At 49.7% G+C, this 115,343-nt stretch carries 61 protein-coding genes and 2 pseudogenes (2 of these 63 cut by a window edge); 26 read left to right on the forward strand and 37 right to left on the reverse strand.

Annotation, left to right across the window (positions count from 1 at the left end; genetic code table 11):
• Both KMZ15_RS04415 and KMZ15_RS04420 read left to right on the forward strand, forming a co-directional pair.
• On the forward strand, window positions 1-46 hold the 3' end of the coding sequence (locus KMZ15_RS04415; protein ID WP_223694574.1) for an ATP-binding protein. Its footprint begins 1,400 nt before the window's first position; only the last 46 of its 1,446 coding nucleotides appear in the window; the start codon falls outside the window, past its left edge; the stop codon is at window positions 44-46.
• 701 nt (window positions 47-747) lie between these two features.
• Window positions 748-1,401, forward strand: a complete 654-nt coding sequence (locus KMZ15_RS04420) for a BON domain-containing protein (protein ID WP_223694576.1) — start codon at window positions 748-750, stop codon at window positions 1,399-1,401.
• A 56-nt stretch (window positions 1,402-1,457) separates the two neighbouring features.
• Here KMZ15_RS04420 and KMZ15_RS04425 read toward each other — a convergent pair whose 3' ends face one another.
• From KMZ15_RS04425 to KMZ15_RS04435, 3 genes are all read right to left on the reverse strand, one after another.
• Window positions 1,458-3,137, reverse strand: a complete 1,680-nt coding sequence (locus tag KMZ15_RS04425; RefSeq protein WP_223691866.1) for an IS1634 family transposase — start codon at window positions 3,135-3,137, stop codon at window positions 1,458-1,460.
• 391 nt (window positions 3,138-3,528) lie between these two features.
• Window positions 3,529-8,838, reverse strand: a complete 5,310-nt coding sequence (locus tag KMZ15_RS04430; protein WP_223694578.1) for an NACHT domain-containing protein — start codon at window positions 8,836-8,838, stop codon at window positions 3,529-3,531.
• Between the two features lie 628 nt (window positions 8,839-9,466).
• The gene (locus tag KMZ15_RS04435) at window positions 9,467-10,231 is read right to left on the reverse strand and encodes a SprT-like domain-containing protein (protein WP_223694580.1); all 765 of its coding nucleotides are present in this window, start codon (window positions 10,229-10,231) and stop codon (window positions 9,467-9,469) included.
• Between the two features lie 440 nt (window positions 10,232-10,671).
• Between KMZ15_RS04435 and KMZ15_RS04440 the strand changes: the two genes are divergently transcribed.
• The 3 genes from KMZ15_RS04440 to KMZ15_RS04450 all read left to right on the forward strand — a co-directional run bounded on the left by KMZ15_RS04440 (window position 10,672) and on the right by KMZ15_RS04450 (window position 24,772).
• A complete protein-coding gene (locus KMZ15_RS04440; RefSeq protein WP_223694582.1) occupies window positions 10,672-12,969 on the forward strand; it encodes a hypothetical protein in 2,298 nt (765 codons plus the stop codon).
• Window positions 12,970-13,137: 168 nt separating this feature from the next.
• Window positions 13,138-15,408: a hypothetical protein gene (locus KMZ15_RS04445; RefSeq protein WP_223694584.1), complete on the forward strand. Its 2,271-nt coding sequence runs from the start codon at window positions 13,138-13,140 to the stop codon at window positions 15,406-15,408.
• 481 nt (window positions 15,409-15,889) lie between these two features.
• On the forward strand, window positions 15,890-24,772 hold the full coding sequence (locus KMZ15_RS04450) for a non-ribosomal peptide synthetase (protein WP_223694586.1): 8,883 nt from the start codon (window positions 15,890-15,892) through the stop codon (window positions 24,770-24,772).
• A gap of 370 nt (window positions 24,773-25,142) precedes the next feature.
• On the opposite strand, the gene KMZ15_RS04455 is transcribed toward KMZ15_RS04450, so the two are convergent.
• The 10 genes from KMZ15_RS04455 to KMZ15_RS04500 all read right to left on the reverse strand — a co-directional run bounded on the left by KMZ15_RS04455 (window position 25,143) and on the right by KMZ15_RS04500 (window position 49,424).
• Entirely contained in the window at window positions 25,143-25,850 is a 708-nt protein-coding gene (locus KMZ15_RS04455; RefSeq protein ID WP_258134769.1) for a GNAT family N-acetyltransferase, read from the reverse strand.
• Window positions 25,851-26,035: 185 nt separating this feature from the next.
• Entirely contained in the window at window positions 26,036-27,268 is a 1,233-nt protein-coding gene (locus KMZ15_RS04460; protein WP_223694590.1) for an MFS transporter, read from the reverse strand.
• A 2-nt stretch (window positions 27,269-27,270) separates the two neighbouring features.
• Window positions 27,271-28,644: a hypothetical protein gene (locus KMZ15_RS04465; protein WP_223694592.1), complete on the reverse strand. Its 1,374-nt coding sequence runs from the start codon at window positions 28,642-28,644 to the stop codon at window positions 27,271-27,273.
• A 113-nt stretch (window positions 28,645-28,757) separates the two neighbouring features.
• Window positions 28,758-30,062 carry an NAD-dependent dihydropyrimidine dehydrogenase subunit PreA gene (preA, locus tag KMZ15_RS04470; protein ID WP_223694594.1) on the reverse strand — a complete coding sequence of 435 codons (1,305 nt, stop codon included), beginning with the start codon at window positions 30,060-30,062 and terminating at the stop codon, window positions 28,758-28,760.
• 65 nt (window positions 30,063-30,127) lie between these two features.
• Complete coding sequence (locus KMZ15_RS04475; RefSeq protein ID WP_223694596.1) at window positions 30,128-31,525, reverse strand: NAD(P)-dependent oxidoreductase; 1,398 nt, start codon at window positions 31,523-31,525, stop codon at window positions 30,128-30,130.
• Window positions 31,526-31,840: 315 nt separating this feature from the next.
• Window positions 31,841-32,761 (reverse strand): branched-chain amino acid transaminase, encoded by a 921-nt coding sequence (locus tag KMZ15_RS04480; protein ID WP_223694598.1) that lies wholly within the window; start codon window positions 32,759-32,761, stop codon window positions 31,841-31,843.
• A 37-nt stretch (window positions 32,762-32,798) separates the two neighbouring features.
• On the reverse strand, window positions 32,799-35,249 hold the full coding sequence (locus KMZ15_RS04485) for a type I polyketide synthase (RefSeq protein ID WP_223694600.1): 2,451 nt from the start codon (window positions 35,247-35,249) through the stop codon (window positions 32,799-32,801).
• A gap of 31 nt (window positions 35,250-35,280) precedes the next feature.
• Window positions 35,281-39,327 (reverse strand): SDR family NAD(P)-dependent oxidoreductase, encoded by a 4,047-nt coding sequence (locus tag KMZ15_RS04490; protein WP_223694602.1) that lies wholly within the window; start codon window positions 39,325-39,327, stop codon window positions 35,281-35,283.
• Between the two features lie 347 nt (window positions 39,328-39,674).
• Window positions 39,675-45,587 (reverse strand): NACHT domain-containing protein, encoded by a 5,913-nt coding sequence (locus tag KMZ15_RS04495; protein ID WP_223694604.1) that lies wholly within the window; start codon window positions 45,585-45,587, stop codon window positions 39,675-39,677.
• A gap of 153 nt (window positions 45,588-45,740) precedes the next feature.
• The gene (locus KMZ15_RS04500) at window positions 45,741-49,424 is read right to left on the reverse strand and encodes an NB-ARC domain-containing protein (RefSeq protein WP_223691049.1); all 3,684 of its coding nucleotides are present in this window, start codon (window positions 49,422-49,424) and stop codon (window positions 45,741-45,743) included.
• Window positions 49,425-50,109: 685 nt separating this feature from the next.
• Here KMZ15_RS04500 and KMZ15_RS04505 point away from each other — a divergent pair.
• From KMZ15_RS04505 to fabD, 3 genes are all read left to right on the forward strand, one after another.
• Window positions 50,110-50,331: a DUF2970 domain-containing protein gene (locus KMZ15_RS04505; protein WP_223691051.1), complete on the forward strand. Its 222-nt coding sequence runs from the start codon at window positions 50,110-50,112 to the stop codon at window positions 50,329-50,331.
• 13 nt (window positions 50,332-50,344) lie between these two features.
• Window positions 50,345-53,806, forward strand: coding sequence for an ATP-binding protein (locus KMZ15_RS04510; RefSeq protein ID WP_223691053.1), 3,462 nt, complete (start codon window positions 50,345-50,347; stop codon window positions 53,804-53,806).
• A gap of 171 nt (window positions 53,807-53,977) precedes the next feature.
• Window positions 53,978-55,141, forward strand: a complete 1,164-nt coding sequence (gene fabD, locus KMZ15_RS04515) for an ACP S-malonyltransferase (protein ID WP_223691055.1) — start codon at window positions 53,978-53,980, stop codon at window positions 55,139-55,141.
• Between the two features lie 57 nt (window positions 55,142-55,198).
• Here the strand turns inward: fabD and KMZ15_RS04520 are convergent, their stop codons facing one another.
• Window positions 55,199-56,224, reverse strand: coding sequence for an acyltransferase domain-containing protein (locus KMZ15_RS04520; RefSeq protein ID WP_223691057.1), 1,026 nt, complete (start codon window positions 56,222-56,224; stop codon window positions 55,199-55,201).
• A gap of 411 nt (window positions 56,225-56,635) precedes the next feature.
• Window positions 56,636-71,509, reverse strand: a pseudogene (locus tag KMZ15_RS04525) (amino acid adenylation domain-containing protein); the annotation flags it as partial.
• Between the two features lie 71 nt (window positions 71,510-71,580).
• Between KMZ15_RS04525 and KMZ15_RS04530 the strand changes: the two are divergent.
• The gene (locus tag KMZ15_RS04530; RefSeq protein WP_223691058.1) at window positions 71,581-72,906 is read left to right on the forward strand and encodes an IS4 family transposase; all 1,326 of its coding nucleotides are present in this window, start codon (window positions 71,581-71,583) and stop codon (window positions 72,904-72,906) included.
• On the opposite strand, the gene KMZ15_RS04535 is transcribed toward KMZ15_RS04530, so the two are convergent.
• From KMZ15_RS04535 to tnpB, 3 genes are all read right to left on the reverse strand, one after another.
• Entirely contained in the window at window positions 72,867-73,865 is a 999-nt protein-coding gene (locus KMZ15_RS04535; protein ID WP_223691059.1) for an AMP-binding protein, read from the reverse strand. The genes KMZ15_RS04530 and KMZ15_RS04535 overlap by 40 nt on opposite strands.
• 263 nt (window positions 73,866-74,128) lie before the next feature.
• The gene (locus tag KMZ15_RS04540) at window positions 74,129-75,820 is read right to left on the reverse strand and encodes an IS66 family transposase (RefSeq protein WP_223691060.1); all 1,692 of its coding nucleotides are present in this window, start codon (window positions 75,818-75,820) and stop codon (window positions 74,129-74,131) included.
• A 21-nt stretch (window positions 75,821-75,841) separates the two neighbouring features.
• Window positions 75,842-76,198: an IS66 family insertion sequence element accessory protein TnpB gene (gene tnpB, locus KMZ15_RS04545; protein ID WP_223691061.1), complete on the reverse strand. Its 357-nt coding sequence runs from the start codon at window positions 76,196-76,198 to the stop codon at window positions 75,842-75,844.
• Window positions 76,199-76,630: 432 nt separating this feature from the next.
• Here tnpB and KMZ15_RS04550 point away from each other — a divergent pair, with 432 nt between their 5' ends.
• Entirely contained in the window at window positions 76,631-77,617 is a 987-nt protein-coding gene (locus KMZ15_RS04550) for an IS110 family transposase (RefSeq protein ID WP_223691062.1), read from the forward strand.
• Window positions 77,618-77,811: 194 nt separating this feature from the next.
• Here KMZ15_RS04550 and KMZ15_RS04555 read toward each other — a convergent pair whose 3' ends face one another.
• The gene (locus tag KMZ15_RS04555; protein ID WP_223691063.1) at window positions 77,812-78,171 is read right to left on the reverse strand and encodes a hypothetical protein; all 360 of its coding nucleotides are present in this window, start codon (window positions 78,169-78,171) and stop codon (window positions 77,812-77,814) included.
• 1,103 nt (window positions 78,172-79,274) lie between these two features.
• On the opposite strand from KMZ15_RS04555, the gene KMZ15_RS04560 reads away from it, so the two are divergent.
• Window positions 79,275-81,449 (forward strand): hypothetical protein, encoded by a 2,175-nt coding sequence (locus tag KMZ15_RS04560; RefSeq protein ID WP_223691064.1) that lies wholly within the window; start codon window positions 79,275-79,277, stop codon window positions 81,447-81,449.
• 110 nt (window positions 81,450-81,559) lie between these two features.
• Here the strand turns inward: KMZ15_RS04560 and KMZ15_RS04565 are convergent.
• The 7 genes and pseudogenes from KMZ15_RS04565 to mltG all read right to left on the reverse strand — a co-directional run.
• Window positions 81,560-81,820 (reverse strand): annotated as a pseudogene (locus KMZ15_RS04565) (TatD family hydrolase); the annotation flags it as partial.
• A 6-nt stretch (window positions 81,821-81,826) separates the two neighbouring features.
• Entirely contained in the window at window positions 81,827-82,702 is an 876-nt protein-coding gene (locus tag KMZ15_RS04570) for an Rpn family recombination-promoting nuclease/putative transposase (protein ID WP_223691066.1), read from the reverse strand.
• Between the two features lie 176 nt (window positions 82,703-82,878).
• Window positions 82,879-83,679 carry a TatD family hydrolase gene (locus KMZ15_RS04575; RefSeq protein ID WP_223691068.1) on the reverse strand — a complete coding sequence of 267 codons (801 nt, stop codon included), beginning with the start codon at window positions 83,677-83,679 and terminating at the stop codon, window positions 82,879-82,881.
• Between the two features lie 23 nt (window positions 83,680-83,702).
• Window positions 83,703-84,206: a GNAT family N-acetyltransferase gene (locus KMZ15_RS04580; protein ID WP_223694701.1), complete on the reverse strand. Its 504-nt coding sequence runs from the start codon at window positions 84,204-84,206 to the stop codon at window positions 83,703-83,705.
• A gap of 26 nt (window positions 84,207-84,232) precedes the next feature.
• Entirely contained in the window at window positions 84,233-85,291 is a 1,059-nt protein-coding gene (locus tag KMZ15_RS04585; RefSeq protein ID WP_223691070.1) for a DNA polymerase III subunit delta', read from the reverse strand.
• Between the two features lie 196 nt (window positions 85,292-85,487).
• Window positions 85,488-86,111, reverse strand: coding sequence for a dTMP kinase (gene tmk, locus KMZ15_RS04590; RefSeq protein ID WP_223691072.1), 624 nt, complete (start codon window positions 86,109-86,111; stop codon window positions 85,488-85,490).
• On the reverse strand, window positions 86,108-87,073 hold the full coding sequence (gene mltG, locus KMZ15_RS04595) for an endolytic transglycosylase MltG (protein ID WP_223694703.1): 966 nt from the start codon (window positions 87,071-87,073) through the stop codon (window positions 86,108-86,110). Before mltG ends, tmk begins: the two co-directional genes overlap by 4 nt.
• Before the next feature lie 149 nt (window positions 87,074-87,222).
• Here mltG and KMZ15_RS04600 point away from each other — a divergent pair, with 149 nt between their 5' ends.
• Window positions 87,223-88,305, forward strand: coding sequence for a folate-binding protein YgfZ (locus KMZ15_RS04600; protein WP_223691074.1), 1,083 nt, complete (start codon window positions 87,223-87,225; stop codon window positions 88,303-88,305).
• Between the two features lie 47 nt (window positions 88,306-88,352).
• On the opposite strand, the gene KMZ15_RS04605 is transcribed toward KMZ15_RS04600, so the two are convergent.
• The 5 genes from KMZ15_RS04605 to rpsU form a co-directional block, all read right to left on the reverse strand.
• Complete coding sequence (locus tag KMZ15_RS04605) at window positions 88,353-88,757, reverse strand: PaaI family thioesterase (protein WP_223691076.1); 405 nt, start codon at window positions 88,755-88,757, stop codon at window positions 88,353-88,355.
• 7 nt (window positions 88,758-88,764) lie between these two features.
• Complete coding sequence (gene rpoD, locus KMZ15_RS04610) at window positions 88,765-90,807, reverse strand: RNA polymerase sigma factor RpoD (RefSeq protein ID WP_308710625.1); 2,043 nt, start codon at window positions 90,805-90,807, stop codon at window positions 88,765-88,767.
• Window positions 90,808-91,013: 206 nt separating this feature from the next.
• Window positions 91,014-92,873 carry a DNA primase gene (dnaG, locus tag KMZ15_RS04615; protein WP_223691080.1) on the reverse strand — a complete coding sequence of 620 codons (1,860 nt, stop codon included), beginning with the start codon at window positions 92,871-92,873 and terminating at the stop codon, window positions 91,014-91,016.
• Window positions 92,874-93,011: 138 nt separating this feature from the next.
• Complete coding sequence (locus KMZ15_RS04620; protein ID WP_223691081.1) at window positions 93,012-93,464, reverse strand: GatB/YqeY domain-containing protein; 453 nt, start codon at window positions 93,462-93,464, stop codon at window positions 93,012-93,014.
• Window positions 93,465-93,542: 78 nt separating this feature from the next.
• The gene (rpsU, locus tag KMZ15_RS04625) at window positions 93,543-93,755 is read right to left on the reverse strand and encodes a 30S ribosomal protein S21 (RefSeq protein ID WP_223691084.1); all 213 of its coding nucleotides are present in this window, start codon (window positions 93,753-93,755) and stop codon (window positions 93,543-93,545) included.
• Window positions 93,756-94,376: 621 nt separating this feature from the next.
• On the opposite strand from rpsU, the gene KMZ15_RS04630 reads away from it, so the two are divergent.
• Window positions 94,377-94,985, forward strand: coding sequence for a LysE family translocator (locus KMZ15_RS04630; RefSeq protein ID WP_223691086.1), 609 nt, complete (start codon window positions 94,377-94,379; stop codon window positions 94,983-94,985).
• A gap of 63 nt (window positions 94,986-95,048) precedes the next feature.
• Here KMZ15_RS04630 and KMZ15_RS04635 read toward each other — a convergent pair whose 3' ends face one another.
• Window positions 95,049-96,662, reverse strand: a complete 1,614-nt coding sequence (locus KMZ15_RS04635; RefSeq protein WP_223691088.1) for a radical SAM protein — start codon at window positions 96,660-96,662, stop codon at window positions 95,049-95,051.
• A 670-nt stretch (window positions 96,663-97,332) separates the two neighbouring features.
• A complete protein-coding gene (locus tag KMZ15_RS08985; RefSeq protein WP_368859503.1) occupies window positions 97,333-97,401 on the reverse strand; it encodes a hypothetical protein in 69 nt (22 codons plus the stop codon).
• A gap of 369 nt (window positions 97,402-97,770) precedes the next feature.
• Here KMZ15_RS08985 and tsaD point away from each other — a divergent pair, with 369 nt between their 5' ends.
• Window positions 97,771-98,790 (forward strand): tRNA (adenosine(37)-N6)-threonylcarbamoyltransferase complex transferase subunit TsaD, encoded by a 1,020-nt coding sequence (gene tsaD / locus KMZ15_RS04640; protein WP_223691090.1) that lies wholly within the window; start codon window positions 97,771-97,773, stop codon window positions 98,788-98,790.
• Window positions 98,791-98,874: 84 nt separating this feature from the next.
• Here the strand turns inward: tsaD and folE2 are convergent, their stop codons facing one another.
• The 4 genes from folE2 to KMZ15_RS04660 form a co-directional block, all read right to left on the reverse strand.
• Complete coding sequence (gene folE2 / locus KMZ15_RS04645; RefSeq protein WP_223691092.1) at window positions 98,875-99,708, reverse strand: GTP cyclohydrolase FolE2; 834 nt, start codon at window positions 99,706-99,708, stop codon at window positions 98,875-98,877.
• Window positions 99,709-99,738: 30 nt separating this feature from the next.
• Window positions 99,739-101,637: a 1-deoxy-D-xylulose-5-phosphate synthase gene (gene dxs / locus KMZ15_RS04650; protein ID WP_223691094.1), complete on the reverse strand. Its 1,899-nt coding sequence runs from the start codon at window positions 101,635-101,637 to the stop codon at window positions 99,739-99,741.
• Window positions 101,638-101,812: 175 nt separating this feature from the next.
• Complete coding sequence (locus KMZ15_RS04655; RefSeq protein WP_223691096.1) at window positions 101,813-102,691, reverse strand: polyprenyl synthetase family protein; 879 nt, start codon at window positions 102,689-102,691, stop codon at window positions 101,813-101,815.
• Window positions 102,692-102,697: 6 nt separating this feature from the next.
• A complete protein-coding gene (locus KMZ15_RS04660) occupies window positions 102,698-102,988 on the reverse strand; it encodes an exodeoxyribonuclease VII small subunit (protein ID WP_223691099.1) in 291 nt (96 codons plus the stop codon).
• A 144-nt stretch (window positions 102,989-103,132) separates the two neighbouring features.
• Here KMZ15_RS04660 and KMZ15_RS04665 point away from each other — a divergent pair, with 144 nt between their 5' ends.
• The 12 genes from KMZ15_RS04665 to KMZ15_RS04720 form a co-directional block, all read left to right on the forward strand.
• Window positions 103,133-104,266: an FAD-dependent oxidoreductase gene (locus tag KMZ15_RS04665; protein ID WP_223694707.1), complete on the forward strand. Its 1,134-nt coding sequence runs from the start codon at window positions 103,133-103,135 to the stop codon at window positions 104,264-104,266.
• A gap of 3 nt (window positions 104,267-104,269) precedes the next feature.
• Window positions 104,270-104,467, forward strand: a complete 198-nt coding sequence (thiS, locus tag KMZ15_RS04670; protein WP_223691101.1) for a sulfur carrier protein ThiS — start codon at window positions 104,270-104,272, stop codon at window positions 104,465-104,467.
• Window positions 104,468-104,523: 56 nt separating this feature from the next.
• The gene (locus KMZ15_RS04675) at window positions 104,524-105,339 is read left to right on the forward strand and encodes a thiazole synthase (RefSeq protein ID WP_223691103.1); all 816 of its coding nucleotides are present in this window, start codon (window positions 104,524-104,526) and stop codon (window positions 105,337-105,339) included.
• A 14-nt stretch (window positions 105,340-105,353) separates the two neighbouring features.
• Complete coding sequence (thiE, locus tag KMZ15_RS04680) at window positions 105,354-106,490, forward strand: thiamine phosphate synthase (protein ID WP_223691104.1); 1,137 nt, start codon at window positions 105,354-105,356, stop codon at window positions 106,488-106,490.
• A 114-nt stretch (window positions 106,491-106,604) separates the two neighbouring features.
• Window positions 106,605-107,999, forward strand: a complete 1,395-nt coding sequence (locus KMZ15_RS04685; RefSeq protein ID WP_223691105.1) for a GNAT family N-acetyltransferase — start codon at window positions 106,605-106,607, stop codon at window positions 107,997-107,999.
• A 429-nt stretch (window positions 108,000-108,428) separates the two neighbouring features.
• The gene (locus tag KMZ15_RS04690) at window positions 108,429-109,490 is read left to right on the forward strand and encodes an ABC transporter ATP-binding protein (RefSeq protein ID WP_223691106.1); all 1,062 of its coding nucleotides are present in this window, start codon (window positions 108,429-108,431) and stop codon (window positions 109,488-109,490) included.
• Entirely contained in the window at window positions 109,487-110,404 is a 918-nt protein-coding gene (locus KMZ15_RS04695; RefSeq protein WP_223691107.1) for an ABC transporter permease, read from the forward strand. Before KMZ15_RS04690 ends, KMZ15_RS04695 begins: the two co-directional genes overlap by 4 nt.
• Window positions 110,391-111,179 (forward strand): ABC transporter permease, encoded by a 789-nt coding sequence (locus tag KMZ15_RS04700; protein WP_223691108.1) that lies wholly within the window; start codon window positions 110,391-110,393, stop codon window positions 111,177-111,179. Before KMZ15_RS04695 ends, KMZ15_RS04700 begins: the two co-directional genes overlap by 14 nt.
• 26 nt (window positions 111,180-111,205) lie before the next feature.
• On the forward strand, window positions 111,206-112,273 hold the full coding sequence (locus tag KMZ15_RS04705) for an extracellular solute-binding protein (protein ID WP_223691109.1): 1,068 nt from the start codon (window positions 111,206-111,208) through the stop codon (window positions 112,271-112,273).
• Window positions 112,274-112,440: 167 nt separating this feature from the next.
• Window positions 112,441-113,499, forward strand: a complete 1,059-nt coding sequence (locus KMZ15_RS04710; protein WP_223691111.1) for an extracellular solute-binding protein — start codon at window positions 112,441-112,443, stop codon at window positions 113,497-113,499.
• A 258-nt stretch (window positions 113,500-113,757) separates the two neighbouring features.
• Window positions 113,758-115,020, forward strand: coding sequence for a 2-hydroxycarboxylate transporter family protein (locus KMZ15_RS04715; RefSeq protein ID WP_223691114.1), 1,263 nt, complete (start codon window positions 113,758-113,760; stop codon window positions 115,018-115,020).
• 85 nt (window positions 115,021-115,105) lie between these two features.
• Window positions 115,106-115,343 carry the 5' portion of an aromatic ring-hydroxylating dioxygenase subunit alpha gene (locus tag KMZ15_RS04720; RefSeq protein ID WP_223691116.1) on the forward strand. The gene runs 881 nt beyond the window's last position, so only the first 238 of its 1,119 coding nucleotides appear in the window; it begins with the start codon at window positions 115,106-115,108; its stop codon lies off the right edge, out of view.

Below are 115,343 nucleotides of genomic sequence, written 5' to 3' on the forward strand. Positions count from 1 at the left end.
AAGCGCAGTATGGGTGCTGCAGGATCGTAATGAGAATACCTTATAAGTATTGGGACATATTGGGACATATTGGGACATATTGGGACATATTGGGACATCATCTCCGTTTCGATCAATGCTCCATCCAAGGCGTTGTCGCTCTGCGCTCAACATCTTGCTGATCGCTCTCCCCCGCCATACAGATTCATAATGTACACATGAAATATTGGCACATATAATGAACTTTATTGTTCACTTATTGTATATTTAAATGCGGCTAGGGGAATTGATGGTTGCCCTAGAATACTGGGATGCTGGGATGCTGCGGGCGTCTAGACCTTTTCGTCCAACACCTTGAAGTTACTCTTCCCAGATGGCGACCGAGCCCGATTGAAAGCGCTCTCGGCGCACCAGAGCGCCGGGCTAATCACCAACTTGGATGAGACCAACTGACTGGGCGGAATTTTCGGCGTTTCCCGCTTACCCCCTTTCAACGAGCCTTGCGGCCGATAGGCCGATTACCACGCTATTCAGAAAAAACTTAACGCTATTTTTAAACTTGTTCGGTAACCTATGTTATGAGGCAACGTTAGCCCCCTTCGGTGACCTTTTTTAATGAGGCAACGCGATTGCGCCTAAGAAAATCTCCCCTGCTGCGATAATGGAATCGCCCACAGCTTTAACTATGCATCGATTTGTATATTTTAGAAATAGCCTATACTTTTAATAGAGGTATTTAATTTAACTCTATGGTGTAGGAGAGGTGTGATGAAAACTAACGCACAGCTTTATGAAGACATTATGGATAAGCTTGAGTTTGAACCCAGTGTGCATGGCTCTAATATCACCGTCGCAGTAAATGGTGAAGTGGTTGTTTTAGACGGTAAAGTGGGCAGTTTGTTTGAAAAACATGCTGCAGAACGGGCAATCAAAAGCATTGCAGGGGTGAAAGCGGTGGCTAATGAGCTACGAGTGGAATTAGCAAGCCAATATCGAGTATCGGATGTTGATATTGCGAATGCCGCTGTTAATGCATTGAAATGGAACAGTACTCTGCCTCAGGAGCGGCCTCAAGTCGCCGTCGAAGATGGTCATGTGACACTGACTGGCAAGGTAAATTGGTGGTATCAACGTGAAGCAGCTGAAAAAGCTATCAGATGGCTTTCAGGGGTAAAAAGCCTTAATAATCAAATTACGATACAAAGTGGCCTCTCACCAAAAGATATTAAAGCGCTGATTACCAAGGAATTTCATCGCCATGCGCAAGTGGATGCAGAACGGATCCATGTCGAAATTGAAGGCAGCAAGGTGATACTAAAAGGTAGGGTAGGTACCTGGTTAGAACTACAAGAAGCTAAACGGGGAGCCTGGTCGGCACCGGGCGTGTTGAGCGTCGTGACTGATGAGTTAGTAATCGGCTAGATTAGAAATCTCTTCGGGAAGATTTTTTGGCTAATAACTGCTCAACCGACATTCCGCTACTCCCTTTCCTCAATCTGATAGATTTTACAAGCGGTATCGCCAAACAACCGGATAATCTTGATTCTGACGTCATTAAGGTTGGAAACGGCTTCATGGATTAACGCGCGTTGATGATCGAAGATACGCACCAACGCAACGCCTTCCATTAACTGGAATATCCATCGCAAGGTAGGTGTACTGGTGGGTTTGCCCAGTTGATTGGGTAAGGTGTCAGCATAGGCCTCGAGCTTTGCACGCACTTGAAATTGTGCGAGGTTGTAGACCATGAGGCATAAGGTCATCACCATCATCAATGCAGCGATACGCTGTGGCGATTTTAAAAAGAGCGTATCCGCTAGGAAGTCAGGATTTTTCAAAAACCGAAAGCCATTCTCAACCGTTTGCTGAGCTTTGTAGTCGGCGAGAATGCGCTTGTCGGGGTAACCCTGCTTGTCACCCTCGTTGGTGGCCAGGATGAAACGCCCTTTAGTTTGCAGTAGCTTCTGGATCGCTTCGTCATTGCGCTGGATCTGAACCTGGATTTGATACCCCATACATTGTTTTGTTTCTCCCTTCTTGGGACGACCTGCTTTCTCATACTTTTCTACTGGCGCAACAGTCGGGGCCAAGATGAATAGCGGGTGCGACTTCTGTTCTCGCCTGAATGTTTTATGCGCGTCGGCTTCACACGCAAACAGCTCGGTGCTGAATTGTTTCATTTGTTTTTGCAGCGCTTGTTCTTGTTTGGTCAGGCGCTTTTGGAGAGACTGTGCTTCGCGTTGGTATGCCTGTTCTGAGAAGACGAGTAACCAGCGTTGTTGGATGCCGGCATAATCCATATCGAATGATGCATGTCGATAGCCGTCTTCCTGTTCACTCCAAGCTATTTCTTGCGTTGATTTGCTCACTAACTCCCGAGCTTCCAGGATTGTTTCTGGTACACGTGATACCCAAATGGTGTGCTCCATCTTTTTGAGGTTTTCAGCTGTGTAAAGCGCCGAATCGGCCACCCAACGCAGCGTACGGGTGCAATCAATTTCTTGGCGAAATGCATTGATGCGTTCTATTGTTTCTGGCAACACCGTCTTGTCTGAGGCGTTGCCATCGCAAGGCATCATCCATAACGGAATGCCTGAACCGCCTGCCACCGCCAATGACAGCACGACTTGTTTCAAATCAGGGCGATGGTCTTTGGAGTACCCATGAGTCACAGTAATTTCAACCGCCTCGCCTGCGTCCTCTCTTTGTTCGCTAACTCCCTCATCGCTTGCATATTTGCCATGCACAGAAAAACTCGTCGTATCCACATGCACCAACTCATCAAGAAGGTCATGTTCCAGTGCAATCTCAAAGGCCACTTCCCCGAATAGCTTGCTCGGCCCATACTGCGCTATCGCGTCCAATGCGTCTCCCAACGCATCATCATTCAAATGCCTGGCCTCAATCCCAGACCCTAATAAAGCTTCTAATGGTTTGCTTTCAAAAAACTGTGGCGTCAGATACAGTCGACGGTTCGTAAATCCCAGTCCATTCAGAATCATCGCAACGCAGGCTGTGCCATAGCTGACAATTCGCCCAGGGTGGCTAGTCAAATGCTTATCTATCCGCTGAGCAAGTTGCAAGTCCTGGCATTTCGATGCAACCAAGCCATGATGATCTAGTACATGTGTGATGATTGCTGGTGCACTTTGACCCATATTCCGCCCTCTGAAAAATCAAATGGCTATCTCAACATGATGTAAAGTGAAATTCAAGTTTTTTTGAAGGGGAGGTGGCGGAATGTCGGGCTCAAGCAGAAGCGGAGATGGATGATTTCGACCAGTCCGTCACCCCATGCGAACACCTCCATGACCGCCGGCGTCTGGTCGGCTTCGGCGGCATACGGCGCTGAGCAGTCCGCAGAAATGCCCCCTCTGGAGGATGTCAGGAATTTTGTGTGAAAGAAGCTTGATTGAAGCTATGGCAGGCTGACCCAGTCACTCGGAGCGCTCCGTGAGCTCACTATGAAAGTGAACTGGCCGGGCAGCGCCCGAGTGACGTTGCACCCCATGCCAGTACTATTTAGAAGGCATAGCGATGCATCGGTTGTTAGCCAAAAATCTTCTTCTTCGCAAAGCCCTTTAAGAAAGTATTCTTACTTACAGGATGTTTCGTCGGAGCGGAATCTTCCTCGCAAGATACTATGCTATCTTCAGTTTTCTCAGGCGACGCCGCTCCTCGCTGCTCTAAGAGCCGTTTATCCAAGCCACTTAAACCCTGCACGCCATCGATAAAGGAGACTACCGTGCTATCTTCAGTTTTCTTCAGCAATCCCGCTTCGCGCTGCTCTAAGAGCCTTTGGTTCATCCGGCTTAAGCCTTGCACATCCTGGATAGAGGCATCCGTCACAGCAAGCATAGTATGTGTTGAACTCCAGCACAGACGCACCTGAACTTGACCATTCTCTTCTATCATATACCACTGGCGTACTGACTTGTCGTAACTGCCCGTTACCAGATAGTTGCCATTGGGCGTGACTTTCCAGGCAAGACTATGGATCCGTTCACTAAAACCTTGAATCACCGCCCTACACTGCCCCGAGTGCGTGTCCCACAGACGCACCGTATTGTCATCACTGCCAGAGGCAATCTGATCTCCGCTCGGCGAATACGCCACGCTGCTAACCCAGTTGGTATGGCCGCTTAAGGTGTGGCGCAGTTGCCCCGAGTAAGCATCCCACAGACGTACCGTATGGTCCCAACTGCCAGAGGCGACCTGCTCTCCACTCGGCGAATACGCTACTCTCCAAATATGGCTGGTATGGCCGATTAAGGTGTGGTGCAGTTGCCCCGAGTAAGCATCCCACAGAAGCACCATATTTTCCCCACTACTAGAGGCGATCTGCTCTCCGTTCGGCGAATACGTCACGCTAGTAATCTCACCAGTATGGCCGCTTAAGGTGTGGCGCAGTTGTCCCGAGTAAGCATCCCACAGCCGCACCGTATTGTCACGACTGCCGGAGACGATCTGTTGGCCATTGGGCGAATACACCACGCTATAAACCTCGCGGGTATGCCCGTCTAAGGTGTGGCGATGCTCACCCGTTTTCGTGTCCCACAGACGCACTGTCCGGTCAGTACTGGCGGAGGCGATTTGCTCGCCGCTCGGCGAATACGCGACGCTTAAAACATGGCCGGTATGGCCGCTTAAGGTGCGGCGCAACTGCCCCGAGCGCGTATCCCACAGTCGCACCGTACAGTCCCTACTGCCCGAGGCGATCTGCTCTCCGTTCGGCGAATACATCGCATGATTAACATAGTCGTTATGGCCGCTTAAGGTATGGAGCACCTGACCTGAGTGCGCGTCCCGTAGCTGCACCACATAGCGCACAACGGAGGCAATCTGCTGACCGCTGAACGAATACGCCACGCTATCAACGGCCTCGTGGCCACTTAAATTGGGGCGCAGCTGCCTCGATTGCGCGTCCCACAGTCGTACTGTCTTGTCCCAACCGCCCGAGGCGATCTGCTCGCCGCTCGGCGAATATGTCACGCTAGCAATACGGTCGGTATGGCCGATTAAGGTGTCGCGCAGCTGACCAGATTTCGTGTCCCACAGCCGCACCGTCTTGTCATCACTGCCCGAGGCGACCTGCTCGCCGCTCGGCGAATATGTCACGCTAGTAACAGGGTCGGTATGGCCGCTTAAAGTGTAGCGGGCAGCACCCGTTTCCACGTCCCATAGCCGCACAGTATAGTCCCCACTGCCAGAGGCAATCTGCTCTCCGCTCGGCGCATACGTCACGCTCCAAACAGTGGAGGTATGTCCTTCTAAGGTGTGGCGCAACTGCCCCGAGTGCGCGTCCCACAGTCGCACAGTATTGTCCCAACTGCCAGAGGCGATCTGCTCTCCACTCGGCGAATATGCCACGCTAGTAACCCGGTGCGTATGGCCGCTTAAGGTGTGGCGCAACTGTCCCGAGTAAGCATCCCACAGTCGCACCGTACAGTCCCCACTGCCAGAGGCGATCTGATCGCCCGTCGGCGAATACACGACGCTTAAAACATCGTCGGTATGGCCGCTTAAGGTGTGGCGACAAGCACCGGTTTCCACGTCCCACAGCCGCACAGTATAGTCCCCATCGCCAGAGGCGATCTGCTCTCCGTTCGGCGAATACGTCACGCTATAAAAACTGCAAGGACTGTAAAAACTGTAAGCACTGTAGGGACGTGTTAATAAGGTGTGAATTTTTTCCCAATTTGAAGTCGCATACACGTTGATGTTGCCACCCGTAAGACCTACGGCAAAGGTTTTCTCATCCGGTGAATACGCGCAGGAATACACATGGTTCTCCTCTTGGAGATACGGCCATTCGCCAAACTGTACCGCGGCCATTTGCGCACCGCTTAAATTGGCGTTGCGCAGCCATATAGCGCGAAGATTGGTTTTTCTCAAATCTGCTCTTTGCAACTGAGCAGAATCGAATACGCCCTCACTCAGATCCGCTCCTGGAATCTGGATTCCTTTTAAATTCGCACCATTAAACTGCACGCCCGCTTTGACCAAGATCGTGATCGCATTCGCTGCTACTTGGCGTACCCTAGCATCGGTTTTGGAGCGCTCGATGATCGCTAACAGCTGTTTCTTAAATGGAGTCTCTTGCTCAACACGCTCAGCCAACAAGCGCACAACACCCAGATCGTTTACCCAATGCTTTGGGGCTAACGATAATTCTCGCAGCGTTCGGCCGGGCAAAACAGCTTGGTTTTCAAAACTATAGACTGAGGCGTTGCTACCACGGCGGCGGGTGCCCAGCGCCATGCACTCATCGAACGAATCGAAGAGCGCCTGCGCCACAAAATATTCCAGCAGTGATTTATGGATAAACCGGTACTGATTGCCGCTTCGGCTCAGCGGCCAGGCTTCTTGCAGCGGTTGCTTTTCTTCTTCCCGACCGAAAAAAGCGTCCTTCCAATTCCCCTTGTCTTTGTATAAAGAATACTCGACAACCGGGTTACCCGCATTCTCTGTATAGAAATGCACCGCTAAGTCTTTCACAAATCCGATACCGTGCTGGACAAAGTCATCATCGCACAACGCTCTGAAGATTTCCCTTTGGGTCCCGGTTAAATTTTGTGTGCTTAAGCGCTGCTGGTTGCGTTCGAACCATTGTCTAACGAACTGGTTGTACAGGTCCAGGCGTAACTGGATGGCAGTTGGCGCTTTCCTCTTTTTCCCCACGTACGGCAAGGCTTCTAGCACCACGCGCAACAAAAATGGGTTGCTGGCTAAGGCTTTTAAATGAGGTTCTTCGAGGGCTTTTTGATATTGTTGCGCCGCCCACTCCGTTGGGTTGTGTTTAACATATTCTTCTAAATACTGATTGCGCTCTTCTTTTGAAAACGGCTCGACCACGATTTCTTGAAACAACGTGTCCTGGTCCTGCAAATTCGGATTCGGTTGAAAACGGCTGCGATAGTCCTGGCTCAGATATTCGCTGCGACAACTGATCACCATTTGACCCTGCCAGCCGTCGGGCTGGTTGATGGCATTGCTTAGATACAGATTCTGCGTCTGCCGAATCTCATCATAGCCGTCCAAAATAAAGACGAACCTTTGTTTTTCTTTTTTTAATTTCTGAATCTGAAAGTCTGACAGGCCACTTTTCTTTAACGCTTTGGCAATCAGATCGTCCTCAGGCTTGTCAATACTCGCCAGAGAAATAAACAGCGGAATTGCATCGTCGTCTGCTTTTTTATTGTCCCATAAATGCTTTTCTAGACGGCGGTTGAAGGTGGTTTTGCCCGCCCCGGAGTCCCCCGTCAACAAGATCACTTGTTTATCGTTTAGCAACGCTTGCACTTGGGGTAACAGGTTAAAAATCTCGATTTCCCCATCCAGGCTCGCTTTGCCGCGCGGCTCAACATACAGCTGTAGAGTTTGCCCAAATGCCTTATCTTGCTTGAGAGCCGCGAAATAATGTTCCTTCAGCGCGCTCCTGGGGTCTGTATTGAGCACCCGCAGTTGTTGATGTTGTTGCTGCACGGTGGACGCAAGCTGGCTCTGCAGCGCGGTCCGTATACCATCGAAAATGCCGTCTAATAGCTTGGCGAATTCCAGCTTGCCAAACTTTGACTCACTCTTTAAACGGAAAATAAAATCGCTGTGTCCATACCAAAATTTGCTTAGAAACGTTTTCGCCTCATCGCTGTCCACTAACAGCCGTTCGATCACCTTAAACAGCACCCCGTGCCGACTTTGATTCGCATACACTTCTCGTCCCGCTTGGGCTTGCTCCTCAAATCTCGGAATATCCTCCATCCGAACCGTGGTCGCTGGAATAAAATATGCCAAACATTGGTCATAGCTATTTGAAGTTAACGAAACCGGGATAATGCCGTGCTGATCGTTCAGATGCTCTGCCCGGATTTCCAAAAAAGCCATTTCCGTCAACACATGATGGAACCCGGCCTTATATTTTTCCTCTTGTGAAAATTTCCTGACTACCTCACGGATTGCCGCAGGACCTTTCTGTCCACCGTCTTTAAGATAGGCCTCTCGATCTTCGCCGTAGGCCTCTCGCAGTTCCTCATAAAACTTTTTATAATCCGACCAGTCTTTCAGGTAATTTCCTAATACCTGAGAACAACACACCACAACCTTATCGACCGGTTCCACCTCTTTAATTAACCGAGCCGGCAACAAACAGAGCTGATTGGTTAAGATATCCTCTAGCTTGCCTTCCCCTTTCAGATTTTCCGCGGAGCTTGAATACGCTTGTCCCATCGGCGTTTGATCCGAATACAAGTTGACGCCTCGGAGGTTAGATAACTTATCGATTAAATATTTAGACGTAGAGGCCTCGGCCTTGCCGTGAGCGGGATTGTCGTGGGCATAGACCAGAAAAAGGGTGGGCTTATTGGGCACCTCTAAGGAGCTCAGCGTCAACAGCGCCTTTTCAAACAGATAATCCACCAGATCGCTTTTTTCCTCGACAGACATTGAGGTAGGTGCGGCAGTCCGAACCGAAGCCGATTTATTTGATGATGGAGGGGGCTGCGAAGCTTCCACGTGATGTTGCTTGGCTTCATCGTGCCCCCATATTTCAGCCTTAAGATAACTGGACCGTGCCTTGGCAAATAAATTTAAGCCTTTTAACACTTCCCCACGTTCGAAATAAGCATCGGCCATCATGGCCCGTAAGGTCTCATCTGCTAATGTGTGGGGATCTTGCGCTTTCCTCAAGGCCTCTTTTACGCTCCCAAGCGACTTCAGTGTTTCTTTCAACTGATCGTATAGGGTCAGCGCTGCATCCAAGTGCCCTTTTCCCCTCTCAGTGCGAGCTTGGCTTAAATAATATTCAGCGACGTTCCGCGTGAGGATTTCTGGTAACGCCGAGTGAGATATTTTCCCTAACATATTTATTCTCCATTTTCTTTAATGCTGATTCATTAGATCAAATCGACGTTACTTGAGTGCACATCGCTCGCGCGATTTTGCCGTCGCTCATGGTCGATACCGGCTGTGCAAAAAATAAATTGAAGCTGATCCCAGCCGAGCATATCGACTGAATATAAAAAAAACTGGAGGGATACTAATCGCACTGCTCTTGAAAAACAAGGAGAATGTTTTTCATTTTATGGTTCTTGACCCTTGGTATACCTCCACGACCGCTCCGCTTGCTACTGGCTGGAGCGAGAATCGCCGGGCAGAATTCGCACCCGCTGAGAAACCGTGCCTTTGCACGGCGCACAAAAAAATCGTACGATAAGACTTTCCAAGGATGCGTAACGACCGGCGCATTGGGCGAAGTAATGCCCGAGGAAATTGATATGCTGCCAGTTAATGCATGACTACCTTACTATGTACCAATAAATTTTAAGCCGCTGTATACAAAAAAGACCGGATAAATAAGGTCACAGTTCTCAACAGAACCACAAACCCATAAGCCACATACATCAGTTTGTCTTGCAAAAACGGAGGGGACCATAGATTTCAATTGTCGGTCGATACAACTATCAGTTTGGTAAGTTCCCCTGCCCGGCCTTCATATAGATATAAAAAGTTCGCTACACGCCTCACATCGGATATGAAGATTGGGCTTTCCCCACACGTTGACATCACAAATTGGGCAGGAATATTTTGTCTTTGATTTGGCCTTTTGCTGTTCGGCATGGTGTTCAAAATGGGGAATCAATGTCGCCATAGGTATGCTAAGGAGGCTTTCTGGGGAAGGTATCAAAGGCTGCAAGAGCATAGACCCATCTTGATCTGGAGAGAGTGGAATAACTGAGTGTTGTGATAGGTTCAAAATATCAGACCTTGGGATTCTGCGATCTGCCCATCTAAATTGGTGGCCTGATTCGATCAACTCAATACACGCTTGCTTAAACTGGCCGGTCTTGATCAAATAATCAGACATTCTTTGTCCAGTTTTATCTCCACCTGGACGACCAGTTGAGCTTGGCATTAAGCCTATAGATTCCATTTTGTCGGCCCATTCACGATTATGATAACCAGAGCGACTTGGCCTACCAAATTCATGCTGCCATAAATGGCATTGTTCATGCACTAAAGTTTGAAAGACTTCAACGATTTTGCTGTTAGCAAAATAAGCAGGATTTAGAGCTATTTCATGAACGTTTTTTTCACCCTCATTGCTCCATCGAAGAGGGGAAAAGAAACCTAGCGTATTTTTCTCGCGCTGCACCGTAATAAGGCAAGATGGCAGTGCATTCTCAAAGAGCGTCTTATTAAACCAGTCATAAGCCTGTTGTAGCTGGCTATAAAATTCATACGTTGGTTTGATCATTCGAGTTTTCATCCTTGAATTGTATCGTACGATACAATTCAAGCCCCAAAAAATTTAATAAAAACAGTTTCCCTCTCGATTCTGAGCCACCACCTTATGCTAAGCGATTTATATCGCTGATCTGAGGTATGTGTGATAACTAAACTTGGATGTATTATGATGAGCATGCGCGAGCTTGACCGAGTTAAGGTCAGAGGCAGTTATCGAACGTCATTTGAAGCATTACCAGGCAGCAGAACGCCTAGGATTGAGCATTTGATTGGTTCTAATGCATTATTTTAATACTGTAGTTAAATATTGATGAGTACAGCTGAAATACGCAGCTGAAATTTCAAATAACATTAACTTTTGTGAAAGTGAAAGCTGAAAAATAGACAGGACATATGGATTTGATTCTGGAATTTTTCTTATCTAAACTCCATTCGGATTAGGAAACAAAAATGCTTTTATCGAAACTCTCCCCAGTCGCTTTTGCGCTCAGTACACTCCCTTTATCTCTAACCAATGCACGCACAAGCGAGAGGCGTGATGACCTGAATAGTCACGTTCATTTTTCAAATGATTCGCAATACAAAGTCTCTGCGCAGCCAGTACAAATAGTACAGAAAGCGGCAGACAACAAAGTTGCAGATCATTTAAGAAATGCGCTGACTTTCCCTCTTTCCACTATAGCTACCTTGCCTCCCGAGACAAACAAAGTACCTTGCACTGTAGCTGCTTCTTCTCTTCATGGGATTGTTTACGGCATGCCAGATACGAGCGTGCCAGCGGGAGCTGGTGTACCCATTACCATGATGGGGCAGCTGAGAGCACTTTTTGATCTCATTAGGGCAGCACCAGATTTCACGCAAGTAGAGATAGACCTTGGCGACGGTAACCCGATACGTGTGTTGGATACGAAGACGGGAGATAAATTCTTGCCTGGTAAGCTGGCACTTGGCCTGTCGAATATATTGATTGATATGAAAGCGAAAGGTGATCCGAATTATGCAGATTACCTTGCAGCATATCAAAAAATAACTACCGCGATGATGGCGCAGATAAGTAACGTTGATTACCTCTATACAAATAACTCTTGGGGCGAGCTATATTACCTTATTGCACTCAATAATTTTAAAGAACAGCATATGCTCAATGAAGTTTTCAATGACGCAATGCTGGCTATACTGGAAAATCGTCTGACCTTCTACGATATGTTTGGCGCACCTCAAAATGACAAGTTGGAGACCTACCCTGAAGTAAGCAGGCCGATTGATATCGCATCGCTTAATTCTGCTAAAAATTATTACGGAGTCGCTTACGGAATTGCCGGGTTGAGACAAAAGCTAGGGTGGAGCAATCCAACTTTCTTCTCTTCTACCAACCCCACCGTGGCATGGATGAGTGCGCGTGATGCACTTTTGTATGCAATTATTAATCATATTAGGAATGATTCTTCTGGTGGATTCTCCGACGAAGCCTCGAATGTTAATAAGACCTACTATGACCAGGCGCGCTTTGATCGATACAGCACTCTGCTCATTGCTGAAGTCGTCGAACGCACTCTTGAAATGGGAAATGAGGCTAATTTAACGCAGGAATTGAAAGGCTATCTGCGAAAATCAGTTGATCTGATTTTTCCTCAGCTCAATACTGATGGTCAAGGTTTCAACTATGGCCGATCTATTGGTCCATATGGGGATTCTGGTTTTGCAGAAATCCTAACGGCAGCAGCAAATGCAGGTGTGTTGTCGGCACAAGAAATGCAGATAGCTTATTCATTTATTTGTAAATCAGCTTATCGCTTTAGCACTTTTTGGTACGACTCGACCTTGCCTACTCCGTCCGTGAATATGTGGGTTAAAGGTCGTGGAACGGATGCCTATCGCGGCAAGCAGCGTGCCCTGGGTGAAAATTTCAGCCTCTTATTTCAATATATGTATGTGAATGCTTGGTGGAACAAGCTGGGTTTTGAGGGTAAGGCACCTACGCCTGATGATGATTTCCAAGCCTGGCTAGATAAGGAGCCGCGTTATACCCTCACCTGGTACAACTTGCCTACCGATAAAGGTCACCCATATAGTGCAGCATTAATCACGGTGCGCGACGGCAAGCGTGTAATTAATTTGAATCTAAGCCAAGCACCGGACTTTAACGCGAATACTCCGTACTATCCAGAAATTTTTTCCAATAAGTTGATCTATGGAACAGCAGATCGGGGTTACGCATTGTTGATTCCTCAAGTTTCTTATCAGGAAAAAAATTACATTCCGATCACCTATTACAAAAATCTGCGTATGCAGGAACTCGATGCTCAGGTTATTGTATCCTTCGATACGACCAACTTTAGATTAGCTGGAAGAAACGTAGAATATGCAACAGATATTGACCTACAAGCCCATACAGTTATAACGTTTGAACGAGGTACTATAATGCGAACAGATACGCTAAGTTCTAAAATGCTAACTGGAAATATCACCGTTGAGACCGACTTCACCTCTTTTGCTGATTTTCAGAATACTGCAGTTAATGAAGATGGTTTTTCAGTACGCTATGTAAATAGTGATGTCACAAACTATAGCACCACAGGATTTGATAGCTGTACATTGTCTAATTTTGAAATGGTAGATGGGAAAACCAATCCATTTTCAACAACCCCGATCGGGCAGTTAAACTCGAATTTTGCATGTACGACGCGCCCCTTCGCACTGAAAGCAGGCAGTGATCGCGTTTTTACTTGGGTTTTGAAGTATGCTTGACCTGCACCTGTTTAAAAATCTGCCCACAAGACAGTTTCGATTAACCGATCTACCAGATCGTCGGTCAGACTGCGAGCACGTAGATAGACAAAGGCCGCCAACCAAGTGATGCGTGCCGCGTCGGGGGCTGATTACTACGCTCACGTTACAATCAGCTTAGGAGATAAAATGCATTTGTCGAAACTCACCCCAATTGCCTTTACGCTCGGTATGCTTCCCTTATCTCTAACCAATGCCCGCAAAAGTGAGATATCTGGCAGGCAGAATGGCCAAGTTGATTCGCAATGTAAAGTCTCTCTACAGTCAGGACAAATAGTACGGCAAGCGGAAGAAGGCAAGGTTGCCGATTATTGGAAAAACGCGCTAGCTTATCCCACTATAACTACTTCGCCACCCAAAGCGAACAAGATGCTTCGCAATGTGGCGGCTTCTTCTCTTCATGGGATTGTTTACGGCATGCCTGATACGAACGTGCCAGCGGGAGCAGGTGTGCCTATTACCATGATGGGGCAGTTGAGAGCACTTTTTGATCTCATTAGGGCAGCACCAGATTTCACGCAAGTAGAGATGGATCTTGGCGACGGCAACCCGATACGTGTATTGGATACGAAAACGGGGGATAAATTTTTGCCTGGTAAGCTGGCACTCGGCCTATCGTATATATTGATTGATATGAAAACGAAAGGTGATCCGAATTATGCAAATTACCTTACGGCTTATCAAAAAATAACTACTGCGATGATGGCGCAAACTAGCAATAAAGATTACCTCTATGCAAATAACTCTTGGGGCGAATTATATTACCTTGTTGCACTCAATAATTTTAAAGAACACGGTATGCTCAATGAGGTTTTCAATGACGCAATGCTGGCTATACTGGAAAGTCGTTTGACTTTCTGTGATATGTTTGGGGTACATAAAAGCGGCGACTGCCCAGCAATAAGCCGCTCCATTGATATTGAGTCGCTTAATACGGCTAAAAATTATTATGCAGTCGCATATGGAATTGCTGGCTTGAGACAAAAGCTAGAATGGAGCAATCCGACATTCTTCTCATCCACCGACCCCGATGTGGCATCGATGAGTGCACGTGATGCACTTTTGCATAAAATTATTGGCCATATTAGAAATGACTCTTCTGGTGGATTCTCCGACGAAGCTTCGAATGTTAATAAGACCTATTATGACCAGGCACGCTTTGATCGATATAGCGCTGTGCTTATCCCTGAAGTTCTAGAACGCGCTCTTGAGATGGGAGATGAGACTAATTTAACGCAGGAATTAAAAGGCTATCTGCGAAAATCGGTTGATTTAATTCTTCCCCAACTCAATATGGATGGTCAGGGTTTCAACTATGGCCGGTCTATCGGCCCATATGGAGATACAGGTTTTACGGAAATCCTAACTGCAGCAGCAAATGCAGGCGTGTTATCCGCACAGGAAATGCAGATAGTTTATGCATTCACCTGTAAATCGGCTTATCGCTATAGCACTTTCTGGTACGACGCTACCTTGCCTACTCCATCCGTAAATATGTGGGTTAAAGGTCGCGGGACAGACGCTTACCGCGGCACGAATCGTGCCATGGGTGAAAATTTTAGCCTCTTATACCATTATATGTATGTGAATGCTTGGTGGAATAAGCTAGGTTTTGGCGGTAAGGCACCTATGCCTGATGCTGATTTTCAAGCCCGGCTAAATATGATGCCGAATTATACCCTTACTTGGTACAACTTGCCTACTGATAAGGACCACCCATATAGTGCAGCACTGGTCACGGTACGCGATGGAAAGCGCGTAATTAATCTGAACCTAAACCAAGCCCCCGACCTTAACTCGCATACTCCATACTATCCAATACCTTTTTCCGACAAGTTAATTTATGGAACAACAGATGTGGGTTACGCATTATTGATTCCTCAGGTTTCTTATAATGAGAAAAATTACATTCCAGTCACCTATTATAAAAATCTAAATGTGCAGGAACGCAATAGCCAGGTTATTGTATCCTTCGATACGACAAACTTTAGGTTAGCTAGAAAAAACGCAGAATATACAACGGATATTGACCTACAAGCCCATACAGTTATAACGTTTGAGCAAGGTACTATAATGCGAACAGATACGCTAAGTTCTAAAATGCTAACTGGAAATATCACCGTTGAGACCGACTTCACCTCTTTTGCTGATTTTCAGAATACTGCAGTTAATAAAGATGGTTTTTCAGTACGCTATGTAAATAGTGATGTCACAAACTATAGCACCACAGGATTTGATAGCTGTACATTGTCTAATTTTGAAATGGTAGATGGGAAAACCAATCCATTTTCAACAACCCCGATCGGGCAGTTGCATTCGAATTTTTCATGTACAACGCACCCCTTCACACTGAAAGCAGACAGTGATCGCGTTTTTACTTGGGTTTTAAAGTACGCTTGACCGTACTTCTCAATAACCTGGGGCGAGCGGCGGCAAACTGCTCAAGCATGCGTATTTCAGCGATGGTGACCGGCGATTTCAGAATTATCGAGACCGGTTATTCTACAACCCATTTGATATCCGGTATCACCCGGTATGCAGAACTGGGCAAGATTCGACTTGCATAATCTGCCAGCGGAAAATCAAATGTCTACATGGACGCTCCCGGTTTGCCAAGCTTTCAATTTATGGGGTTTGAGGCGTAGTGGAACGGAAAACCGGGTTAAGCACCAGCTATAATATTTTACTGCTGTCCTCACTCTGCGTTCGCTGGGTCATGTAGCGATCGCAGCTCACCCTTTGTCACAGCCTTGGGCACCAAGAACGAATAGCGCCCCAGCATATTAATGTGGTCGTGCATAAAGGCCTCCGATGAAGATAGTTTGATGGCGGTCATCATTGCCCAGGCGCTCAATCATGGCAACTTGAGCATGGCCGAAAAATGATGAAAAGACAATTCTATTCCTGCGTCATCGTAGGCAGTACTACCTTAGCTATCGAATGCGCTAAACATCTACGTGCTGCAGGTCACGTACTCGAGGCTGTACTGCCCACAGATGAGACAGTCAATACTTGGACTATCCGTGAGGAGCTACCTCTTGTATCCTCTATAGAGCAGTTCGATAAACTACTCGCTAACAAACCCATCGATGTACTTTTTTCTATCGTTAACCCCTTCCTGCTGACGCCCTCTTTATTGCGTCATGTGCGTTACGCATTCAACTACCATGATGCGCCTTTGCCGCGCTACGCAGGAACCCATGCGACCTCTTGGGCTTTGCTGGCACACGAAAAACGCTATGCCGTTACATGGCACCAAATAGTGAGCAAGGCCGATGCAGGAAATATTGTCGTGCAGTGTCCGGTGGAGATAAGTCCTACTGATACAGCGCTGTCATTAAATTTGAAATGCTACCAAGCTGCTAGTCATGGCTTTAGCAAGCTCGTAGAGCGTCTGGCTACAGACACGCTCACGTATCAAGTGCAGGATTTAACACTTAGAAATTTTTTCGCCAAATATCGCCGCCCCAATGCTGCTGGCTGTTTATGCTGGCTGCATACGGCGCAGGATTTGTCAGCTTTGGTACGCGCATTAGACTTTGGAGGCTATCATTCTAACTCGCTAACCTTACCCAAACTCCTGTTAGCCAACTGCATTGTGCAGGTTGCCCAATTAGATATCCTAGCGCATCGTTCTGGATCTGCGCCTGGCACCTTGCTTAAGGTCGAGCCAGATCGTTGGCACATAACGACTGGTAGCGAAGATGTCGCTATTAGCAAATTTACAAACTTCATTGGCGAATCGTTCAATGCTCAACAATTAGCCCTAGAGCTAGGACTGTGCGTAGGTGATCGTCTACCCATCCTGCCAAACAAGCAGATTCAAATTTTGACCGAGGAACATGAAACGGCTGCAAAATATGAATCTTTCTGGCTTGAACGTCTGAAACATTTTAAATTGCTGCAATGGCCCTTTAAGCAATCTCATGCCTCCTCCGTCACACCGAACTGGCAAGTAAGTGAATGGTATGTCCCGAATATGCTAGAGAGTTTTGTCCAAGCTCAACGCATCGAATACCTTTTAAGCGCTTTCTTGGTTTATCTAGCCCGTATTAGCGGCGAGACTACTCTCCAGTTAGGCTGGATGCCTGCGTTACCTGCACCGCTGTTGCAGAATTTCTTCTCTCCTGTTGTACCGATGGAGATTGAAATTGATTTAAAGCGAAGTTTCTCCGAAATTCAGGCTGACGTTTCGGCCGAACATACCCGCCTCACTCAACACGCAACTTACCCGTACGATCTCATCGCACGTTACCCACAACTTCGAGCTATCGAAGCACTACGTTCACCCCGACCTTGGCAGATTGTTATCGCTATCGTGCCCAATCATGTTTCTGAAGAATTTAAAGATTCTGCGGCACAAGCCACTCGACAATTTTTTGCGGCAACAGCATGCGCAGAGCGCTTGACACTTCAATTATCGGAACAAGATGGCAGTTTCCGGTGGCTGTACGATGCGCAATATTTAACGCATGAGCAAATCGAGCAGATCACACAGCATCTATTAGAGCTCATACAAGCAGCGCTTAAGTCACAGCCCTCTCATCGGCCTGCAGGGCAATTGAATTTATTACCACCCGCTGAGCGTAAATTACTGCTGCATACCTGGGGCCAAGGCAAAACTTTGTTGCCCAATGAGCAATGCGTGCATGAACTATTTGAAGAGCAAGTGCAACGCAATCCTGAAGCAATTGCACTGTTCTTTAACGATCAACAATTAAGCTACGCTGAACTCAATATTCAAGCCAACCGTCTGGCTCATCGCTTACTCAAGCACGGGGTTAAACCTGATACGCCAGTGGCGCTTTTGCTGCAGCGTTCGCCGCAATTAATTATTGCAACCTTGGCTGTTCTTAAAGCAGGAGGCGCTTATCTGCCTTTGCCTGAACACGAGCCTGATAATCGCTTGCAAAGTGTACTTAATGAAACCCGCGCCCCACTTATATTAACGGACAACACGCTACAAAAACGCTGCGAAAACTTGGGTATCCAAGTCATTGCTGTCGATTCCGATATTTCACTAGCTAACGAATCTAGCCAGAACCATAATGTGTTCTGTGTGCCTAAGCAACTAGCCTATTTGATGTACACATCAGGCTCTACTGGCCGACCCAAAGGCATTGGTATTACCCACTACAATGTACTCAACCTGGCTTTGAATAGCTGTCTGACCGAGGCGAGAGGCCGCGTGCTACTGCATTCGCCGTATGCGTTTGATGCCTCCACGTATGAATTATGGACACCGCTCCTCACAGGTGGACAGATCGTCATCGCTCCTCCTGGCAAACTTGATACACAAGCACTGCAGGATGTGATTACACGCTACCAGGTTAGTGCGCTTTGGCTTACCGCTGGATTGTTTCAACTCATGGTAGAAGGGGATCTACACTACCTTCGCGGCGTCCGTCATTTGATGTCAGGCGGCGATGCCATCTCACCCACTACCGTCGAGCGCGTGCTCAAATATTGCCCTGAGCTGCGCTTTACGAATGGCTATGGACCTACAGAAACCACGACCTTCGCCCTCTCTTATCCGGTGCAACGGCCGTATGCAGCGCAAGCCTCAGTACCCATTGGTGCACTACTAGATAATTTACAAGCCTATGTATTAGATGCAGGGCTATGTTGCGTGCCTATCGGTATCATCGGCGAACTCTACCTGGGTGGTGCAAGCGTGGCCCGCGGCTATATCAATCGGCCAGGCTTGAGTGCGGAGCGTTTTATTGCAAATCCATTCGGCCCTGCTGGTACGCGACTGTATCGCACCGGCGATTTGGTACGCTGGCGCACTGATGGCATATTGGACTTTATCGGTCGCGCCGATCAGCAAGTTAAGGTACGCGGTTTTCGCATTGAGTTAGGCGAAGTTGAGACAGTTTTGTGTCAACATCCAGCCGTTAAACAAGCTGTAGTTATCGCTCACGGGGATCGTCCCGGCCATAAACAGTTGATTGGCTATGTCGTAGTTGAACAGAGTAGCGTTTCCAAAGGTACCCAATTTACCCCCTCAGAGCTACGGCAACATGCAGTTGAACGTTTGCCTGATCACATGGTACCGACGTGCATTATCCTGCTAGAGGCGTTACCTCTGACAAATAACGGCAAGCTCGATTTTCGAGCGCTACCCGCGCCCAGCTTTGTTTCAGAACATTACTGCGCGCCAAGCTCACCACAAGAACAGATGCTAGCCCTGCTATTTGCAGAAGTACTGGGTTTGCCACGTGTTGGCAGCGATGATAATTTTTTCGAGTTAGGTGGCGATAGCATTACCGCCATCCAGTTAGTGAGCCGCGCACGCCGGGCAGGACTGCTGATTACTTCACGCGATGTTTTTGAGCATCCGAAAGTCGCCTCACTGGCTATGATGGCTAAGCCGTTGGACAGCTCGTCAGCACAAACTGCAAATATCGCCACTGGCAAAGTGTTATCAACGCCGATTATCCGCTGGTTCTTTGAGCGAGGCGGCCCACTCAACAGTTTTTATCAATCGATGCTGCTCCAAGTCCCAGCAGCACTTGAGCCCGCGCATCTTATCACTGCCTTGCAAGCGCTACTGGATCATCATGATGCACTACGCTTACAAGCCATAGCCGCGTATGGGACTGATTGGACATTACAGATTTTGCCAGTAGGTACTATCACCGCCAAAGATTGCCTACAGCGTATTGATATCGCAGGGCTGAATGCAATAGCACGTCGAACTCGTATTCAGCAAGAAACACAGGCTGCCTCAAAACGACTAGATCCAGCGATGGGTAGCATGCTGCAAGCAATCTGGTTCGATGCAGGTGAAGATCCAGGTCGCCTGCTTTTGGTGATTCATCACTTATCAGTGGATGGCGTATCGTGGCGTATTCTCGTACCCGATCTACGCAATGCTTGGCAGGCGGCACAATCCGGAGCAAAGGAAGGAGAAAAGTCGGCCCTAGAGTTTGAGCCTAAAAGCACTTCTTTTCGGCGCTGGGCCCAGCGTCTTTCAGAAGAGGCCATGAGCACAGCTAGGTATGCTGAATTGGCCAGCTGGGAGCAGATGCTCGATGGCGCTGAGTCGCAGCTCGCCAAACGACCTCTTGATTCCGCTCAGGACACCATTGCTACAGCCAAGCAGTTGAGTCTCACGCTACCTACCGAGCTTACAGCTCCCCTACTCAGTCAAGTTCCAACGCGCTTTCATGCACAGATCAATGATGTTTTGCTGTGCGCTTTCACGCTAGCCTTGGCTGACTGGCGGCAACGCCAAGACGGGAAAGATCATCTCAATGTTTTAGTGGATATAGAAGGGCATGGGCGAGAAGCCATCGATACAGAGATTGACCTATCTCGTACAGTAGGTTGGTTTACTAGCCTCTTTCCAGTTCAGTTTTCTTTAAGTGGATTAGATATCAAGGCTGCGCTAAACGGCACGCTAGCATTGAGTCAATTATTGAAGCGCGTTAAAGAGCAATTACGCGCATTACCAGATCATGGTTTAGGTTATGGCCTGCTGCGTTATCTGAATGCGGCAACAGCGTTAATGCTTAAATACTCCGCCCAACCCCAAATCAGCTTTAATTATTTAAGTCGCTTTAGCGCCGCTGAGAATCAAAATTGGGAGCCGGTCTGCGAGGATGCGTTTAGTTTTGGTTATGATCCAAATACGCCGCTATCGCATGCTATTTCGTTGGATGCATTGACTCTGGAGCGCGCTGATGGGCCTGAATTGATCGCCCATTGGTCTTGGGCTGGGGCATTATTTTCTGACGAACAGATTCAAGATTTAGCGCAAACTTGGTTTCAGGCTTTAAAAGCTTTAGTCAACTACGCTGAACAGCACTATGCGGGTGGATTAACACCTTCTGACTTACCCTTATTAAAACTTAGTCAAAGCCAAATTGAACAATTAGAAGCTGCACAACCCAATCTAGTTGAAGACATTTTGCCGCTTTCTCCATTACAAAAAGGCCTACTGTTTCATACCCTCTACGATCCAACGGCAGCAGATGCCTATGTTGCCCAGTGGATCATGGATGTTGAAGGAGTAATGAACTACCAGGCTTTGCAAGCTGCGCTGCAAACCTTGTTACAACGCCACGCTAGCCTACGGGCAAGTTTCGCCTCTCAAGGGCTAGACGAACCGGTACAAATCATTTCCCGTGAAGTCACGCTACCTTGGCAAGAACTCGATTTGAGCCAGTTGGATGAATCCACGCGCCAAGCTGAACAAGCTCGCTTTTTACAACAAGGTCGTTTGCACCGTTTTGATCCTGTGCATGCCCCGCTGTTACGTTTCAGCTTGATTCGTCTCACAGCGAACCATTATCAATGGGTACTGACTTTCCACCACATCTTATTTGATGGCTGGTCGACATCGATTCTTATGCAAGAGCTTTTGGCCTTGTATTCTAATGGCAGTAATACGCACGCTTTAGCTCATATCCCTCCTTACCGTGATTATCTTGCTTGGCTAAAAAGGCAGGATTACCAGGCTGCTGAACACGCCTGGAAAGAGGCGTTAGAGGATTTAGAAGAGCCTTCACTGTTAATCCCGACAAAATCAATCAGTAGTGCTAGACAAGAAACATTTAGCTATAGCCTATCCGAAGCATCGACACAGGCTCTAATACAGCAAGCCCGCCAACGCAATCTCACCATCAATACTCTAATTCAGGGTGCATGGGGACTTTTGCTCAGACATTTAACCGGTCACGACGATATTGTTTTTGGCGTGACTGTCTCAGGGCGACCGCCTGAATTGCCCGGCATCGAACGTATGGTGGGGTTATTGATTAACACACTGCCATTGCGTTTGAAATTTAACCCAGCGGAATCAATTGCAGTTGCGCTAACACGTCTGCAAGACCAGCAAGCGCGTTTAATTGAGCACCAACATCTGAATTTGGCTGAGATTCAGCGCTTTACTGGATTAAGTGAGTTATTCGATACCTTAATGGTCTTCGAGAATTTCCCACTTGACCAACAAGCTTTGCAAACCGCTACGGGGGACCTGCGTATCACTGGCTTGGGTGGTGGCGATGCGACGCATTATCCGCTGAGTTTAGTGGTTTTTCCTGGAACGCAATTATCGTTTCGCCTAGGCTATCTCCCCGATGTATTTGAGCGAGAAGCGATTGAACAGCTTATGCAGAATTTTATTCGGGGTTTAGAGGCAATTGCCCAAAATCCTGACCAGCCAGTGGGCCGCATCCATTTACTCAGCACCGCAGAACAGCAGCAACTCCTGGTAGCGTGGAACGCCACGGCACAACCTGTTCCAGAAGTCACACTGTCAATGTTATTCGAGGCTCAAGTTGCTAAAACGCCTGATGCCATAGCATTGATTGCTGGTGAGCAATCCATCAGCTACGCTGAACTCAATACGCAAGTTAACCGCCTGGCACATCGCCTGATCCAACAAGGCATCAGCCCAGAGACACCGGTTGCCGTCTTGATGAAGCGCACCCCGGAACGGGTCGTCGCTACGCTGGCTATCATCAAAGCTGGTGGTGTTTGCGTTCCACTCAACGACCATGATCCTGACAGTCGTTTACAAACGCTCCTGCATCAAACCAACGCTCCCATTCTGCTGACAGATCAGATATTACAAGCGCGTTGTTCGGGCCATGAGGCTCAAATTATTATCATTGATGCTGATATTTGGTTAACCCAAGAACCGAGTCACCATCTGCATGTGGTATGTGCTCCTGAGCAATTAGCCTATCTAATGTTTACCTCAGGTTCCACAGGGCAACCTAAGGGAGTGGGTATACGTCATCACACGGTACTATATTTAGCCCACGACCGGCGTTTCAGAAGCAATGCCCAAGACCGGATATTGATGCATTCGTCACCCGCTTTCGATGTGTCTATTTATGAGCTATGGGTACCTCTGCTAGCCGGTGGAAAAATAGTGATTGCCCAAGGAGAACTTGATGTGCATACCCTGCAAAGCACCATCGAGCGGCATCAAGTCAGCGCACTTTGGCTAACCGCCGGTCTGTTTCAACTGATGGCGGAAGGAAAGTTAAACTACCTTCGCAGCGTACGTCATTTGATGGCAGGAGGGGATGCTGTCTCACCAACGGCCGTTGAGCGAGTGCTCAGACATTGCCCGCATTTACGCTTTACGAATGGCTATGGGCCCACAGAAACGAGTTTCTCAACCCTTTACTCAATACCAGCACCGTATTCAGCACAAGCTTCCATACCAATCGGTACACCTTTCGATAATGCACAAGTCTATGTTTTAGATTCAGGATTACGCCCTGCTCCAGTAGGCGTTCCTGGCGAGCTATATATTGCTGGGCATGGCGTTGCCAGAGGTTACTTTAAACGTCCAGCGCTCACTGCCGAGCGCTTTGTCGCCAATCCATTCAGCACTACTGGAGAGCGCTTTTATCGCACGGGTGATCTAGTGCGTTGGCGCGCAGACGGTACGCTTGATTTTATGGGGCGAGCCGATCACCAAGTCAAAATTCGGGGCTTTCGCATCGAATTAGGCGAAATTGAGGGCGTGTTGCAAAGTCATCCAGCGGTGGCACAAGCCGTCGTCATTGTGCGCGAGGATCAGCCTGGTCATAAGCAATTAGTGGCTTATGTTGTGCCTCATCACCCGATGAAAGAAATTGAGTCGCTTAATTTGCGTCAATATGTCGGCGAACGCCTACCCAATTATATGGTGCCTGCCGCTATTGCGCTACTGGATATATTGCCTTTATCGTCCAATGGCAAAGTGATTCGCCAGGCACTGCCCAAAGTCGAATTGAGCTCAACCCATAGTCATGCTCCGCGTTCACCGCAAGAGCTTATATTGGCCGAATTATTCGCTGACATTTTGAATTTACCAGAGGCCAATATTGACGATAATTTTTTTGATCTAGGTGGTGATTCACTTTTAGCGATGCGTTTAATCAACCGCATCCGAACCCGTTTAGGTGTTGAGATTGCGATTCGCACGCTATTTGAAGCGCCGACTGTTGCCGAGCTAGCTCAAAGCTTGAGTAGACTAGATAGTGTGCAAGAAAATTCATTTGCTGTTTTGCTTCCTATCCAACCTAAGGGAACACGCCCTCCTCTTTTTTGCATCCATCCTGTGAGTGGATTAAGTTGGAGTTATATTGGCCTGACTAAGCATTTAGATCCTGACCAACCCATCTATGGTTTACAAGCGCGTGGACTGGATGGATCTACGCCGCTTCCGCCAACACTTGAGGCTGTTGCAGCAGACTACATCGAGCAAATCCAGCGCATTCAGCCTACCGGCCCCTATTATTTATTGGGCTGGTCTTTTGGCGGTGACGTTGCTCACAGTATGGCCACTCAGCTTGAAGAGAGTGGAGAAAAAGTCGCTCTGCTCGCTTTACTCGATAGCTCTCCAAATAACTATAACTTGCCTCGTGCGCTAGAGCTTGACCCAGAGGCCTTTTACGTAAAGCTGCTGGCCCGCTTTAGCGATGAATCAATTCCAGAAGTGACGCAATCGTTATGGCAAAGAACGCGCGAAATCATACACAACAATGTGTTTATCCTAAAACGCTTCTCACCCAAAACCTTCCAAGGAGACTTGCTTTTTTTCCATGCCACGCAAGGGGAAAACGGCATCGCCTTTGTCACCTCTGCCGATTTATGGAAGCCTTATGTGCGCGGCAAGATTGAAACTCATGATATTCACTGCAAACACGAAGATATCGGCCTGCCTGAACCGACAGCACAATTTGCCCCAATTCTAGCTCGCAAGCTAAATCAGCTATTGCAGCAGACCCAACACGAAGCGAAAGAGGAATTTTAAAATGAGCAATCCATCAGCACGGATCGCAGATCTTTCTTTGAGCCACCTTGGCGCGCTTAGGTCGAGTCGGCGCATTCGACCTACCTGCCTGCTATTGCCCAAGGCATGGTTTTTCTATTTTTTAAGACGATTCAGTATTAGGCTACATGAGGCGACCCTGTCCACTGTCGAGTAAGTGCGATGCAGGATAGGTTTTTTATTGAGGTCCATCCGATGAATACTGCACAATTTGAAACGCACTCACTTGGCGTCAAGCCTGATAACGCCTATTAGCAGATTTGACCACCGGTAAAAAAGGAGTGCTTCTGTCCGATTGAGGCCACAAAAGGCGCACCCCTCCCTGCGCGGGGCCTCTTTGAGACCGCTTTCCTTACTGCGACAGAACCGGCAAATTTCTTTTATCAAGCTTTTCGATAGTTTCAGAAAAAACGAGCCGCTCTCTTCCAAATCTTTCGATCGTGGCAACTTGTGGCAATCCCAGAGATTTCCAAGTCTTGACGGAAGCATGATTATCTTCACGCGCTGTAAGGGTAATGTTTTTTGGAGTTTCCCCGGAGAGAGAGGGCAGTTTATAGCCTCGATCTAGCGCTTCAGGAATGTAATAATTCACCAGCGCAATAGCGACATGCTTGCCCAATCCTTTACCCCAATATTTGTGATGGAGTACCCGGCCTATCGCAATAGCAATGCATGAATCCCAAGAATCTGCTGCTTCCCAAGCTTTAATTAATACACTGCCAATAAACTGATCATCTTCATTTCTGTTGGTGATAGCAAAAGCGCTAAAGGCATTTCCATTTTGCCAGAGGTTTACCCACGTATTAACATGTTCTTTAGTTTGATCTGCACTCCAAACACTGCCTTCACGGTATTTTTCCATATTGGTGGGATCGCTGAATAGCCTTATGTAATCCGGTAAATTTTTTTGAGTGACTGATTTCATTTCGAGACCTTTCGTCTGTATAACCACAGTCAAGTCCCCCTTATCACCGGTTTCAAAGCGAATATCTGGCTTTGAATCAATATACGGCTGCGTGCCAATATTCATAGAACCCGTAGTATTAGAGATAGTCGACAAGATGAATTCTCCTTTAAAATAGATAGCTGTAAAACAGTGTGCAAAACTGACCAGATTGAAGCATGAAACATGCGTGGAAAAGTTTCCACTTCTGACGACTGTGCAGATCATTCAACTCGGCAAACGCTTCCATCATCCAAAGAAAGCCAACAGTAAACCCTTTTATTAGGGGCCACGTCTCGACTCTACTCCGCTTCGTGGCGTGGCCCAATTGAACGCTTTGCCCAGTACCAGGCAGCAAAACACAGCGCTGCGCCTGCATACATGGTCCAGCGGACACCGTAACAGGAGGCGGCGGTTCCCATCCATAACGCGCCAATTGCAGAGCCGCCCCGGTAGACGACACCATACAGTGCGAACACCCGTCCGCGCATGTGCTCGGCCACTTTCATTTGAACCATGGTTTGTGCACTGATCCCAGTCACCGCCAAAGAAAATCCGATCACAAAGAAAAGAGACAACGCAATAAAGAATTCATGGTTAATTGCTAGGTATAACACGCTTAACGACAAACATAGCACATGACGAATGATCAACGAAGCCAGATCTTTGGAAAGGTCTCGCCCAGTTATCCAGAGTCCTGCAACCAAAGCACCTAAACCAATCATCGTGATCAGCACTGCGAATCCGCCTGCTCCTCGCTGAAATGCCATTTCAGCGAGGGCCGGAGTCAGTTCTGGAATGCCGCGAATTCCGAGGGCGGTCAAAATGAGCATTAGAAATACTGGGCCAATTTGCGGATGCCGCGCCGTGTACCGATAACCGGCGCGCATTTCATGCCAAATGTTGGACCGCTTGTGTCCGTGCGGCTTGCTTTTTAAGCGAATGCAAAGCAGCGTAGCAATAAAAACAGCATAACTGAGTGCATTCAGAACAAAGGTGATAACAACCCCCGAACCAGCAATTACGATGCCCGCGATGGCAGGCCCGATAAATCTTGCAATGTTGAAAACAATGGAATTAACTGCTACTGCGGAAGGAAGGTCAGCTGCTTTGACCAGGCTGGGAAGCCAGGAAAGACGCGCCGGTTGGTTGATCGCGTCTGCCACGCCGAGCCCCAGTGTCAGCACAAACAGACCCTCGATATTAATTAGCCCTGTACTGGTTAAGACGGCGAGTAGCAGCGCCTGTATTAAGGCAGCGTGCTGTGTAAATAGCATGATACGCCGACGGTCATATCGATCGGCCAGTATGCCTGAGAGAGGACTTAAGAAAATGGTCGGGAACAGATCGGCAAACGCAATCAAACCCAGCCAAAAACTTGAATGAGTTAGCGTCCAAGCCAGCCAGCCGACTCCCACCCGCTGCATCCAGCGTCCAATCAGTGAAATGCAATTGCCTATCGTAAACAGACGAAAATTTTGACTGTGCAGCGATCGGAGACCTGTAGCGTAACGCGATAACCACCGGCCGAACATGGCTATATTATGCCGGTCTGCGCTGGAAAATTAAGTGTGCTCAGAACTGACAAGAGTTTTCCATTCTGCGCGATATTCACTTTATATCCAGAGCTGACGCGCGATCCGTACCCGACGATACGGCCGCTTGCAATGATTGCTACTAGGTCTCTGCAATAGGGCGCCGCGTCACTGGCAATCAGATTATGAGAATCAATATATTCCTGCACCAGAAAGCCAGTCAATTGCTGATCGGCAAACAGCGTCTTCCACTGCGCCTCAGTATGATCGCGCCCGACAAACACGCCGGCGCCACGCGTATCATACGGATTTTTTATCACCCAATTATCCTTGTTCGCCAGTATATTTTCAGCGTTAATACCCTCCCCCAACTTTCTGCTATACGGAATCATCTGCCTGATTGCTTCCTGTTCACCCAAATTGAACAAATATGAGAATCTCGGATCAGACATGACGGCAAGGCACAATTTATTATCGCCAATCCAGCGGCCTGATAAAGATGAAGGAATGACGATCTCATTATTTACAACACCAGTGCAGAAACGCTCCCACTGTGAAATATCTTTCAACGTGCGCTGCACGCCATATTTTAGGTACGCGACTTGCAATCGTGGTTTTCCGTTTTCGTAGACATCAGGTGGTGACATCATTGGACATTGATAGCCTTGATGCTGAAGAAGCTTTTGCAGATGCGGCAACTCAAGAATATTGCCATTGGGTGGATGGAGCAGCCCGATTGCATCGATCGATGTTAGTCCGCGGCGATGCGCAAGATTCGTGATCCAATCACTAAACCAACTCGGCTGCTCAAGAATGGAAGGAGCACTGCCCCAATTGCTGATAAGTTCTGCGGTTTCAGGGGCTTCACGCCAATAAGTATTAATGAAACCGAGATACGCGATGCCGCCTGGCGCGTTAGCGTTAAATTCAATAATGCGTAACGTATCGAGGCTATGCCCCATCATATCGAATCTGCAAAGGTCAACCGATCGATGCGATGGTTCACAATCTTGCATAACCCAATCATTCAATGCTTTCGGAATAGCCAAAAACGCTTGCAATTGTGCGTCATCATGATAAGCCGCGACAATCTTTTGCAGTGCAGCAAAGACCGTTTTGATCCGTTGCTGCAAAAGCGCTTCTGCCTGCTTGTGTAAACAGCAGACGCCAGGCATGATCGGCCAAGGCTTGGTCCGGTTGCCTTCGTAACTTATCACAAGCCCATCTTCTGCTGTGCGCTGCTGTACGTAAGCGTACGCTTGGCAAAATGTTTCCGATGTCTGCCCGTTACCGATTAAATCTTTATCTGGATCGATAATAGGCAGATCTTTTGTTTCTTGTCTGGTGGTGCTAAGAACAGTGTTTTCTATAGTCATATCGCCTCACCTTGATTTAGGGCATCAACAGGGTTTTGTTTTGACAGTAGCAGTTATGCATAAAACTGTTTATTGCGATAGTGCAAAGTCGCTACACAACTTATAGGGCAACGTTAGTCTCCTTCGGTAACCCTTTTTAATGAAGCAACGTGCGGCTCGTCCTGGCATGCCGGGTTGTTCGGATGCGTGGTCCAGTTCGCGTAGCCGCCGGCGTCAACGCGCTCCATCGTGATGCATTGATCGACTGGGCACACATGCATGCATAAATTGCACCCGACGCAGTTTTCCTCGACCACCTCGAAATAACGCTGACCATCGCGACTCGCTGTAATCGCTTGGTGGGCAGTGTCTTCACATGCAATATGGCAGAGTCCGCATTGAATGCATCGCGACTGATCGATATGCGCTTTGACGTCGTATTGCAGGTTCAAGTATTTCCAGTCGGTGACATTAGGCACCGCGCGGCCACACAAATCGTCGAGTGTTGCGAAACCTTTGTCGTCCATCCAGTTAGACAAGCCGTCGATCATGTCGTTGACGATCCGGAAGCCGTGGTGCATCGCCGCCGTGCACACCTGCACGCTGCTAGCGCCGAGTACGATGAACTCAGCCGCATCACGCCAGTTCGAGATGCCGCCGATGCCGGAGATCGGCAACCCAGATGTCTTTGCATCCCGCGCAATTTCAGCCACCATATGCAATGCGATTGGCTTAACCGCCGGCCCGCAGTAGCCGCCGTGCGTGCCTTTGCCGTCAACGGTTGGTTCTGGCGCCATCTGGTCCAGGTCAACGGCAATAATCGAGTTGATTGTATTAATCAGCGACACGCCGTCGGCGCCCCCGGCGTATGCAGCACGCGCGCCGAGCCGGATGTCGGTAATGTTTGGCGTCAGCTTGACGAGGCACGGCAACCTGCTCGCTTGCTTAACCCAGCGCGTGACCATCTCGACGTATTCGGGCACTTGGCCAACCGCTGCACCCATGTTGCGTTCGCTCATCCCGTGCGGGCAGCCGAAATTGAGCTCGACCGCATCGGCGCCGGTATCCTCAACCTGGGACAAGATCGATTTCCATGCGTACTCCTCGCATGGCACCATCAGCGAGACGATCAATGCACGATCCGGCCAGTCGCGCTTGATCTGGGCAATTTCACGTAAGTTCACGTCGAGTGGTCGGTCGGTGATCAACTCGATATTGTTAAGTCCCGCGATGCGCTGGCCGTTGTGCGTCGTCGCGCCATATCGCGAGCTTACGTTGACCACATGTGGGTCGAGGCCGAGTGTTTTCCAGACCACGCCGCCCCAGCCAGCCTCGAATGCGCGATTGACATTGTAGGCCTTATCGGTGGGTGGCGCGGACGCGAGCCAAAACGGGTTCGGTGACGTGATACCAGCTATTGTGCAGCGAAGGTCAGGCATGATCGGCTCTCTAGTTTTCTGATGTCAATGTAGAATCGCAATTGGCTATGCGACGTTATGCTCTGTTACACAGCTTTGGCCACGATGCGGGCGAACTGCCGGATGATCGCGTGCGCGGCGAGCTTGCCGTCCTGCACGGCCTGCACGGTTAAGTCCAGCGCCTGATGGTTAGTGCAGTCGCCGCCTGCCCAAACGCCAGGCAGTGAGGTGGCGCCATCGGCGTCCACCGCGATCCGTGCGCCGTCGAGCGTCAGCAGTTGTGCGTCAATGCCATCGGATACAAGCGTCTGGCCTATTGCCTTTAGCACAACGTCCGCCTTGATGCGAAATGTCTCGCCGGTCCCTTCGAGTCGGCCTTCAGCATCCACCCGCGTCGTCTCGAATTGCACTGCGCTCGCATGCACGTCGCCACTGCCGGCATGCGGCATGCCAACGACACGCAGCGGCCTGGCCCATTCGCGCAGCACCACGCCTTGTTTGCGTGCGAAGTCACGTTCCGCCCATGTCGCGCTCATCTGCGCTGCGCCGCGCCGGTAGACCATCGTGACCTGCCGCGCGCCAAGTTTGACGCTTTGTACGGCGGCATCGATCGCGGTGTTGCCACCGCCGATTACAACCACGTGCTGTCCGACCGGCAACGTACTGAGGTCGTCGCTTTGGCGTAGCTGAGCGATGAAGTCGACTGCGTTCAGCACACCGGCAAACGTTTCGCCGTCGGCTTGCAGCGCATTAATGCCACCCAGCCCGATGCCGAGGAACACGGCGTCAAACTGTTCACGCAACTGCGTCAGCGCTATATCGCGACCGAGCTGGTGCCGGGCGTGCAACTCGATGCCGCCGATCGACAGCAGCCATTGCACTTCACGCTGCGCAAAATCGTCGACCGTTTTATACGCGGCGATGCCGTACTCATTGAGTCCGCCCGGCTTGTCGTGCGCATCGAAGATCGTTACCCGATGTCCACTCAGGGCGAGCGTATGCGCGCATGCGAGGCCGGCTGGCCCGGCACCGACCACGGCGACGTGCCGCCCAGTATCGGCCGCCCGTGTGAAAAGCGGTTTACCCGATGCCGCTTCATGCGCCATCTGGTGATCGGTTGCATGCCGTTGCAACGCACCAATCGCAACAGGCATGCTGTCTTGGTGGTTGAATACACAAGCACCTTCGCACAGAATCTCGGTCGGACACGCGCGCGCACACATGCCGCCAAGAGGGTTGGCTGAGAGGATGTCGCGCGCGGCGCCCACCAGGTTGCCGTTGCCAATCTTGCGGATAAAGCCTGGAATGTCGATACTCGTTGGGCATGCGTTTACACACGGCGCATCGTAGCAGTAGTAGCAGCGGTGCGCCTCGACAACCGCTGCGTGAGCGCTGAGCGGGGGCGCCACATCGGCGAAGTTTGCCGCGAGTTGTTCTGCAGGCAGGCAGCCTGCAGCAATATCGTCGTTCTTATGTAATGTCATCGAAGCGCTCCTTTGAACAAGAAACATGGCCCTGCCGAACGTAAGCCACTCGCAGGTGCGATGTGCAGCAAATAACGCAATGCAAAATGGCGAGGCGCTGGACAGCCTACGCCTCGTAGTTTACTAGCGGCCACAATGTTTGACCAGCCCACCAGCCCAGCGTTCTGAGGCATTTTTATCTGTTACGCTTGTAATCTTCAATAATTTCAGTAATCACACGGCTAGATTGTGCTCTTTCAACTGCATTTGTTTCAGTCATAGTTCGCTTTTTATCACAGCCTCAAGCACTGGTATTTGCATATGGTGATATTCTCTTCAAATTAATGTGAGCCAGTGTGCATATTGGGGGTCTTTGCCTGTCACAATATCAAAAAATGCGCGTTGCAATTTTGCCGTTATTGGACCACGCCGTCCCTCGCCGATAAGCCGGTTATCGAGTTCACGAATTGGGATAATTTCAGCGGCGGTGCCAGTAAAAAAAGCTTCATCAGCACAATACATTTCATCACGTGTGATGCGTTTTTCAATGACTTCAATATCATATGCTCGCGCCAGTATCATCACGGTGTCACGTGTGATTCCATCTAGGCAAGATGAAAGGTCAGGCGTGTAGAGCCGGCCCTTGCTAACCATAAATACGTTTTCACCGGAACCTTCCGAGACATAACCGTCGGTATCTAGCAAGAGTGCTTCGTCATAGCCATTGGCCGCGACTTCTTGGTGTGCCAGAATGGAATTCACATACCAGCCGCTGGCTTTCGCGCGCACCATTGAAACATTCACATGATGACGCTGAAGCGATGAAATTTTAACCCGGATGCCCGCAGTAAGTGCCTGCTCCCCGAGATAGGTTGCCCAGGGCCAGGCGGCGATCGCGACGTGAACCGAATTGCCTTTGGCCGAGAGGCCGAGTTTTTCGGAGCCCAACCATGCAATTGGCCGGATGTAGCCTGATTCAAGTTGGTTCGTGCGCACCACTTCGATCTGTGCGTCGGCAATGGTCTGCTGATCGAACGGTAAAGTCATTTGAAAGATTTTTGCCGAATTAAACAAGCGTCGGGTGTGCTCCTGTAGACGGAAGATAGCTGTGCCAGCGGCCGTTTGATAGGCCCGGACCCCTTCAAAAATGCCCATGCCGTAATGTAATGTATGGCTTAGAACATGAATGTTGGCAGAGCGCCAGTCAACTAATTGACCATCCATCCAGATTTTGCCGTCGCGGTCTGCCATTGACATAGGATTCTCCCTAGTGCATCAGTTAGTTTAATTATCTTTACAGCTTGCCGGCGCTACCGGCCCTATCCCAACCTGAAATTGGGGGACAAGCAGCTTTATCTTGCGGTGGCATTAACCAATGGATCTGAGGCTCAAACGCATAACTTGGCACGGTGATCTTGCGTCCTCTACCGGACGTTACCGCTTGCCAGTTAATTGTGGCTCCATGTTCATATAGCTTCGCCAGAGCCTTTCGAGGTCCATTGAAATCGCAATCTTCTGTGATGCTTGGAAGCCAAAGCCCTTCGTGCGCTGGCACACAGCTGCGCGTCATATTGAGCAAGGTTGAGTTAGGACCAAGCTCAACAAAAATGCGTACGCCGCTTTGCCATAAAGACTCTATCCCTTTTTGAAACTGAATCGGCTCACGAGCCTGCTGTACCCAGTATGAAGGGGAAGTAATAGCCTGGTCTGCTATTTCGCCACTCAGACTGGATATAAACGGGATAGTGGGCGAGTGCAAAGACGTGTGTTCAACATCAGTATGTAGCCCACGCGCGCGGGCTATCACTAATCGTAAAGCTTCTGGCAGCGTAATGATTCCTGCGACTGGCGCGGCAGCATACTCTCCTATACCATGTCCCAAAACAGCAGCGGGTTTGATACCCCAGGCTGTCCACATTTGACTAAGCGCATAAGTAAACGCAAACATGGCGGGTTGAGCAAAACATGTCTCTTGAATACGTGTATCTGGTTCAGAGAGTAGACGAGAAAGAGAGACATCAAGGCTTCCCTCTACAATTTTGTCGCACGCTAGAATTGCTTCGCGGAAAACCGGCTCCTGGGCTAATAGGGCGCGCCCCATTTCAAAGCTTGGAGTCTCTTGCCCATTGAAAAGAAAAGCTATCCCACCACGCTCAACTCGCGGCGCTACAGATTTTTTATGAGCCAGTTGCTCTTGGGCTGAGGCTACATCATTCGCCACAATAGCTATACGATGCTCGTAATGGGGCTTGAATGCGCTAGCTGACGTACAAACATCCGCAAAATTTTTTGTATCAGCCTGCTGCAGAAAAACTTGCCAACGCTTTAAATTGGCTGAGAGTGCGGCCGTAGTCTTGGCTGATATGGTAAGAATATTGGCACCTGGGGCATCAACGCGAACTGGAGAAGGACGGGGAGGGGCTTGTTCAAGAATAATATGTACATTAGTACCCCCAGCTCCTGATCCGCTCACGCCTGCGCGTCTTGGTCCTGCACTGATTGGCCATTCGATGAGTGTTGGATTAACAAAAAACGGACTTGCCTCAAAGTTAATCGCTGGATTGGCGTGTTTAAAGTTAAGCGTCGGTGGAACCAAGCCGTGCTGCAACGATAAAATGGCTTTTATTAATCCAGCCATACCTGCTGCAGAACCCAGGTGACCAATGTTTGGCTTGACGGAACTCAAAGCACAAAATTGTTTTTTTGAACTTGAGCGCTGGAATGCTTCTGTCAGTGCCGCTACTTCCAGCGGGTCGCCCATCTTGGTTCCCGTACCGTATGCTTCGATAAGCCCGATGCTATCTGCTGAAACGCCAGCAATTTCCTGTGCTTCTGCCACCACGTTGGCTAGGGCTTTTACGCTAGGTGCTGTAAAACTGACCTTTGCATTACCATCATTGTTAACGGCCGTTCCTTTGATAACGGCATAAATGACATCATCATCAGCTTGCGCGTCTACCAGTCTTTTAAGTAACACCACCGCCACACCACTGCCCCCAACGGGTCCCGCTGCTGCCGCATCGAAAGGACGACACACACCATCAGGAGGCAATATGCTGCCCTCGCTGTAGCAATATCCTTTTTTGATAGGAATACTAATAGAGGCGGCACCGGCAAGTGCCATATCGCATTCACCATTGAGGACTGCCTGGCAGGCAGAATGCACAGCAATGAGGCCCGTTGAACAAGCGCTTTGTACATTGATGCTCGGTCCTGTCAAACCTAACTTGTAAGACGCACGCGTGCATAGAAAGTCATTGTTATTGGCAATAATGACATCCAAGCCCTCAAGGCCATTAGTGTTTTTAAGCATCGCAGCATGTGGCGCCACATGCTTAGAAAAATAGCTATCCATTTGGGGGCCAGCATAGAGACTTGCGCCGGCTCCTCCAAAGCAGCCAATGCGTCCGGTATAGGAAGCCGGGTTATAACTGCCATTTTCTAAAGCCTCAGCAGCGCAGGTCAAAAACAGACGATGTTGTGGATCGGTCAGTGCGGCTTCTGCATCCGTCATGCCAAAGAAGGTAGCATCAAATTGATCAGCGCAGTCTAAAACACCACCAACGGGCACATAGTTCGGTGATTCCGCTAGAGTGCGAGTCACGCCCGCTGCCACCAGTTCATCCACGCTAAAGCGTGTAAGAGAACAAACAGCGTGGCGAAGATTATTCCAGTACGTATCCGCATCATTGGCACCTGGAAAACGCAAACTTAAGCCAATCACAGCGATATCTAGATTTTCCAAATTATTAACCTGGTTGGTGTGTGATTAAAGCCTACTCTGAAACGGCACGACTTCTTCGTCGAACATCTGCCGCCATTCGTTGATTCTGACGAGTAGCTACCGTAGCAGTTTTGGGTACCGTATCTAGCTTTTGCTGAGGGGGGATCATGGTCTCAGATTGCCGAGCTAACACCATCTGTGCCTGTTCTCGTACAGTGGAATACTTGAAGATATCGACCATCTCCACTTTGATGGAAAAGAGCTTATTCATCTGCGCTTGCAATCTAGGAACAAGCAGTGAATTTCCGCCTAAATCAAAAAAATTACTATCAGCTCCCACTGAGCTGATCTCTAAAATATCTTGCCATAGCTTACTAATACATACCACTGTGCTATCGAAGGTAGATGCGCTTGCAGGGGGCTGCATCTGTCTGCCAAACGTTAACGGCACAGGGGTTCCAAAACGGTCCTTGAACAGGCAATCCGTTTTCTCAAGCGTGAGGTTAGTCGCGTTGCATTCGGCAGAGAGTGCAAGAAGAGGACGGGGGGAGGTTTCTATGAGTTCGGCCCAACTGGGATGAGTGGAGATAACCCCAATTGCCAAGTGACTGGATCTTTCGCAGAGCGCTGCTTCAAATAATTCGATTGCGGACCTCGCAGACAGTACTTCAAAGCCACGTGATTGTATGATTGACGGGGCACTCACGCCGCGGCTCATGCCAGTATCTTTCCACATACTCCATGACAGAGTTCGGTACAAGCCGCCCGAATCGCTTTCAGCAACTGCCGATAGAAAAGCATTCGCTGCCGCATAATCAGCGATTCCAGTACCCCCTATTAGTCCGCACAACGACGAGAAATTAATGAGGCATGCATTGGGACGCTCTTGCAGTAAGCGGTTCAAAATACAGGTGCCTAAAACTTTTGGCTGGAGTGTTTTGGATAGATCAGAAAGAGATAAGTCAACAAGCGGCATGGGGTTCACATAGCCAGCAAGATGAAACACCCCATCAAGGCGACGCATCTGACTTTGCTCCACTGCCTTAATCACTTGGAAAAGCTGTTTCTCATTACAAACATCTGCAACTTCGTAGATAACATGGCCGTAATGTTGAAGATCAGCAAGGCGCTGCTTGGCAGTGTCGTGTTCCGCCATAGGAGTGCGGCCCACGATGAGCAAGTGCGTTTGATAGGTCTGCAAAAGAAATTGGGCAATTTCATATCCAATTCCTCCAAGCCCCCCCGTTATCATGTACAGCCCACCCGGACGTATCGGCGATGGATTTTCTGTGCTGGTCACAGCCTTTAGTGACCTAACCCACCGTAACCCGCTACGATAAGCAATCTCGGAGTCGGATGAGTTCGACATAAGCTCATCCGCAAGCGGGTTTGCACTATTAGTTTGGCTTGCAGGGATATCAATGTGCTGAATAGACAGCCAAGAAAGCTCCTGCGCTGCTGCGCGCAGTAAACCTAAGCTAGGTGTCCGTGTCCAACACACTGCATCGCTCGATAAGACTTTTTGCGTATCGCTGTTAATGACAATCAAGCGTATATCTTGCGCATTGGCTCTAAACTTGGCCAAACTTTGCAAGACCGTTAAGACAGTATAAGCGCCACGTTCCTGGCTAATATCTAAGCTTACATTGTCTCTAACTATAGGAAGTTCGGTCGCTGGAGCTTCGCAAAAAAGCACGACGCCATCTAATCGGCCATCTTCGCAGACTGCATGGAGTAGCTGAACAAAGTCATCACGCTGTAGCAGGCGCACGGCATAGGATTGCGGACTGAGTTTCGCAAACATTGGAGCAAACTTGACGCGTACACTACTGCTACCACAATCAGCTAGCCTCTGAACAAGAGCATCCGCTTTAGCCTCGTCATTTTCAATAATGAGATAGCGCTTTGCCTCATGCGGCCCAAAGTTATGAAGATTGCTGCGCTTCCAGGAAGGAGACCAAAACGGTTGCGCGGTGGGTTCACTCGCTTGTGCCGCCTTAAAAGTGTCAGGAAAATGACCGCTTTCAAATTGTTTGCGAAGCAGGGAGCGCTGAATTTTTCCTATTGATGTCTTCGGGATTTGCTCTCGGTCCACTCGCACTAAAAAACGAGGACTCAGTCCTATAGAAGACACTAGTTTGGCCCGCACTTGCTTGGCAAGCCCAGAAGAGTTGGCGTCGGCCGTTGGGCAAAAGAATACGACAAGCTGATCGGTCTCTTTATTCGCAACGCGTATAGCAATTGCAGCAACATAAGAAGGATCAATACCCTCAATTTGTTCTACTAAGCTTTCTATTTCAGAGCTTGAGTAATTTGTGCCATTAACAATAATGGTTTCCGTCGCACGACCTGTTATGAACAGGCGATGATCATTAACCATGCCTAAGTCGCCCGTACGAAACCAGCCATCTTCAGTGAATGCCGCTTGATTAGCCTCTGGATTCAAGTGATAACCTGGTGTAACACAACGACCTTTGATTTGAAAGTGACCAATTTGTCCCTCGTGCACGAGACTATTGTTGGCGTCAGTGATACGGATACTGACGCCAGCGATAGGAGCCCCTAGGCTGACGTGAGGAGCAACAGGATCGTTGGCGTCGGATGTGAAATGGTCTTCATAAATGACACCTGAGGCCGTTTCGGACATTCCCCACACAGGGTGCATCACATCACTACGCAATCCATGCGGAGCAAGTAGGTGTAAAAACGCTTTAGCTTGATCGGCCACCACGACTTCGCCACCGTTGAAAATGAAGCGTAATGCCGATAAATCCCAATGCCGTTCTTGTAATTCTGCATGTCGCTTGTTGATTAAGGTATAGGCGAAATTAGGCGCCCAAGTTCGCGTAACGCGATAGTGGTCCATCAAATCAAGCCAATGCAATGGATCCTGCAAAATAAAGTTACGTTCTACTTCAATTTGTTCAATGCCTCCATGCACACCTTGAAGATGGAAAAATAACAGTCCACCCACATGGTCTAATGGGACCCAATTCAATGATACGTCCGTTGGAGCAAAGTTATAGCGAGCTGCTACTGCATCAGGCCGCGCTAAGATACTGTGATGCGTATGCTCTACTAATTTCGGCGCTCCGGTACTACCTGATGTACAAAGCAGCAGTACCAAATCATCCGGCCTTACTTGTGGCAGCGGGATGCTGTCAGAGGTAGTCGCCGCTTGGAGTTGATCAGAAATTAAAATAGATGCGTTTAAATCGCCAAGCTGTGAGGTTAAAAAATCCGCATCTTCTTGGCTGCTGGTCAATATGCGGACATTGCCAAGCACATTGCATACTTGCCTTACTTTGTGAACGGATCCCTCCCCAGCTTTATTAATTCTGTCGAAGCTCATAGGAACTGGAATCAGTCCAGCGAGCACGCATGACCAAAAACCAGTGATGAAATGCTCATGATTAGAAAATTGTAGCAAGACTTTTTCTCTTTGCTGACAACCTTCTTGCAGCATGGCATAAGCACCTTGCTGTGCTGCTTTCAGGAGCGCTTTATAAGTTTGGTGGCGCGGTGGTATAGCGGAAACAAAAGTTATGCCCCTGTCGGTAGCAGCTGCATAGATTAAGAGGTCGGTAAGGGTTTGTTTTTTATCCTCAGGAGGCGGAGGACCTTCAAGTACAGCCCAGCGTTGGCTCGTCGGAATTTCGGGAAAGCTGGCGCTATGAGCTATAAAAGTTAATTTTGGGGGTACCTCCTCTGCATCTATAATCCGCACGCGTATCTCGCCGGCATTTAGGTTTTTAGACAAAAATCTGGCGCAGTCTGCTGCTGTACTATCATCGATAACTGGGAGGAGGCTGAGCGCAGCGTCGTCAATAGCCCCTGTAATGGTGGTAGGCAACAGGGAGACTGGCACAATAGATAGCCTCTCTGCAGATGCCCCTGCACTAACCAATTTCGTCATCAGCGATGACACGAGCTGTTTGGGGGAATTGGAGGCATGTGGAACCACGTAAAGAAGCGACCATATATGGCCATTGACTACTCGATGCTGTAACGCCCACTTTAATACACCTCGATGCGCTTTCATAGAAATTGCAACCATTTCTGGGTCTAATACATTTAAATCGCTACCATTTAGCGCCATCGACCGCCCCTTAAAATACGCTTAAGTATTCTTTTTAAGCAAATTGAACGTGGTATTAAATGTGTTTTCTTGGTCTGAAGTTAACCCCCCTCTTACGGACAGTAAATAGTTTACTTTAATCTACATGGAAGCCGCCTTGAACCAGCTGCGTCAGGAGGGCTACCTTGTACGAGATAACGACGTGGCTCGGCTTTCGCTACTGATCAGCCATGCCACATGGAACTCCAGCTTGGTTGGCCAGTATATAACCATTAACCTCGATGCGAACCTGCAACCCTCCAGCTAACTTTAGAGGGTTGCGAAGCCGCGATCGATTTCTCAAGGCAGCACACCGAGAGGGGTAAAGCTCATGCGCTGATGGCACTGGCCTTGACTGATTGTCCCGCGGGCACAGTGGGCTGCTCTACCGCCAGCGCGAGTCTAGAGGCCACGGATCCCATGCTGATGAGCCTCTTCCCTGCCCCCTTGAAACTTAAAGGCGGAATCGGCTTACCCACAGCCCCGCGTTGCTTTAAGAGCTGCTGGTTCGCATGGCTTAAGCCATGTACATCTTGGATAGAAGCATTCGTCACAGTCAGCACATCATGGGTTGAACTCCAGCTCAAGCGCACGTCGCACTGATCACCCTCTTCTATAATCTGCCACAAGCGAACGGATTTATCAGCACAGCCGGTCACCAAATAATTGCCGTTGCTGGCCTCTTTCCAGGCGACACTATAAACTGCCCCACCAAAAGCTCGAATTTCCATCCGACATTGCCCCGAGGACACATCCCATAGACGCACCGTCTTGTCAGCACTGCCCGAAGCGAGTTGCTGGCCGTTGGGCGAATACTTCACGCTTAGCACATCGCCGGCATGGCCACTTAAGGTGTGACTGAGCTGACCGGACTGTGTATCCCACAGCAACACCTTCTTGTCATCAGCGTAGGTGGCGAGCTGCTGGCCATTGAGCGAATACACCATACTTCCATGCACGCCCATATTCCGGTTTAACGCATGTCCGTTTAAAGTATGGCTGAGCTGACCGGTTTGTGCGTCCCATAGATGGACTTTATTGTCCTCATCGCCGGATGCAATCTGCTTGCCATTGGGCGCATACACCAGGCTATAAACCTTGCCGGTATGTCCGCTTAAGGTATGGCTGAGCTGACCGGTTTGCGCATTCCACAGACGCATCCCGGCGCTCCAATCGCCGGAGACGATTTGCTGGCCGTCGGGTGAATACGCCACGCTCCAAATCATGTTGTGGTGCCCGCTTAAGGTTTGCCGATGCTCACCGGTTTTCGTGTCCCACAGACGCACTGTCCGGTCAGAACTGGCGGAGGCGATTTGCTCGCCGCTCGGCGAATACACCACGCTATTAACCGGGCTGGTATGTCCGCTTAAGGTGTGGCTTAGTTCACCAGTTTGCGCGTCCCACAGAAGCACTTTATTGACCTCATCTGTGGAGGCGATCTGCTGGCCGTTGGGTGAAGACAGCACGCTCTTAACCGCGCTGGTATGCCCACTTAAGGTGTGGGTGAGCTGGCCGGTTTGCACGTCCCACAGTCGCACCGTTTGATCCCAACTGCCGGAGGCGATCTGCTGGCCATTCAGCGCATACGCCACGCTCGAGACCCCGCTGGTGTGTCCGTTTAAGCTGTGGCTAAGCTGACCCAGGTATCCATCCCACAGTCGTACCGTATTGTCACGACTGCCGGAGGCGATTTGCTGACCATTGGGCGAATATGCCACGCTACAAATCTCATTTGTATGCCCGCTTAAAGTCTGGCTTAGTTGACCGGTTTGCGCGTCCCACAGAAGCACTTTATCGAAATCATCTCTGGAGGCGATCTGTTGGCTGTTGGACGCATACACCACACTCTTAACCGCGCTGGTATGCCCACTTAAGGTGTAGATGGGCTGACCGGTTTGCGCATCCCACAGCCGCACCGTATTGTCACGACTGCCGGAGGCGATCTGTTGGCCATTGGGCGCATACACCACGCTATAAACCTCGCGGGTATGCCCGTCTAAGGTGTGGCGATGCTCACCCGTTTGCGCATCCCACAGCCGCACCGTCTTGTCAGAGCCACCTGCGGCGATCTGCTTACCGTCGGGCGAATACACCACGCTATAAACCGTGCCGGAATGTTCGCTTAAGGTGTGGCTTAGTTGACCGGTTTGCGCGTCCCACAGACGGACCGTACTGTCATAACCGCCGGAGGCGATTTGCTGACTATCGGGTGAATACCCGATGCTCAGAACGTAGTGATTATGTCCGCTTAAGGTTTGGTGATGTTGACCCGTGTGTGCATCCCATAGATGGACTACCTTGCTTTTAATGCCGGTAGAGGCGATCTGCCGGCCGTTGGGCGAATACATCACGCTACCCACTGGCTCGGTATGTTTGCGTAAGGTGTGGCTGAGTTGACCGGTTTGCGCGTTCCACAACCGCACCGTTTTGTCGAAACTACACGATGCGATCTGCTGACCATTGGGCGAATACACCACGCTATAAATCTCATGGGTATGTGCGCTTAAGGTGTGGATCTTTTTCCAGGTCAACGTGTCATACACGCTGATTGTGCCGTCGCCAAGGCCCACTGCGCAGGTTTTCCCATCCGGGGAATACATGCAGACCCTGACCGGGCTCTTTTCTTCAAGAAAAGGCAATTCACCAAACTGTGCACCCGCCATTTTTGCGCCGGTCAAATTGGCCTGGCGCAGCCAACTATTGCGCAGTTTGACTTTCCTTAAATCCGCCCCTTGCAACTGCGCAGAATCGAATACGCCCTGATTCAGATCAGCGCCTGGAATCTGGATGCCCTGTAAATCTGCTCCATTAAACTGCACGCCCGCTCTAACCAAGATCGTGATTGCATTAGCCGCGGCCTTGCGAGCTTCTTTGTCGTCCTTAGAGCGCTCTATGACCGCGTGCAGCTGTTCGTTGAACAGGGGCTCCTGTTGTACACGCTCGGCGAGAAATTGCAAAATGGATGGCTCGTTGACAAAATTCTTCTTCCACAAGGGTGAGTCGAGCAAGGGCTTATCAATGTCCACCGCAGCGGCTTCCACCGCAGCTTGGCTATCAAAGCTCCAGTCAGAACTGACGCTGCCTCGACGGTTTGAGGTTTGCGTCAGGGCTACTTTGCGCGCGCGCTCCCCATCTTGCGGCTCAAAGATCGCACGGGCCACCCCATATTCCAATAGCGACCGATGGATAAAACGGAACTGATTGCCACTGCGCGTTAATGGACTGGCTTCACGCAGCAGGTGCTTGTCGTCTTCCCGACCAAAAAATTTTTCTTTCCAGGTCCCTTGATCTCTAAAGTGCGAATACTCAACGACGGGGTTCCCCGCTTGCTCTTGATAGATCTCAGCCGACAAGTTTTTCAAAAAGACAATGCCATTTTGCGTAAAGCCTTCATCGGTCAAGCTCTCAAAGGCTTTCTTTTCTAGCTCGGTTAACTTTTTATCTCCCAAGCGTTTTTTACCACGCTCTAGCCATTGCTCCACGAACTGGTCGTACAGCGCCACCCGGGTTACCCGGACCGTAGAAAACGTTTGACCTACATCCACCATGCGAGGCAGTACCTCTAAGGACAAGGTTAAAAGAAAGGGATTCTTCACTAAGTCTTGTAAGTGAGGAATCTGCTCAAGCGCCTGCTTGTAATCTTTCGCCTGCCAGAGTGGTCTACTCACGGCCACATATTGCTTGATGTACTCGTTAATTTTTTCCTTTGAAAACGGTGCCATCACCGCTTCCTGAAATAGCGCTGACTTGGCCTGGTGATTGCGGTCCGTCGGCTGAAATCGATCCCGATAATCAAGGCCAATATATTCGCTACGGCAGCTGATGACCATTTGCGCCTGCCATTCTCCTGACTGATTCAGCTGATTACTCATATATAGATTATGAGTTTGCTGACTCTCGTCATAGCCATCGCAAATTAAGACGAATTGATGACGTTCTTTTAACTCTCTAATCTGTGGCTCGGTAAAACCCGCTTTGCGTAAGTGCTTGGGAATCAGATCCTGTTCGGGCTTATCGATCGCGGGCAAGTTAATAAAAAGCGGGATGCGTTGATTTTGCTTGGGCGTATAAGCGTGCCATAGGTCCTTTTCGAGCATCCGGTTAAAGGTCGATTTACCCGAGCCGGAATCCCCTAAGAGCAGCATTACCTTTTGCGTACCATCGAGAAATTCGTTGACCTTACCCTTTAGATCGAACAGCGTCTTATCAGATGCTTTTAGGCTAGGCTTGGCCTGTGGCGAGATATACACGGCGTCGCCCCGTTCTTGCAAGCGCTGACGTCTGAGCTTACGTAAATCGACTTCGACATCGGGCTTATTCTGAACGCGGTCTAGTAGAGAGGAAGAGGCCGATAGGGGCAGCACCACGTTCAGTGGATACTGGCTGTGGACTTCCTCCTGGCACTTTTTATAGAGCTCTTGTGTATCGGCATCCCCACTTTTTTCTAACTTAATAAGCATGGTTTTGGCTGCCGTAGCACTCACCGACTTCACAGACTTATCGGATAAGTGGAGCAGGATCTTAATGATCCATTGCTTTACGTCAGCCAACTGACCCCACTCTGTATCGTTGGTATATAGCTCACTGAGAAAATTTAAGGCGCTTTGACGCGTGTCAGCGTCCCATAGCGGATTCGCCGCTATTTGGCCTAAGCGTTCACACAGCCCCCATTGAAAGGCAGGGTGACGGCGGCAGGGAACAGTTCGCACTAATTCCTCAAATGCCGTGAATTGCCCATTTTGCAGCAAGGTGTCACTACCGCGTAGCGCGCTATACCAAGCGCTTTTGCGTTTAAAAGCGAAGCCTTCTCGGAAGCTGTCGATAAGACCCTGTCCACTCTCGTACAACGACATTGCACCTTCAACCCCGTCCTTGAGGGTCTGCGCAACCCCTACCACGTCTGCGACGCCCTGCTGAATACTCTGCAGTCCGTCTACAAAACCCTTCAAGTCAAAGGCTTTGACGGCACTGACGATCCCAGCCACACCACCAACGACTTTAGTGGTGCGCCGCCACGCCGCGTCCCATGGGGTTTCATTATCGGGCACATACAGCAATGCCTGAGAGGCGTAGGCTGCTTTATAAACCAGATAGGGGTCATTGCTCCCTTGTAATCCGTCCATAGAAGCGGCGAGCGGAGCATGGAGTTTTTCGCGATCTAAGCCTGTGACCTGGCTATCGGCCATCGCATCCAACACGTTCGATACCGTGCGCGTTAATTGATAAAGATTGTCCGTGGACTGCCCATGCGTTTCTTGTAAGCGGGTGTTTAAAAGGGTTAATATTTTGACTAAATCATCCGGCTTTAAGGAGCCGCGGGTGGCGCTTTGAATCAGTCGAGCCAGTCCTTCTACCAAATGGAAATCCAGCAAGAGGGGCTGGTTAACGCCATCCACAAACGCTGCTAACAATTTTTGAAAGTTGTCTGGTTTCAGCGCGGGGGCGACACACAAGATTTCGGTGACGGTCGCTTCATCTTTGAGTTCGTCATTGATGAAGGCGCGGATCAAATCGGTGGCGAGCGCATGCAGTCGCTCTCGTTCTTCAGTATTACTGGCGGTGGCTTGTGACCAAAGACGCTCTTTTTTTTCGAGTGTTTCGCTAGAGAGCGCAGTTTCTGATAAAAGGCTCAGGCAGTACGCGAGTTGAGCGGTGCTCGTGAGGCGGTCGTCCACTTCGGGTAGCTCATAGTCAGCGACAGGCCGAGGCACATTCTTAGCAAAAATTTGAAGGGCACTCTGTGTGGTGTCGAGGTCCGGGTTTTCTTGGCTCAGCAGAGAAGGAGAAAGAGACGGCATGGCGAAGGAAGCAGCGGGAGAAAGTAAGGCGTTGATAGAACCAAACATGCTGCTGGGGCGTGTGGCGGCAGGCAATTTGCTTTGCGCTTCGACATGCCCCCAGGTTTTTGCTTTCTCATAGCTGGCATTCGCCTTATCGAGCTTGCCCAGCGCTTTGAGTACATCGCCGCGCTCTAAGTAGATGGCGGCAAGGTCATCCCGCAGGGCTTGGTCTTCTGACGTCTGTGGGGCCTGCGCTTTTCTGAGCGCTTCTTTCACTTGAGATAAAGGAGTCACATGGCGCTCGTCCGCGACTTTGACCAATGAGGCCTTGGCATGCTCATACAAGATAAAAGCGGTTTCCAGATGTTCCGCCTCCTTATGATAACGACCTTCTTTTAAATAGCTTTGAGCAAGCTCTAGGTTGACGGCGGCAGACGTTGCGTGTGTAAGTCTGGACAACATAGGGTTTTCCTTTTATTTTTTGTTACTAAGTATTGTAAGACGGCTTGCTGTACTTCGAAAAATGACAGCTAGCGAGTTTGAAATGACAGTTAGCGAGTCTGGCATGGAGTAGTCATCACGATCTGATCACGATGACTACTCCATCCCCTAGGGCTACATGACTAAACAACTATTTTGCTGATGTCGCACCTCTTCTACAACTTGTTGCGCTTCAGCTTCACTCTTAAACACCCCCTGATACGGGCGGGTACGTGCCTCCAGCGGCGAGCCGAATCGATAGCCGTAAACACTAGGACGCACCTGCTGGGATGGGAGATACAACGCTGCGCCCTCTTCCGCCGTCTCTACCTTGACGCCTGGTTTGGAGAAAAATCCTTGGACACTCCAGCCGCCCTGTAACGACCGCCCCGACTCGTCCGCTTTCGGCTGACTCAAGCGTGCATTCGCTTCCCCCGTCATCAGAGCAAGGATCACCCTTTCCTGAGAAGACAGCATATCGACGCCCCCTGTTCTCAGGTAATCCATCACGCGGCGCGCGCCATACTCGGCCAACGTTTGAATATCTTGGGTGCGCCAGGTTTGTCCCGAGAATACAGGCTGCCAACAACGCGCCGCATAGTAGGCCATTTCTTCTATCTGCTGCTGGATGCCGGCAGACACGCGCAGACCTTTTGATTTCTGCTCAGGATCTGCAACACGCAGGACACCCGCCTTTTGATCACTGCGCTGCGGCTCGCTGAGCAGTTTCGTCACCGCCTGCACGATGGCCGGCAGATCGACCGTGTCGGAGGCTCCGGTCGTGGCATTGAATTCGATTTTGGGTAATGCACGTGATACCGCCTCGATCAGCCTTTCTGCTAACGCGGCTTTATTTTTCAGCAGCGCTTCACCATTCGCGCGTCGCAGCAGTTGAATAATTTGATACAGCTGCTCTTCTTGGAATTGTTTGGCAAAGAGGTTAGCATGCTTGTTCTCTGGCGCGTCCAAATTAATCCGCTGCGCCAAAGTGTGGTACCACAACTCCTCTTGCTGAAGCTGCTGCGTACGTTTTTCCTCCTGGGTTTTTTCCTGAGCTTCGAGCGCAGCAATTTTCTGTGTGAGCTCGGCTGCTTGGGTCTCGAGGGCGGCTTGCTGTTCGAGGACTGCTTTTGCATGCTGCTGCCACAACCAGGCATAGGCCGTGGCCTCGACGACCTTAATCTGATCGCGAGAAATGAGTTTCGGCGGTGCACTGCAGGCGATCAACTGTGCTTCACAATACGCTGTCAGGCTCGCCTGGGTCTCCCAGCTGGCTGTTTGTACAGCAATTTGGTCCTGTGTGACCGTCTGCTGATGTTGCAGCAGTTTTTGTTCTATTTTGAGGCCTAAGACTTTTGTCACCGACTGAAAGGCCCCTATTTGGATGGGCAAAGCCTGGTCAACGAAGAGCTTAGCCAGAGCCCAATACTCCGTTTCGTAAAACGCTCGCGCGAGATTGAAGTAAGCACGGCCCTGTCTTTCTCGACGCTTGCCATCGTAAAGGAGAATCTGGCAGGTGTGCGTCATCCCGGCCTCAAAATCCCCCCCCGCCAGATAAGCTTCGCCAAGGTAAATGGACAGCATCCCCAATGCTTGGTGTTGGTTTGCCGTCTCGTGTCTCAGGAAAATACGGTGCGTCTCGTACAGCGCATCGATCGCAGGTTGATAATTCCGCTCAGCTGCCGGCCGAGCATCTTCCAATTCCTTCTGGATAATCCCCTGATCAATCAAAATCTCGGCGCGCACACGTTCGTTGAATACCGCCGGATGTCGATCGAACCATCTCGCTAATTCATCAAACCTTTCGAGCGCATCAACTAAACGTCCTTGCTTGCGCAACGCCCGGGTGAGATTGCGCAGCGTATAGGCAATCGCCTCAGGATTGCCGACTTCGCCCAAATTGACTTGAATGGCGTAACTTTTCTCAAAATTCTGAATCACTTCCACGGCAACCTGGCCGCGTGGAACCAGCTGAGAAGCGAGGGTCCCCTCTTGATACAGATATTCTTCCGCATATAGTTTGAGTAATTTGGCCTCTTCCTGATTGGCCTCTTGCCGAGTGATGGACAAGGCAAAGTCCTCTGGCCGCTGTTCAAAGTGCGCGAGTTGTTCCTTGGACAGCCCCTGCTTAAAGAAGCGCTGGGCCCCTTGCAGACAATCATGGGCTAGCTGTAACTCACCGTGATGTAGGTAGTAGAGTCTGGCTAGGCTGCTACCCAACGTCAGCACTTGGTGCAGCAAAGGCAAATTCTTAGCAAAGGAGACCGTAGCACAGGTCTCAAAAACAAGCGTATGGACCAGATCAGTATAGGGTTTTAAGTCTTCTGGCTTGTTATGACGACCATCTGAGCTTTCGTTATCTGTCAAATAATTGAAAACCTCAGACAGTCGCTGGATGTTTTTTTCAAGCAGCGGACGTTGTTCTGACAGATACCGTTTTTGCACCACGCTTAGGAAGGCCGGGTTAAGCTTGAGACTGTTAGTCGCCTGATCGAGGTCCACAATCTCGAGCTGCTTCTGGGACAATATCTGAATGGCGTCTTGATCAACCTGTTCATTGCCAAAAAAGGCAAAGGGGATGCGAGGTTCTCCCAGCCAGGCCGCCTGTTTAAGGATAGTCAGTGCCCGCGCTGTGACCGGGTTCGTTACCGTTTCCGCTTCTAGTGGCCCTAGACTCGCCTGCGCGATCTCACTCAATAAGATATCTCGCACCTCTTGGTGTTGCTCAGGTTGCGCCAAAAAGTCGGCAAAGTTCCTAAAACCCGCCATCGTAGCTTGGTAATGTCGGCACAACGCCTGAATGACAGCTGGAAACCCCTCTGTCATGCGAATCACCTGAGCAAAATCACACGCGTCGAGCGGCTCTTGCGGCAGGCACTGCTGAACTAAATCCTTCGCTTGCTCCGAGGTAAAAAGGCTCAGGGGCAGAGAGTCAACGTCTCGCTCTAAGCATTGTTTGAGCTTATCGGTCAATGGCTGGGCTGTTGTATAAATCAATTGACCGGACCAAAAAGACGGCTTCAGCCAAGTCAAGACAAGATCGGCATTACTCGGCGTTAGCCCGTCCAAGATCAATAATGAACGAGGATGTTGCTGCACATAGCTTGCCACTTGCCGCAGGGCTGTTTGCGGCCTTAGATTGCCATAACCGAGCGCGTAACCAATGGCTTGGATATCTGCATGAGCACGATTCACACTGCTGCAGTCAATCCAGGCAAGCAAATCGTAAGACGCAAAGAACGCATCAGGGCGCGGATGAATCAAGCGCTGAAGCAGCGTGGTTTTACCCACACCAGGCAGGCCGATGACTTCAATTAGGGCTTTGGGCTGATCCTTTAGCAGTTCGAATAATTGGGCTGATTCTGCTCGAGGAACGTAATGGTCTGGACGAATCGGTAGCTTACCGAGGGAAAATCGGGGACCTGATGCCGCCAGCAAGCGGGTCAACTGCTCTACCGCGTTAGCATGGCCCCAGCCTTGTGCTTTTTGGTAGCACGCTTGGGCTTGGTCAACCTGTTTGAGTTGTTCGAATACTTCCGCATGCTCGAAATAGACATCAGCAATGCACTGCCGTAAGGCTGTTTGCTCCGGCGTCTCAGATCGATCGCGCTCGGTCACTCGGACGTCTGGGTCTGACGGCGTCAAGCCCTGCTGCTTGGCCAACTCGAGCAGGGCCACGGCCACCTGCTCATACAAAGGATTGGCCAGCTCGGGCCGCGCTTCTTTATGCGCGCGCGCTTGCGCTAAATCTGGCGCAAGCCTATCTGAGGCAAAAGGAAGTAGCGGTGTATTCGGATAATGCGTTGAAATGTTTAACATGGGGTTAACCTTATTGCGCTTGCAGTTAATGGTGTGTATTGATCAACTGCAAGGGAATGTAAAAATAGTGTGCGAGGAGGATGTTCACCCTAGGAAAAATGAATGCGTTTGACCTAGATTTAGATTGTCTTACTCGTGTAGAGAATCAGCCGATTGAATATAATTTTTTTGTAATCGCTTCCTTTCGAAATGAACCGGGACATGTCGGTAAGCGCGGAATGCCCGCGCTTACCTTAACCTGCCACCAGACACTCATCCGCTTGAGACACATAGCGCAAACTCACGCCCTTTTTTAAGTGAGTAGCAACGCTATGCAGCCTGCAACTTGCATAGCTCTTCAACCTATATTGATGGGCCAGAAATGCGCTCACTTCACTAATTCACATAGTGCGATTTCAGATGAATTGCCAAATTAGTATTAAAATATTATCGATACTGACATGGTTCGTCAAGCATGTTGGGGGGAGCAAATGAATTATCCGGTTTTTAGCACGTGAATTGTCCGGTTCCTGGGTGGGTTATGTGTTTAAGGATTTCTGAATGGCTCGACTGTTTACGGTCTTTAAGATAAGCCTGTCGAAGTTCCTGATCAGGTGTGCTGTTCTCTGCTAGATTGTCAACAGTGATTGAAATTTGATACAGTTTGCAGCGAAATCCTGACTCTAAATCCGATAAGGAATAAAAAATGAACACTCAAGGGGAAAAAATGCTCAGTCGCAAAGCACTGTTGGGCGCAACCATGAAAGCCATATTCTGGGCTTTTATGGGGATTCGAAAAAGCCGCGATCATAAGCAAGACGTTGAACGCCTCAACCCTCTCCATGTATTGATTGCGGCCCTCGTAGGCGGATTGATTTTTATAACCACATTGATCATTGTGGTTAAGCTTGTCGTCAAAAATTATTAAGGCGCTATCCAATATGTTATTGAGAATCGTCGATAAGTCAGAGCACTCCGCTGCTGCAGAAAGCGTGCAGTGCGCCTACTCAGAATCTGTTGCAGGGGCCCTCGAGCACCGGGCAGAGCCGGTTGAAATCTCTGTCGAAACCCGTACTGGCGTCACGCGTTTTGTGACGGCTTTTGACTTAGCCTCGATCCCTACAGATTTACGGCAAACCTTAGACTGGTATTTCACTGAATATCCGCATGCTGCCACCGCTCAACCCGATGATCATGGTATCGCTGCCAAACTGACCGAGCTTGGACAAGCAATCGGCAATCAGCTTCTAGGCGAGCAGCCGCAATTTGCGCAGGCCATCGCGGCGATCCAAAAACAAGGGATTCAGCAACTCACTGTCCGCATTGAATCAACGCGCGCCAGCTTTTTGGCGCAGCCGTGGGAGTGGCTGGTATTGCCAGCTAGTAGCCAGGTGTTGTCGACGATAGCGAAGAGCTTTGAAAAGCGATTCACCGGTGGGAGATTCTCGGAATCGGATACTGAGTTGGAATACGATCTGAAAGTCACACCGCCGGTGCCAGATGCCATTGCTGAGCTTAATCAACAAATGGGAAATTCAGCTCCAACACAAGCCGCCGCGGAAAAACCCTATCATGCGCCGCTGTGCATCTTGCATATCGTCTCTAGAGCGTACTCAGAACATCTACCTTTTGCATCTAGCGCGGCGCTCGAAGCCGCCACGGACTCGTTCTGCTCAGAAGGCGCCATCCACTATGAAATTTTTGTCGCAGGAACTTGGGCGCAGCTGCAAAAACGGCTCAGCGACCCTCAGCGTCCTGTGCATATTGTGCAGTACGATGGCCCGCTCGTAGTAGAAGGTACGGCAACCAGCCGTGGACAGAATACTGGCGCGGCGTGCTCTGAGCTGCTCAGCCTTCTGCTGGAGGATGCCGGCACTACGTTCGGGCCCATTGCATTTGCCGATTTTGCGAAAGTGCTAGTGCAGAACAAAATCGCGGTGCTGTGCCTCGATGCCCGTGGATATTTCAAGGGTAGCCAACTGCTGGATGCCGCCGCCGGCTTAAGCGCTGCTGCCCATGCTGCTCATCATGCAGGTCTGGGCAATCTGATTGGACTGGCGCAGACCACGGATCCGTGGACCAGTGGCCAGTGTTTCCAAGCTATTTATCACAGTCTAACAGCCGGCTTAAGGTTGGGCCAGGCCGTCACCCAAGCACGTCAGCGCTTGCAAGCGCAAACCGAAATCGCGCGCTTTACCTCACAAGGATTGCCTTTTCAGAGTTGGCCATTGCTGGTTCATTATGGTGGTCAAACCATTACATTTTTTGACACCCCGCAGGCACGTGTGAGTCTGTCGGAATCACAAACCTTGGCACATGCACGCAAGCGCTTACTGGGTTTCAAGGCCACCCTACTGTCTCCTTTGCTCAACCATGCCAACGATGGGCCAGCGCTCGCCCTGCTGGCCGCACTTGAAACTTCACCGCAAGCACTGCTGCTCACCGGCCCGGCCGGCAGCGGTAAGACGCATCTCGTGCATCGTCTTGCGCTTTATTTGGCGCAGCGCGAGCACATCGATTTTGCCTTTTATTTTGATTTCAGTGACGATTTTTACGCCGTCGATATGATGCTGGAAATGATCGCTCCGGTCCTTGGGCTGGCCCCCGGTCAGCAGGCTGAAACCAAGGCTGCGCTTAACAAGCTGCGCTGCTGTTTTGTCCTAGATGGGCTTGCGCCAGATCTCTTAGCGACACAGCAAACACTCAGCGGCTTCGTGCATGAATTGTTGGCTCATGGACATTTAGTCCTCATCACCGCGCCATGCTGGCAAGATAGGTCACCCTCGGCATTCACCGAGATCCCGCTCCCACCCCTGCTCGCTGCTGAACAGCGCTTGCTGGCGGCAGCTCAATTGCGTGCGAACTCTCTCGTGGGCAAAGATCTAGACCACGATTGGCCTGCCTTGTTGACGGCCACCCAAGGCAATCCGTTTCTGCTCCAGCACGCCCTGCCGCTGCTCAATCGCCTCACGGTCACAGCGCTCACCACAGAACTCAGCGCCCGCATCGCGCACGATCGCTCTGTGGTTGATTCATTTTATGCATGGCAATGGTCAGAGATGCCGCACCAATGGCAAGACCTGCTACTGCTGAGCGCTGAAGTCGATGGCCTGCTGCTGGAGTTGCTGATGGTTGCCTTCGATCAGAAGGAACCGTTCGCGCCGGCCAAAAAACTAATGGCGCTCACGGGCAATGAAGCGGCGCTCTTCTCTGACGGACTGACGCTGTGGCAGCGATGCGGTTTTCTCGTTGGCCTGCCCCACGGCCGGATCATTGATACCCGCTGCCGGCCTTTTCTAGAGCGCAAACGGCACGAACAAATTGAGCGTGCGGTCACCGCCATCGAAAGCGAATTGTATTTCAGTCAAGTGCTGTGCGAAGGAATTCGCATCTTAAGCCGCCACCTAAACGGTCAGCAAAATCCCACCTTGGCTCACTATCTTTTGATGAATCGGCGACACTGGAGTACGCATTTAGAAAAACTCTGGTTTGCCCAAGACTACCGTGGCTTTCTGAGTGCCAAACATGCCTTTGATCAAGTGCTGCGGCAGGCCCAGTTGGGCGCAGAAAGTGCGGCGTGGTCACTCAACCTGTTGGCACGCTCCCCTGCTGTACAGGTTGATGACGAGAGCGAGCCGGAAGCGCCGTTAGCTTGGCTGGCGCTGGCCCTCGACGCCATGGCCGCCAACCATGCGGCACACCAGGCCAGCCTAGCCAACGGTGCTGAACGCTGGCGAGCGTGGCTCGATGCCCTGCCGGCTATCATCGAAAAACAGCAGATTTTGTATTTTCAGCAAGCGGCCACCTTCCTCGATGTGTTCTATCAAAGTCGGCAAGATTGGACCGCCGCGCTTGCCGTGAATGAAAGAGCGGTGCAGGTCTATACTCAGTATGAAGCCTGGCCGAAGGTGATCCAAGTACTTAAAGCGCTCGCGCACTGCTATCTCGAACTGGGAGAAGCCGAACAAACTTTAATCTGCGAAGACAAAATCCTTAATGAAATTTCTTACGCCGGCGCGCCCCCCGGCTTTCACGCCCAGCAAGTGTTCGATGTCGCTTGCGCACGCGTTGCCCGCGGCTCTTCTAACTATGCGCAGGTCGCCTTGGACCAGTTAAAAGCCATGGACGAATCTAAACGCTTCGGCGATATGCTGGATGGGCTGCAGGCAGATATCGACTACCAGCAGGAAAACTACGCAGCATCGATGCCCTACTACTGCAAATTGTGGGCCCGCGCGATCCAAGCCGGCCAGCAGCCCTATATCGAGCAATTGAGGCAAAAATTCTTACAGATTGAGCAAAAGCTAGGCGCAGAAGTCTTCGCGCAATACCTCGACGATGAACTGGAAGAAAATATCGTGCGGCCGCAAGAATATATCGCGACACCAAGGACGATACATTAGGATTCAATCTACGCAACTTTTACTAGAATTGAACCGGCGGCGGTGAGTTTTCTTCGGGTCTGGATCTGAGGTAATATGGCGAAGTTCCGAGCACCGCCCGGTCCCGCATCACGTCTTGTTTTTATAGTAGTTTTTTAACAGTCTGTAAGAAGTTTTATTTGGAGGATTGTCATGAGCGTCTATATGTTTCCAGGCCAGGGTTCCCAAACAAAGGGAATGGGCGACACGCTATTTAGTCTGTTCCCAGAACTCACCGCCACCGCCAGCAAGATTCTCGGTTACTCAATTCAGGATTTATGCGTCAAAGATTCAAGTAAGCAACTTAACGACACTCGTTATACACAGCCAGCTTTGTATGTCGTGAATGCTCTTTCTTATCGACAACGCAGCAAAGAGACAGGTACTACTGCCAACTATCTGGTTGGCCACAGTCTCGGTGAATACAATGCACTAGAAGCCTCCGGCGCAATCAGTTTTGAAGACGGCCTAAAGCTGGTCAAAAAACGCGGAGAATTGATGAGTGCGGCCCCCAAAGGCGCCATGGCTGCGGTTATTGGATTAACCCAAATGGCGATTCAAGAAATTCTGCAAGCCAATGGCCTCACGGCGATTGATATCGCCAATCTGAATTCGCCCACGCAAACCATCCTCTCTGGCTTGAAAGAAGATATCATCCGCGCAGCCTCATTCTTTGAAATTGACGGCGTTCGTTACACACCACTGAACACCAGCGGCGCCTTTCACTCCCGCTATATGGAAGCAGCCAAGAAGGAATTCGAAGCTTACCTGCAGGAGTTTACTTTCTCGGCGCTTTCAATCCCAGTCATTGCAAACGTCGATGCCAGCCCTTACCAAGCTGATCGCATTGCTGCTAACTTAGCGACCCAGATTACACATCCGGTCCAATGGGTAAAGAGTATTCAATACCTGCTGGCCGAGGGAGAGGCCGACTTCGAAGAACTCGGCGTAGGACAGGTCTTGACCAAGCTGCTTGCCGACATCAAAAAGCATCCCCTACCCAGTGCACATCCTGCGCCGGCCTCACCGGCTCCGGCTATGCAACAGCAGGCGATTCCGACTCCCGCTTCCGCTATGCAACAGCAGGCGGCAGCGCGCAGTGACCGTGAGCGGGAGCTTGCCGCGCTGCAACAAAAAATCAATGAATGGAACCGCTGCTATCCGATCGGCACCCAAGTCAAGACCGCTGCCCATGAAGGTCCGGTGGCCACGAAAACTAAGGCCATGATGCTGTTTGGCCACCGGGCCGCGATCTATCTGGAAGGCTATAACGGATATTTCGAGTTGAATAGTGTCCAGCCCGTCGAAGCAAGCTAAAAAAGCATGAGCAGCGATGGCGCACGCCGCTGCTCAATTCTAAATGTATCCATGTCCTTACGGTATCGCTAGTTCCTGCAACAACGTGGAGAGGCTAGCCACGTCCTTGCCAAACTGATTGATCGCGTGGCAATAGCGCTTGGTATCGAGTGACATGTACTTAATGAAATTGGCCAGGGAACCGGTCGCGCTCAGGTCCACGAAGAAGTTGGCTGATGCAGCCGACGCCAGCGTCCGCATCAGCGCATAAAAATCCACCTTCTGCCGGACGATGTTCCAGATATATTCACCTGGATTGACCAGATCGCTCGCTTCGATCATGCGGCCATAGGCGGGCGAGTAACACGGTATGCGAGGGGGACGCATTGCTACACCATCGGCGGTTGCCATGATCGGGTCCCTCGTGGACTCAATATAGCTCGAATGAAATGGGTACTGGACTGGCAGGTCCTGCGACAGGACGCCCATCTCAGTCAAATGGGCTTTCACGCGCATCAGCGCAGTTCTAGGACCGGCCACGCAGAAGTTTTTGGCGAAGTTGACACCCGCCAGTTCAACGCCCTGATAGATGTCCGGATACTGGTCGAAGTGAGCAAGCGGCGCCAGCACACTCATCATGCCGCCTGGCGGGCAATCGTTGGCGAAGATTTGCGCCTGCCGCATGACTAGACGTAATCCGTCCTCCCATGACAGGCATCCAGCCACCGTCAGCCCGATGTACTCGCCAAGGCTGTAGCCTAGCACCGCCCCCGGTTCGATGCCTGCGGCGCGCATCACCGCCGTCAGACTATAGCCGATACTGAATAAGGCCGGGTGCGTGTGAAGAATTGCATTGAATGGCTCGTGGCTTTGGCGACGGTCGTCGTAGAGGATCTGCGCAAGCGATTGGCCGAGTTCCGGCTCGACGATTGCGCTGCATGCGTCCAGTTGTCGACGGAAGACAGGGTTCTCGTCGTACAGTTGCCGTCCCATCTGGAAGTACTGAGTTCCCTGCCCGCCATACATGAAAATCGTGCCGTTCGCACCGCCTGTTTTGAGCGGTGCTGCCATGAGATCGTTGGCGATCGACATCGGTGCCGTCATGATCGACTCCAGGGTGCCAACAAAACACGTCGGTCGATTGTGGTTCCGGCGGAAGGCCTACCTAAACTCTTGCGTAAATTTTTGTCTTGGTCATTTTCCATTTTGGTCCTTTCGACGCATTTCTTCTTCATTCATGGCGTCTATATGAGCGCCCCCGTTTGAGCAAGCTTTCCTTGAGTTCAGACAGGTAGGTTAAGGCTGCAGCTCTATACAGATAATTCCTCCTCCTGTGAAACAGAAACTCAAGCGACCTTCAGGTCGCACGAGCACATTTTTTGCAATATCGATTTATTGACGACCTAGCTCACTTCTGCAATTCAAGCCTCCTCATAGAAAGACTTACATCCTAAACTTACTTCACAGTTTTATCGTGAGGTAGCCCTGCCCTTAGCATACATCCAGCCATGGCGACTAACCTTTTTGTAATTTTTCCAACCTATTAGCCAACACTCGGCCAATTTTGGCCATCGGCTCCGACTGATCCATGTACTTATGTTCGCAATGGATATCATGAGTTTCAATATCTCCAAGCACATAAGGCTTCCACCGATCAGGGGAGTTGGCGAATCGATCTTCTACTACTGTGGCACAGAAAAAGAGTACGTCGCCACGGTAAATAAGTGGTGCAAAGTCTTCTGAAATGCGCTCGTTGTTTCTGATGACATCTCCAGCTTTTTCCCATAAATATTTCCCTGCATCAGCCATTCCTTCAACGCTGTAGCGATTAAGAATAGTGATGAAATCATCATCCTGATCGACTACATCACTTAAGCGGGAGAGGTCTGGATAGCTATCCATTAAAGCAAGCAGTGCGACTTTCTCACCCTGTTGCTCAAGTTGAGTTGCCATGCTGTACGCAATATTGCCGCCCAAGGACCATCCGAGTAGGTTGTAAGGCCCATCAGGCTGCACGCGACGAATCTGCTCGATATAATCTGCCGCCATCGCATCAATGCTTGGTGGCAGTGGTGCCGAGCCATTCATACCGCGTGCCTGTAGACCATAGATCGGTTGGTCTTTACCTAAATGTTGAGACAGACCGATATAACTCCAACTGATACCGAGAACGGGGTGGATGCAAAAAAGAGGCGGTCGTGTGCCTGATGGCTGAATGGGAAGCAAAACATCAAATGAATCTTCCTGAGCGCTATTTGGCTGCATTAAACGCTGCGCCAAGTCGGCTACGGTTGGAGCCTCAAATAATGTACGTAATGTTATCTCGATGCCTAACATCGAATTAACACGGCTCATCATCCTCACAGCAAGAAGCGAGTGTCCGCCAAGCGCAAAGAAGTTGTCGTGACGGCTAACTTGTGTAAGGCCCAACAATTCACTCCAGATTTTTGCCAGCGCTATTTCAATCTCCCCCTGTGGTGCTTCGTATATCTGGCGTGCAAAGTCTTCGTCAGACGGCACCGGCAATGCTCTTCGATCTAGCTTACCATTTGGTGTTAGCGGCAACGCATCTAAGCGTATAAAAGCACTGGGCATCATATATTCAGGCAGCTTAGCAGCTAGGTGGGTGCGTAATGTAATAGCAAGCGGCTCATCAGCCTCAGCCACCATATATGCAACTAGGCGTTTATCACTTCCTTCACCCAGGGCAAGTACCACTGCTTCACTTACCTGCGAATGTTCAGTCAGGCGCGCTTCGATTTCACTCAGCTCAATACGAAAGCCGCGGATCTTGACTTGATGATCGTTACGGCCTAGGAACTCCAGATTACCGTTGGGTAGATAGCGGACCAAATCGCCCGTCTTATACATCCGAGCGTTGACTTGATCACTGAATGGATCAAGCAAGAAGCGCTCTTTTGTCAATTCAGGACGATTCAAATAACCACGCGCGACGCCAGCCCCACCGATATACAACTCTCCTACCATCCCAAGTGGAACGGGCTGCATCAATGAATCCAAAATATATAGTCGTGTATTGGCAAGTGGACGACCAATCGTGCGCCAGTGACTATCGTCAGCGGTTACGTCATGAGCCGTATTAGTAATCGAAGTTTCGGTGAGGCCATAGCCATTCAATAAGCGTGGACGATGGCCTGTCCCAGTAAACCACGCCTGATGAGCTGCTGCCGCGCTGAAGGCATCTCCGCCAGCATAAATCGTACGCACGCACCCCGGGATAGCTACCTGCTCTTGAACCAGTTGCGCCCAAAATGGGGTTGGTAAATCAACCACGCTAATTTGGTTAGCTTCGCACAAAGCCCAGAATTGCGTGGCTCCTGCCACCCAGGCATCGGTACGCAACACAAGGGTTGCACCACGAGTCAAAGTAAGAAAAATTTCTTCGACAGAGACATCAAAAGAGAGGGAAGCAAATTGCAGCATGCGATCCTGCGAACTAAAGTCCAGTAATTTAGCTGCCGCGGTCACATCATTGACTACGTTTCGGTGCTCAACCATCACGCCTTTCGGTCGACCTGTAGAACCCGAGGTATAAATCACATAGGCTAAATGCTCTGCATTTAGTCCAAATTTATATGGATCAGGATTGAGGCTACTATAACGTTCCCATTGCGTTGCATCAGCTTGTAAGTCTAAGACCGGAACCTCAGCGCCTAAGCATTGCACAACGGCGGCATGCGGCACACCAATACTCAGTAAAGCCACCGGCGCACAGTCTGTCACCATATCCACTAAACGTTCGGGCGGATAGTCTGGATCTAACGGCACGTAGGCCCCACCTGCCTTGATCACCGCCAACATAGCTATTACAGCCTCTATGCTGGACTGTGCAAGTAATGCTACGCGGCTATCGGGCTGCACCCCTAAGTCTCTCAGGTAGCGGGCAAGGCGATTCGCTTGCGCGTTGAGTTCTGCATAGCTGACAATCTGGTTATCTCGTACTAATGCAACAGCGTCCGGCGTCCGCTCAACTTGCTCCTCAAATAGCCAATGAAGACATTGGTGCTCGGGATAAGGTATTGCCGTCGTATTCCATGTATTCAGTAACAATTCTTGCTCGGAGGGTGGCAACACTTCCAACTGGTAAACCGGCTTGTCTGGCGTATGTTCTAGTGCGTCGGCCAAACTTTGCATTGCCTGATGCATATAACCACAGACTCGTTTTGCATCAAATGGCTGTGCGATGCTAGCCGTTAACCCTAACGCTTGCCCAAAGTCTTCTATGGATAGCCCGATCGGATAGTTATCACGCTCCTCTGTTCCTAGCAATTCAGCGTCGACACTGATTTGCCCTTCATTTTGCATTCTCTGATGCCGATAGTTCAGTAATGCGCTAAACAGTGGGGTACCAGCTGGCACCCCACTGCAACGTTGGGCTAGCGCGAGAGATGCGTGCTCATGTTCCAACAAGGCAGCCAATCGTGTTTGGGTGTCACGCACACCCTCCTGAACACTGCAACGGTCTACATCGATGCGGAATGGCAATGTATTGATGAACAGCCCCAGTGCACGGTCGACCCCTTCTCCTGCCTGCATGCGCCCGAACAACACCGTGCCAAATACCACCCGCTGTTGACCACTGGTGCGTGCCAGAACCTGTGCCCAAGCCAAATGACATAGACTGGCTAAACTTACATTTAACCGCCTAGCCTGAGCACGCAGGCGATCATTTAGCTCCTGCGGCAGCATCCGTTGCGACTCGGTTACTTGGGTGCCATCACGATAGACCTCTGATAATCCAAAAGGCAGCATAGGCTCATCCACCTCTGCCAGCATCTCCTTGAAGAAACGATCATGTGCCTCCTGGCTTACCCCTAAACGAGCCTGGGCAACTAAATTACGGAAAGGCTGTGGTACGGACAACGTGTCGCCCTGCCCCTCGAGGAATGCTTGAATTTCACGCTGCATTTCCTCTAGCGTTGAATGATCGCCAGTTAAATGGTGCAGCAACTGCACCATTTGCCAACGTCCATCGCTATCCTGCGCAATGATGAATTGAAACAACGGTGCTTGTGTCAGATTAAGACGATGATGACGTGGATCAAAGCGTTGACTAAGTTGCTCGGCAATCGGCCCATCGGCTATATCCAATGAAAGCTCAGTAATGGAGAGTGGGGCATGACGCCAAACCACTTGGGCGGGGGTAGACAACTTGTCCCAAACAAAGGCCGTACGCAAAATGTCATGTCGATTAATGACCTGCTGGACTGCATATAAATAGCGATTCAATGATTCTCGATTCGCAAAAATCATCTGCGCTATCAATAAATAAGGATCGCCTTCTGTCGCCAATACGTGATGGAACAAAATACCGTCTTGCAATGGCGATAACGCATAAATGTCCTGAATATTCGCGACTCCACCAGGCGTCTGTTCAATAATCTGATCAATTTCAGCTTGGCTAAGATCGATGAGTGGCAGCATTGCTGGTGTCAAAGCAATGGTATTGGTCGTGATCAAATTCGGTGGGATGACGATTTCTTGGTGCTGACCTAACGATTGCGCCAATGCCTTTAATGTTGGCTTATCAAATAGTGCTCGCACGGAAACGGCAAGTCCTAAGCGACGCAAACTCTCGATCATCTGTACGGCGAGTAGCGAGTGTCCACCCAACACGAAGAAACTATCATGACGGCTAATTCGTTCGACCTTAAGTAACTTAGACCAGATGTTAGCCAACGCCGTTTCAATTTCTCCTTGCGGTGCCCTGACGAGCAAAGGCCTCACCATCCGGTGTCGGCAACGCACGTCGATCCAACTTGCCATTCGATGTCAACGGCAATGCATCCAGTCGCACGAAGGCAGCAGGCACCATATACTCAGGCAGCTTCTCCATCAGGTGCGTATGCAACGTGGCAGCTAGTTGCTCATCAGTTTCAGCCACCACATACGCAATTAGGCGCTTATGACTTCCCTCTCCCACAGCGAGCACTGCTGCTTCACGCACCTTGGAATGCTCGACAAGGCGCGCCTCAATCTCGCCCGGCTCGATCCGTAGGCCCCGCATCTTAATTTGGTAATCATTACGCCCAATAAATTCCAGATTGCCATCAGGCAAATAGCGCGCGCGATCGCCCGTCTTATACATCCGCGCATCTTCCTCTGTGCTAAACGGGTCTTGTAGGAAACGCTCAGCCGTCAGTTCGGGACGATTTAAATAACCGCGTGCCACCGCAACCCCACCAATGTATAACTCTCCTATAGTACCCACTGGCACAGGTTGATGATGGGCATCCAATAGGTAGAGGCGGATGTTCGCCATCGGTCGATGGGAACGATTTCACTGTTAAAGTCAGATGGGGAAGGCCATACTGTGGCACCAATCGTGGCTTCTGTTGGACCATAGCCATTAAAAACAAGGCCGTGATGGCGCACAGATCGCAATAATGTTGCATTAAGCGCCTCACCGATCAAGAACAACGTCACAGGTGTGCTCAGATTAGGTAAGTCTTTGCCGTCTTGAAGTAGCGCTGGTGGTATCGTCGCGTGAGTGATCGCATGGCGCTCCAGGTAATCCCACAGTCTATGCCGATCAAGGCGAACCGCAGCAGGTGGCAGATATAAGGAGGCCCCACAACCTAAGGCCATGGTGATTTCCCACATGCTCGCATCGAAACCGGGAGAGACAAACTGCAAAATCCGACTGGAAACATCAACGCCAAAATTCGTCATTTGCACATGAGCGAGATTCACAACGCCCCTATGTTCCACCATAACCCCTTTGGGAGTACCAGTGGAACCGGAGGTATAAACCACATAGGCCAGGTGGTGGGGAGCCAAACTAGACACGGACGGATTCGTATCCGCCAGCGTTGGTGGGGAATTGGGGTCGAGCACGGTACGTAACGCAAGCACAGCCTCACCTAGCACGCTACGTCCAGTGGCATCAGCTAGCAGAATGGTCGGCGCGGCATCTGCAAGGATCTGCGTCAGACGCTCACTTGGATACGCCGGATCAAGTGGCACATAGGCACCGCCCGCTTTTAAAATCGCCAGCAGCCCCACTACCCACGCTGAACTACGTTCCATACAAATCGCAACGCGCCTATCCGGTCCAACCCCTAACTCAATCAGCCTATGCGCAAGTCGATTCGCTCGCGCATTCAGCTCGGCATAACTGAGCTCTTGATTTTCATACACGATCGCAGTCGCCTCTGGCGTACGTTCCACCTGTGTTTCAAACAACTGGTGAATACACTGATGAGTCGGATAATCCCGCTGCGTGGCGCTCCAGGTTTCAAGTAAGAGTTTACGTTCAGCAGGTGCCAGAATATTCACCTGAGCAAGGCTTTGCTTTGCATCGCTCACCATCGCTCGTAATATCGCATAGAGATAACCCACGTGCCGATCTATTGTCTGCCAATCGAACAAGGCCGTCGCATAACCCAACTCACCAATGATCTCATCACCCACCTCTCGTAATTCCAATTCAAGATCAAACTTGACGGCGTCGTAATTCGAGTCAACGGGTGTCACTTTCAGACCAGGCAAATGCCACTTACTCTCTTCGTTATTCTGCCAGGCGAACATCACTTGAAATAATGGCGTATGGTCCAGCCTGCGTGGTGGTTGAACAATCTCTATCACCTGTTCAAAAGGTAAGTCTTGATGCGCTTGGGCGGCCAATGTACTGTGTCGGAGGCGCTCAAACAGTTCAACGGTATTCGGTTCACCAGACAGATCAAGACGCAACGCCAAGGTATTCACGAAACAACCGATCAAAGGCTCAATCTCAGGATGGTTGCGATTGGCGCTGGGGGTGCCAATAACAATATCGTCTTGGCCGGAGAGGCGTGACAGGACAGCACCCCAGCCAGCTAGCAAACTCATAAACAGGGTTACACCATGTTTTTGGCTGAGTTGTTTAAGCGCGCTTGTCATTTGCGCATCTAATTGAATCGGCACACGATTCCCAGAAAAAGATTGCTGTGCAGGACGCGGCCGATCGGTAGGAAGATTCAACAGTACCGGTGCATCGTCTAAGGTGGCGCGCCAGTACTCACTTTGCGTTTTGAGTCGGTCATCCGAAAGCCACTGTCGTTGCCAAGCTGCGTAATCTGGGTATTGAATATCCATCGGCGGGAGCGGACTAACGCCTCCCGCACGATAGGCAGCATAGAGGGCTTCCAATTCTCGCTGCAGCAAGTTTAAAGACCAACCATCTGAAACAATATGGTGTTGAGTGAGCAAAAACACATGCTCCTCGTCAGTGAGTTGGATCAAACACGCTCGAATCAGCGGGCCTTGGGCTAAGTCGAAAGGTGCGCGGGCCTCTTCAATACCTAAGTGCTCCACTTGTTCAGTAGCGTTTGGATATTGGCGCAAGTCATGGTAACGCATCGGCAGGCCCGACTTGGTGGCAAGTAGCTGAACCTGAGGTTGGCCTTCCACCATCACGAATACCGAGCGCAGTGCTTCGTGGCGTGCAAATACCGTATCCAATGCTCGCTGCCACGCGCCTCTATCCAAAACGCCAAGCAAGCGGATAGCTAAAGGAATGTGATACGTCTCGTTGACGCCCTCGAGCTGGGCCAAGAACCATAGCCGTTGCTGGGCAAATGATAGAGGTAAAGCACCCTCGCGAGACACCGAAGCGATAGTGGGAGAAAAAGTGTTTGCTTGAGTCAAACGTTCGTTCACCGCTGCTGCAAATGCTGAAAGGGTGGGTAAAGCAAACAGCGTCGCCAACGGTAACTCGACGCCCAACACCGTAATCCGGTTCATTAAACGCACCGCAAGCAGCGAGTGACCGCCTAGTGCGAAGAAACTATCATGACGGCTGATCTGCTCTACCTTAAGTAATTCGGACCAGATAGCTGCTAGCATAGTTTCGATCTTCCCCTGTGGCGCTTCGTATACCTCACGAGCAACCGCCTCATCAGATGGGGCAGGCAACGCACGTCGATCCAGCTTACCATTTGGGGTCAGCGGCAGCGCATCCACGCACACAAAGGCCGCTGGCATCATATAGTCAGGCAGCCTTCCCGTCAGATACGCACGTAATGTAGCGGCGATCTGTTCATTAGCCTCAGCCACCACATACGCGACCAGACGTTTATCCCCACCTTCACCCAGCGCAAGCACTATGGCTTCTCGCACCTGCGGATGCTCGATCAGGTGTGCCTCGATCTCACCTGGTTCAATCCTAAATCCACGGATCTTGATCTGATGATCGTTACGACCTAAAAACTCTAGATTGCCATCAGGCAAGTAACGGGCTAGATCACCCGTCTTGTACATGCGAGCGCCTTTATCCTCGTTAAACGGATCGGGTAGGAAGCGCTCAGCGGTGAGTTCAGGACGATTAAGATAACCATGCGCAACGCCAGCTCCGCCTATATACAGCTCACCCACTGCGCCGATTGGCACCGGCTGACCATGTTCATCGAGTAGATAAAATCTGGTATTGGCAATCGGCCGACCAATAGGGGCCGCTTTACTACTAAAATCATGCGGACGATGCCAAATAGAAGCCCAAACGGTTATTTCTGTTGGCCCGTAAGCATTGAATACGGTAATTTGTTGGGCCAAGTTATGAAGTAATAATGCACTAGGCGCTTCACCCGTGAGGATCAGCGTAAGAGGTTTATTTAGACTGGGTAAACCTTTGCCATCCTGAAGCAGTGCGGGTGGCAAGATAGCGTGAGTGATCGCATATTTTTCTACATAATTCCACAAACTATCTCGATCACGCCGTATGTTATCAGAGGGTAGATATAAGCTGGCACCCTGATTGAGGGCCATAATTTCTGGCACACTGACATCGAAGCTGATAGAAGTAAACTGAAGAACTCTACTAGATGAATTAGGCACCAGATAAGCTTGTTGAGCCTGAGCTAGGTTAACAACGCTTTGATGTGCCACCATTACCCCTTTGGGGGTGCCGGTAGAGCCGGAAGTGTAAATGACATAAGCTATATGATCCGAATGAAATTCAGCAATCTTTGGATTAGTAATGGCTGATTCCGGTAGTTGATTCGGGTCAAGCACAGTCAATGAAGCGCAGGCTGCCTCACCTAATACCGTGCGGCCAGTGGCATCAGCTAGCAGCATTGTCGGCGCTGCATCGATAAGGATGTGGGTTAGACGCTCGCTCGGATACACCGGATCAAGCGGTACATAGGCACCACCCGTTTTTAAAATCGCCAGCAGTCCCACCATCATTGCAGGACTGCGCTCCACACAGATCGCTACACGCTTATCCGGTCCAACACCCAACTCAATCAGCCGATGCGCAAGTTGATTCGCTTGCGCATTCAGCTCGGCATAACTAAGCACCTGGTCCTCGTAAACAAGCGCAATCGCCTCTGGCGCACGTTCAACCTGTGCTTCAAATAACTGGTGAACACCCAGATGGCTCGGATAATCCTGCTGGGTCGCGTTCCAGGTATTCAGTAATAATTCTCGCTCAGTTCTCGGCAACGCCTCAAGCTGATAAACCGGCATGTCTGGTGTACGCTCCAGCGCCTCCACTAAGCTTTGCAGCGTCTGCTGCATATAGCCGCATATCCGTACCGGATCGTACGGCTCTACAACCTGAGCCGTTAAACCCAAGGTATGGCCACCATCCTCCACCGACAAGGTGAACGGATAATTGGTGCGCTCTTGTGCACCTAAAAATTCGATGCCAGGCTCGGTTAAGCCATCATTTAATGGCGCGGTATTGTGCCGGTAGTTCAATAACGCACTAAACAGAGGGGTGCCAGCTGGTACATTACTGCAGCGCTGTGCTAATGCCAACGACGCGTGTTCATATTCCAGCAGCGAAGCCAGTCGCGCATGGGTATTGCGTACGCTATCTTCAACCCCCATGTCATTCAGATTAACGCATAATGGCAACGTATTGATGAATAGGCCCATCGCACGGTCTGCTCCTTCGCCTCCTTGCATTCGCCCCAATAGTACCGTGCCAAACACAACCCGCTGCTGACCGCTGGTACGTGCCAGGACCTGTGCCCACGCCAGATGGCATAGACTGGCCAAGCTTACGCCGAGTCGCCTTGCCTGAGCGCGGAGACGATCATTTAAATCCTGTGGCAACATCCGGTGTGACTCAGTCACTTGAGCGCCATCTCGATGGACTTCAGCCAACCCAAAGGGCAGCGTAGGTTCATCCACCTCTGCGAGCATCTCCCTAAAGAAGCGCTCGTACGCCTCTTGGCTTACTCCTAAGCGAGCCTGTGCGATGAGATTGCGAAAAGGCTGTGGCGGGGCCAACATATCACCTTGGTCATCAAGGAACGCCTGTATCTCACTCTGTAGCACTTCCAACGTCGAGTGATCGCCGATCAGATGATGAAGTAATTCAACCAGTTGCCAGTGACCATTCCCATCTTGCGCAATCGCAAAGTGCAACAACGGCGCTTGTGTCAAATCAATACGATGCTGACTAGGATCAAAGCGGTGCAGGAGTTGCTCGTTAATGGGTCCAGCGGCTGGATCCAAAGAAAGCTCTTCGATTGACAGCGGCGCATGACGCCAGACCACCTGTGCAGGCGTGGACAGCCCTTCCCAGATAAACGCCGTGCGCAGTATGTGATGACGATTCACCACCTGCTGGAGCGCCTCCAGATAACGATCGAGCAAGGCTCGGTTGTCAAACGACATCTGCGCAATTAGCAGATAAGGATCCCCTTTCGTTGCCAGCAAATGATGGAACAAAATACCGTCCTGCAAAGGCGATAGCGCATAAATGTCTTGAATATTCGCCACACCACCGGGCGTCTGCTCAACGATCCGATCGATGTCAGCTTGGCTGAGATCAATCAGCGGCAACATAGCTGGCGTTAAGGTAGTGGTATCGATCGTAATCAGATTGGGGGGGATGTCCACTTCTCGATGCTGGCCTAGCGATTGCGCCAACGCTTTGAGCGTAGGTTTATCGAATAGCACTCGCACGGAAACAGTCAGACCTAAGCGACGCAAACGTCCGATCATCTGCACAGCAAGCAGGGAATGCCCTCCCAGTGCGAAGAAACTATCATAGCGACTGATTCGTTCGACCTTAAGCAACTCAGTCCAGATGGCCGCGAGCGCTTTTTCGACCTCTCCCTGCGGCGCTTCATATGCCTGGCGAGCAACGGCCTCATCAGATGGGGCGGGTAATGCACGTCGATCCAGCTTACCATTCGTGGTCAGCGGCAACGCATCCAGCCGCACAAAAGCAGCGGGCAGCATATATTCAGGTAGCCTAGTCGCAAGGTTCGCGCGCAAGGTAAAGGCCAGTTGCTCATCAGCTTCAGCGACCACATACGCAATTAGGCGCTTATCGCTTTCTTCACCCAGCGCAAGCACTACGGCTTCACGCACCTGCGGATGTTCGATCAGGCACGCCTCGATCTCGCCTGGCTCAACTCGGAATCCGCGGATCTTGATCTGATTGTCATTGCGGCCTAAATACTCCAGATTTCCATCGGGCAAGTAGCACACTAGATCACCTGTTTTGTACATCCGCGCATCTTCATCTTCTCTGAACGGATCAGGCAAAAAGCACTCAGCGGTTAATTCAGGACGGTTCAGATAACCACGCGCCACGCCAGCTCCGCCTATGTACAGCTCTCCCACGGCCCCCATTGGCGCCAGCTGACCATTTGCATCAAGCACATAGAGCTGGGTGTTCGCGAGTGGTCGCCCAATAGGGACGACAACCTCTTTATTAAAATCAGATGGGCAACACCACGCAGTCGTGCACACTGTTGCTTCTGTTGGACCATAAGCATTAAAAATAACACCTTGGCTGGACAAGGCTTTAAGCAATGCTGGACTGGGTTTTTCACCCCCCAAAATCAACGTCAGAGGTGTCTTCAGATTGGGGAAATCCTCGTCCCCCTGAAGCAGCGCAGGGGGGAATGCAGCATGAGTGATCGCATGTTTTGCAAAATAATCCCACAATTCATTTCGGTCACGACGGACACCATCGAGTGGCAAATATAAGCTTGCGCCGCTCCCTAATGCTGTAAAGATTTCGCCAATACTGGCATCAAAACCAAAGGAGATAAATTGCAAGACCCGACTGGATGAACCTATCTCAAAATAAGCCTGTTGCGCCCGAGCAAGATTGACAATACTTCGATGTTCTACCATTACCCCTTTAGGCGTACCGGTGGAGCCGGAGGTGTAGATCACATAAGCCAGACGATTTGAACTCAGTTCAGGAATATGTGGATTGGTAATAGCCAATGTCGGCAATTCATTAGGATCGAGTGCGGTTATTGAGGATAAGGTTGCTTCACCTAATGCAGCGCGCCCAGCCGCATCAGCTAGCAGCATTGTCGGCGCTGCGTCAGTAAGGATGTAGGAAAGGCGCTCACTCGAATAGGCTGGATCAAGCGGTACATAAACACCGCCCGCTTTTAAAATCGCTAGCAGTCCCACCATCATTGCAGGACTGCGTTTCACACAGATCGCTACACGCTTATCCGGTCCAACACCCAACTCAATCAGTCGATGCGCAAGACGATTCGCGCGCACGTTGAGTTCGGCATAACTGAATACCTGATCCTCGTAAACAAGCGCAACCGCCTTTGGCGCACGTTCAACCTGTGCTTCAAATAACTGGTGAACACACTGATGGGTTGGATAATCCTGCTTTGTCGCATTCCAGGTATTCAGTAGCAATTCTCGCTCAGTTCTCGGCAACACCTCAAGCTGATAAACCGGCATGTCTGGTGTACGCTCCAGTGCCTTCACTAAGCTTTGCAGCGTCTGCTGCATATAGCCGCATATCCGTACCGGATCGTACGGCTCTACAACCTGCGCCGTTAAACCCAAGGTATGGCCACCATCCTCCACCGACAAGGTGAACGGATAATTGGTGCGCTCTTGTGCACCTAAAAATTCGATGCCAGGCTCGGTTAAGCCATCATTCAATAGCGCGGTATTGTGCCGGTAGTTCAATAACGCACTAAACAGAGGTGTGCCAGCTGGTACATTACTGCAGCGCTGTACTAGTGCCAACGATGCATGTTCATATTCCAGCAGCGAAGCCAGTCGCGTATGGGTATGGCGTACACTATCTTCAACCCCCATATCATTCAGATGAACGCATAAAGGCAAGGTATTGATGAATAGGCCCATTGCACGGTCTGCTCCTTCACCTCCTTGCATTCGCCCCAATAGTACCGTGCCAAACACAACCCGCCGCTGAGAGCTGGTACGTGCCAAGACCTGCGCCCACGCCAAATGACATAGACTAGCCAAGCTTACGCCAAGTCGCCTTGCCTGAGCGCGCAGACGATCATTTAGCTCCTGGGACAACATCCGGTGTGACTCAGCCACTTGAGCACCATCTCGATGGATTTCAGTTAAGCCAAAGGGCAGCGTAGGTTCATCCACCTCTGCGAGCATCTCTCTAAAGAAGCCCTCGTACGCCTCTTGGCTGACTCCTGAGCGAGCCTGTGCCACCAAATTGCGGAAAGGTTGTGGTGGGAGTAACGTGTTACTTTGGCCTTTCATCAAAGCCTGTACTTCGCTATCCATCAATTCAACGGTTACCTGGTCGCCAATTAGATGATGTATTAATTTAACAAGCAGCCAGCGTCCATTTTCATCTTGTGCAATCGCCAAACGCAATAATGGCGCTTGCATCAGGTCAATCCGATACTGACGAGGATTAAAGTGGTGCAGGAGTTGCTCGGAAATAGATCCAGTAGCCGAATCTAAAGAAAGCTCTTTGATTAGCAGCGGCGCATGACGCCAGACCACCTGCGCAGACGTGGACAGCCCTTCCCAGATAAACGCCGTGCGCAGAATGTCATGGCGATTCACCACCTGTTGGAGTGCATCCAGATAACGATCGAGCAAGGCTCGGTTGTCAAACGCTATCTGTGCAATTAGCAGATAAGGATCCCCTTTCGTTGCCAGCAAGTGATGGAACAAAATACCATCTTGCAAAGGCGATGGCGCATAAATATCTTGAATATTCGCCACGCCACCGGGTGTCTGCTCAACGATCCGATCGATGTCAGCTTGACTGAGATCAATCAGCGGCAACATCGCTGGCGTTAAGGTAGTGGTATCGACCGTAATCAGATTGGGTGGGGCAGCCACTGTACGACGTTGGCCTATCGATTGAGCAAGGATGCTAAGGGTGGGTACATCGAATAGTGCGCGTATAGAGACGGTAAGACCATGGTGATGCAAGCGCTCAATCATCTGTATCGCGAGCAGCGAGTGTCCACCCAGTGCGAAGAAACTGTCGTAGCGACTAATTTGTTTAACATTGAGCAGCTCAGCCCAAATCGCAGCTAATAATTTTTCGATTTCGCCTTGAGGAGCTTCATATGTCTGACGAGCAAAAGCTTCGTCAGACGGTGCTGGCAACGCGCGCCGATCCAGTTTACGATTCGAGGTCAACGGCAATGCGTCTAGCCGCACAAAGGCAGCCGGTATCATAAAGTCAGGTAGTTTAGCCGCAAGGTGCGTGTGTAGCGTAGAGGCCAATTGCTCATCAGCTTCAGCTACCACATAAGCAACCAGGCGCTTGTTATTTCCTTCACCTAGCGCAAGTACCGCTGCTTCGCGCACTCGCGGATGTTCGATCAAGCGCGCCTCAATTTCACCAGGCTCCACCCTAAACCCACGGATCTTGATCTGATGATCATTTCGACCTAAAAACTCTAGGTTGCCATCAGGCAGGTAACGTGCCAGGTCGCCCGTTTTGTACATGCGCGCACTTCCTTGCTCGCTGAATGGATCAGGGAGGAAACGCTCAGTGGTCAATTCTGAACGGTTCAAATAACCACGCGCAACACCAGCTCCACCAATGTACAGTTCACCAAACGCGCCCAATGGTACAGGTTGACCATGCGCATCTAACAGATAAAGTCTGGTATTGGCTATGGGTCGACCAATAGAGACTGTTCCACTACTAAGACGATGCAATTCAGTAGGCCAAACGGTTACCGCATGAGTTTCTGTCGGCCCATAAGCATTAAAAACGACCCCGTGGTGCGTTAAGTTTTGGAGTAACGTTGCACAGGATGCTTCACCTGTTAAAACAAAGGTAAGAGGTATGTCTAGATTGGGTAGGTTTTCACCATTTTGCAGTAGTGCTGGCGGTAAGATAGCATGCGTAATCGCATGCCTTGCCAAGTAACTCCACAGCTCATTTCGATCATAGCGAACAATATCAGGCGGTAAATATAAACTTGCACCGCAATTTAAGGCGATGAGTATTTCCCAAATACTTACATCAAAATTAAGCGAAGCGACTTGCAAGATCCGACTCGATGAGTGGGCTCCAAAACAAGCGACTGGCGACTCAACGAGATTGACGATGGCGCGATGCTCCATCATCACGCCCTTGGGCATGCCGGTAGAGCCAGAAGTGTAGATAATATAGGCCAGGTGATCTGAACGGAGTTTAGAGCATGTCCTTACACACAACTATAAACAGCCAAGTACAATAAACCTTTAAAAGAAAGAGATGACAGGCAGAGATGAGCTGGGCAGCGAAAGAATTTAAGACAGTAGATTTAGGTGACAAGCGGTTAAACAAGAGGCTGATGTTGCTTGCAGAGCGTCTTGGGGAAAAGCCGACGGCGAGTCTGCCTGGGGCATGTAAAGGGTGGGCGGAAACCCAGGGGGCGTATCGATTTTTATCTCAAGAGGATATAGGTTGGGAGTCTATTTTAGAGCCGCACTGGTCCTGTTCGCGTGCGCGCTTACAAGAGCAGCGTACCGTTTTGTGCATCCAAGACACCACGGAACTGAACTTCAACGGACAATCGATAGAAGGCTTGGGTCCCCTGTGTTACGAAGCGCAACGAGGTATGTACCTGCACCCGACGTATGCGGTATCGTTGGAGCGTGAACCGTTAGGCGTATTAGATGCGTGGATGTGGGCACGTGCATCCAAAGAAGACGTAGAGAATCGGTCTGGGATCAAGGAAAGTATACGCTGGATCGAAGGGTATAGCCGACTGGCAGAACTCTCAGCCGAGTTACCCGAGACACGTTTGGTGTATATGGCAGACCGTGAATCCGACATGCTAGAACTGATATGCAAAGCCTCCGAACTGGGGAATCCGGTGGATTGGTTAATTCGCTCGTGTCACAACCGGGTGCTACCAGATGGTGCTCGCCTGTGGGAGGCAGTCGGTGCGCAGGCAGCGGTAGGCGAATTGCATTTTATGATGCCCTCACGGCATGGCCAAAAGGCTCGAGCGGTACGTCAGCAAGTCAGAATGAAACGCGTTGTCCTTGATGATAGAAAGGGCTCCCCGTTAGAAGTGACCTGCGTAATAGCCCAAGAAGTGGAGGTACCGTCTGGCTGTAAGCCTGTGGAGTGGCGCTTGCTCACTAATCGCGTGGTACTTGATTTCGACGCAGCAGTGGAGTTGATTGACTGGTATCGGGCTCGCTGGGAGATTGAGATGTTCTTCCACGTTCTCAAAAACGGCTGTCGCGTCGAGGCGCTGCAACTAGGGGCTATCGAAAAGTTAGAGAGGGCGCTGGCGGTCTATATGGTGGTGGCTTGGCGAATCGCTCGCTTGATGAGACTAGGCCGTACTTGCCCTGATCTGGAAGCAGAACTGCTGTTTGAGCCAGAGGAATGGCAAGCCGCGTATCTTCTCATGAAAAAACCTGTGCCAAAAAAGACGCCTCGACTCAATGAAGTAGTGCGGCTTATTGCGATGTTGGGTGGATTCTTAGGCCGAAAAGGGGATGGCGAGCCCGGCGTAAAAACCATCTGGCAAGGATTACAGCAGGTTACTGCCTTTGCTCAGGGTCTACGCTGGGCGCGCCAAAACCAGATATTTTGAGTTGTGTATAAGGATATGAGTTTAGAGACCTTAGGGTTGATGATAGCTGACTCCGGCAGCTCATTCGGATCAAGCACCATTATTGAGGATGAGATTGCCTTGCCTAATGCCGTGCGCCCCGCCATATCAGCTAGCAGAATCGTCGGCACGGCATCGGCAAAAATATGGGTCAGGCGCTCACTTGGATACGCCGGATCCAGTGGCACATAAGCGCCCCCCGCTTTTAAAATCGCCAGCAGTCCCACTACCATCGCCGGACTGCGCTTTACACAAATTGCAACGCGCTTATCCGGTCCAACCCCCAACTCTATCAGGCGATGCGCAAGACGATTCGCTCGCACATTCAGTTCCGCATAACTAAGTTCTTGATCTTCATACACAAGCGCAATCGCATCTGGCATGCGTTTCACCTGTTTTTCAAACAGCTGATGAATGCATATCTTGTCCGGATACGGCACCTTAGTCGCGTTCAATGTCTTTAGCAGCAACTCTTTTTCAGCCTTCGGCAGCAAATTAAGTTGCTTCACAGGCTTTTGATGATCGCTTTCAGCTGCCTGGACAACCTCCCGTAAATGCGCACTCATCCGATCAACCACTTCCGCATCCAAGCACTGTCTGTCGTACAACCACCTGAACCGCCCACGCGCATCAATCTGGAGCGTTAAAAATGCGCCAATCGTTTGCTCATCCGTCGCATCGTCCACTATCGATATGCCAATGCGCCATGGCTTTGTTACTTGGAGCTCAGGTATTTCCCGCAGCACTGGATCATGACTCGCCAAATCCTGCGCAAAAACTCTGTATTCGGCGAGTTGTTGCAGTTCTCCTTTGACTTGCTCCAGCACACCTGAAAAAGACATATCCCATTCAACGTTGAGTTCCATCGGGACCATCGATGCACGTATCGACGAAGAGGTAGCGGTAGTTTGTTTATTGGAGAGCGGATAACCAATCTGCAATCGAGTCTGTCCTGTTAGACGTACTAAATAAATAGCAAATGCAGTAAGAACGGTCCGCCGCCGATCATTCTCCCCATATGAGGGCGAGCTGTACCAAGCACGTAAGCACTCCACGATCCCCAGACTTGGCGCTTGGGAGAGAAGAAGGCATACTGAATTCCTCTAGATAAAACAGAAGCGATGGAGCAGAGTTAAGGATGGGAGCGGAATTTTGTCCAGAGCAGCATGTGGGAGTAGCCAAATTAGATAGGGATAAGGGACCGCTAACTGATATTGGTCAGGGGGTTAAAATTCCATGGCAACAGCGCCTCGACATCCTCGACAGTCTTTGCTGCTGGCAACTCATGCAGGACATAGCGCAGCCAGAGATAGGGTTCCAGGCCATTGGCCTTGGCCGTTTCGACCAGCGAATAGATGACGGCACTAGCATGGGCACCCGCTGTCGTATTACTGAACAGCCAGGCCTTGCGACCTACCACGAACGGGCGGATCGCATTCTCACAGCGGTTGTTATCGATCGGCAGATCGCCGCGCTCGGTATAGCGCTTGAGCATGCTCCAGTTATCGTGCATATACTTCAGTGCTCCACCAAGAGCGCTTTTCGGCGTAACGCCAGGCCGCAACTTTTCCATCCAAGCGTACAGTTTATCCAGGATCGGTATGCTCAGCTTCTTGCGCGCCTTCAGGCGTGCTTCGTCGTCGGCGTCTTTATGATCACGTTCGATGCGGTATAACTGTCTTATCATCTTGATAGCCTCGTCGGCATGCCCACTCTTGCCTTTGGGCTGAACATTGACCGCCTCGATGTAGCGCCGTCTCACGTGTGCCCAGCACATGAGATGCTCGATGCCCTCGATCTCAGTTAATTTGTTATATGCATCATATCCGTCGGTCATCAGATAACCGCGATAGTCGTGCAATAAGCGCACGGGCACCTCCCTGCCACGGCTAGGATCATAGTCGTAAATGACAACCGGTTTGCCTGGCGGTCCGCCGGTTTGTACCCACATATACGAATTGGAGGTAGGCGTTTTGTTCGGCTCTTTAAGCACTTGCACCACCGTTTCATCGATATGCAGCACAGAGCTCTCAAGCAAGGTGTCGCGTATCAGATTGTGCAAGGGCTGCAACACAGAACCACAGCTGATTACCCAGCGCGCCAATGTCTGGGTGGGCACGGACATGCCGTGGCGATCCAGTACCTTGGCGAAACGGGTGAGAGGCAAGCCATCGACGAACTTAACCGTCAACAGCATGGCCAGGAAGTTGGCGCTCGCGTTACTCTTAGGCAGAGGCTGCGGCGGCAATGGTGCTGTGACTGGAGCATGAACACTGCTGGGGCAGCCATAGCGCATACGAATGTGGCGTAGTACACGTATCTGCATGGGCACGATGTCGAGTTGCTCGCTCACATCCTGTCCGATGACCACCATCGGTGTCCCACAGGCACAGGTGCGTTCGGCTTCGGGAACATCGTACACGATCTCAACTCGTTTCAACTCTGCTGGTAATGGGCTCCGCTTGCCGCGCGCAGGTTTCTCTTGGCCTTCCGACTTGGGGGCCAGTGGTGCGATATCCTCTACCTCGGTTGTGGCTTCGGCCAATACTTCCGCTTCATCGAACAAACGGCCCTGGCCACTCATCTGCTCTGAACTCGGGCCAAACTGGCGCCGCCGCGCCAGTATAATTTGTTCGATCAGGCGCCTAATCTCATCGCGTGCTTGGCTGATCTCATTGTGTGCTTGGCTAATCTCGTTGTGTGCCTGACTGATCTCGTCGCGTGCCTGACTGATCACATTGCGTGCTGCCATCTGGGACGCCTCATACGCTTGCTGTTGCGTATGCAACAGCGCTGTGAGCGCAGCCACATCGGTTGACAAAACGGCCGGTAGCGTGACCTCTGGCAGAGCGAAGTCTATGGGTAAAATGAATTCTTTTTCGGCACTTTCAAACATGCCATATTTTATCAAATCTCTCTATGAAACAGTATTAAAATACAGTGTTTTATGCGGTTTGTTTCTCCATAAATCAAACCCTTCCAGAAGCCATTCAAATTCCTGTAAGCTCAACGTCTGCGTGGCCTCTTGGGCACCCTTAGGCCAGGCAAATTTCTCCGATTCAAGGCGCTTGAGCCACAGGCAAAAACCATTGCGATGCCAGTACAATACCTTGAGCTTATTGCGCTGGCGATTGATAAAAACATACAGTGCACTGCCGAACGGGTTTAGTCCCAATTCTTGCTCGACCAGCGCACTCAAGCCGTTGATCGCTTTCCTAAAATCAACTGGCTCCTGGCACAAGTAAACCTGCTCAATCTCACAGCCCGGATGCATCAGTGCTCTCCTTGCGCCGCACGACCAAGGGCCACCAGCCATTCTGGCGACGGCAGGTCAGATAGCTCTAGCCGCATTCCTGAGGGCAATACTAAGCTGCAACCGCAAGCGCGTGGCTCGTCAACCGCCTCCCTCACCCGCAGCGCTACAAATTTGCTTGCCTGCCTCGATTCGACACTTTCATCTGTCGCCTTTAATTTGTTCTGCCAATAATATAGGCCTTGTATCTTTCTTTCTGTGATGGTTAGCTACCATCACCTGAGATGAAGAGAGTTTTTTATAGGCCTTAAGGCTTAGACCTTGTGTGAAAGATTAAACCCTTCATCTCACCCCCTCACCAGCAAAAACACTGGACGGTAGCCAAGGGCTAGACCCTGCATGCACAAGGCGAGTGAGTGAGTTGGTCTTCATATTTTAAATTGAAAATACAAAATGTTTTACTTAGGTATCGATGTTGCTAAAGCGAAGCTAGATTGTTCATTACTATTAAATGAAACTAGCCTAAAACGTAAATCTAAAAAAGTCACCAATAGCCAAACGGGGTTCACCGAGCTATTAACATGGCTTGTTAAACAAGACATTAAACTGACCGATCTTCACGTCACAATGGAAGCGACGGGAATTTATCATGAACAAGCAGCGCAAGCTCTACACGACGCTGGCGCCAGGGTCTCTATCGTCAATCCAGTCAAAGTCAAATCTCTAGGTAGTACCTTAGCTATCAGGACCAAGACGGATGGTGTTGACAGTTTTTTGATTGCGCGTTTTGGTTTGCTATGCAAGCCTGATGCTTGGGTTCCGCCCGCTCCAGAGGTGAGAGTTCTTAAAGCTTTTCTAGCTCGTCAGGAAGCTATCTCTGAAGACTTACAGCGTGAGCGTAATCGCCAAGAAAAAATTCAGATTGTATCTGCTCCTGAGCGTGTTCATAAATCGCTTAGTGACAGTATTAATTTCTTGCAGATGCAGTTAAAACAGCTTCAGCAAGAAATCGATGAGCATATTGATCGGCACTCCGCTTTGAAGGAAGACTTGGATCTTTTAAAGAGCATTCGTGCCATTGGTCCGCAAGTAGGCAAAGCTATGCTGTCTGTGATGCAGACCCATTCCTTTAAGAGTGCTGAGCAGCTCGCCGCTTATCTTGGCCTAGTGCCTGTAGAACGACAATCCGGTTCCTCAGTATTTGGGCGGGCTCGACTTTCTAAGGCCGGCCCTCCAGAAATCCGCGCCAAGCTTTATATGGCCGCTATCGTTGCTATACGCTATAACACCCACGTCAAGGCATTATATGAACGATTACGTAACCGCGGTAAATCTTCTATGTCTGCTCTTGGGGCATGTATGCGCAAACTCGTCCATCTCTGTTTCGGCGTACTCAAATCACGTATGCCATATGATGAAAATTATGCAAATATCGCTTGACTTGAAAGACGGTATCTTTCACAGATACACCATGCCGCTTCGCATAGCTACTCAATGAGCTACCTTTGTGTTTGGCTGCCTCCAAATGGGCTGACCAAAATTTTTCTCCCAATCTCATCTTTGTTCTATTGCTCCATCTGAATTTAGATGTGAGAAAGTATGAGGACTCCAACTTCAAGCCACAAGTCTGGGGTTCATGGCGTTCTTACCCAAGCACTGGTGGTCCATTGCGCCAAAGCTTGTGTTGGCCTCGTTTCATATGGCAGCTGAATCGACTGATAGGCTCGTAACCGGTTACGCCAGAACGTCTCGTGCTGCGTAACTATCTTAAGTATTTCTCTGATTTTAGGGGCTTGATTGGCTATCAGCTCTGGGAGAAATTTTCCGGGCTGAAACTTGGCTTGCAAAGCTGGCTCTTTAGGGTCTATTGGAGAATTATCAAGAATCGTCCGCTCTTTGCTTAAAGCCTCATTCGCATCCTCTTGCTGCGCTTGAGTTTTACCCTGAGCTTGCTGATTGATAGTCAACTGACCAGTTACACGAATGCCCAACATTCTGACCTCCTCCTAAGAAACAAATCATAAATTATTGATATATAAAGGCTTTCTAGGCTATTTGTGAAATAGGCGTAAGTTGAAAGCCCAGTTTTTCAGCGCGCTGAGCAAGATTATGAAGTACCCGCTGCCGATAGCGCTCTTCATAATAATCCTGGCTTTGATCCACATATAGTGACTTGCCTAGCCAATGTCGATGTCGGCTAGGGATAATTCAGGCTTGCGTGCAGTCATATTTTGCTCCATCACAAATAGTGGAGTCCTGCACGGGTTCGGGCTTGCGTTTCGATGAATGAGTCGTGAACTTCATAAGGATTTTCATTTTGCCACTGGGTACAAGCCCACCCTAAATACGCTTTGTCCTTTTGGATATCGGTGGTCTGATCGCAGTTGAAACTTATGGACTTATTAGAATTTCCAGCTCCAGATACTGTTGGTAGCATAGCAGTACATATAGGCCCCTCCCGGTTTACCAAGCTAAGTCTTAGATTTTAGGCCGATGCGCTTGCGTTTTGACCCACCTTGCCACCTCATCGCCACTTGCTTGAGCAACCCTATCTCGAACCCACATCCTATTCAAAATGAATGAACTCTATGCAAACTTAAAGTTCACATAGCCCCCCTTTAACACATATTGATGGACTAGAAGCGACTGCTCTTTTAGTTCACAATTTCTTATATTTACGATTTTAGATAAACAACTGAACCAGATGTTAGTTATGTTAAACGAATTCGTCAAGCAAAAATATGGCCTATGTCAGTGTGGGGAGCAAATGAATTGTCCGGCGTTTAGAGGGTGTCGCGAAAGCCTTTTGCTGGGTAGAATCTGGGTTCAGACCTGAAGGAGATAATGCACCAATGAGCACGGTTTGCACAGGACACAACGCTAACGGCAGCGTTGCTCGATCGCTTATTGCATCACGGTGTCGACCGCGATCACCGGCGATGTGCACAGATTCAGGGCCGACTTATTAACCGACTACCTCACCCCACAGGCATGAATTGAAAACTTTGCAAATTGGGAGAATCCATATATAACTAAACAAATAAATTTGTGAAAAATGCTGATTTCGGCATTAGTTAAATTCCAATCGAGGGAATAAATGCTTTTGTCAAGACTCCAGCCAATTGGCTTTGCGCTCGGTACACTCTCCTTTTTAGCCAATGCACACAGAGGCGAGATAGAGGACGGTCTAAACAATCCAACTGCCGTTCTCTCCACTAAGACTATCTCGCCTTTTGGGGTAGCCAATATATCCAACACTGCAGCTGATTCTCTTCACGGAATTGTTTACGGTACGCCAGACACGAGCGTCCCGGTGGGCGCAGGCGTACCCATTACCATGATGGGGCATATGAGGGCGCTCTTTGATCTTATTAAGGAAGCGCCTGATTTCACACAAGTGGTGATGGACCTCGGCGACGGTAGCCCGGTACATGTGTTAGATACGAATACGGGGGATAAATTTTTGCCTGGTAAGTTGGCGCTCGGTCTGTCGTATATATTGATTGATATGAAAATGAAAGACGATCCGAATTACGCGGACTACCTTGCGACTTATCAAAAAATAACTACCGTAATGATGACACAGATGAGCGGCGCCAACTACATGTATGCAAATAATTCCTGGGGTGAATATTACTACCTCCTCGCGCTCAATAATTTTAAAGTGCACGGTATGCTCAATGAAGTCTTCAGTGATGCAATGCTAGATCGTCTGGCCTTCTGCGATATGTTTGGCGTAGGTGCAAGCAGCAATTTGAATACATGCCCTGCAGCAGGCATGCCGATCGATATTGCGTCGCTTAATTCTGCTCAAAATTACTATGCGGTTGCTTACGGAATTGCCGGCTTGAGACAAAAATTAGGGTGGAGCAATCCGACCTTCTCCTCCCCTACCAACCCGGCTGTGGCATCAATGGATGCGCCCGAGGCACTTTTATATGCAATTACTAATCATATTAGAAACGATTCTTCGGATGGGTTTTCTGACGAAGCCTCGAATGTTAATACCACCTATTATGATCAGGCGCGCTTTGATCGATACAGCGCTTTGCTCATTGCTGAAGTCGTCGAACGAACTCTAGAAATAGGCAATGAGGCTAATTTGACGCAAGAATTAAAAGGTTATCTGAGGAAATCAGTCGACCTCATTCTTCCTCAGCTCAATACCGATGGTCAGGGTTTCAACTATGGCCGATCTATTGGCCCATATGGGGATTCGGCTTTTGCGGAAATCTTAACTGCGGCGGCAAATACAGGCGTGTTGTCCAAGCAAGAAATGCAGATAGCCTATTCATTTATCTATAAATCGGCTTATCGCTTTAACACTTTCTGGTACGACCCAACCTTGCCCACGCCATCGGTGAATCTGTGGGTTAAAGGCCGTGGCACTGATGCATATCGCGGCAAGCCTCGTGTCATGGGTGAGAATTTCAGCCTCTTACACCAATACATGTATATGAATGCTTGGTGGAACAAGCTAAATTTTGGCGGTAAAGCATCAATGCCTGATCCTGACTTTCAAGCCTGGCTGGATATGATGCCGCATTACACTCTCACCTGGTACAACCTGCCTACCGATAAGGCTCACCCGTATAGCGCAGCGCTAATCACGGTGCGCGATGAAAAGCGCATAATTAATCTGAACCTGAACCAAGCGCCTGATTTTGACTTGCAGACTCCGTACTATCCAATACCTTTTTCCGACAAACTGATCTATGGAACAGCGGATCTGAGCTACGCATTGTTGATCCCTCAGATTTCTTATAACGGGAAAACTTACATTCCGGTCACATATTATCAAAATCTGAGTGTGCAGGAATGCAACGGCCAGGTTATGGTGTCCTTCGACATGGCCAATTTCAGGCAAACCGTAAAAAACGCAAAATATGCCACAGATATCGACCTGCAAACCCATACGGTTTTGACGTTTGGTCGAGGCGCTATAACGCGAACTGATACGCTAAGTTCTAGAACGCTAACTGGAAATATCTCCGTCGAGACAGATTTCACGTCTTTTGCCGATTTTCAGAGCGCCGCAACCAATGATGATGGTTTTTCGGCTACCTATGCAAATAGTGATGTCACTAATTATGGCACCATGGGATTTGATCACTGCGCACTGTCTAATTTTGAGATGACAGGCGGGGTAATCAATCCGTTTTCAACAACCGTGATTGGGCAGCTACATTCGAATTTTGCTTGTACGACGCGTCCCTTCGAGTTGAAGGCGGGCAGTACTCGTGCATTTACTTGGATTCTGAAGTACGCTTGACTTGTGCCTTCTAAGAACCTATCCACAAATTAGGGGTAATATGCACATAGCTGCCCCAAGTGCCATCTTTGTCTGCATAGGTTGTGCCGGCTCGACTCGGTCTTAAATGTCTAGACCGCTGATACGTTAAGTGCTTCAATCCCAAAAAGCTTAAAGAAATTATCACTCGTCGCGCGGGCGACTAAAGTCTCAGTTTCACCACGCAATTGCGCCACAAAACGGCCCACATGGCTTACAAAAGCCGATTCATTTGTCTGGCCACGGTGTGGCACTGGTGCTAAATAAGGAGAATCGGTCTCAATCAGTAGGCGCTCCAATGGCACGCGCCGAGCAAGCTCTTGCAGATCGCGCGCATTTTTAAAAGTGACAATTACGATTCAATGACATGTAAGCTCTTTGATTTTATCGTCAGAAAGTTTAGTGACTTGCTTGATCAAATCTAGCGCGGCACCTTCTGCTAGCAGATTTTTAGCAATTTCAAGCGTAGCTTTTTGCCAGCCCTCTTCAATTAAATATTGTGCAGCAGACATAATATCCTCCCGGTAATGTGGTGCGATGTTAATCATAGATTGGACAAATTGCTTGTCGATTCCTCGGCCTTCCTTTGCTAGATAATATAGTAATGCTTGTCTTTTTTCAATCGAAATTGGATAACGCTCAAATAGCTCAACTATTTTTGGTGCAAGCTCCATCAATTCCCGATCATGAATGTATTTTTGCGCCAATTCCATTACTGCACAACGTTTATGTGTCATCAACACTTCGTCTGGTATAGTCGATAACGCAATCAGTTGAATGGGTTCTGTTAATGCAAATATTTTTTGTGCTATTGGCTTGTGTCTGAAACACTCTAAAAGACAGAGTGAGCCTTTATATGGATCTGTACCCCGATAAAAAATTAATGGCAATACCACCGGTAGCAATGTATCGCCTTGATTAAGGTGTTGTTTCATGATGGCACTTTGATAACGCCACAGCTTAAAAGGCGTTAACTTACCTACCGCACTTTCATGTTCTAGCAGGATATACGCTAAGCCTTGGTTTTTCATTATGTGGACTGAATAAACAATATCGCTGTAATGCTGGCTTAAATTGGACTCAACGAATGCGCCCGGAGCAAGGGATAGAGTATTGAAATCAAATTCTTGTTGCCAAGAGTCAGGCAAATGGATTTGTAGAAATTCTTTAGCAATCTCGACATCCATAAGAAATAATTTAAATAAGGCATCGTGCGGCATTGATAAGTTGTTCATCTAGCATTTATCTTGTTTGTTGACTTACCGCCAACAGGTTGAGAATGCTAAATATTCTGGCACGATGCCCCAATAATAAATACTAGGCTGAATGGCTAATTTGTTTTCCCTGATCTAGGAGCTCTGAGCACAATCGGATGGCCTCGTTGTCTTTCATCAATCTGGACAATCAATGTCTATTCAACTTCTGCTACGTTAGGGGCTTCGATCTTAAAAAGCTTAAAGAAATTATCACTCGTCGCGCGGGCGACTAAGGTTTCAGTTTCGCCACGCAATTGCGCCACAAAACGGCCCACATGGCTTACAAAAGCCGGTTCATTTGTCTGGCCACGGTGTGGCACTGGTGCTAAATAAGGGGAATCGGTCTCAATCAGTAGGCGCTCTAATGGCACGCGCCGAGCAAGATCTTGCAGATCGCGCGCATTTTTAAAGGTGACAATCCCAGATATGGAGATATAAAAATTCAGCGCTATCGCTGCCTCAGCGACTTGCCAACTCTCGGTGAAGCAATGCATCACCCCCCCCACTTGATCGGCACCCTCTTCGCGCATCAACCTCAGGGTGTCATCGGCGGCTGCGCGGGTATGAATAATTAACGGTTTGCCGACTGCACACGCGGCCCGAATGTGCGTGCGAAACCGTGCGCGCTGCCATTCCATCTCAGCGGGTGTTCGGCCTTCTAGCCGGTAATAGTCGAGCCCGGTTTCGCCAATCGCCACCACTTTGGGGTGCGCAGCAAGCTCGATGAGCTGCGCAACGCTCGGCTCTTGCACATTTTCGTAGTCTGGATGCACGCCCACTGAAGCAAATAGATTGTCATGGGCTTGCGCAACGGCCAGCACCTCTGAAACAGTTTCAAGGTTAACGCTCACACAGAGTGCATGGCTAACTGAATGAGCGCGCATGTTTTCAAGCAATTGCGGCAGCCGCTCGATCAACCCCTTAAAGTTGAGGTGACAATGTGAATCAACAAACATGGATATCCCGTTAACAATAATAATTAGACTCTGCGGCCAACAATAATCAGATCATGCTCGGTCTCGTTTAGTTTGGCAACACGCGGCAACACGCCCCAATCGGAGAAGCCAAAACTACGAAAAAGCTTAAGGCTTGCTATATTCTGCGCAAAGACAAAACCGAGCACAGTACTAATCCCAAGTGACGGCGCATATTCAAGAGCGCATTCCAACATGAATTTGCCACACCCCTGTTGGCGCCAGCGTTCATCAATATAAATGCTGAGTTCCGCGGTCGCGCTATAGGCTGGCCGGCCGTAAAAATCGGAGAAACTTAGCCAGCCCACAATACATTCAGGTACTGTTTCGCTTTCAATCACCCAAACTGGCCTCGTCTTGGTTTCGCGCCCCTTCAGCCATGTCTCGAGGCTTTCGACCGTGATCGGCTCGGCATCTGCCGATACCTGCTGCGATGGTACAGTTGAATTATAAATGGCCACAATAGCCGGCAAATCATCGAGCGTTGCATCTCTAATTTGGATATTGATTGGCATAGGCATCGCGCATACCGGCGTCAATGAGTGGTAAAAATAGACCGATAGTCTGCAAATAACTCCTCAAATACCAAGCGGGCATTCAAGGGGTGGTTTTCAACTGCGCGCCGCAGGCTCACGGTACGGGCATAACGGACTAGCCGTAGCGGATTAAGATGTTGGGCGCAGCGGGCTAATGCCGGCTTATCCGCTGGGTAGTAACGGGTCTGGTTTGCTAGATGCAATAAAGTGAGGTCATATAACCAACATTGCAACCAGCTCAGTACGAGCGGAATCGGTAGTTTATGCAAGTTTGCGCCACAGGCAAAGGGGTCACATGCCGCGCCGGCGGCGAGTTGGTCTAGCGTAAAACGCCTTAAAGCGGCATGTTCATCATGCGCGTAAGCCAGCGCTGCCAGCGGCGAGCCAGCCGCTTGCGCCAGGGCGCCCGCAGCATCCTCTAAGCCTTGCTGAGTTAACCAAGGCAATGCATGAGTTGCTGTGGGCACATGCATTGGCCAGCGCCGGCAACGGCTTACGATGGTCGGCAATAATTGAGCAAGCTGGGTACAAACCAGTAGAAAAACCACATTGGCCGGTGGTTCTTCTAAGGTTTTTAATAAAGCATTGGCGGCGGCGGTGTTAAGCGCCTCAACCGGATGCAGTAAAACGACACGCCGGCCGTTGCGGTGCGAACCCAACGCACAAAAATCCAACAGCGCCCTCACCTGTTCGATTTTAATTTCTTTACTGGGGGCCCGGGTTTTTTTCTCGGATTCCTGGGCTTCGCTATTGGTTTGAGCGGCCACGGCATCGTGGCTTAAAGCGGCGATATTTTCCGGGCATAGCACGCGGTAGTCAGGATGATTGCCCTGTACAAACCAATGACAAGCAGAACACTCATGACAGGGCTGCCCATCAGTGGTGGGGGTTTCACATAGCAGCCCCTGCGCCAGATAGCGCGCAAAGTCAACTTTACCGATGCCTGCTTGACCATGTAATAGGAGTGCGGACGGCCACTGTGCACGTAATGCATAGAGGCGCTGCCAGTCTTCAAGTTGCCAAGGATAAATACTATTTTTCACGCTTAAATAAGCCATTAAACAAATTAGTTAAAGTCATTTATAACTTTAAGAATTATAAAACAAAGAGGTTTCATCGCTTTCGCCTCTACTTTTTAAGCAGGTGGGCAAGAGACCGCTCATAGCAAGCTTAGAGACCGTAATTAAAGCAATTGCTTAAGTAGTTAATAGAGATCACAAGCAAAGCGATTTATTAAGTAAAAAACCTTAAAATTCATAAAGATACAATCACTTTCTCTAGTTCTTGTTGAATTTCTGCAATGCTGCGCGCCGCATCCATCAGCACAAAACGATCCGGGGTTTCATCTGCCCGGCGCAGATACTCAGCCCGCACGCGAGTAAAGAAGGCGTCAGATTCGCTCTCGAATTTATCCGGCGTGCGCGCCAAGCCGCGCCGTTGATTGGCAATTTCAGTGGGAAGATCAAACAGTACGGTGAGATCAGGTTGAAAATCGCCTTGTACCCAGGTTTCTAACGCAGCTAGCCGAGTCAACCCCAGCCCGCGCCCGCCGCCTTGATAGGCAAAGCTGGCATCGGTGAAACGGTCGGACAACACCCAATCGCCTCGCTTCAGCGCCGGCTCAATGACGGTTGCCAAATGCTCGTAGCGCGCAGCAAACATTAAGAGCGCTTCGGTCTCGAGCTGCATCGGTTGATGCAACAACAACTCGCGCAGGGCTTCGCCAAGCGCCGTGCCGCCTGGCTCGCGAGTGACAATAACCGCGGCTCCAGCAGGCTTTAATTTGAGTTCAAGCCGCTCGCGAAACCACCTTAGATGAGTCGATTTGCCTGCGCCATCGATGCCTTCAAAGGTAATCAATTTGCCACGTGCCGTCATTGCATACCTCGGATAAATTTATCGACAGCACGATTATGATCGGCCAAGTTGTTCGAGAATTCACTCGTGCCATCGCCCCGTGACACGAAATACAGAGCAGCGCTCAACCCTGGCCGCGTCGCGGCATCCAGTGCGGCTTGGCCTGGCAAGGCAATGGGGGTCGGCGGCAAACCCGCCCGGGTATACGTATTATAGGGTCCATCTGCCTTTAAATCCTGTTTGCGCAAACGGCCTGTATAGTTAGTTGCTAAGCCGTAAATAATGCTTGGATCGGTCTGCAACGCCATGCCGATGCGCAGCCGGTTTGCAAAAACAGCAGCAATAAACGGCCGATCTGCTTGCCGGCCGGTTTCTTTTTCGATGAGAGAAGCCACAATCAATACTTGATAAGGTGTTTTATAGGGCAAATTCGGGGCCCGCGTAGCCCAAGCGAGGGTTAAACGTTCTTGCGCAAGTTCATAGGCACGCCGATAAATACCGAGCTCGCTCGCCCCTTTTTCAAAGAAATAAGTGTCTGGAAAGAACAGGCCTTCGGGCTGGGTTTCTTGGGCGCCAATGGCTTTCATTAATTGTGCATCGCTCAGATCGGCTGTGTCGTGCGTTAAAGCAGGATGGAGCGCCAACTCGGCACGCATTTGCGCGAAGGTTGAGCCTTCTACAATCGTTGCAGCATATTGACTCACATCGCCTTGGGCAATCTTTTGCAAGACTTGATAGGAGGTAACGCCGCGATGAAACTCATAGTTACCGGCTTTTAAGTGAGTCGTCATTTTAAGCAGACGCGCCAACAGTTCAAATGGCATCGCCTGGACGGGTACCCCTTCGCTTTGCAACTGCGCGACTACCCCTCTAAAACCACTGCCTGGCTTGATGGTGACATCGAGCGTGTCATGCGCAAGCCGTAGCGGTGTGTTGGCCCAGAGATAAACGCCGCCCGCTATCAGCAAGGCAAAGATCGTCATGGCGCGCAAAAATTTTATGGCACAGAGCCGTAACCGTCTTTTCATCTGCTGTTTAATCACAAGCATCTCGTGCATCGTGTTGAAAAGCCCATATAATACTTGCTTGTTTAGATTGAGCGAAGTCTCAAGCGTAATCTTAAGGCAAAAAAATGAAGCAAATAGCAACTTCTACTGGCTGGGGTGAGATGTCTTCTATTCTATCAAGTAGCGTTCAGGACCTGACAACTGGCGCCTTTACGGTGTTGGATCAATTTTCTATTTTGGCAGCGAGCGGCCCGGATGCGGCGGTTTTTTTGCATGGCCAATTGACGAATAATATTGAAAAGCTTGCCGCAGAAAAAGCACAATTTGCTGGTTTATGCTCCATCAAGGGCCGTTTACTCGCGACTTTCCTGGTTTGGCGTGCGGCCAAACACAATGATGAGTCGAATGCTGAGACCATTCAACTGATGTTGTCGCGTGATCTGCAAGCGGCGATACAAAAGCGCTTGTCGATGTTTATTTTGCGCAGCAAGGTCAAGCTCAATGATGTGGGCGCTGATAATGTGCTGATTGGTTTGACCGGCAATGCGATGCGGCTGTTAGCGCCACTTTTTCCAAACTTGCCAGAGCTAGCGCACAGCAAAGTTGAGAGTGAAGCAGGCACACTAATACGCCTGTCAGATGCGCCAATTGCCGTGTCGCCTGTCGCCACTGAGACGGTTGCCACCGCCCACTGCGCGCGCTATCTATGGATTGCGCCCCCTGCCATCTTCAACGCACAGCTCACGACCCTAAGCACCTGCCTGACAGCTATCACGCCAGCGGTTTGGGATTGGTTGGAGATACGCGCCGGCGAGCCGCGCATTATGGAGGCCACGCAAGATAAATTCGTCCCACAGATGGTCAATTTTGAGGTGATTGGCGGGGTTGATTTTCATAAAGGGTGCTACCCTGGCCAAGAAATCGTCGCGCGCAGCCAGTATCGTGGCACGATTAAGCGCCGTATGATGTTAGCGCATACAGATAAGGCCCAGCCCGGCACGGAAGTCTTTCACTCTACCGATCCGCGGCAACCCTGCGGGATGGTGGTGAATGCGGCGTCAGCCCCTGGTGGCGGGGTGGATTGCTTGGTTGAGCTCAAACTTGCAGCACTTGATCAGGAAGCGGCTAGCACCATCCATGTGGAAACACCTGCTGGGTCCGTCCTCACGTTACTGACGCAGCCCTATGCGTTACCTGCTATTGCCTAGCCGTTTTAAGCAAGATTAGATCAACGATTCAGAGAACGTTCATTGAATCAACGATTCAACGGACGTTCCCGCAAATATTTGAAAGTACCCAAGGCTTTAGCGACAAAAGTATCGCGATTGTCGCGCACTTCGCCTTCACAATACGCCATCGTGCTGGATCGATGAAGAACGCGCCCGAAGGCGCGCAAACACCCCAACCCAGGTTGCATGAAATTAGTCTTCATTTCTACCGTGACAACCCCTGTGTTGGCCGCCGCGATGCTACGCGCAGCTAAAGCCAGAGCACTATCCAAGAGCGTCATGGTGACGCCGCCGTGGGCAATATTCCAGGCATTCAGATGAAACGGCTCGAGTGGCAACAGCAGCTCACTCTCACCGTTTTCAGCCCGGATTTGCTGGATCCGCAGCAGATCAATAAATGGGCTGCTAGGAGATTCGGCCGGTGATTTCATCGGCGCTTTAATTGCTCACCAAATACGGCCTTAACTTCTCGGAACGGCTTGGGTGACGTGCTTTACGCATGCCTTTGGCTTCGATTTGACGAATCCGCTCACGCGTGACATCAAATTGCTTACCGACTTCTTCCAGGGTGTAATCCGAGCTCATATCAATCCCGAAACGCATCCGCAATACTTTAGCCTCACGCGGAGTCAGAGTATCGAGTAGATCCTTAACGGAATCGCGCAAGCCTGAATACAACGCTGCATTTTCCGGGGTAACGGTGTTGTTATCTTCAATAAAATCGCCCAGATGAGAGTCATCATCTTCACCAATGCGGGTTTCCATCGAGATCGGCTCTTTCGCAATTTTTAAGATCTTCCTGATTTTGTCTTCCGGCATTGCCATTTCTTTGGCTAGCATGGCAGGGTCAGGTTCACGCCCGGTTTTTTGCAAAATTTGCCGCACAATCCGGTTCAATTTGTTGATGGTTTCAATCATATGCACAGGAATCCGGATGGTCCGGGCTTGATCTGCAATTGAACGGGTAATCGCCTGGCGAATCCACCACGTAGCATAAGTCGAAAACTTATAACCGCGGCGGTATTCAAATTTATCCACCGCCTTCATTAAGCCAATATTGCCTTCTTGAATTAAATCAAGAAACTGTAGGCCGCGATTGGTGTATTTCTTAGCAATCGAAATCACCAGCCGCAAATTGGCTTCGGTCATCTCGCGTTTAGCCTGACGAGCGCCTAACTCGCCCCTGGCCATCTGCCGATTGGTTTCTTTTAGCTCTTTCAGAGGCAAGACGACACGCGCTTGCAAGTCGATCAGCTTTTGTTGCAACTCATGAATTGCAGGCAGGCTGCGTTCAAGCACCGCACTATAAGAGCGCCCTTCAGCGATGATTTTTTTCGCCCATTCAAGATCCGTCTCATGGCCCGGAAAAGTCGAGATAAACTCAGTACGTGGCATGCCGCAGCGATCTACCACAATCTGCAAAAGTTGGCGCTCAACAATTCGTACTTCTTCTACTTGCGCGCGCAATGTGCTACATAAGCGCTCAACTGTGCGGGCCGTAAAGCGAATCGAGACGAGCTCAGTTTGAATCGTTTTTTGCGCTTTTAGATACGCTTTTGATTGATATCCTTCTTTCTCAAAAGCACGGCGCATTTTGTCGAACCAGTCGCCGATGGAGGCAAATTTCTCCAGCGACTTTTGTTTCAATTCCGCTAACTGTGCAGCATTTGCCCGCTCGGCGGCTGCGCCCTCGTCATCCTCATCTTCTTCGGCATCTGCGTCGTCCGCTTCATCGTCTTCCACCTCAGCTTGCTCAGCTTCAGTGCCAGCCTGTTCATCCCCATCTTGGGAGCTCTCTTCGATTAAGCCATCGACCAGCTCATCAATGCGGATTTCATCGTTAGCCACGCGCTCGGCCATGGCTAAGATATCCGCAATCGTGGTTGGACACGCAGAGATGGCCTGGACCATATTCTTCAGGCCCTGTTCAATGCGCTTGGCGATTTCAATTTCACCTTCGCGCGTGAGCAGCTCGATGGTTCCCATTTCACGCATATACATGCGCACGGGATCGGTCGTGCGGCCAAATTCAGAGTCAACGCTTGATAAGGCAACTTCAGCCTCTTCGTCAGCTTCATCATCACTGGTCACAGTGGGGGCATTATCGCTGAGCAACAGCGTCTCCGCATCGGGCGCTTGCTCGTAAACAGAAATGCCCATATCACCAAAAGTGCTGATAATATTATCTAGCGCTTCGGTTTCAACTAAATCGTCAGGTAAATGATCGTTGATTTCAGCGTAAGTAAGAAAGCCTCGTTCCTTACCTAATTTAATCAGCGTGCGTAATTTTCCCCGTCGCTCTTCGAGCTCTTCATTCGTGCCGGGTTGATGTGACGCAAACGCATCTTTTAATAGCGCTTTTTCTTTGGCGCGACGATCGCGCGCTTTTACTTTTTCACCTTTGCCGGCACTTTCTTCTGGCTGCTGCGCATCAGTGTCGGCGCCAGTAACCGGCTGGGCTAGCGTGCTTTCAACCGCGATTTTGCTAGATTTAGCTTTACCGATAGCAGATTTTTTCCGCTCTTCGGTTACTTTACTGCCCGCCGTTTTTCCGCTTACTGTCTTTGCCATTACAATCTACCTTTGCTTAAAAATAGCCGGCTAAAACCCACTATTTTAACATGTGAAGTTATATCTAATTAAAACTTTAAATCTAAATACTCTAATACTTTATATCTAAATACTCTCTAACTCGCTAAACGCTGCTTGAGTTCTGCCGTTTGGCGTAGCAATGTTGCAAATTCTGCCGTTTCTTCGGCGGATAATTTCAATTGCCTGGCTAAATGCTCACGGCGCTCACACAACTCGCTATAACGTAGCTTAATAATAGCCGCCTTCAATTCCGCGCCGGCTAAGCGCTCTTGCTCTTGATATCGATCCGTATCGACACTCGACATCTCCAGCGTGCTTTGCATCAAGTCACGTACATTTTCATCATAGACAAGAATTTCACGAAAGATCTCCTCATATGCTGGCGCATAGCGAGAATTTCTCAATAAATCCGAAAGCAAGCTAAAATTTGCTGTGTTACCGAGTGCCTGGGCGTGCGTGAGCACCTCCTCAAAAAATGCTGTATTACGCGTAATATGAAGCAGTGTGTGTCGCTCGTCCTGATCTAAAGTATCTGCAATGCGCGGCCAAGAAATGAGGTTACGTAACGCGCGTTGCTCATTGTCCGTCACCCGCCTGCGCTCACTACGCACAGGTGCTTGGCGAATTGCCTGAGCCGGTGCTTGCTTGACTTCGCATAAGCGGGTCACTTCGGCCAGCGGCAACTCAAACTGAGTCGCTAAGCGGTGCAAAATTTGCGCGCGCAACGCATTGGCCGGCAAACTTTGCACTAACGGCTTAGCGTCAAATAAAGCTTGCGCGCGTCCTTCCGGCTGCTCCAAGGGCTTGTTAGCCAGTATTTCGTTCAACAAAAATTGCGACAACGGCAGTGCGCCTGCAATCTCGCGCGCTAATGCGGCCGCGCCATATTCGCGCAAATAGCTGTCTGGATCATGTTCTGTCGGTAAAAACAAAAAACGGATAGTGCGGTTATCCGCCGCATGCGGCAAAGACGCTTCAAGCGCACGCCGCGCCGCGCGCTGGCCAGCCGGGTCCCCATCAAAACTAAAGACCACTTGATCGGTTTGCCGAAAGAGCTTATGCACATGATTCGCCGTACACGCCGTGCCAAGCGTGGCCACGACGTTCGGAAAACCAAGCTGCGCTAGGGCGACGACATCCATATAACCTTCCACCACCAACACATAACCTTTTTCACGGATTGCCGCGCGTGCTTCAAACAATCCGTATAATTCGTTGCCCTTATTAAATAGGGGCGTTTCCGGGGAATTCAAATACTTTGGCTCACCTTGTTCAAGTACCCGCCCGCCAAAGCCAATCACATGCCCGCGCATATTACGGATAGGAAACATAATGCGGTCACGAAAGCGATCATAGCGGCGCGGCTGACCCTGCGCATCCGTTTTCTGGCTGTCAATTACAAGGCCTGCCTCGCTCAACTCAGGCGCCCGGTAGGCAGAAAATACTGCGCTTAAATTTTGCCAGTTATCAGGAGCATAACCGAGCCCAAAACGAGCGGCGATTTCTCCGCTTAAGCCGCGCTTTTTTAGATAGGTCACGGCGTTCGTCGCGCCCCGCAATTGTTTACGATAGTAATCGCACGCCTGCCGCATGGTGTCGACCAAGCTGCTGGCTAGATTGCGCGGGCTAGCCGCGACATTATTGCCAGCGGAGTTAAATTGAGGCTCACGCGGCACAGTCAGGCCAGCGGATTGAGCCAATTCAGTCACGGCCTCGACAAATGCCAGGCCCGTATGCTCCATCAAAAAACCAATGGCACTGCCATGTGCGCCGCAGCCAAAGCAATGATAGAACTGCTTGCTCGGACTCACCGTAAAAGATGGGCTTTTTTCCGTATGAAATGGGCATAAGCCCATAAAATTCGCCCCACCCTTCTTTAACTGCACGTACTTACCCACCACCTCAACAATATCAATGCGGTTCAGTAAATCCTGCAAAAAAGTGTGGGGAATCATGATAGAACTGACTCCGATTTGAAACCGCCCTTCTTCCCAGAGCAGTGGGTTATCGGTGGGTTATGGATTAAGTGCTGAGCGTGCACTTTGATAGACACACCAGTAAGGTGCTCGCTTAGAGCAGATACAATAAGCTCATTAACGTGCTGCTGACAATGCCGCTTTAACCTGCATTGAAACCGCTGTCATATCGGCGCGGCCAAGCAGGCTGCTTTTAAGCAACGCCATCACTTTCCCCATATCTTGAGGGCCAACCGCACTTACCTGCGTCATTGCAGCTTGGATTGCGGCGGCAATTTCTTGCTCAGTCAAGGGCTGCGGCATATACACTTGCAATATGACAAGTTCGGCCTCTTCCTTCGCTACCAAATCAAGCCGGCTAGCATTTTGGAATTGAACGATTGAATCTTTTCTTTGCTTAATCAGCTTGTCAATAACACCAAAAATGGCCGTATCATCAAGCTCGATGCGCTCATCAATTTCACGTTGCTTAATCGCGGCCAGCAATAAACGGATCGTCCCTAGTCGATCCGCCTCGCGGGCGCGCATGGCGGCCTTCATGTCCTCGGTAATGCGATTTTTGAGAGTCATGATGTGCTTTCCATCCAATGTTTGCTACTCAGAAGTTTGCTTACTCAGAAAAGCAGCAGGCCAGCAACAGTTAAAAAATTAATAGAGTTTTTTAGGCAGCATCTGACCACGCAAACGCTTGAAATGACGCTTGACTGCGGCTGCTTTTTTACGTTTACGCTTAGCTGTTGGCTTTTCGCGAAACTCGCGTGCGCGCAACTCAGTTAAAAGTGCATTTTTTTCAATTGTGCGCTTAAAGCGCCGCATTGCTACTTCGAACGGTTCGTTCTCTTTAACGCGAATAGTGGTCATGTGTTCAGAGTGAGTTTATAAAATTTAGGGCAATTCAAAGGTCGACATTATAGCATAGGGAAAGAAATTAACTTATGTCATCTATATGATTTTTCAGGATGCTGCGATATGTATTGCTGAATACGCGGTGCGGTGCGTGCCTTGCATTCACAAATTGACATGCATCGCGCCTATGGCGGTATCGTGCCTGAACTGGCTTCGTGCGATAGTATTCGGCGCGCGCTCCCCTTACTCTAACAGACCTTGGAGCAACCGCCATTACGCCCGCGGCGATTGACGCAATTGCGTTTAGAAGATTGAATCCGTTGAGGAAAACGACCTACCGGTGACAAGCTGGATACACGTATCTTTTGTCGCGCTCACTGGACGCCATCCATATATCTAACGATGAGATATTACATAAGTGCTAAAATTTTATCTTCAGAAAGCTTGGTCACTTGCTTGATAAAATCAAGCGCCACACCTTCCGCCAACATATTTCTAGCTATTTCAAGCTTAGCTTCTTGCAAGCCTTTTTGATGTCCCTTCTCAATCCAATCTACATTCCGCTACCCCTCATTTAAAAACTTGAATTTCGAACGGTTAGATCAGATCATACATATTAACCTCTAGGATAAAGTAATGTTAGTAAGCAAAATTGTTTTGTTCGCATCGATATTATTTGCTGCAGCAAATATCCCGGGTCCCAATATTGTCTTTTTAGTGGCACATGTATTATCTAAAGGAAACAAAGGAATAGCGTATTATATTTTTGCCATGTTGCTTGGGGAAGCTCTCTGGCTGTCTGTTGCTTACCTAAGTTTAAGTGCTTTACCCGGACATGCCGATTATATTATTACTATTATCAAATGGTTAGGCGCAACATATCTGATGTATATTGCTTTTAATTTATGGAAAGCGGATTCTAGTATTGAAGCTTCCAGACAAGAAATGACTTCAAAAAATATGTTTGCCGCTGGAATATTCCTGAGTATCGGGAACCCAAAGATAATGATATTTTATGTTTCGGTCTTGCCATTTTTCGTTAGCGGTGCTGATCGAAAGTTTACTTTACTGCTTATCCTAGTAGCAACCATGGCGGTTGTGGTGGGATTCGTCTATGCAATCTGGTTAATCTTTGCAACAAAGCTCAGAAACCTTTTTGGGTCACCGAGATTCATCGGGCTATTGAATAAAGGATGTGCCTTGCTGATGATCGTGTGTGCTACTTTTATTGCATTGAGCAAGTAACGCAAAAATATCTAAGAGAGGCGAGAGCTTTCAGGAACAAAGAATATCTCGCCTCTCTTGCCTTTAATATCTAAGCTTTTCCATAAAATTATTGCTCATAGAAACTTCATATTTTTCGAAGCGGAGCCGATCTTCTCGCCGCACAGTGACGGCATAATGCTGATTGATCAGCCATTTGTAGTTTTCGTCCCGCGTATCCGGAATTTCATCGCATTTATCTTTAGCAAATTTGCTATAGAAATAGTAGGTAATCTCTTCAAGTCGAGCTAATCCCTGGTCCGTAAACCGGATGCCATGTATCGATTTGTCTAGCTCAATCAGATCAAGCGAGTGCAAGGCATTGAGTGTTTTGCCCATTATCTTGTCAATGCTTACATTATAGTTTTTCTCTATTGCAAGTAGATTCTCTGTTTTGACATTTGCAAGGCCGAATATTATTTTTCGCCTGGCGCGTTCCTCATTGTCATATTGACCAATCCGCCATATCGCTGGGTATCCTTCATTAATCCTCTTTCGGTGTTCTTCTGTAGAGCAAAAGTTGAAATATTGTCCAGCCCAATCATTATGAGGCCCATTGAGATAGCCGAAGGATGACGGACCAAACCCGATCAGGTTAACGCATTCAAATTTGTCTGCTTGCTGTTCTGGACGTATAGCAGGGCGATGCAGATACGAAATTGGCCCATCAATAAATCCTTTGTCATGAAGAGCCATTCGAGCCATCAGCCACATATTGGCGCGTGTGCTAGAGTCATTGAACGCTTCCGGGTTCAGTTCTAATTTTTTGGAAATTGGGTCGCTCTCCCTCATAATAGTGGGAAAGACATTTATAACACTCAGTTCTTTTATCTCAGATAGCGTTTCCACAGTAGAGTACATGGAGTCATACGTTTCATACGGGAGTCCTGCCATGAGCGCAGTAATAAATGATGTAAATCCTTCTTCGATACAAATTTCTACAAGTCTCAAATAATCATCGAGTGATGAGTTTTTTCTTTGGATAAAATCAAGCGTTTTTTGGTTTCCGCTTTCCAAATCAATTACCAGGTCAGTGAATCCAAAGCTTTTGAGGATCCTTAGCTTTTCCCTAAGATAATTCTCATCATAATGCTTCGGATAGATTTCAGTTTTTATTTCAGCATCGCTCTGAATGTCTAAATATTTTTCGCATGCTTTCAGTAGCCGAACAAGGCCCTGATTGGTCATCAACGAGGGAGTCCCTCCACCGAGTTGTAGTGACCGTGCCTTGATACGCTGTCCCATGATCTGGGTATTTAGTTGCAGTTCGGCTATAAGTGTATCAATGACTTCTGTCTCACGTCTCTCCACGTTGTCTAAACTGGTTATCTTCTTGTGAAAATGACAAAATGAGCATAGTTGCTCACAGAAAGGGTAATGGAGATATACTTCAAATGTACTACCCGCCATCTCCGACAATATCTCTTTAGCTCTCTGGCCACTGATTTCTGACATGGCTCGAAGAGGATAATAATGGGATATGTAATAGAAGCCGTGAAAGGTTCGCCTTATTCCGAATTCATCAAGGCGTTGTAAGCCCGTTTCAAATACCTTTGCCTTCTCTTTATAATGAGCCGCTGCAGCATTCATTATCGGGTGCAATTCGGCGTAACTGTCAATGGGGTACTGAGCTTCAGTTAGGGATAAAATTTGTTTCATTTAGTTCCTCACAATTTTCTATGCTCACTATGTCCTGTATTTCTTATAACCTACATTCCACTACCCCCGCTTTCAACGAACAGTATTTAAAGTTATTGATTTATAATAACTATTTATATTTTCTTTGACGGCCGTTCGGCTAGCGAGCCGCTTACTATGCTTCTAAAAGCTTGATTTTCGGGCTGGATCCTACGTATTGCTATTGCCACCTTTTTAAGAAAAAAATGTAACTTATTGATATATAAGAATTATTTTTTCTTAAAAAATGAGGGGAGGTAGCGACATGTAGGATCCAATATTGTGCAATCGACGTAATGTCCTCCTGATAATGTGGTGCATGGCTAATCACAAATTGGACAAACTACTGTTGATCCATTCCTCAATCTTCTTTTGCTAGATAATATAGCAATATTCTTATTTTTTCAATCGCTAATGGATAGCGCTTAAAGAGTTCGAATACCTTAGGCACGAGTTGCGAAAAATCCAAACTGCAGATGCATTTTTACGCTAATTTCATTACTGCACAAAACTTATGCGTCATCAATACATCATCCGGTATGGCTGATAGCGCAATCAGTTGGATGGATTTTGTCAGCGCAAATATTTCTTGTGCTATCGCTTTGTGCCTGAAGCATTCCAACAGACTGAGCGGGCCTCTATAAGGGGCTGCTCAGTGATAAAAAATCAGCGGCAGGACCACGGGTAGCAAGGTATCACCTTGATTCAGGTGCTGCTTCATAATGGCGCTTTGATAGCGCCATAACTTAAATGGATCAGTTTGCCCACAGCACTCTCGTGTTTGAGCAAAATATACGCCGAGCTTGGTCTTTTGCTACGCGAATTGAGTAGACTAGATCGCAATCGCTTAATCGTTGTTAGTCATGTGCTACACATTCTGTCACGGCGTCCAAACGATGATGGGAGTTGAACCTAATCCGGAGAGCAGGGCATTCGCAATATGAGACAATGCTTCAGGCTGCCAAAAATTTGTTTGGCGAACATCAAGAGGGTGAGCATCCATCGCAAGCCGCATTTATCTCTGTTTGACGAAAATAGACTTCGGTAGCAGCTAAACCTTAAACAAAACTCTCGTTAACTTATTATCTTTATGCTCGTTTTCGGTATCGAAAGTTCTTGCGACGAAACCGGACTCGCGTTTTATGAAACAGAACGCGGTCTATTGGCGCATGCCTTGCATTCACAAATTGACATGCATCGCGCCTATGGCGGTGTCGTGCCTGAACTGGCTTCGCGCGATCATATTCGGCGCGCGCTGCCCCTCCTGCAACAGATCTTGGAGCAAGCTGCCATTACGCCCGCGGCGATTGACGCGATTGCGTTTACGCAAGGCCCCGGACTCGCCGGCGCGTTACTGGTAGGCGCGAGCATTGCCAATGGCCTTGGCCTAGCGTGGGATAAGCCGGTGATTGGCATCCATCATTTGGAAGGACATTTGCTCTCGCCATTACTGGCCAACGATCCACCCTCATTTCCGTTTGTTGCCTTATTGGTCTCGGGCGGCCATACGCAGTTAATGCGCGTGACCGATATCGGCGACTACGAAATGTTAGGTGAAACGCTCGATGATGCGGCGGGTGAGGCATTTGATAAGACCGCGAAATTGCTTGGGCTAGATTATCCGGGCGGCCCGGCTGTGTCACAGTTAGCGACCACCGGTACGCCAGGAGCGGTTGTTCTGCCACGGCCAATGCTCCACTCAAAAGATCTCGACTTCAGTTTTAGCGGTCTTAAAACAGCAGTGCTCACGCAGGTAAAGCAATACGGCCAGCCACTTGACGAACAGGCCAAGGCAAATCTTGCCCGCGGTTTTGTCGATGCCGCAGTTGATGTCCTCACCGCAAAATCCGTGCAGGCCCTTAAACAAACGGGCCTAAGCAGGCTGGTCGTGGCCGGCGGAGTGGGCGCTAATCAGCAGTTGCGCGCCGCGCTTAAAGTCGCGGCACAAAAGTATGCCTTTGATGTGCATTATCCAGACCCAGAATTATGTACCGATAATGGCGCAATGATTGCGCTGGCTGGTGCGCTCAGGTTGCAGCGTTGGCCGGAACAAGCCAATAAGCATTACGCTTTTACGGTGCGGCCACGCTGGGATTTGGCTGCGATTTAAATGCTGCTCGGCCTCAGTACCTCAATTTAAGCACGCTTTGAGGTGCTTTGCTGCTTGTCGCATTCATTGCGGCTTGGTTCCCACTCATTGCCGCTTGTCGCACTCAATCAGCGCATAAGCGCTGTGATTGTGAATAGACTCGAAATTTTCAGCTTCAAGCATATAGGCGACCACCCGATCATCTTGATTAAGCCGGCTCGCCACATCGCGCACCAAATCTTCGACAAATTTTGGATTGTCATACGCGCGTTCGGTCACAAATTTTTCATCTGGCCGCTTTAATAGCCCCCATAACTCACAAGAGGCGGACTCTTCGGCAATTCGTATGAGTTCCTCAACCGGGAGTTGATGATCATTTAACTCAGCTTTGATGATCAGGTGCGAACGCTGATTATGCGCGCCGTATAAAGAAATTTCTTTTGAGCATGGGCATAAGCTCATCACCGGTACCAGCACTTTCAAAAAAATCCGACTGCTATCGTCACGCGCTTCGCCAATAAAGCTGACTTCATAATCAAGCAAGCTTTGGGCGCCGGATACCGGCGCGGTTTTATTGATAAAGTAGGGAAAAGTGGCCTCAATTCGACCTGCTGTGGTCTCTAATTTAGCCAGCATCTTCATCAGCATTGCCTGAAATCCGGCTAGGTCAAGCGGTATTGCCTCCCCCGTCACCGCGTCTATCGTGCTTGCTTGGAGTAACTCGATAAAGCGCGACATATGCGTGCCTTTTTGCTCACTTGGCAAATACACATCCAGGTCAAAAAGGCCAATGGTTGGCTGGCTAGCGCCCGTGGCGCTGCGCACCGTGAGCGGATGGCGCACGGCTTTGATACCCACCCGCTGAATCGGGATTTGGCGGGTATCAATACTGCCCTGCACATCGGACATAACAAAAACGGGGTTCAATACATTACTCATAGCAACACATTCCTGCGCTTTTTATATAACTCATTCTGGCGCGTTAGCGCCTAAATTTGGGTTTGTATGGGTGGGAAAACGCTGACGAATGGCTTGCACAATACCAGCGCTATCCAAGCCACAATTTGCCAGCAGCCGCGCTGGGTCACCTTGAGCAATAAAATCATCAGGCAAGCCCAATTGTAAAACAGGCCGCTGAATGCCTGCGGCTAATAGGCTTTCAATACAGGCTGAACCCGCCCCACCCATCACGCACCCTTCTTCAACAGTGACCAACACGTCATGCGATTGGGCGAGTTGCTGCACGAGGGCGTCATCCAGCGGCTTGATGAAGCGCATATTTGCTACGCTGGCATTCAGTATATTCGCTGCCGCCAAGCTTGGCGCAACCATCGCGCCAAAGGCCAGAATCGCAATGCGCTGGCCAGCGGGTTGACTAGAGGTGCGTCGCACCTCACCTTTGCCAAGCGGTAATGCGCTCATCTGTTTCTCTACGGTGACGCCAGGGCCTACGCCACGTGGATACCGCACTGCGGTCGGGCCTGGCTGTTGTAGTGCTGTGTAAAGCATTTGCCGGCACTCGTTTTCATCCGATGCCGCCATCACCGTCATATTTGGCAGACAGCGCAAAAACGCAATATCATAAGCGCCGGCATGTGTTGCGCCATCTGCGCCGACGAGGCCAGCACGGTCAATGGCAAACAATACCGGGAGATTTTGTAGCGCGATATCATGAATCAATTGATCATAAGCACGCTGCAAAAAAGTAGAGTAAATCGCCACCACGGGTTTTAACCCTTCAACCGCCAAGCCGCCGGCAAAAGTCACGGCATGTTGCTCAGCAATACCAACATCGTAATAACGATCAGGGAAACGTTGCTCAAATTCAATCAGGCCCGAACCTTCGCGCATGGCAGGTGTAATGCCAACCACTCGCTCATCTTGCTCAGCGATATCGCACAGCCACTCACCAAACACCTGTGTATAGGTTTTGCGAGCCGCAGCAGCACTCTTAATGCCCTCGGCCGGGTTGAATTTTCCGGGGCCATGATAGAGCACTGGATCAGCTTCAGCCAGGCTGTAACCCTGCCCTTTTTTAGTGATGACATGCAGAAATTGCGGCCCTTTCAGTTCTTTGAGATTTTGGAGCGTTGGAATCAGGGATTTCAAATCGTGACCATCAATTGGGCCAATGTAGTTGAAACCAAATTCCTCAAAGAGCGTAGCAGGCGCCACCATGCCTTTCGCGTGTCCCTCTATCCGGCGCAAAAATTCGAGCACTGGCGGAGCACCGCTTAAGAGTTGTTCGATGCCTTTTTTAGCCGTCGCATAAAAGCGACCAGAGATCAGCCGCGCGAGGTAGCGATTTAACGCTCCCACGGGCGGAGAAATCGACATCTCGTTATCGTTTAAGATTACGATCAAGGGCACATCGTCATAAATACCGGCATTATTCATTGCTTCAAAAGCCATGCCAGCAGTCATCGCCCCATCGCCAATCACGGCAATCGCAAAACGCTCCTCGCCTTTTAATTGACTGGCGCGCGCCATTCCAAGCGCGGCTGAAATCGAGGTGCTTGAATGCGCTGTGCCGAACGTATCATATGCAGATTCGCGGCGGCATGGAAAGCCAGAAAGCCCACCTAACTGACGCAGCGTTGACATGGCTTCGCGCCGGCCAGTCAGAATTTTATGAGGATAGGCTTGGTGCCCCACATCCCACACAATCCGGTCATCAGGTGTATTGAAGACATAGTGCAGCGCAATCGTAAGTTCAACCGTGCCCAGATTAGAGGACAAGTGCCCCCCCGTACGCGATACGCTATCGAGTATAAAAGCACGCAATTCATCGGCTAAGCGCTCTAACTGGCTATGCTTAAGTCGACGTAGCTCAGCTGGCTCATTAATCGTATTTAACAACTTATACATGTGACTCCATTCTCATTGTGGCTCCACTCTAATAGGGAAGTTTTAACCCTTTTTTAGCTAGGGCGGCTCTGGCTAGCACTAAAAAAGCGCAACGAAGATACATCATAGATAGGTTTAACCTACACGCTCAACCATTAAGATAGGCTTAACATAGCGTTCAACCATTAAAGGCGGGTTAACATACACGTTCAACCATTAAATCAGCTAAGCGGGCGAGCCAACCCGCTTGCTCTCCAAGTGGCGCAAGCGCTACTTGCGCTTGCTGATGCAATTGGCTAACCAAACGCTGCGAGGCGTCTAGTCCAAGTACGGAGACATAGGTTGGCTTGCCGTTTTGGCTATCTTTGCCCGCTGTTTTGCCAAGCGTTGCCGAATTTGCACTCACATCAAGAATATCGTCCACCACCTGAAAGGCAAGTCCAATCGCAGTAGCATAGTGATCCAGCGCCTGTTTAACGGCGCCCGTCTCTTGGCCACAGGCAGCGCCCATGCGCACTGCGGCGGCCAATAAAGCCCCGGTTTTCATCCGGTGCATGGTTTCCAGCGCGGTTAGCGAAAGCGGGCCACCGACGCTTTGCAAATCAATCATTTGCCCCCCAGCCATGCCTAGCGAACCGCTCGCCGTGGCTAACTCGCGCACCAGCACGGCCTGCAGCGAGCCCGCCAGCGAGTTTTGGGTCAAACTAATAAAAGCCTGTGCCTGCAACGCATCGCCGACCAATAACGCAGTCGCTTCACCATACGCGATATGGACTGCGGGTTTGCCATGCCGCAAATCATCGTTATCCATCGCCGGCAGATCATCATGGACCAGCGAATACGCATGAATCATCTCCAGCGCAGTTGCCGCGACATCAAGCGTCGCAGAGGGCGCTCCCGTGATACTGCCCGCCGCATGACAGAGCAACGGCCGGATGCGCTTGCCATGACCCAACAACGCATAGCGCATCGCCTGATGCAACCGGCTCGGTTGCTGGGCAACGGTAGGTAAATAAGTATCCAGCGCTTGTTCAGTGCGGGCCACAATAGCCTGCCGCCATGTCTCAAAATTCATACAAATTTACGTACCGAGCGGCGCATTGCCAGTTTCAAGCGGTTTGAGCATTTCACCATCGAGCACGCGGACTTGCTGTTCTACCTTTTCAAGTTGCAGCCGGCAATATATCATTAAGCTGACCCCGCGCCGATAAGCATTGAGCGATGCCTCAAGGCTCAAACCGCCCTCTTCCATCTGTCTAATGAGGGCCTCAAGCTCAACCAGAGCCGCTTCATAGTTGCTCGGTAGCGAGTCGGCAGCGAGTTCCCCCACACCGTCTTTAAGTTCGAGTTGAGCGGACTGAGCTTTAACCATGGGTTTTCAAATTGGACCAAATTCCATATTATATGCTGATGTTTAGGTTAAATTAATGGCCTAATCGTGTTCGGTATGCTTTCTTTTCGGTTTAATGCTTAAATTTTGAAAACTATTCCTCAAACAGATCCGGCTCGTGCCGCTCTGAGCGCAGTTGCCACCTCGCCTGAGATTGCCATTATCGGCGGTGGGCTGGTGGGCCGCTTAATCGGCTGGCAGTTGGCCCGTAGCGGGCGCCGAGTGGCGCTTTATGAACGGGGAGATGCGGCTGGCAGCCAGGCCGCCGCCTGGGTCGCAGCCGGTATGTTAGCGCCGCTGGCGGAAGCTGCGCTCTCTGAAGCCTTGATTGCCGAGCTCGGCATGGAGTCGCTTGAACTCTGGCCGACTATCTTGGCTAAATTGCCAGAGCCGGTATTTTTTCAGCGCCATGGCACCCTGGTCATCTGGCATACGGCAGATCGTACCCAAGCCCAGTTATTTGAACAGGGCATGCGCGCTCATCTGTCCGCTGACCTGCAACAACACGGTATTATTAAGCTGCAAGGTGCAGCGATGCAAGCCACTGAGCCGGCGCTGGGCGCGCGCTTTTCGCAAGCCCTGCTGCTGCCGCACGAAGGTCAACTCGACAACCGACAACTGCTCACCGCTTTAGCCGCAGGACTGGCCCAGCATCAGGCCGAGTTGCACTGGGGGACGACGATTGACGATCGCGCGTTACCTAGCGCTGGCCTGGTGATAGACTGCCGCGGACTGGGCGCCCAACAAAGCTGGCCCGCCTTACGTGGGGTGCGCGGCGAAGTCATCCGGATCCATGCTCCAGGCATTGGCCTGAGCCGACCGATACGGCTTCTGCATCCACGTTACCCGCTGTATATTGCCCCGAAAGAAAACGATGTATACGTGATTGGCGCCACTGAAATTGAAAGCGAAGATCAATCAGCTGTCAGTGTGCGCAGTGCGCTTGAATTACTAAGCGCCGCTTTTTCGGTACACCCAGCATTTGGTGAAGCACGGATTCTTGAGTTCAATACACAATGCCGCCCAACTTTGCCGGATCACCTGCCCGCCATTACCTGGGATGGAGCACGTATACTACGCATTAACGGCTTATCTCGGCATGGCTATTTAATTGCGCCGGCCATCTGCCAGCAAGCGCTCGCTATGATTGAGCGGCTGCTTGACGGCACCATCGTCAATGCCGATACATTTAACATATGGCGCCAGCAGACACGCTGGCCCAGCTTATTTCAAACAACTCATCTGCCCGCTATAGGTTAATTTATGCAAGTTCTACTTAATCAACGCTCTTTCGAGCTACTCCCCAGCGCCAGCTTGGCCGATGCCCTGGCGGCGTTCGGTGCGCATCCGCCGTTTGCAGCAGCGGTTAATGGGGTCTTTGTGGCCCAGGTAGATTATTTTCAGCATCTGCTCAAAGATGGCGATTGCATCGATGTTGTGCAGCCAGTTATGGGCGGATAAAAAATTAAAAAAGTTGATAACAATCATTTATTTACAACATATATCTTGAGTATTCAATGAACTTGATCACACCTCCTGACGACACCTTAACGCTCTACGGCCAAACCTTTTGCAGCCGTGTATTGCTCGGCACCGCCCGTTATCCATCATTACAAATTCTCAGTGATTCCATTGAAGCCGCGCAGCCGGCGTTATTGACGGTTGCCTTACGCCGCCAGATGAGTGCAGCAGCATCGGACACCGGTTTTTTCACCACACTTAAAAACCATGCGATCCCTTTTTTACCTAACACCGCGGGCTGCCATACCGTGCCAGAAGTGCTCGCCACGGCTGAGATGGCGCGCGAAGTGTTTGGCACGGACTGGATCAAGCTCGAACTGATTGGTGATGACTACACCTTACAACCCGATACCATCGGCTTAGTCGAGGCCGCAGCCAAGCTCGTACAAGCAGGCTTTAAAGTGCTGCCCTATTGCACCGAGGATCTGGTGGTTGGACAACGCTTGCTGGATGCGGGTTGCGAGGTGCTGATGCCATGGGGCGCACCGATTGGCACCGGCAAAGGCATCGTTAATCCTTATGGTTTACGTTTATTACGCGAACGACTGCCCGACGTGCCGTTAATCGTCGATGCGGGCCTTGGCGTCCCCTCCCATGCGTGTCAAGTGATGGAATGGGGCTTTGATGCCGTGCTATTAAATACTGCCGTCTCGCAAGCCACTTACCCGGTACAAATGGCACGCGCGTTTACTGAAGCAGTCCAGGCCGGTCGTCGCGCTTATTTAGCTGGACCGATGCCGGTACGCGATAGCGCGCAGGCCAGCACCCCGGTAGTCGGCATGCCGTTTTGGCATCAAGCTCCAACGCCATAAGAACAACCTAAAATATGAACGGGCAAACCTCTGCACACGCGTTATCGAGCCACATAACATTTTGGCCGCCTGCGGCCCCGCTGCTAGCCGCAACCATGCGTATTCGCGCTCATTTAGGCCAGTGGCCATCGCCTGCTGTACGGTGGCGTTTATGCAGCGCTCCGCCCCAGTCTATTGACGCGAATGATTTAATCATTCTGCATAGCGACACGCTTACGAAGGATGCCGATCAGCATGAGCCCAGCCATTTTGCTGCAGCCGCTGGCGTACTCACCGTAACAGCTGAAACCATCACGCTGCGACTTGGCGGCACAGTCTATCCATTAGCCGGTGAACGATCAGACGATTGGCTCGCAGCGCTGGCTGCATTTCTTGATTGTGGTTTTGTGCCGCCTGATGCGCTGGTCCTGGCCCATGCCTGGCGTGAACCTCATCGGGCGGAGGGCAATGCCTGGCCGCTTGACTATACTGACTTTCCGCGCGTGCTGGGGCTCGCTGCAGTGCGCCCCAGCATACCCTTTGCCGCCTGCCCTTGGCAACTTGGGCTCTATCCCGTTGTAGCCAGTGCCGATTGGGTCGAACGCTTACTTGAGTTAGGCGTCAAGACGATTCAATTGCGCGCCAAAACCCTCGAGCACGCAGCGCTCCAAGCAGAAATCAAACGGGCCGTACAGGCAGCCCGCCACCATCATGCGCAGCTGTTTATTAACGACCACTGGCAGTTGGCGATTGAGACAGGTGCTTATGGGGTTCATCTGGGCCAAGAGGATCTACAGACAGCGCAGTTGCAAACGATTGCCAACGCAGGCTTGCGGCTTGGGCTATCGACCCATGGCTATTATGAAATGCTGGTTGCGTGCCACCTCCAACCCAGCTATATTGCATTAGGCGCCGTATTTGCCACCACCACCAAATCCATGCCAACCGCGCCGCAAGGGTTAACTCGGCTTGCGCACTATGTGCAGTTACTTAAAAAACAGATACCCTTGGTGGCCATTGGCGGGATTGATGGGGCTGTACTCGCTGACGTATTAGCCACCGGCGTGGGCAGCGCAGCCGTCGTGCGGGCGATCACTGAAGCCGGTGACTTGCGAAAAGCGGTTGCGACTTTGCAACACGCTTTTGTGCGAAACCATGATTTGGACGAATAAACTCCTAGCGCCAAGCCAAAATCTACCTCAGAGCGCTGCGCTATAACGCTGCCAACCATCCATTACATGCCGCCAGGCAAGCTGCTTAACTTCGAATTTTAAGGGTTTTAAAGAATGTCGTTTGAATTCAGAAAAATCGATGCAAACGATATAGGGGATTTTTACGATATCCGTTTTTCTGTATCGGAAAATAAAATTTGTTCGCATCAAGTTCATTTACTCGATAGAGATCGAATTCTGCAGATTTTTCAGGAGGAAGGTAGCTGGATTTGCCTGGATGGAGCGAAAAAGGTTGGAGTTTGCTGCGGGACGCTGAACCCTTATCCCCATATTTTCGGGCTCTTTATCCGGCCTGAATACGAAGGGAAAGGCATCGGCGAACGCTTATTGTCTAACTGTCTGGCGTGGTTTCATGCAAAAGGGGTCAATGAGGCCATGTCGCCCGCTAATGCGCCCGCACCGCTGCAGGCGATTGCCGTCGCGGTCACAGTCGGCGGGAAAATCGGCATTCCTGCGCAGACCATCCTGGCCAATAGCGGGGTGACGCTAGATGATCTGCAAAATCCAGATAAAATGAAGATGGTGACTCATCAGCAAGAACTCTCGGTATTTGGCAATATATTAACTGCTAGCCAAGACTCATCCGTTGGCTTACTGATTGGCAAATCGCTTGATCTCTATACGTATGGCATTCTCGGCGCAACCATGATGGCAGCACCGACGCTAGGCGATGCGTTGCAGTGCTTATTCGATTTTCCATTACTGCCCGTGTGCTACTTCAAACAAAGCTTACGGATTGAAGGCGAAATGGCCGTCGCAATTGCTAGCGACTATCGTTATCGACCAGACTTAATGGTCGTCAATACAGATATGTGCCTGGCGTCATGGCATATGCAAATGAGCGATGTTTTAGGTCAGCCACTCGCCATTGAGCGGCTCACTTTTGCCTATAAAGAATGCCCTACACACGCATCCCTTTATCCTAAACTATTTGGTTGCGAGGCCCAATTTGGGGCGCCGGAAAATGCCATGTACTTTCCGGCTAAGCTGCTCACCATGCCACTCCCTCGAGCGAACCCCATCCAATATCATATGATGAGGGAGTACTGTGAACATTTGCATAAGGATTGGGCCACCAAACAGGTTCATGACATTACCACGCAAGTATTATTACTATTGCGCTCTAGTCCGAGTCGCTATGGTTCTTTAAATCTAGTTGCCGAAACCTTACATATGTCCCCCAAAACGCTCAGCCGGCGGCTTGAGCAGTCGAATAGTGCATTTCAACACCTATTGGATCGTGCTCGACACGATTTAGCATTAGACTATCTGGCACATACTGTCTTGCCCATCAGTGAAATTGCTGAAGCGCTTGGTTATGCCGAGACCTCCAGCTTCCGGCGCGCATTTTTACGCTGGACGGGCCAATCTCCTGCCGGCTGCCGCGCGGCTATCGTTGGTGCAGAGCTAGGCCAAGCTCAATTGCCGACAGCCCTTTTTCACCACTGATCGCTTGAGATCAATACGCCAATTTTGTAACGACGCCAACCATACACTGCCACCAAGAAGAAACAAAACACCGGTAGCCAAAAAGACCGTGCCGTACTGTGCTAATCTATATGTCAAGGATTCTTCAACTTTGCATGGTATTATAAAAATATTTAAGCCTTTTTGTGGATGCTTTTTTTACTCACTTTGTCTAAAATTACCGCATGAATGTCCATTTATGATTCCCCTTCCCTGGCGATCAACTGATAGCATTTCCGCTGTATCTGAGAGGGGCTATACTTACCTGTATTAAAAGTGAGTAACCCAATGGAAGTGTTTGATTTTTACGAAATTTCATAGAAGTCTTTATTACATCATATGAGACAGGTCACACAGATTAAATTGACAAAAACATCCGAAATAGCTTCTATCAAGAAAGAAGAGGGTAGCTTGCTTGCTACCCAACCCGTTTGTCTTACCATTAATGAATTAAGTTTTTCTTATTTTGGACAAATGGGTAGCACGTTACTCGATAACATTTCATTAAAAATATATAAGAACGAGTTTTTTACTTTACTGGGCCCCTCTGGTTGCGGCAAAACGACCCTGTTGCGTCTGATTGCAGGTTTCCAACAACAAATTTCTGGCCAAATTTTGCTTGGCAGCCAGTCTTTGAGTGAAAAACCTCCGTTTCAACGCCCAGTCAATACGGTTTTTCAAAATTACGCCTTGTTTCCACACTTGACCGTTGCCCAGAACGTAGCCTTCGGTCTGGAAATGAAAAAGTTCTCTGCCGCGGCAATTAAGACAACAGTTAGCGATATGTTGTCATTAGTTAAACTAAAAAGTGAAGCGCACCACTACCCTCGAGAGTTGTCCGGCGGCCAGCAGCAGCGCGCGGCGCTTGCCAGAGCCCTCGCCGCGCGTCCAGAGTTATTACTGCTTGATGAGCCTCTGTCTGCGCTTGATTTAAAACTGCGCAAAGAAATGCAAAGAGAACTTAAGCGTCTACAGCATGAAACTGGCATTACTTTTCTGTTTGTGACCCATAACCAGGACGAAGCGCTCTCCATGTCGGATCGTATCGGGGTGATGGTAGATGGGCAAATCCAGCAAATCGGCACTCCAGCAGAAATCTATAACCGCCCCGTCAATCGCTGCGTTGCCGAATTTATCGGCGATATCAATTTTCTGGATGGCGTAGCCGGCCAAGGTCACGTTACCCTGGCAGGTGGCCATTCGCTGCCGGTTCAAACCAATCAAGACGGATTTGTTACGCTCGCCTTTCGTCCCGAGCACGCCACCTTAAATCAACAATCCGGTCTGTTTTCTGGTCGTCTCAAAGAAATTCTTTATTTTGGTACAAGTACAGTCTATTACGTAGAATGTGAAGGGCAACCGTTAATTCGAGTAAGGTCGCAAAATATAGCAGAGGGACACGCACCGTTTGTGATAGGTGAAAAAGTCTATGTGCAAATTCCGCGACATGCTTTCCGGGTACTTGCGCCATGAATCTTTGGGCTAATTTAAATCAATATCGACGACGGCTATTGTTACTGAGTCCAGTACTTCTGCTGCTATTTGGTGGCATGGTATTGCCGATGACGATTATGGCCGTTGCCTCATTATCAGGCGCGGCAGATTATGGCGGCGTATCATGGGGAAAATTCTCCGCAGCAGCCTATGGTCAATTCCTATTTGAACGAAATTTTGATGACCAATTAGTCTTTAACTCAGGGTACTTGCTGATTTTTTTACGTTCATTCGAACTCGCTACCCTGACCACATTAGGCTGCCTCATTTTAGGCTTTCCCACCGCCCTGTTCATTGCCTTACAACCTATACAGCGGCGCAATACCCTGTTGATTCTAGTCAGTATTCCATTTTGGACAAATTTACTGGTCCGCATCTACGCCTGGATTGTATTGCTGCGCGATGGCGGTAATATTGAGCAGGTATTACATCGGCTGAATCTCACTACTGGCCCACTTGGCTTAATGTACACCGATACAGCAACCGCGATTGGCTTGCTCTATGCCTTTTTACCCTTCATGATTTTGCCAATCTATGCGAGCTTGGAAAGACTAGACTGGCGTTTAGTCGATGCTGCGCGCGATTTAGGCGCAAATAGTTGGCACGTGTTGCGGCGCATCATTATACCGTTAGCTCTACCGGGCATTATCTCGGGCTGTACACTCGTTTTTGTCCCTGCCTTAGGAATGTACATCATCCCTAACCTGTTAGGCGGGAGCAAATTTTTGATGATTGGTAATTTGATTCACTTGCAGTTTACTAACGCACACAATTGGCCGTTGGGTGCAGCCCTGAGCTTCGTTTTATTGGGACTCGTTCTATTAGGCATGCTAGTGCGTAAAGTGCGCTTTATAAAAACTAAAACCCGAGGGCAAACGCATGAATACGTCTAAATGGCATTCTTTCCCTGGCATTCAGACAATCGCTGTTTTTGTCTTTTTATTTTTATATATCCCAATCATCGTCATCGTCCTATTGAGTTTCAATCAAGGCGATCTGGCAACCATTTGGCAAGGTTTTGGTTTCAACGGATATGCCGAAATTTGGCGAGACCCTTACCTCATCCGCGCAGCCCAAAATTCATTTATAGTGGCATTAATCGCGATGTTGTGTTCAACGTTAGCCGCCACGCTTGCCGCCCTTGCCTTGCGGGGACGTAATTTTATCGGCAAATCAGCGATCGTCGCCTTGATTGGTTTACCTTTGCTGGTGCCAGGTATCGTGATTGCCGTCGCAACCCTGATGTTTTTTTCTTTTGCTGGCTTAGAGCTCAGTCTGGCAACCATTCTTATCGCCCATATCGTTTTTTGTATCCCGTTTGCTTATTTGCCTATTCACGCACGTTTATCCAGAATTGATGCTAATTTGATCGAAGCGGCAGGAGACCTTTACGCTAATCCCTGGCAGGCTTTTTGGCGGATTACCTGGCCGCAATTGTTGCCCGGCGTAGCGGCAGGCGCCCTACTCGCCTTCATTACGTCAATGGATGACTTTATTATTACTTATTTTGTTGCGGGCCCCGGCGCGACAACTTTACCAGTTTACATTTTCGGGGCGATCAGGCGTGGCATCTCACCTAAAATTAATGCGGTTTCAACCCTTATTTTAGGAATCTCGGTACTGTTTGTGACCCTGTCGTATTTTATTGGGCGGCAAACTCAAAAGTGAAATTTTTTTCGGGGGATTTTGAAATCATGAAGATACTAAAATGGTCAATTGTAAGTCTCTTGCTCGGCTTATATAGTGTGACGAACGCAGCAGAAGCTAAGGTTAAAAATTCAGCCCGTAAACTCCATTTTGCTAGCGCCCAGAATTATTATCCACCCGAACTCCTGCAAAAATTCGAGCAAGAAACAGGCATAAAAACCACCTTCAGCACCTATGATAGCGATGGGACTTTGGCCGCTAAATTGAATGCCGGGGGCAAAGTATACGATGTTATCATCGTCAATGAAGCGTATGTACCTACCCTAGTTAACAGCGGGTCAATTGGGAAGTTAGACAAGACAAAACTGCCGAATTTCAAAAATGTCCAGGCCGAATACCGCGCTCCATCGTTTGACCCGAAGCGGGAATACACGATGCCCTATACCGCGATTTTGACTAGCTTCGCCTATGATTCTAGCCGCGTTCCTGGCGGTAAGCTGGAAGATAGCTGGGGCGCTTTTTTTCATCCAGATAAAGCCTTATGGGGAAAAATTGCTAATTTAGATGAACGAGATGATCTGTATATTGCTGCCGCTTGGTATCTTGGCCTAGACGAATGCACCGAGAACGCGAAAGATGCCGAGAAGGTGCTTACATTACTACGCGAACAGAAACCCTACGTGATGACTTATAGCAATGATGGGACAACGGCTCGGATGGCGAATCAAGAAGTCATTATGCAGCAAATATGGAATGGCGTTGCGGTCCGAGTGCGGTCAAAACTACCGACTACTGTATTTGTTTATCCCAAAGAAGGCGTGATTCTTTCGCGGGATAATTTTGCGATACCAGACAAAGCCAAAAATATGGATGCAGCGCATCAATTTATTAATTGGATGCTACAGCCAGAAAACATCGCTCAAGTTTCTAATAAATACAGATATAGCAATGCCATCATAGGAGCTGATAAATTCATCGACCCTGACTTAGCCAATGACCCGGCATTTACGCCTCCGGCAAAATTTCGTGACCGCATTAGGCCGTTTAAGCTTTGTTCACCTAAAGGATTGGCTTTGCGCAACAAGGTTTGGGTTAAATTAAAGATGAAGAGCTAAGGTCACCTAGGTCAGATACTTCAGTCACCTCAATCAGAACAGCATCCGATCACGATGCTTACCAGCAAAGGTCAAACTATATGAATAGTCTTATCCGTCTATCTGTTCTGAATGCTAGACCCGCATTGATTGGGGCAAGTATCCGTGACTTTGCATTCATCTAAACTATGAAAATACTTAAACATTGCTTGCTGGCCAGCTTACTCTTTGGCTTACATGGCATCGGCCATCAAGTCGCCGTGGCCGGCACGCTGCAAATTGCTAGCTGGCCAGATTATTACCCCCCTGAACTGCTCAAAAAATTTGAGCGGGAAACAGGAATCAAAGCGGTACTAGATAGCTATGACAGTGACGCTACGTTAACCACCAAGCTAAAATCGGGGGGGTGGTATGATGTCGTCATAGTGGCGGACATTTATGTCTCCATTCTTAAGCGAGATGGTTTGCTGATGAAATTAGATAAAAGCAGACTACCCAACCTCGAGAATGTTAAACCTGAATACCGCTCGCCATCATTCGATCCAAACCGCGATTTTGCACTACCTTATACCCTGGTTTTGACCAGCTTTGTTTATGACTCAGCGCGCGTTCCTGGTGGCAAGCTAGAAGAGAGTTGGGCATCTTTTTTCAGACCAGATAAAATGCTACATGGCAAAATTGCCAACTTGGATGAGCGAGATGATCTGTATAAGGCTGCCTCTTGGTACATTGGACAGGATGAGTGTTCCGAAAGTCGTGAGGATGCAAAACGCGTGCTTGAAGTTTTGCAAAAACAAAAGCCCTATGTGTTGACGTACAGTAACGATGGACCCATTGAGCGCATGTTAAGCAAGGAAGTGATTATTCAACAAATCTGGAATGGCGCTGCCGTAAGAGTTAGGCCTAAGCTAGCCAGCGCAGTATTCGCCTACCCCAAAGAAGGGGTGGCTCTGTCAATGGACAATTTTGTAGTACCCGCTAAGGCTAAAAATGTGAATGAAGCCTATCGATTTGTTAATTGGATGCTACTACCAGAAAACATTGCTGAAGTTTCCAATAAATATAAATACGATAATGCGATTATTGGCGCGGAGAGGTATATGGATCCTAAATTAACCGATGATCCCGCATTTCGTATCCCGGAAGAGTTTCAAAGCCGAATTAAACCATTCAAGCTTTGCTCGCCTAAAGCATTAGCTTTACGCAATAAAGTTTGGATGCAATTGAAAAAATCTGGAGGCCATTAAACAATTAATGGCCATTGAATTTGCTCTGGCCAGGTGCTTGGCGGCTATATCGACCAGGGCTACACTTAATTCCTATTGATAGGCAAAAGGATAAGAAAATTGCATCACAGCATAAACAAAAGTGATTTACTCGATCTAAGCTCTCCGTCATCGAGCGGGGCTCTCGAGGCTCTAGGACTGTATACGACACTTTTAGTCCCCGCCTCACATAGATCCAGGCAAACACCATCGACTCCCGTAAACCGCTGGTGGCAATTAATGGATACTGGCGTCGGCATCATCCCGCTACCGATTTATTGCGTGCTTTTTGCTGTCTTAGGTATTCTCTTCGCCATCGACGCATTCTCCAGCGAAATCTCGCTCATCTTTGCGCTGCTGGCGGTGTTGGGTTTTAGCTGTGCTGAATTAGGCGCGCGCATACCAGGCTTGCGGAAAATTGGCGGGGCGGTCATCGTCACCACTTTGCTGCCGTCATGCCTGGTGCATTACTCGCTCCTGCCAAGCAAATTGGTGCAGTCCATTACCGAATTCTGGTATGCGACCAATATTCTCTATTTGTTTACCGCGGCCGTTATTGTCGGCGGTATTCTGAGCATGGACCGGCGCCTGTTGATTAAAGGTTTTGCTAAGCTCTTTATCCCGCTGGCCGCCGGCTCAATTGCCGCCGCTATCGTCGGTACCCTAACGGGTATGGCGCTTGGGCTGAACGCACACCATGCCTTTTTTTATCTGGTTATGCCCATCATGGCCGGCGGCCTCGGTGAAGGCGGCATTCCACTGACGCTGGGGTATGCGGCGATCTTACAGGTCTCACAACCCGAGTTGCTGGCGCAGATCGTGCCGCCCGTTGTACTCGGCAATCTAACCGCAATTGTCTGCGCATCAGTCCTTCATCAACTCGGCAAACGCTATCCCCAGTATAGCGGAAATGGCCATTTACTCACGCTCCCTATTACCGAATCATCTGACGAGAAAAGCCCGTTTTCCTTTACGATCGAAAAACTCGCGGCGGCGGGGATGATTGCCCTCAGCTTGTATTTGGCCGGCGTTGTGATCTATCAATTCACCGGCTTGCCCGCCCCGCTAGGCATGCTATTACTCACGGTCATAATTAAATTAGCGCGTATTGTCTCGCCTGAATTTGAACAGGGCGCGCATGCCATGTATCGTTTTTTTGCGGTATCCTCAGCCTATCCAATTTTGTTTGGGATTGGTTTGATTCTCACGCCTTGGGATGTGTTTTTAACCGCCCTAACACCGGCGCATTTTGTTACGATCTTCGCTACGGTCGTCACCTTAACCACCGTTGGCTTTTTCGTTGGACGCTGGGCGGGTTTGCATCCAATTGAAAGCGCGATCGTGAATGCCTGTCATAGCGGCATGGGTAGCGTCGGAGATATGGCGATTTTGACTTCGGCCCATCGTATGCAACTCATGCCTTTTGCACAGCTTGCGACTCGCATTGGTGGCGCCTTGACGGTGGTCGTCGCTCTGCTTATCTTTAGTCAATGGACCGGGTGACGAAGAGCGCATTATTATTTCCGCATGGCTGAGCATCATTCGATTAAGAGAGAGGTATAATCGCTGGCTTTTAATCGAAAAGTAGATGTCTGATCTAAGCTGCGCCTGGCTCCAGTTATCTGATGGGCAACTCCCTGTTAGCGCTTATTTTGACGAGAAGTTCTACCAGCACGAACTTCAAACGCTGTTTAAATGCGGCCCGCGCTATATGGGCCACGAATTAATGGTGCCTGGGGTTGGCGATTACTTTTCGCTGCCAAACGAACGCAATGCGCGCGTGCTGGTGCGCCAAAAAAACCGGACCGTCGAGCTTTTATCGAATG

This window comes from Mycoavidus sp. HKI (assembly GCF_020023735.2).
Taxonomy (GTDB): domain Bacteria; phylum Pseudomonadota; class Gammaproteobacteria; order Burkholderiales; family Burkholderiaceae; genus Mycoavidus.

Coding starts and splice junctions, on each gene's coding strand:
- KMZ15_RS04450 (WP_223694586.1), top strand. CDS start 15,890: ATGATGAAAAGACAATTCTATTCCTGCGTCATCGTAGGCAGTACTACC.
- KMZ15_RS04660 (WP_223691099.1), bottom strand. CDS start 102,988: ATGGTTAAAGCTCAGTCCGCTCAACTCGAACTTAAAGACGGTGTGGGG.
- rpsU (WP_223691084.1), bottom strand. CDS start 93,755: ATGACCACTATTCGCGTTAAAGAGAACGAACCGTTCGAAGTAGCAATG.
- KMZ15_RS04490 (WP_223694602.1), bottom strand. CDS start 39,327: ATGGCGCTAAATGGTAGCGATTTAAATGTATTAGACCCAGAAATGGTT.
- KMZ15_RS04440 (WP_223694582.1), top strand. CDS start 10,672: ATGCTTTTATCGAAACTCTCCCCAGTCGCTTTTGCGCTCAGTACACTC.
- KMZ15_RS04550 (WP_223691062.1), top strand. CDS start 76,631: ATGTTTTACTTAGGTATCGATGTTGCTAAAGCGAAGCTAGATTGTTCA.
- KMZ15_RS04710 (WP_223691111.1), top strand. CDS start 112,441: ATGAAAATACTTAAACATTGCTTGCTGGCCAGCTTACTCTTTGGCTTA.
- KMZ15_RS04500 (WP_223691049.1), bottom strand. CDS start 49,424: ATGTTAAACATTTCAACGCATTATCCGAATACACCGCTACTTCCTTTT.
- KMZ15_RS04675 (WP_223691103.1), top strand. CDS start 104,524: ATGAACTTGATCACACCTCCTGACGACACCTTAACGCTCTACGGCCAA.
- KMZ15_RS04435 (WP_223694580.1), bottom strand. CDS start 10,231: ATGATCAAACCAACGTATGAATTTTATAGCCAGCTACAACAGGCTTAT.
- KMZ15_RS04700 (WP_223691108.1), top strand. CDS start 110,391: ATGAATACGTCTAAATGGCATTCTTTCCCTGGCATTCAGACAATCGCT.
- KMZ15_RS04445 (WP_223694584.1), top strand. CDS start 13,138: ATGCATTTGTCGAAACTCACCCCAATTGCCTTTACGCTCGGTATGCTT.
- KMZ15_RS04600 (WP_223691074.1), top strand. CDS start 87,223: ATGAAGCAAATAGCAACTTCTACTGGCTGGGGTGAGATGTCTTCTATT.
- KMZ15_RS04585 (WP_223691070.1), bottom strand. CDS start 85,291: ATGGCTTATTTAAGCGTGAAAAATAGTATTTATCCTTGGCAACTTGAA.
- folE2 (WP_223691092.1), bottom strand. CDS start 99,708: ATGAGTAATGTATTGAACCCCGTTTTTGTTATGTCCGATGTGCAGGGC.
- KMZ15_RS04425 (WP_223691866.1), bottom strand. CDS start 3,137: ATGGGTCAAAGTGCACCAGCAATCATCACACATGTACTAGATCATCAT.
- KMZ15_RS04555 (WP_223691063.1), bottom strand. CDS start 78,171: ATGTTGGGCATTCGTGTAACTGGTCAGTTGACTATCAATCAGCAAGCT.
- KMZ15_RS04575 (WP_223691068.1), bottom strand. CDS start 83,679: ATGTTTGTTGATTCACATTGTCACCTCAACTTTAAGGGGTTGATCGAG.
- thiS (WP_223691101.1), top strand. CDS start 104,270: ATGCAAGTTCTACTTAATCAACGCTCTTTCGAGCTACTCCCCAGCGCC.
- KMZ15_RS04510 (WP_223691053.1), top strand. CDS start 50,345: ATGTTATTGAGAATCGTCGATAAGTCAGAGCACTCCGCTGCTGCAGAA.
- KMZ15_RS04605 (WP_223691076.1), bottom strand. CDS start 88,757: ATGAAATCACCGGCCGAATCTCCTAGCAGCCCATTTATTGATCTGCTG.
- KMZ15_RS04430 (WP_223694578.1), bottom strand. CDS start 8,838: ATGTTAGGGAAAATATCTCACTCGGCGTTACCAGAAATCCTCACGCGG.
- KMZ15_RS04475 (WP_223694596.1), bottom strand. CDS start 31,525: ATGACATTACATAAGAACGACGATATTGCTGCAGGCTGCCTGCCTGCA.
- mltG (WP_223694703.1), bottom strand. CDS start 87,073: ATGACGATCTTTGCCTTGCTGATAGCGGGCGGCGTTTATCTCTGGGCC.
- dnaG (WP_223691080.1), bottom strand. CDS start 92,873: ATGATTCCCCACACTTTTTTGCAGGATTTACTGAACCGCATTGATATT.
- tmk (WP_223691072.1), bottom strand. CDS start 86,111: ATGACGGCACGTGGCAAATTGATTACCTTTGAAGGCATCGATGGCGCA.
- KMZ15_RS04630 (WP_223691086.1), top strand. CDS start 94,377: ATGTTAGTAAGCAAAATTGTTTTGTTCGCATCGATATTATTTGCTGCA.
- thiE (WP_223691104.1), top strand. CDS start 105,354: ATGAACGGGCAAACCTCTGCACACGCGTTATCGAGCCACATAACATTT.
- KMZ15_RS04495 (WP_223694604.1), bottom strand. CDS start 45,587: ATGTTGTCCAGACTTACACACGCAACGTCTGCCGCCGTCAACCTAGAG.
- KMZ15_RS04480 (WP_223694598.1), bottom strand. CDS start 32,761: ATGTCAATGGCAGACCGCGACGGCAAAATCTGGATGGATGGTCAATTA.
- KMZ15_RS04620 (WP_223691081.1), bottom strand. CDS start 93,464: ATGACTCTCAAAAATCGCATTACCGAGGACATGAAGGCCGCCATGCGC.
- KMZ15_RS04540 (WP_223691060.1), bottom strand. CDS start 75,820: ATGTTTGAAAGTGCCGAAAAAGAATTCATTTTACCCATAGACTTCGCT.
- tnpB (WP_223691061.1), bottom strand. CDS start 76,198: ATGCATCCGGGCTGTGAGATTGAGCAGGTTTACTTGTGCCAGGAGCCA.
- KMZ15_RS04465 (WP_223694592.1), bottom strand. CDS start 28,644: ATGACTATAGAAAACACTGTTCTTAGCACCACCAGACAAGAAACAAAA.
- KMZ15_RS04420 (WP_223694576.1), top strand. CDS start 748: ATGAAAACTAACGCACAGCTTTATGAAGACATTATGGATAAGCTTGAG.
- fabD (WP_223691055.1), top strand. CDS start 53,978: ATGAGCGTCTATATGTTTCCAGGCCAGGGTTCCCAAACAAAGGGAATG.
- KMZ15_RS04505 (WP_223691051.1), top strand. CDS start 50,110: ATGAACACTCAAGGGGAAAAAATGCTCAGTCGCAAAGCACTGTTGGGC.
- KMZ15_RS04715 (WP_223691114.1), top strand. CDS start 113,758: ATGGATACTGGCGTCGGCATCATCCCGCTACCGATTTATTGCGTGCTT.
- dxs (WP_223691094.1), bottom strand. CDS start 101,637: ATGTATAAGTTGTTAAATACGATTAATGAGCCAGCTGAGCTACGTCGA.
- KMZ15_RS04570 (WP_223691066.1), bottom strand. CDS start 82,702: ATGAACAACTTATCAATGCCGCACGATGCCTTATTTAAATTATTTCTT.
- KMZ15_RS04705 (WP_223691109.1), top strand. CDS start 111,206: ATGAAGATACTAAAATGGTCAATTGTAAGTCTCTTGCTCGGCTTATAT.
- preA (WP_223694594.1), bottom strand. CDS start 30,062: ATGCCTGACCTTCGCTGCACAATAGCTGGTATCACGTCACCGAACCCG.
- KMZ15_RS04695 (WP_223691107.1), top strand. CDS start 109,487: ATGAATCTTTGGGCTAATTTAAATCAATATCGACGACGGCTATTGTTA.
- KMZ15_RS04655 (WP_223691096.1), bottom strand. CDS start 102,691: ATGAATTTTGAGACATGGCGGCAGGCTATTGTGGCCCGCACTGAACAA.
- KMZ15_RS04520 (WP_223691057.1), bottom strand. CDS start 56,224: ATGACGGCACCGATGTCGATCGCCAACGATCTCATGGCAGCACCGCTC.
- KMZ15_RS04530 (WP_223691058.1), top strand. CDS start 71,581: ATGAGCTGGGCAGCGAAAGAATTTAAGACAGTAGATTTAGGTGACAAG.
- KMZ15_RS04685 (WP_223691105.1), top strand. CDS start 106,605: ATGTCGTTTGAATTCAGAAAAATCGATGCAAACGATATAGGGGATTTT.
- KMZ15_RS04460 (WP_223694590.1), bottom strand. CDS start 27,268: ATGTTCGGCCGGTGGTTATCGCGTTACGCTACAGGTCTCCGATCGCTG.
- KMZ15_RS04560 (WP_223691064.1), top strand. CDS start 79,275: ATGCTTTTGTCAAGACTCCAGCCAATTGGCTTTGCGCTCGGTACACTC.
- KMZ15_RS04635 (WP_223691088.1), bottom strand. CDS start 96,662: ATGAAACAAATTTTATCCCTAACTGAAGCTCAGTACCCCATTGACAGT.
- tsaD (WP_223691090.1), top strand. CDS start 97,771: ATGCTCGTTTTCGGTATCGAAAGTTCTTGCGACGAAACCGGACTCGCG.